This is a genomic window from Pseudomonas sp. LBUM1659, from assembly GCF_059716045.1.
In genome coordinates, this window is the sequence record NZ_CP166797.1 from 1,718,782 (window position 1) to 1,831,677 (window position 112,896).

Annotated in this window: 105 protein-coding genes, 4 tRNA genes and 3 pseudogenes (1 of these 112 only partly in view); 88 read left to right on the plus strand and 24 right to left on the minus strand. The window is 59.0% G+C overall.

Annotated features, from left to right (window positions below; genetic code table 11):
- Positions 1 to 77 precede the first annotated feature (77 nt).
- From ACA048_RS07745 to pyrF, 8 genes are all read left to right on the plus strand, one after another.
- Positions 78 to 1,745 carry an AMP-binding protein gene (locus tag ACA048_RS07745; RefSeq protein WP_497628624.1) on the plus strand — a complete coding sequence of 556 codons (1,668 nt, stop codon included), beginning with the start codon at positions 78 to 80 and terminating at the stop codon, positions 1,743 to 1,745.
- Between the two features lie 32 nt (positions 1,746 to 1,777).
- Positions 1,778 to 2,221, plus strand: coding sequence for a hotdog fold thioesterase (locus tag ACA048_RS07750; RefSeq protein ID WP_497628625.1), 444 nt, complete (start codon positions 1,778 to 1,780; stop codon positions 2,219 to 2,221).
- Positions 2,222 to 2,468: 247 nt separating this feature from the next.
- A complete protein-coding gene (locus ACA048_RS07755) occupies positions 2,469 to 3,275 on the plus strand; it encodes an alpha/beta fold hydrolase (protein ID WP_497628626.1) in 807 nt (268 codons plus the stop codon).
- A complete protein-coding gene (locus ACA048_RS07760; protein ID WP_497628627.1) occupies positions 3,272 to 4,126 on the plus strand; it encodes an alpha/beta hydrolase in 855 nt (284 codons plus the stop codon). Before ACA048_RS07755 ends, ACA048_RS07760 begins: the two co-directional genes overlap by 4 nt.
- A 50-nt stretch (positions 4,127 to 4,176) precedes the next feature.
- Complete coding sequence (locus tag ACA048_RS07765) at positions 4,177 to 4,836, plus strand: glutathione S-transferase family protein (protein ID WP_497628628.1); 660 nt, start codon at positions 4,177 to 4,179, stop codon at positions 4,834 to 4,836.
- 8 nt (positions 4,837 to 4,844) lie between these two features.
- Positions 4,845 to 5,651 (plus strand): DUF4892 domain-containing protein, encoded by an 807-nt coding sequence (locus ACA048_RS07770; RefSeq protein ID WP_497628629.1) that lies wholly within the window; start codon positions 4,845 to 4,847, stop codon positions 5,649 to 5,651.
- Positions 5,652 to 5,718: 67 nt separating this feature from the next.
- Positions 5,719 to 6,774 (plus strand): AI-2E family transporter, encoded by a 1,056-nt coding sequence (locus ACA048_RS07775; RefSeq protein WP_497628630.1) that lies wholly within the window; start codon positions 5,719 to 5,721, stop codon positions 6,772 to 6,774.
- A 130-nt stretch (positions 6,775 to 6,904) separates the two neighbouring features.
- The gene (pyrF, locus tag ACA048_RS07780) at positions 6,905 to 7,603 is read left to right on the plus strand and encodes an orotidine-5'-phosphate decarboxylase (protein ID WP_027924005.1); all 699 of its coding nucleotides are present in this window, start codon (positions 6,905 to 6,907) and stop codon (positions 7,601 to 7,603) included.
- Positions 7,604 to 7,755: 152 nt separating this feature from the next.
- Here pyrF and ACA048_RS07785 read toward each other — a convergent pair whose 3' ends face one another.
- On the minus strand, positions 7,756 to 8,760 hold the full coding sequence (locus tag ACA048_RS07785; protein ID WP_497628631.1) for an NADP-dependent oxidoreductase: 1,005 nt from the start codon (positions 8,758 to 8,760) through the stop codon (positions 7,756 to 7,758).
- A 237-nt stretch (positions 8,761 to 8,997) separates the two neighbouring features.
- Here ACA048_RS07785 and ACA048_RS07790 point away from each other — a divergent pair, with 237 nt between their 5' ends.
- From ACA048_RS07790 to ACA048_RS07805, 4 genes and pseudogenes are all read left to right on the plus strand, one after another.
- Positions 8,998 to 9,759, plus strand: a complete 762-nt coding sequence (locus ACA048_RS07790; protein WP_497628632.1) for an SDR family oxidoreductase — start codon at positions 8,998 to 9,000, stop codon at positions 9,757 to 9,759.
- A gap of 184 nt (positions 9,760 to 9,943) precedes the next feature.
- The gene (locus ACA048_RS07795) at positions 9,944 to 11,335 is read left to right on the plus strand and encodes an aminotransferase-like domain-containing protein (RefSeq protein WP_497628633.1); all 1,392 of its coding nucleotides are present in this window, start codon (positions 9,944 to 9,946) and stop codon (positions 11,333 to 11,335) included.
- A 159-nt stretch (positions 11,336 to 11,494) separates the two neighbouring features.
- A pseudogene (locus ACA048_RS07800) lies at positions 11,495 to 12,547 on the plus strand (HAMP domain-containing protein); the annotation flags it as partial.
- Positions 12,545 to 13,408, plus strand: a complete 864-nt coding sequence (locus ACA048_RS07805; protein ID WP_497629820.1) for a methyl-accepting chemotaxis protein — start codon at positions 12,545 to 12,547, stop codon at positions 13,406 to 13,408. The pseudogene ACA048_RS07800 and the gene ACA048_RS07805, both read left to right, overlap by 3 nt.
- A gap of 154 nt (positions 13,409 to 13,562) precedes the next feature.
- On the opposite strand, the gene ACA048_RS07810 is transcribed toward ACA048_RS07805, so the two are convergent.
- Complete coding sequence (locus ACA048_RS07810) at positions 13,563 to 14,333, minus strand: hypothetical protein (RefSeq protein WP_497628634.1); 771 nt, start codon at positions 14,331 to 14,333, stop codon at positions 13,563 to 13,565.
- Between the two features lie 379 nt (positions 14,334 to 14,712).
- Here ACA048_RS07810 and ACA048_RS07815 point away from each other — a divergent pair.
- The 4 genes from ACA048_RS07815 (at position 14,713) to ACA048_RS07830 (ending at position 15,126) form a co-directional block, all read left to right on the plus strand.
- A tRNA-Glu gene (locus tag ACA048_RS07815) sits at positions 14,713 to 14,788 on the plus strand.
- Positions 14,789 to 14,790: 2 nt separating this feature from the next.
- A tRNA-Gly gene (locus tag ACA048_RS07820) sits at positions 14,791 to 14,866 on the plus strand.
- Between the two features lie 105 nt (positions 14,867 to 14,971).
- A tRNA-Glu gene (locus tag ACA048_RS07825) sits at positions 14,972 to 15,047 on the plus strand.
- A gap of 3 nt (positions 15,048 to 15,050) precedes the next feature.
- Positions 15,051 to 15,126: transfer RNA gene (locus ACA048_RS07830), tRNA-Gly, on the plus strand.
- A gap of 125 nt (positions 15,127 to 15,251) precedes the next feature.
- On the opposite strand, the gene ACA048_RS07835 is transcribed toward ACA048_RS07830, so the two are convergent.
- The 4 genes from ACA048_RS07835 to ACA048_RS07850 all read right to left on the minus strand — a co-directional run bounded on the left by ACA048_RS07835 (position 15,252) and on the right by ACA048_RS07850 (position 19,318).
- Positions 15,252 to 16,991 (minus strand): dipeptidase, encoded by a 1,740-nt coding sequence (locus ACA048_RS07835; protein WP_497628635.1) that lies wholly within the window; start codon positions 16,989 to 16,991, stop codon positions 15,252 to 15,254.
- A 197-nt stretch (positions 16,992 to 17,188) separates the two neighbouring features.
- Entirely contained in the window at positions 17,189 to 17,827 is a 639-nt protein-coding gene (locus ACA048_RS07840; protein ID WP_497628636.1) for a LysE family translocator, read from the minus strand.
- A gap of 1 nt (position 17,828) precedes the next feature.
- Positions 17,829 to 18,599 carry a 2OG-Fe(II) oxygenase gene (locus tag ACA048_RS07845; RefSeq protein WP_497628637.1) on the minus strand — a complete coding sequence of 257 codons (771 nt, stop codon included), beginning with the start codon at positions 18,597 to 18,599 and terminating at the stop codon, positions 17,829 to 17,831.
- 92 nt (positions 18,600 to 18,691) lie between these two features.
- Positions 18,692 to 19,318, minus strand: a complete 627-nt coding sequence (locus ACA048_RS07850) for an alanyl-tRNA editing protein (protein WP_497628638.1) — start codon at positions 19,316 to 19,318, stop codon at positions 18,692 to 18,694.
- Positions 19,319 to 19,408: 90 nt separating this feature from the next.
- Between ACA048_RS07850 and ACA048_RS07855 the strand changes: the two genes are divergently transcribed.
- Positions 19,409 to 20,398 (plus strand): LysR family transcriptional regulator, encoded by a 990-nt coding sequence (locus tag ACA048_RS07855; RefSeq protein WP_497628639.1) that lies wholly within the window; start codon positions 19,409 to 19,411, stop codon positions 20,396 to 20,398.
- A gap of 158 nt (positions 20,399 to 20,556) precedes the next feature.
- Here ACA048_RS07855 and ACA048_RS07860 read toward each other — a convergent pair whose 3' ends face one another.
- A complete protein-coding gene (locus ACA048_RS07860; protein ID WP_007945767.1) occupies positions 20,557 to 20,964 on the minus strand; it encodes a PA2817 family protein in 408 nt (135 codons plus the stop codon).
- Positions 20,965 to 21,047: 83 nt separating this feature from the next.
- Complete coding sequence (locus ACA048_RS07865; RefSeq protein ID WP_497628640.1) at positions 21,048 to 23,495, minus strand: acyl-CoA dehydrogenase; 2,448 nt, start codon at positions 23,493 to 23,495, stop codon at positions 21,048 to 21,050.
- Between the two features lie 248 nt (positions 23,496 to 23,743).
- Between ACA048_RS07865 and ACA048_RS07870 the strand changes: the two genes are divergently transcribed.
- The 4 genes from ACA048_RS07870 (at position 23,744) to ACA048_RS07885 (ending at position 26,909) form a co-directional block, all read left to right on the plus strand.
- Complete coding sequence (locus ACA048_RS07870; protein ID WP_497628641.1) at positions 23,744 to 24,403, plus strand: transglutaminase-like domain-containing protein; 660 nt, start codon at positions 23,744 to 23,746, stop codon at positions 24,401 to 24,403.
- Positions 24,404 to 24,446: 43 nt separating this feature from the next.
- Positions 24,447 to 25,070: a glutathione S-transferase family protein gene (locus tag ACA048_RS07875; protein WP_497628642.1), complete on the plus strand. Its 624-nt coding sequence runs from the start codon at positions 24,447 to 24,449 to the stop codon at positions 25,068 to 25,070.
- A 130-nt stretch (positions 25,071 to 25,200) separates the two neighbouring features.
- On the plus strand, positions 25,201 to 26,133 hold the full coding sequence (locus ACA048_RS07880) for an ABC transporter ATP-binding protein (protein ID WP_477791200.1): 933 nt from the start codon (positions 25,201 to 25,203) through the stop codon (positions 26,131 to 26,133).
- Positions 26,130 to 26,909, plus strand: a complete 780-nt coding sequence (locus ACA048_RS07885; RefSeq protein WP_497628643.1) for an ABC transporter permease — start codon at positions 26,130 to 26,132, stop codon at positions 26,907 to 26,909. Before ACA048_RS07880 ends, ACA048_RS07885 begins: the two co-directional genes overlap by 4 nt.
- A gap of 171 nt (positions 26,910 to 27,080) precedes the next feature.
- Here ACA048_RS07885 and ACA048_RS07890 read toward each other — a convergent pair whose 3' ends face one another.
- Positions 27,081 to 27,596, minus strand: a complete 516-nt coding sequence (locus ACA048_RS07890; protein WP_497628644.1) for a DUF2062 domain-containing protein — start codon at positions 27,594 to 27,596, stop codon at positions 27,081 to 27,083.
- A gap of 135 nt (positions 27,597 to 27,731) precedes the next feature.
- Between ACA048_RS07890 and ACA048_RS07895 the strand changes: the two genes are divergently transcribed.
- The 10 genes and pseudogenes from ACA048_RS07895 to ACA048_RS07940 all read left to right on the plus strand — a co-directional run bounded on the left by ACA048_RS07895 (position 27,732) and on the right by ACA048_RS07940 (position 35,606).
- Positions 27,732 to 29,966, plus strand: a complete 2,235-nt coding sequence (locus ACA048_RS07895) for a DNA internalization-related competence protein ComEC/Rec2 (protein WP_497628645.1) — start codon at positions 27,732 to 27,734, stop codon at positions 29,964 to 29,966.
- A 98-nt stretch (positions 29,967 to 30,064) separates the two neighbouring features.
- A complete protein-coding gene (gene pocA / locus ACA048_RS07900) occupies positions 30,065 to 30,703 on the plus strand; it encodes a flagellar polar localization protein PocA (protein WP_223516891.1) in 639 nt (212 codons plus the stop codon).
- Positions 30,700 to 31,131 carry a flagellar polar localization protein PocB gene (pocB, locus tag ACA048_RS07905; RefSeq protein WP_497628646.1) on the plus strand — a complete coding sequence of 144 codons (432 nt, stop codon included), beginning with the start codon at positions 30,700 to 30,702 and terminating at the stop codon, positions 31,129 to 31,131. Before pocA ends, pocB begins: the two co-directional genes overlap by 4 nt.
- A complete protein-coding gene (gene lpxK / locus ACA048_RS07910; RefSeq protein WP_497628647.1) occupies positions 31,131 to 32,141 on the plus strand; it encodes a tetraacyldisaccharide 4'-kinase in 1,011 nt (336 codons plus the stop codon). The genes pocB and lpxK overlap by 1 nt, the downstream gene beginning before the upstream one ends.
- Before the next feature lie 25 nt (positions 32,142 to 32,166).
- Positions 32,167 to 32,352, plus strand: a complete 186-nt coding sequence (locus tag ACA048_RS07915) for a Trm112 family protein (RefSeq protein ID WP_007945752.1) — start codon at positions 32,167 to 32,169, stop codon at positions 32,350 to 32,352.
- Entirely contained in the window at positions 32,349 to 33,113 is a 765-nt protein-coding gene (gene kdsB / locus ACA048_RS07920) for a 3-deoxy-manno-octulosonate cytidylyltransferase (RefSeq protein ID WP_497628648.1), read from the plus strand. The genes ACA048_RS07915 and kdsB overlap by 4 nt, the downstream gene beginning before the upstream one ends.
- Entirely contained in the window at positions 33,113 to 33,577 is a 465-nt protein-coding gene (locus ACA048_RS07925; protein ID WP_497628649.1) for a low molecular weight protein-tyrosine-phosphatase, read from the plus strand. The genes kdsB and ACA048_RS07925 overlap by 1 nt, the downstream gene beginning before the upstream one ends.
- Positions 33,574 to 34,593 (plus strand): UDP-N-acetylmuramate dehydrogenase, encoded by a 1,020-nt coding sequence (gene murB / locus ACA048_RS07930; RefSeq protein ID WP_497628650.1) that lies wholly within the window; start codon positions 33,574 to 33,576, stop codon positions 34,591 to 34,593. The genes ACA048_RS07925 and murB overlap by 4 nt, the downstream gene beginning before the upstream one ends.
- A 286-nt stretch (positions 34,594 to 34,879) precedes the next feature.
- A pseudogene (locus tag ACA048_RS07935) lies at positions 34,880 to 34,990 on the plus strand (XdhC family protein); the annotation flags it as partial.
- 19 nt (positions 34,991 to 35,009) lie between these two features.
- Positions 35,010 to 35,606, plus strand: a complete 597-nt coding sequence (locus ACA048_RS07940; RefSeq protein WP_497628651.1) for a nucleotidyltransferase family protein — start codon at positions 35,010 to 35,012, stop codon at positions 35,604 to 35,606.
- 82 nt (positions 35,607 to 35,688) lie between these two features.
- On the opposite strand, the gene rne is transcribed toward ACA048_RS07940, so the two are convergent.
- Positions 35,689 to 38,898 (minus strand): ribonuclease E, encoded by a 3,210-nt coding sequence (rne, locus tag ACA048_RS07945; protein ID WP_497628652.1) that lies wholly within the window; start codon positions 38,896 to 38,898, stop codon positions 35,689 to 35,691.
- Positions 38,899 to 39,597: 699 nt separating this feature from the next.
- Here rne and rluC point away from each other — a divergent pair.
- The 3 genes from rluC to ACA048_RS07960 are packed head-to-tail and all read left to right on the plus strand — an operon-like array spanning position 39,598 to position 42,223.
- Positions 39,598 to 40,560 carry a 23S rRNA pseudouridine(955/2504/2580) synthase RluC gene (gene rluC, locus ACA048_RS07950; RefSeq protein ID WP_497628653.1) on the plus strand — a complete coding sequence of 321 codons (963 nt, stop codon included), beginning with the start codon at positions 39,598 to 39,600 and terminating at the stop codon, positions 40,558 to 40,560.
- Positions 40,547 to 41,209 carry an HAD-IA family hydrolase gene (locus tag ACA048_RS07955; RefSeq protein WP_497628654.1) on the plus strand — a complete coding sequence of 221 codons (663 nt, stop codon included), beginning with the start codon at positions 40,547 to 40,549 and terminating at the stop codon, positions 41,207 to 41,209. The genes rluC and ACA048_RS07955 overlap by 14 nt, the downstream gene beginning before the upstream one ends.
- 24 nt (positions 41,210 to 41,233) lie before the next feature.
- Positions 41,234 to 42,223 carry a S49 family peptidase gene (locus tag ACA048_RS07960; protein ID WP_497628655.1) on the plus strand — a complete coding sequence of 330 codons (990 nt, stop codon included), beginning with the start codon at positions 41,234 to 41,236 and terminating at the stop codon, positions 42,221 to 42,223.
- 48 nt (positions 42,224 to 42,271) lie between these two features.
- Here ACA048_RS07960 and ACA048_RS07965 read toward each other — a convergent pair whose 3' ends face one another.
- Entirely contained in the window at positions 42,272 to 42,850 is a 579-nt protein-coding gene (locus tag ACA048_RS07965; protein WP_497628656.1) for a Maf family protein, read from the minus strand.
- Between the two features lie 106 nt (positions 42,851 to 42,956).
- Here ACA048_RS07965 and ACA048_RS07970 point away from each other — a divergent pair, with 106 nt between their 5' ends.
- The 22 genes from ACA048_RS07970 to araH all read left to right on the plus strand — a co-directional run bounded on the left by ACA048_RS07970 (position 42,957) and on the right by araH (position 62,926).
- Positions 42,957 to 43,484 carry a YceD family protein gene (locus tag ACA048_RS07970; RefSeq protein WP_004371317.1) on the plus strand — a complete coding sequence of 176 codons (528 nt, stop codon included), beginning with the start codon at positions 42,957 to 42,959 and terminating at the stop codon, positions 43,482 to 43,484.
- Between the two features lie 13 nt (positions 43,485 to 43,497).
- On the plus strand, positions 43,498 to 43,680 hold the full coding sequence (rpmF, locus tag ACA048_RS07975; protein ID WP_003179396.1) for a 50S ribosomal protein L32: 183 nt from the start codon (positions 43,498 to 43,500) through the stop codon (positions 43,678 to 43,680).
- 4 nt (positions 43,681 to 43,684) lie between these two features.
- On the plus strand, positions 43,685 to 44,695 hold the full coding sequence (plsX, locus tag ACA048_RS07980; protein WP_497628657.1) for a phosphate acyltransferase PlsX: 1,011 nt from the start codon (positions 43,685 to 43,687) through the stop codon (positions 44,693 to 44,695).
- Between the two features lie 125 nt (positions 44,696 to 44,820).
- Complete coding sequence (gene fabD / locus ACA048_RS07985) at positions 44,821 to 45,759, plus strand: ACP S-malonyltransferase (protein WP_497628658.1); 939 nt, start codon at positions 44,821 to 44,823, stop codon at positions 45,757 to 45,759.
- Positions 45,760 to 45,775: 16 nt separating this feature from the next.
- Complete coding sequence (gene fabG, locus ACA048_RS07990) at positions 45,776 to 46,519, plus strand: 3-oxoacyl-ACP reductase FabG (RefSeq protein WP_223518981.1); 744 nt, start codon at positions 45,776 to 45,778, stop codon at positions 46,517 to 46,519.
- Between the two features lie 191 nt (positions 46,520 to 46,710).
- A complete protein-coding gene (gene acpP, locus ACA048_RS07995) occupies positions 46,711 to 46,947 on the plus strand; it encodes an acyl carrier protein (protein WP_223518982.1) in 237 nt (78 codons plus the stop codon).
- A gap of 110 nt (positions 46,948 to 47,057) precedes the next feature.
- Positions 47,058 to 48,302 carry a beta-ketoacyl-ACP synthase II gene (gene fabF / locus ACA048_RS08000; RefSeq protein WP_497628659.1) on the plus strand — a complete coding sequence of 415 codons (1,245 nt, stop codon included), beginning with the start codon at positions 47,058 to 47,060 and terminating at the stop codon, positions 48,300 to 48,302.
- On the plus strand, positions 48,302 to 49,117 hold the full coding sequence (gene pabC / locus ACA048_RS08005) for an aminodeoxychorismate lyase (protein ID WP_497628660.1): 816 nt from the start codon (positions 48,302 to 48,304) through the stop codon (positions 49,115 to 49,117). Before fabF ends, pabC begins: the two co-directional genes overlap by 1 nt.
- 3 nt (positions 49,118 to 49,120) lie before the next feature.
- The gene (mltG, locus tag ACA048_RS08010; RefSeq protein WP_497628661.1) at positions 49,121 to 50,368 is read left to right on the plus strand and encodes an endolytic transglycosylase MltG; all 1,248 of its coding nucleotides are present in this window, start codon (positions 49,121 to 49,123) and stop codon (positions 50,366 to 50,368) included.
- Between the two features lie 19 nt (positions 50,369 to 50,387).
- Positions 50,388 to 51,020: a dTMP kinase gene (gene tmk / locus ACA048_RS08015; protein ID WP_497628662.1), complete on the plus strand. Its 633-nt coding sequence runs from the start codon at positions 50,388 to 50,390 to the stop codon at positions 51,018 to 51,020.
- On the plus strand, positions 51,013 to 51,999 hold the full coding sequence (locus ACA048_RS08020) for a DNA polymerase III subunit delta' (RefSeq protein WP_497628663.1): 987 nt from the start codon (positions 51,013 to 51,015) through the stop codon (positions 51,997 to 51,999). Before tmk ends, ACA048_RS08020 begins: the two co-directional genes overlap by 8 nt.
- Positions 52,000 to 52,093: 94 nt before the next feature.
- Positions 52,094 to 52,879, plus strand: coding sequence for a TatD family hydrolase (locus tag ACA048_RS08025; protein WP_497628664.1), 786 nt, complete (start codon positions 52,094 to 52,096; stop codon positions 52,877 to 52,879).
- Between the two features lie 343 nt (positions 52,880 to 53,222).
- Positions 53,223 to 53,861, plus strand: a complete 639-nt coding sequence (locus ACA048_RS08030) for a TetR/AcrR family transcriptional regulator (protein WP_497628665.1) — start codon at positions 53,223 to 53,225, stop codon at positions 53,859 to 53,861.
- Between the two features lie 139 nt (positions 53,862 to 54,000).
- Positions 54,001 to 54,969: a GTP 3',8-cyclase MoaA gene (locus ACA048_RS08035; RefSeq protein ID WP_497628666.1), complete on the plus strand. Its 969-nt coding sequence runs from the start codon at positions 54,001 to 54,003 to the stop codon at positions 54,967 to 54,969.
- A 122-nt stretch (positions 54,970 to 55,091) separates the two neighbouring features.
- On the plus strand, positions 55,092 to 55,697 hold the full coding sequence (locus ACA048_RS08040; protein WP_497628667.1) for a DUF4823 domain-containing protein: 606 nt from the start codon (positions 55,092 to 55,094) through the stop codon (positions 55,695 to 55,697).
- Positions 55,698 to 55,713: 16 nt separating this feature from the next.
- Entirely contained in the window at positions 55,714 to 56,274 is a 561-nt protein-coding gene (locus ACA048_RS08045) for a DUF1285 domain-containing protein (protein ID WP_497628668.1), read from the plus strand.
- 191 nt (positions 56,275 to 56,465) lie between these two features.
- The gene (locus ACA048_RS08050; RefSeq protein ID WP_497628669.1) at positions 56,466 to 57,182 is read left to right on the plus strand and encodes a FadR/GntR family transcriptional regulator; all 717 of its coding nucleotides are present in this window, start codon (positions 56,466 to 56,468) and stop codon (positions 57,180 to 57,182) included.
- Between the two features lie 135 nt (positions 57,183 to 57,317).
- Positions 57,318 to 58,193, plus strand: a complete 876-nt coding sequence (locus ACA048_RS08055) for an SMP-30/gluconolactonase/LRE family protein (RefSeq protein ID WP_497628670.1) — start codon at positions 57,318 to 57,320, stop codon at positions 58,191 to 58,193.
- Between the two features lie 196 nt (positions 58,194 to 58,389).
- A complete protein-coding gene (locus ACA048_RS08060) occupies positions 58,390 to 59,208 on the plus strand; it encodes an SDR family oxidoreductase (RefSeq protein WP_497628671.1) in 819 nt (272 codons plus the stop codon).
- A gap of 123 nt (positions 59,209 to 59,331) precedes the next feature.
- Entirely contained in the window at positions 59,332 to 60,336 is a 1,005-nt protein-coding gene (locus ACA048_RS08065; RefSeq protein WP_497628672.1) for a substrate-binding domain-containing protein, read from the plus strand.
- A gap of 64 nt (positions 60,337 to 60,400) precedes the next feature.
- Complete coding sequence (araG, locus tag ACA048_RS08070; protein ID WP_497628673.1) at positions 60,401 to 61,945, plus strand: L-arabinose ABC transporter ATP-binding protein AraG; 1,545 nt, start codon at positions 60,401 to 60,403, stop codon at positions 61,943 to 61,945.
- A 12-nt stretch (positions 61,946 to 61,957) separates the two neighbouring features.
- Positions 61,958 to 62,926, plus strand: coding sequence for an L-arabinose ABC transporter permease AraH (gene araH, locus ACA048_RS08075; RefSeq protein ID WP_497629821.1), 969 nt, complete (start codon positions 61,958 to 61,960; stop codon positions 62,924 to 62,926).
- A 105-nt stretch (positions 62,927 to 63,031) separates the two neighbouring features.
- On the opposite strand, the gene ACA048_RS08080 is transcribed toward araH, so the two are convergent.
- The 4 genes from ACA048_RS08080 to ACA048_RS08095 form a co-directional block, all read right to left on the minus strand.
- Entirely contained in the window at positions 63,032 to 63,286 is a 255-nt protein-coding gene (locus ACA048_RS08080) for a hypothetical protein (protein ID WP_497628674.1), read from the minus strand.
- A gap of 44 nt (positions 63,287 to 63,330) precedes the next feature.
- Positions 63,331 to 63,669 (minus strand): hypothetical protein, encoded by a 339-nt coding sequence (locus ACA048_RS08085; protein ID WP_497628675.1) that lies wholly within the window; start codon positions 63,667 to 63,669, stop codon positions 63,331 to 63,333.
- Between the two features lie 83 nt (positions 63,670 to 63,752).
- Positions 63,753 to 64,958, minus strand: coding sequence for an MFS transporter (locus tag ACA048_RS08090; RefSeq protein WP_497628676.1), 1,206 nt, complete (start codon positions 64,956 to 64,958; stop codon positions 63,753 to 63,755).
- 112 nt (positions 64,959 to 65,070) lie between these two features.
- Positions 65,071 to 65,724 (minus strand): HD domain-containing protein, encoded by a 654-nt coding sequence (locus ACA048_RS08095; RefSeq protein ID WP_497628677.1) that lies wholly within the window; start codon positions 65,722 to 65,724, stop codon positions 65,071 to 65,073.
- 140 nt (positions 65,725 to 65,864) lie between these two features.
- Here ACA048_RS08095 and ACA048_RS08100 point away from each other — a divergent pair, with 140 nt between their 5' ends.
- From ACA048_RS08100 to ACA048_RS08125, 6 genes are all read left to right on the plus strand, one after another.
- Positions 65,865 to 66,347: a GNAT family N-acetyltransferase gene (locus tag ACA048_RS08100; RefSeq protein ID WP_497628678.1), complete on the plus strand. Its 483-nt coding sequence runs from the start codon at positions 65,865 to 65,867 to the stop codon at positions 66,345 to 66,347.
- A 155-nt stretch (positions 66,348 to 66,502) separates the two neighbouring features.
- Positions 66,503 to 67,495, plus strand: a complete 993-nt coding sequence (locus ACA048_RS08105; RefSeq protein ID WP_497628679.1) for a 2-dehydro-3-deoxygalactonokinase — start codon at positions 66,503 to 66,505, stop codon at positions 67,493 to 67,495.
- Positions 67,496 to 67,514: 19 nt separating this feature from the next.
- Entirely contained in the window at positions 67,515 to 68,135 is a 621-nt protein-coding gene (locus ACA048_RS08110) for a 2-dehydro-3-deoxy-6-phosphogalactonate aldolase (RefSeq protein ID WP_497628680.1), read from the plus strand.
- A 47-nt stretch (positions 68,136 to 68,182) separates the two neighbouring features.
- The gene (gene dgoD / locus ACA048_RS08115) at positions 68,183 to 69,331 is read left to right on the plus strand and encodes a galactonate dehydratase (protein ID WP_007903915.1); all 1,149 of its coding nucleotides are present in this window, start codon (positions 68,183 to 68,185) and stop codon (positions 69,329 to 69,331) included.
- Positions 69,332 to 69,505: 174 nt separating this feature from the next.
- Positions 69,506 to 70,816 (plus strand): MFS transporter, encoded by a 1,311-nt coding sequence (locus ACA048_RS08120; protein ID WP_223519022.1) that lies wholly within the window; start codon positions 69,506 to 69,508, stop codon positions 70,814 to 70,816.
- Positions 70,817 to 70,876: 60 nt separating this feature from the next.
- The gene (locus ACA048_RS08125; protein ID WP_497628681.1) at positions 70,877 to 71,680 is read left to right on the plus strand and encodes an IclR family transcriptional regulator; all 804 of its coding nucleotides are present in this window, start codon (positions 70,877 to 70,879) and stop codon (positions 71,678 to 71,680) included.
- Here ACA048_RS08125 and ACA048_RS08130 read toward each other — a convergent pair.
- Positions 71,677 to 72,729, minus strand: coding sequence for an NAD(P)-dependent alcohol dehydrogenase (locus ACA048_RS08130; protein WP_497628682.1), 1,053 nt, complete (start codon positions 72,727 to 72,729; stop codon positions 71,677 to 71,679). The genes ACA048_RS08125 and ACA048_RS08130 overlap by 4 nt on opposite strands.
- Before the next feature lie 190 nt (positions 72,730 to 72,919).
- Between ACA048_RS08130 and ACA048_RS08135 the strand changes: the two genes are divergently transcribed.
- Entirely contained in the window at positions 72,920 to 73,810 is an 891-nt protein-coding gene (locus tag ACA048_RS08135; protein ID WP_497628683.1) for an AraC family transcriptional regulator, read from the plus strand.
- 181 nt (positions 73,811 to 73,991) lie between these two features.
- Here the strand turns inward: ACA048_RS08135 and ACA048_RS08140 are convergent, their stop codons facing one another.
- A complete protein-coding gene (locus ACA048_RS08140) occupies positions 73,992 to 75,656 on the minus strand; it encodes an electron transfer flavoprotein-ubiquinone oxidoreductase (protein ID WP_497628684.1) in 1,665 nt (554 codons plus the stop codon).
- A gap of 547 nt (positions 75,657 to 76,203) precedes the next feature.
- Between ACA048_RS08140 and ACA048_RS08145 the strand changes: the two genes are divergently transcribed.
- The 10 genes from ACA048_RS08145 to ACA048_RS08190 all read left to right on the plus strand — a co-directional run bounded on the left by ACA048_RS08145 (position 76,204) and on the right by ACA048_RS08190 (position 85,603).
- Entirely contained in the window at positions 76,204 to 76,953 is a 750-nt protein-coding gene (locus ACA048_RS08145) for an electron transfer flavoprotein subunit beta/FixA family protein (RefSeq protein WP_007945693.1), read from the plus strand.
- Complete coding sequence (locus tag ACA048_RS08150) at positions 76,954 to 77,883, plus strand: electron transfer flavoprotein subunit alpha/FixB family protein (protein ID WP_497628685.1); 930 nt, start codon at positions 76,954 to 76,956, stop codon at positions 77,881 to 77,883.
- An 81-nt stretch (positions 77,884 to 77,964) separates the two neighbouring features.
- A complete protein-coding gene (locus ACA048_RS08155; RefSeq protein WP_497628686.1) occupies positions 77,965 to 78,792 on the plus strand; it encodes a substrate-binding periplasmic protein in 828 nt (275 codons plus the stop codon).
- A gap of 9 nt (positions 78,793 to 78,801) precedes the next feature.
- Complete coding sequence (locus ACA048_RS08160) at positions 78,802 to 79,158, plus strand: DUF4398 domain-containing protein (RefSeq protein ID WP_497628687.1); 357 nt, start codon at positions 78,802 to 78,804, stop codon at positions 79,156 to 79,158.
- Entirely contained in the window at positions 79,155 to 79,967 is an 813-nt protein-coding gene (locus ACA048_RS08165; protein WP_497628688.1) for an OmpA family protein, read from the plus strand. The genes ACA048_RS08160 and ACA048_RS08165 overlap by 4 nt, the downstream gene beginning before the upstream one ends.
- A 211-nt stretch (positions 79,968 to 80,178) precedes the next feature.
- Positions 80,179 to 81,618 (plus strand): aminotransferase-like domain-containing protein, encoded by a 1,440-nt coding sequence (locus ACA048_RS08170; RefSeq protein WP_497628689.1) that lies wholly within the window; start codon positions 80,179 to 80,181, stop codon positions 81,616 to 81,618.
- Between the two features lie 82 nt (positions 81,619 to 81,700).
- The gene (locus tag ACA048_RS08175) at positions 81,701 to 82,159 is read left to right on the plus strand and encodes a translation initiation factor 2 (RefSeq protein ID WP_497628690.1); all 459 of its coding nucleotides are present in this window, start codon (positions 81,701 to 81,703) and stop codon (positions 82,157 to 82,159) included.
- 165 nt (positions 82,160 to 82,324) lie between these two features.
- The gene (locus ACA048_RS08180; RefSeq protein ID WP_497628691.1) at positions 82,325 to 82,579 is read left to right on the plus strand and encodes a YkgJ family cysteine cluster protein; all 255 of its coding nucleotides are present in this window, start codon (positions 82,325 to 82,327) and stop codon (positions 82,577 to 82,579) included.
- Positions 82,580 to 82,619: 40 nt separating this feature from the next.
- Positions 82,620 to 83,225: an START domain-containing protein gene (locus ACA048_RS08185; RefSeq protein WP_497628692.1), complete on the plus strand. Its 606-nt coding sequence runs from the start codon at positions 82,620 to 82,622 to the stop codon at positions 83,223 to 83,225.
- 284 nt (positions 83,226 to 83,509) lie between these two features.
- Positions 83,510 to 85,603 carry an LTA synthase family protein gene (locus tag ACA048_RS08190; RefSeq protein WP_497628693.1) on the plus strand — a complete coding sequence of 698 codons (2,094 nt, stop codon included), beginning with the start codon at positions 83,510 to 83,512 and terminating at the stop codon, positions 85,601 to 85,603.
- A gap of 71 nt (positions 85,604 to 85,674) precedes the next feature.
- Here the strand turns inward: ACA048_RS08190 and ACA048_RS08195 are convergent, their stop codons facing one another.
- Entirely contained in the window at positions 85,675 to 85,833 is a 159-nt protein-coding gene (locus ACA048_RS08195; protein ID WP_497629822.1) for a DUF3309 family protein, read from the minus strand.
- A 280-nt stretch (positions 85,834 to 86,113) separates the two neighbouring features.
- Here ACA048_RS08195 and ACA048_RS08200 point away from each other — a divergent pair, with 280 nt between their 5' ends.
- The 3 genes from ACA048_RS08200 to csrA all read left to right on the plus strand — a co-directional run bounded on the left by ACA048_RS08200 (position 86,114) and on the right by csrA (position 87,665).
- Complete coding sequence (locus tag ACA048_RS08200; protein ID WP_497628694.1) at positions 86,114 to 86,929, plus strand: SDR family oxidoreductase; 816 nt, start codon at positions 86,114 to 86,116, stop codon at positions 86,927 to 86,929.
- Between the two features lie 64 nt (positions 86,930 to 86,993).
- Entirely contained in the window at positions 86,994 to 87,326 is a 333-nt protein-coding gene (locus tag ACA048_RS08205) for a YnfA family protein (RefSeq protein WP_497628695.1), read from the plus strand.
- A gap of 153 nt (positions 87,327 to 87,479) precedes the next feature.
- On the plus strand, positions 87,480 to 87,665 hold the full coding sequence (gene csrA / locus ACA048_RS08210) for a carbon storage regulator CsrA (protein WP_497628696.1): 186 nt from the start codon (positions 87,480 to 87,482) through the stop codon (positions 87,663 to 87,665).
- Positions 87,666 to 87,670: 5 nt separating this feature from the next.
- On the opposite strand, the gene ACA048_RS08215 is transcribed toward csrA, so the two are convergent.
- From ACA048_RS08215 to ACA048_RS08230, 4 genes are all read right to left on the minus strand, one after another.
- Positions 87,671 to 87,898 (minus strand): YheU family protein, encoded by a 228-nt coding sequence (locus tag ACA048_RS08215; protein WP_007945785.1) that lies wholly within the window; start codon positions 87,896 to 87,898, stop codon positions 87,671 to 87,673.
- Positions 87,899 to 88,094: 196 nt separating this feature from the next.
- Complete coding sequence (locus tag ACA048_RS08220; RefSeq protein WP_497628697.1) at positions 88,095 to 89,285, minus strand: osmoprotectant NAGGN system M42 family peptidase; 1,191 nt, start codon at positions 89,283 to 89,285, stop codon at positions 88,095 to 88,097.
- A 124-nt stretch (positions 89,286 to 89,409) separates the two neighbouring features.
- Positions 89,410 to 91,155, minus strand: coding sequence for an N-acetylglutaminylglutamine synthetase (gene ngg, locus ACA048_RS08225; RefSeq protein WP_497628698.1), 1,746 nt, complete (start codon positions 91,153 to 91,155; stop codon positions 89,410 to 89,412).
- A 3-nt stretch (positions 91,156 to 91,158) separates the two neighbouring features.
- Positions 91,159 to 92,931: an N-acetylglutaminylglutamine amidotransferase gene (locus ACA048_RS08230; RefSeq protein WP_497628699.1), complete on the minus strand. Its 1,773-nt coding sequence runs from the start codon at positions 92,929 to 92,931 to the stop codon at positions 91,159 to 91,161.
- A 297-nt stretch (positions 92,932 to 93,228) separates the two neighbouring features.
- On the opposite strand from ACA048_RS08230, the gene ACA048_RS08235 reads away from it, so the two are divergent.
- The 3 genes and pseudogenes from ACA048_RS08235 (at position 93,229) to ACA048_RS08245 (ending at position 98,031) form a co-directional block, all read left to right on the plus strand.
- The gene (locus ACA048_RS08235) at positions 93,229 to 93,417 is read left to right on the plus strand and encodes a hypothetical protein (RefSeq protein ID WP_497628700.1); all 189 of its coding nucleotides are present in this window, start codon (positions 93,229 to 93,231) and stop codon (positions 93,415 to 93,417) included.
- 42 nt (positions 93,418 to 93,459) lie between these two features.
- Positions 93,460 to 94,221 (plus strand): annotated as a pseudogene (locus ACA048_RS08240) (dermonecrotic toxin domain-containing protein); the annotation flags it as partial.
- A gap of 2,904 nt (positions 94,222 to 97,125) precedes the next feature.
- Positions 97,126 to 98,031 carry an NEL-type E3 ubiquitin ligase domain-containing protein gene (locus tag ACA048_RS08245; RefSeq protein ID WP_497629823.1) on the plus strand — a complete coding sequence of 302 codons (906 nt, stop codon included), beginning with the start codon at positions 97,126 to 97,128 and terminating at the stop codon, positions 98,029 to 98,031.
- A 6-nt stretch (positions 98,032 to 98,037) separates the two neighbouring features.
- Here ACA048_RS08245 and mnmC read toward each other — a convergent pair whose 3' ends face one another.
- On the minus strand, positions 98,038 to 100,017 hold the full coding sequence (mnmC, locus tag ACA048_RS08250) for a bifunctional tRNA (5-methylaminomethyl-2-thiouridine)(34)-methyltransferase MnmC2/FAD-dependent 5-carboxymethylaminomethyl-2-thiouridine(34) oxidoreductase MnmC1 (protein ID WP_497628701.1): 1,980 nt from the start codon (positions 100,015 to 100,017) through the stop codon (positions 98,038 to 98,040).
- Positions 100,018 to 100,146: 129 nt separating this feature from the next.
- Between mnmC and pap the strand changes: the two genes are divergently transcribed.
- From pap to ACA048_RS08265, 3 genes are all read left to right on the plus strand, one after another.
- The gene (pap, locus tag ACA048_RS08255; protein WP_497628702.1) at positions 100,147 to 101,661 is read left to right on the plus strand and encodes a polyphosphate:AMP phosphotransferase; all 1,515 of its coding nucleotides are present in this window, start codon (positions 100,147 to 100,149) and stop codon (positions 101,659 to 101,661) included.
- A gap of 102 nt (positions 101,662 to 101,763) precedes the next feature.
- Positions 101,764 to 102,948: a thiolase family protein gene (locus ACA048_RS08260; RefSeq protein ID WP_497628703.1), complete on the plus strand. Its 1,185-nt coding sequence runs from the start codon at positions 101,764 to 101,766 to the stop codon at positions 102,946 to 102,948.
- 299 nt (positions 102,949 to 103,247) lie between these two features.
- Positions 103,248 to 104,207 carry a DMT family transporter gene (locus ACA048_RS08265; protein WP_497628704.1) on the plus strand — a complete coding sequence of 320 codons (960 nt, stop codon included), beginning with the start codon at positions 103,248 to 103,250 and terminating at the stop codon, positions 104,205 to 104,207.
- 122 nt (positions 104,208 to 104,329) lie between these two features.
- On the opposite strand, the gene ACA048_RS08270 is transcribed toward ACA048_RS08265, so the two are convergent.
- Positions 104,330 to 105,724 (minus strand): class II fumarate hydratase, encoded by a 1,395-nt coding sequence (locus tag ACA048_RS08270; protein ID WP_497628705.1) that lies wholly within the window; start codon positions 105,722 to 105,724, stop codon positions 104,330 to 104,332.
- Between the two features lie 192 nt (positions 105,725 to 105,916).
- Here ACA048_RS08270 and ACA048_RS08275 point away from each other — a divergent pair, with 192 nt between their 5' ends.
- From ACA048_RS08275 to ACA048_RS08300, 6 genes are all read left to right on the plus strand, one after another.
- A complete protein-coding gene (locus tag ACA048_RS08275; RefSeq protein WP_489336197.1) occupies positions 105,917 to 106,441 on the plus strand; it encodes a DUF2059 domain-containing protein in 525 nt (174 codons plus the stop codon).
- Between the two features lie 12 nt (positions 106,442 to 106,453).
- Positions 106,454 to 106,747: a BolA family protein gene (locus ACA048_RS08280; protein ID WP_095133039.1), complete on the plus strand. Its 294-nt coding sequence runs from the start codon at positions 106,454 to 106,456 to the stop codon at positions 106,745 to 106,747.
- A 169-nt stretch (positions 106,748 to 106,916) separates the two neighbouring features.
- Positions 106,917 to 107,858 carry an oxygen-dependent tRNA uridine(34) hydroxylase TrhO gene (trhO, locus tag ACA048_RS08285; protein ID WP_497628706.1) on the plus strand — a complete coding sequence of 314 codons (942 nt, stop codon included), beginning with the start codon at positions 106,917 to 106,919 and terminating at the stop codon, positions 107,856 to 107,858.
- A 39-nt stretch (positions 107,859 to 107,897) separates the two neighbouring features.
- Positions 107,898 to 108,500, plus strand: a complete 603-nt coding sequence (locus tag ACA048_RS08290) for a DsbA family protein (RefSeq protein WP_497629824.1) — start codon at positions 107,898 to 107,900, stop codon at positions 108,498 to 108,500.
- On the plus strand, positions 108,493 to 110,310 hold the full coding sequence (locus ACA048_RS08295; protein WP_497628707.1) for an ABC transporter ATP-binding protein: 1,818 nt from the start codon (positions 108,493 to 108,495) through the stop codon (positions 110,308 to 110,310). The genes ACA048_RS08290 and ACA048_RS08295 overlap by 8 nt, the downstream gene beginning before the upstream one ends.
- A 140-nt stretch (positions 110,311 to 110,450) precedes the next feature.
- A protein-coding gene (locus ACA048_RS08300) for an EAL domain-containing protein (RefSeq protein ID WP_497628708.1) crosses the window boundary here: on the plus strand, positions 110,451 to 112,896 show its 5' portion. It continues 14 nt past the right edge of the window; 2,446 of the gene's 2,460 nt are visible here — the first part of the coding sequence; it begins with the start codon at positions 110,451 to 110,453; the stop codon falls past the right edge of the window.

A 112,896-nucleotide genomic window follows, 5' to 3' on the forward strand; every position in this document is an offset into this window, starting at 1 on the left:
TTGTGTGGAAATAGTCAACCAAGCAACCGCTTGGTTGACTACGCTTGCTCCATAACAAAAATTCAGGAGCGAGTCGCATGTCTGCTGCTTTTCGTTTGCCGCTGGATGTTTTCTACGAACGCGAGGCCCGTCATCCGCGTCAGCGTTTTCTGGTCCAGCCCACGGGCGGCGGGCAGGTCGAGACCCTGTCCTGGGCCGACGTCGGCCATCAGGCGCGCTGCGCTGCGCATTGGCTGAGGGCTCGCGAACTGCCACAAGGCAGCCATATCGCTCTTATTTCGAAGAACTGTGCCCACTGGATCATCGCCGACCTGGCGATCTGGATGGCCGGGCATGTCTCTGTGCCGTTGTATCCCAACCTGACCGCCGAGTCGGTGGCTCAGGTGCTCGATCACTCCGAAGCGGCGCTGGCGTTTATCGGCAAACTTGATGACTGGCCGAGCATGTCCCGTGGCGTCAGCCCCGATTTGCCAACGATCAGTCTGCCGCTGCATCCACCGGGCACCTTCGATTTCAGTTGGGCCGATTTGCAGCGTAGCTCGCCCATCCAGGATGACCCCAAACCCTCCGCCGATCAGTTGGCGACCATCATTTACACGTCCGGCACCACCGGGCTGCCCAAAGGTGTCATGCACAGCTTCGGTAATCTGGGGTTTGCCACCACCCGCGGTACACAGCTGTTCGGTCTTAACGAGTCGGATCGATTGCTGTCCTATTTGCCGCTGTGCCACGTGGCCGAGCGGATGTTCGTCGAACTGGCCTCGATTTACACCGGGCAGACGGTGTTCTTTGCCGAGAGCCTCGACACCTTCCTGACGGATTTAAAGCGCGCACGGCCTACTGCCTTGTTCGGCGTGCCGCGGATCTGGACCAAATTCCAGATGGGCGTGTACAGCAAAATCCCGCAACAACGCCTCGATTTTTTGCTCGGACTGCCCTTCATCGGCAAGCGGATCGGGCATAAAGTCCTCGTCGGGTTGGGGCTGGATGCACTACGCGTCGCCTTGTCCGGCGCGGCGCCCGTGCCACAAACCTTGCTGCTGTGGTATCGCAAGCTGGGGTTGGATGTGCTTGAGGTTTACGGCATGACCGAGAGCTGCGGCTACTCCCACGTTTGCCGACCCGGCGAGAACAAACCCGGCTGGATCGGTAAGCCTTGCCCTGAGGTTGAAGTGCGGATCGCCGAGTCGGGCGAGGTCATGGTGCGCAGTGGCGCGACCATGCTCGGCTACTACAAGGAACCACAAAAAACCGCTGAAACCATCACCGAGGACGGCTTCCTGCGCACCGGCGACAAGGGCGAGCAGGATGCTGAAGGCAACCTGCGCCTGACCGGGCGGCTGAAAGAAATCTTCAAGACCAGCAAGGGCAAATATGTGGCGCCGGCACCGATCGAAAATCGCCTGGCGGTGCATTCGCGAATCGAGCAAGTGTGCGTGGTCGGTGATGGCTTGAGTGCGCCGCTGGGGCTGTGTGTGTTGTCGGCGGTCGGGCAGCAAGACGCCAGCGGGACGGCGAGGGCGGGGCTGCATTCAAGCCTCGAAAAACTGTTGGATGAGGTCAATGGCGTCCTCGACAAACATGAACGTTTGCGGCGTCTGGTGGTGGTCAAGGACAGTTGGGCCGTGGAAAACGGTTTCCTGACGCCGACCCTCAAGATCAAGCGTAACGTGATCGAAGCGGCTTACGGAGCCCGCTTCGAAGAATGGAGCGAGCGCAGCGAGGCGGTGCTGTGGCAGGATTGAGCGACGAACGACACCCACAAAGGAAAGCAGCGATGAGTCTGTGGCGTACCACTCCCAACATTGAGCAGTTGAACGCAATCCAGAAAAACACCATTGGCGAAGTGCTGGATATTCGCTTCGAAGCGTTCGACGAAGCGTCCCTGACCGCGAGCATGGTCATTGATCACCGCACTCACCAGCCTTACGGGCTGCTGCATGGCGGTGCCTCGGTGGTGCTGGCCGAGACGGTCGGTTCAATGGCCAGTTACCTGTGCATCGACACCAGCAAGTTTTACTGCGTGGGCCTGGAAATCAACGCCAACCATTTGCGCGGCCTGCGCAGTGGGCGAGTGTCCGCTGTGGTCACGCCGATCCACATTGGTCGCACGACGCACGTCTGGGATATCCGTTTGACCAGCGATGAAGGCAAGGCCAGTTGTGTGTCGCGCCTGACCATGGCGGTTGTACCGTTGGGCGAGAATCCGCCAACCCGGTAGTGGCGAGGGAGCTTGCTTGCGCGGGGCTGCGCCGCAGCCCCAATCGAGTTCCCCGATGGGTAGCAGGTGTATCACGCTTGCAGATCTACGACTGCTGCGCAGCCGAACGCGAGCAAGCTCGCTCGCCACAATCCTTGCGCCACATAGTCTTGACCGGACTGTCATCATTCCTGTCACTTACAGTCATTGCTGTCAGCCGTCGTCTTACGGACAATCAACGCCTGTTCTCGCTCATGGATTTGCCGGTATGTCGCAACAGATATTTTTCGCCCACGCCAATGGTTTTCCTTCAGGGACCTACGGCAAATTGTTCGCGGCGCTGGCGCCCGAGTATCAGGTGACGCATCTGGAGCAGCACGCTCATGACCCGCGTTTTCCGGCGGACGACAATTGGTACAACCTGGTGGATGAGCTGATCCATCACCTCAAGCAACAAGCGGAACCGGTGTGGGGCGTCGGCCATTCCTTTGGCGGTGTGCTGCATTTGCACGCGGCGCTGCGTTGCCCGGAGTTGTATCGCGGCGTGGTGATGCTCGACTCTCCGGTGCTGACCCTGACCGATCGATGGGTCATCCGCGCTGCCAAGCGTTTCGGTTTTATCGACCGCTTGACCCCGGCCGGTCGCACCCTGGGGCGCCGGGAAGAGTTCGCCGACATCGAAAGCGCCCGCCGCTATTTCGCGGGCAAAACCCTCTTCCGCAGTTTTGATCCGGAATGCTTTGATGCCTACCTGCAACATGGTTTGCAAAGGGTCGGGGACAAACTGCGCCTGCGTTTCAATCCGGCTACGGAAATCAGCATCTACCGTGGCGTGCCCCATACCAGCCCCGGTCGCACACGTCAGTTGAAAGTGCCGCTGGCGGTGGTGCGCGGGCACAAAAGCCGCGTGGTGATGCGTCATCATGCCAGCGCTGTCGGGCGCCTGCCGCTGGGTGAATCCTTGACCGTGCCGGGTGGTCACATGTTTCCTCTCGAACGTCCAAACGACACGGCCACGCTGCTGAAAACCCTGTTCAGCCGATGGGACGGTCGCAGCCAAAAGGATTGCGCATGAGCAATGCCGTCGAGGAAGTCCGTCTGAGCCTGCCGCACATCGAGTTGGCGGCGCACTTGTTCGGTCCTGAAGACGGCCTGCCGGTGATTGCGCTGCATGGCTGGCTGGACAATGCCAACAGCTTTGCCCGGCTGGCGCCCAAGCTCAAAGGCCTGCGCATCATCGCCCTGGACATGGCCGGTCACGGTCATTCCGGGCATCGCCCGCCCGGCGCCGGATACGCGATGTGGGATTACGCCCATGACGTGTTGCAAGTCGCCCAACAACTGGGCCTCAAGCGTTTTGCGCTGATGGGGCATTCCATGGGGGCAATCGCCTCGCTGATCATTGCCGGATCAATGCCGGAACGCGTCACTCACCTGGCCTTGATCGACGGCATCATTCCTCCTACAGACAAAGGCGAAAATGCGGCCGAGCGCATGGGCATGGCCCTGCAAGCGCAGCTGGATTTGCGAGAGAAACAAAAACCGGTCTACAGCTCCCTCGATCGCGCCATTGAAGCGCGCATGAAAGGGTTGGTGGCCGTCAGTCGCGAAGCGGCAGAGCTGCTGGCCCAGCGGGGCTTGATGCCGGTGCCGGGGGGTTACACCTGGCGCACCGACAACCGGCTGACGCTGCCTTCGCCGTTGCGCCTGACCACCGAACAGGCCATGGCGTTTGTCCAGCGGGTCAGTTGTCCTGCCAAACTGGTGGTCGCGGCGGACGGCATGCTCGCCAAACATCCCGAGTTGCTGGAGCGTCTACCCTTTAGCCGTGAACAGCTGCCAGGCGGTCATCATTTGCACCTGAATGACGAACCCGGCGCCGACCTTGTCGCAGACTGTTTCAATCGGTTCTTCGCCGTTCCTTGACTTGCGCCGGGCAACTGTCGAGGCTGGGCGGGTTGAAATGGGAGACAACCATGATAGATCTCTACACCGCTGCGACCCCGAATGGCCACAAGGTCTCTATCGTGCTCGAGGAACTCGGCCTGCCCTACACGGTGCATGCCCTGAGTTTCGACAAGAAGGAACAGAAGTCCGAGGACTTCCTCAAGATCAATCCCAATGGGCGGATTCCGGCGATTGTCGACCGCGCCAATGGCGATTTCGCCGTGTTTGAATCCGGCGCCATCCTGATTTACCTCGCTGAAATGACCGGCAAGCTGATGCCTCTGGACCCGAAAGGGCGCTCGGTGGTGTTGCAATGGCTGATGTTCCAGATGGGCGGCATCGGTCCGATGCAAGGGCAGGCCAACGTGTTTTTCCGCTACTTCCCGGAAAAACTCCAGGGCGCCATCGACCGCTATCAACATGAAACCCGACGCCTCTATGAAGTGCTCGATACCCGCCTGCAAACCGAAGAGTTTCTGGCCGGCGAGTACAGCATTGCCGATATCGCGACGTATCCGTGGGTCCGTGGTCATGAGTGGTCCGGGGTCGAGGTCGACGGGTTGACTGCCTTGCAACGCTGGATGGCGACCATGGAGGCGCGCCCTGCGGTGCAGCGCGGTTTGCTGGTGCCGGAACGCATCGACGATGCCAGCGTCGTCAAGGATGCCCAGGCCATGCTGATCCGATGAGCCTATACATGCGTTCACTCAGTCTGCTGGCGCTGTGTTGTTTCAGTCCTTTATCGTTGGCCGCCGATGTCCCCGGCAGTCAGGACCTGCCGATCCTGCCGCGCATGGAGGATGCGCAGATCGTCGATTATCGTCCGGCCGTCGAGCTTGAACGGATCTACCCGCTGGGTTCCATCCGCAAGATCAGCGGCCAGTTGCGCTTTGACGGTCAGGTCACGGCCCGTGGGCAAACCACGTCGGTCACCTACGAGTTGCCTCCGGAACACTCCTCCACCGAAGCCTTTACGGCCGCGCGTGAAGCCTTGCAAAAGCAGGGCGCCGAGTTGCTGTTCTGGTGCCAGGCCCGCGATTGCGGCGAAAGCAGTCTGTGGGCCAACGAAGTCTTCGGTAATGCCAAGCTCTACGGTGCCGACGATCAGCAGGCGTATTTGCTCCTGCGACTGGCGGCGCCGCAGGACAATTCGCTGGTGGCGCTTTACAGCATCACTCGCGGTAATCGCAAAGCCTATCTGCACGTCGAGCAATTCGATGCGTCGGCACCGTTGGGCGACCTGTTGCCGACTTCCGCCACGTTGCTGCGCCAGCTCAAAAGCACTGGTGTACTCGATTTTCCCAAATTGGTCGCTGATCCCGACGACACGTGGCTGCGTCTGATTTCTCGTGGGCTGAACCTGGACACCACCTTGCGAGTCAGTGTTTCCGGCGCCAAGGCTGAAGCCTGGCGCGAGGCACTGATTACCCAGGGCGTACGTGCGGCGCGAATGGAGGCCGGTAACGTCGAAGGCTCTGGCCTGCACATCGAGCTGTTGCGATAAGCTGTACAGGCGAACGCGGATGCGCGTTCGTCTACCCTTTTTTTGACTGACTTTTTTGAGACTTTACATGCCCAATAACGATCGCCTGTTGGTGCAGATTCTGCTCCTGGTGCTGTTTGGCGCGAGCTTCTGGGTGATGGCGCCCTTCTGGTCTGCGTTGTTCTGGGGCGCGGTGCTGGCGTTTGCCAGTTGGCCGTTGATGCGCTTGTTGACCCGTTGGCTCAATGGTCGTGAATCCCTGGCGGCAGCATTGCTGACCCTCGGCTGGATGGTGCTGGTGGCGGTGCCGCTGGTATGGCTGGGTTTCAACCTTGCTGATCATGTGCGTGACGCAACGGTGTTTATCAAGGATGTACAGGTCGATGGCCTGCCTGAAGCGCCGGCCTGGCTGGACAGCATTCCTTTGGTGGGCGCACGGCTGGTGGTGATCTGGAACAGCATCGATCAGCAAGGCGCCGCAATGATGGTGTCGCTCAAACCTTATCTGGGACAGGTCGGTAACTGGCTGCTGGCGCGCAGTGCGCAGATTGGTGGCGGTATTCTCGAACTGACACTGAGCATCGTGTTTGTGTTCTTTTTCTATCGCGACGGCCCACGGTTGGCGGTGTTTGTTCATGGGTTACTGGAGCGCCTGATCGGTCAGCGCGCCGAGTATTACATCGAATTGGTGGCGGGCACGGTGCAGCGGGTGGTGAACGGTGTGATCGGTACGGCAGCGGCGCAAGCGGTGCTGGCGTTGATCGGGTTCCTGATTGCCGGGGTGCCTGGTGCATTGGTGCTGGGCATCGTGACCTTCTTGCTCAGTCTGATTCCGATGGGGCCACCGCTGATATGGATCCCGGCCACCGCCTGGTTGGCCTGGAAGGGTGAGTACGGAATGGCAGTGTTTCTGGGGATCTGGGGCACGTTCATCATCAGCGGCGTGGACAACGTGCTGAAACCTTACCTGATCAGTCGGGGCGGGAATCTGCCGTTGGTAATTGTGCTGCTGGGGGTGTTTGGCGGGTTGATTGCGTTTGGCTTTATCGGGTTGTTTATCGGCCCGACATTGTTGGCCGTGGCTTATAGCTTGCTGACTGACTGGAGCAAGAGTCAGGCGCGGGTGGAAGATCGTCGGCCTTAAAGTGTTTGTTGCGGTTCCAAAAGACTAGTCTTGCATGAACGCCGATGACGAATTACCGATCATCGGGTCCCGCAGCGCCGCTGGTTCCGCTACAATGCGCGCCGATTTCGTCCTGCCTGAGAGCCCGCACATGTCCGTCTGCCAGACTCCTATCATCGTCGCCCTGGATTTCCCCACCCGTGACGCCGCACTGAAGCTGGCCGATCAGTTGGACCCCAAACTGTGCCGGGTAAAAGTCGGCAAGGAACTGTTCACCAGCTGCGCTTCGGAAATTGTCGGCACCCTGCGCGACAAGGGTTTCGAAGTGTTCCTGGACCTGAAATTCCACGACATCCCGAACACCACCGCCATGGCCGTCAAAGCTGCAGCGGAAATGGGCGTGTGGATGGTCAACGTCCATTGCTCCGGCGGCCTGCGCATGATGGCGGCCTGCCGTGAAGTGCTGGACCAGCGTACCGGTCCTAAACCGCTGCTGATCGGTGTGACCGTGCTGACCAGCATGGAACGTGAAGACCTGGCGGGTATCGGTCTGGACATCGAGCCGCAGGAACAAGTGCTGCGCCTGGCCGCACTGGCGGAAAAAGCCGGGATGGACGGTCTGGTGTGTTCGGCGCTGGAGGCCCAGGCCTTGAAGTCGGCGCACCCGTCGCTGCAACTGGTGACCCCTGGCATTCGTCCGGCGGGCAGTGCGCAAGACGATCAACGCCGCATCCTGACCCCGCGCCAGGCGCTGGACGCCGGTTCCGATTATCTGGTGATTGGCCGTCCGATCAGCCAGGCGGCAGATCCGGCCAAGGCACTCGCCGCCGTAGTGGCCGAACTCGCCTGACCAAACGCTGAGGATCCCATGTGGGAGCGGGCTTGCTCGCGAAGAGGGAGTGTCAGTCGACATAATGTTGACTGACATACCGCTTTCGCGAGCAAGTCGAATCGTCGCATCGCCGCTCCCACATTGGGTTTGTGGTGCATTCGAATAATCGGTTAAACCTTCAACACCAACTTCCCGAAATTCTCGCCGCTGAACAATTTCATCAGCGTCTCCGGGAACGTCTCCAGTCCGTCAACAATGTCTTCCTTGCTCTTGAGTTGCCCCTTGGCCATCCAGCCGGCCATTTCCTGCACGGCGGCGGCGAACTGGGCGGCGTAGTCCATCACGACAAAACCTTCCATCCGCGCGCGGTTGACCAGCAGCGCCAGGTAATTGGCCGGGCCCTTGACCGCTTCCTTGTTGTTGTACTGGCTGATAGCGCCGCAAATCACCACGCGCGCCTTCATGTTCAGTCGGCTCAGCACCGCATCGAGGATGTCACCGCCGACGTTATCGAAATACACGTCGACCCCATTCGGGCATTCGCGTTTAAGACCGGCGATGACGTCTTCATTCTTGTAGTCGATGGCGCCGTCAAAACCCAACTCGTCGATCAGGAACTGACATTTGTCTGCGCCGCCGGCAATCCCGACCACGCGGCAACCTTTGATCTTGGCGATCTGCCCGGCAATGCTGCCCACCGCGCCGGCAGCGCCCGACAGCACCACGGTGTCACCGGCTTTCGGCGCGCCGACGTCGAGCAGGGCGAAGTAGGCGGTCATCCCGGTCATGCCAAGGGCGGACAAGTAGCGCGGCAATGGCGCCAGTGTCGGATCAACCTTGTAGAAACCTCGTGGTTCGCCGAGGAAGTAATCCTGCACGCCGAGGGCACCGTTAACGTAGTCCCCGACCGCAAACCCTGGATTATTCGAGGCAACGACTTTGCCGACGCCCAAGGCGCGCATCACTTCACCCAATCCAACCGGCGGAATGTAGGACTTGCCCTCGTTCATCCAGCCGCGCATGGCCGGGTCCAGGGACAAGTATTCGTTTTTCACCAGAATCTGCCCCGCCGCCGGCTCGCCGACCGGTACTTCCTGATAGGTAAAGGTCTCGCGGGTTGCTGCGCCCACCGGACGTTTGGCGAGCAGGAACTGGCGATTGGTCTGGGTAGTCATGACAGGCACTCAAGATGAATGAAGCCTTGTTGATAACCCTTCATGATCAATGCCGCAAGTTTGGCTGATGCGGCGAATGCACATCGATCCAGTGCAGTGATAGTCGGGGTCGGTGTTTTATCACTGTCACTCATGGCCGCCCAACCGGCCTTCTGATAGTGCTGCCGTGCTGAAGCCCTCTATGCCTAGACTGAAACCAGGCAATCCCCCCGTATTCTTCTCATCGAGGACATAACAATGAGCATGACGTTTTCCGGTCAGGTCGCCGTGGTGACTGGCGCTGCCAACGGTATTGGCCGCGCGACCGCCCAGGCATTCGCTGCCGAAGGGTTGAAGGTCGTGGTCGCCGATCTCGACACCGCTGGCGGCGAAGACACCGTGGCGCTGATTCGCACCGCGGGCGGCGAAGCGACCTTCGTGCGTTGCAACGTCACGCTGGAAAGCGATGTAAAAAATCTGATGGACGAAGTGGTGAATACCTACGGCCGTCTGGACTATGCCTTCAACAATGCCGGCATCGAGATCGAGAAAGGCAAACTCGCCGAAGGCACGCTCGATGAGTTCGATGCGATCATGGGCGTCAACGTCAAAGGCGTCTGGCTGTGCATGAAGTATCAATTGCCCTTGTTGCTGGCCCAGGGCGGCGGTGCGATCGTCAACACCGCTTCGGTGGCGGGCTTGGGGGCTGCACCGAAGATGAGTATTTACGCGGCTTCCAAACATGCGGTGATCGGGCTGACCAAGTCGGCGGCCATCGAATACGCCAAGAAAAAGATTCGCGTGAATGCGGTATGCCCGGCAGTGATCGACACCGACATGTTCCGCCGTGCCTATGAAGCGGACCCGAAGAAGGGCGAGTTTGCCAACGTCATGCACCCTGTGGGTCGCATCGGCAAAGTCGAGGAAATTGCCAGCGCCGTGCTGTATCTGTGCAGCGATGGCGCAGCGTTCACCACCGGCCATTCGCTGGCGGTGGATGGGGGCGTTACGGCGTTTTGACGTCAGGCACTTCAACGTAGGAAAAAACCCGTACTTGTGCGGGTTTTTTTACAGTTCCGTGACGGGGCTGGGCAATGTGTTTCAAAGGGTTAGAACCGAGGGATTTAGCGGCGTTGTCGCACATCTCATCCAGCGCTCCTGTGATTAACTGTTTCCCGCAAAACGGACAGGAGTGTGCTTGCTCATGGAATTGAGAATCGATCGACAGGCATTGGTGCCGGTCGTGCAGCAAATCGTCGACGCGTTGGCCGGCTGGCTCCGTCAGGACGGGGTAGTGCCGGGGACGCGTTTGCCTTCTGCGCGGCAAATTGCACGGGCCAATTTGCTCAGTCAATCCTGCGTCGTCGAAGCCTGTGAACGTCTGGTGGCACAAGGCGTGCTGGCGCCGCGTCAGGGTGCGGGTTTCATGGTTGCCCTACCAGTGCAGGGCACTGTGGGGCGACAGGATTGCCCTTGGTTCGAGGGGGCGGACGTCATGCAGGAGGGCGCCTCGGGCGAACTCAAACTGGGTTGTGGCGGCCTGCCCGAAAACTGGCGTGAAACAGACGACTTGACCTACGCCATTCGCCAAGTGAGCCGCACCGACATGGCCGGGTTGTTCAACTACAGCACGCCACTGGGTTTGCCTGCCTTGCGTGAGCAGATCCTCAAACGTCTCCAGCCACTCGACATCGAAGTGGATGAACGACGGATTCTGACCACGACAGGGGCTACTCACGGGCTCGATCTGATCGTGCGTACGTTGCTCAAACCGGGGGATTGCGTGGTGGTGGAAAGTCCGGGGTATTCGCTGTTGTTCGATCTGCTCAGGCTGAACGGCGTGACGATGATCGAGGTGCCGCGCACCCCCCGCGGGCCTGACACGCAGGCGCTTGAAGCGTTGTTGCTGAAGTACAGGCCTCGTGCGCTGTTTATCAATAGCTTCTATCACAACCCGACGGGCAGCAACCTGGCACCCATGGTGGCACAGCAGGTGCTGCAATTGACCAAAGCCCATGGCGTGCTGGTGATCGAAGATGACGTCTTTGCCGATTTGCACAGCGGTCCCGGCACTCGTCTCGCGGCATTGGGAATCGACGACAATGTCATCTACGTCGGCAGCTTCTCTAAAACCCTCAGCAGTTCATTGCGCGTCGGCTTTGTCGTGGCCAATGAAGCGGTTGTTTCGCGACTGGCCAAGGTCAAGATGACCAGCAGCATGGGCGCCTCTCGGTTCTGCGAATCTGTGCTGGCTTGCCTCCTGGCCAGCGGCGCGTATCGCAAATTGGTCCAGCGTCAGCGCCAGCGATTGAACACCGACAGAGAGGCCGCATTGCAAGTGCTCGAAGATGCCGATTGGGAAGTTTTCGGCAAGCCGGTGGGTGGGCTGTTCATCTGGGCGCGATCACGCAGGTCCGACTTCGCTCAGGTACGCACACACGCCCGACGTTTCGGGGTGCTGCTGTCTTCTGTTACAGCATTCAGCCCCGGCGGTGAGGCCACGGACTGGCAGCGCATCAATGTGGCGTATGCCTGTGATCCTCGGGCCCGGGCATTTTTTCAGGCCACCGCTCTGAATCGACCTCGGGCGTTCTGAAAACGACGCGGGCGTAGCTTTTTGCCATTATTGTGGCGCCAGAGACTTGTGCTGGCACAGGCCCGTTGCGACCCTGCGTGAACAGACTATGTCAGGGGACTATGCGCAATGATTTCGGCCGTGCAAGGACGTTTTGCCAACCTCGGTATGGCAAACAAAATGGGTGTCGGGTTCGTACTGGTGCTGTTGTTGACAGCGCTGGTCGCCGCCATCGGCGTATGGTCCCTGCAAACCATCAGTCAGCGCTTCGATGGGCTCAAGCAGATGTCGTCGCTCAATAGTGGCTTGCTCAAGGTGCGACTGCTTGAGCAGGAGTACGCCTTGCACGGCAACCCGAAAACCGCCGATGCACTGCACGAGGGCGTTGACGGCCTGATTGCTCTGGCGACGCGGCTCAAGGCGGCATCGACGGTTAACGTGCCAGTGATGAATGACGTCGAGCAGTCGCTGGGCGCTTATCGCAAGGCGTTCGATGAGTTCGTCTCGCTGAGTCAGGCCAAGGACCTGGCGCTCGAAATGGCCAGTTGGTCGGTATCCAGCGTGGCCAATAACCTTGATGTGCTGCAAGCCGGCCTGGCCGATGACGGCGTCTATACCTTGAAGCAATCCGAGGGCAAGGATGGTGGGCAATTCATCGAGCAGGCCAGTCAGGTCAGCCAGGTCTCGCGGTTGATGTTGCAAGCGATGAACGAAGCGCGCGTGCGTCTGGACCAGAGTCGCAAGGGCGACGACAGCGCCGGTCAAGGCAAGATCGAGCAGGCGGATCAGGCGCTGACTCAGGCCGAACAGCTAAAAACCACGGTCAAGGACGAGGGCTATCAGACGGTCCTCAATGAAGTCACTGGCCACATCGGCAGTTTCAGCGAAAAACTCACGGAGTACACCGGGCTGTTGGCCCAGGAGAAAACCGTCTACGAACAACTGCACCAGCGCGCCGCGCAAGTGGTGGAGCGGGTGGATCAGGCCTATGTCGCCGAAGACCGGTCGATGCAGGCCGAGCTGAAAAAGAACTCGTTGCTGATCCTCGGTTCATCGGCCCTGGCGTTGCTGGTCGGATTGGTGGCGGCGTGGGTGATTACCCGGTTGATCGTGGCACCGCTGCGCAGTGTGATCCGTGTGGCGCAGCAGATCGCCGCGGGTGATTTGAGTGCGACGGTTGAAGTGACCCGCCGTGACGAGATCGGCCAATTGATGCAGGCGATGCAACAAATGGGTGCCGGGCTCAGCAGTATCGTCAGTGGCTTGCAGGCCGGTATCGAGCAATTGGCGAATTCTGCGCATTCGCTGTCGGCGGTGACCGAGCAGACCAACCTGGAAGTCAGCAGCCAGAAAGAAGAAACCGAGCAGGTCGCCACGGCGATGAACCAGATGACCGCGACGGTACACGACGTGGCGCGTAACGCCGAGGAGGCCGCCCAGGCTGCGCAGACGGCGGATGGCAAGGTTGAAAGTGGTCAGCAAGTGGTGCGCCAGAGCATGGTGCGCATCGAGCAGCTGGCGGATTCGGCGACGTCGGCCAGCTCCAGCATCGAAAGCTTGAGTGCAGAGATCCAGAACATCGGTACGGTGCTCGGCGTGATCAAAAGTGTCGCCGAGCAGACCAACCTGTTGGCGCTCAATGCGGCGATCGAGGCCGCACGGGCTGGCGAACAGGGCAGGGGCTTTGCCGTGGTGGCTGATGAAGTTCGGGCGCTGGCCAAGCGTACCCAGCAATCGACCGAGGAAATCGAACGTCTGGTCAGTGCCTTGCGCTTGGCCGCTCAGTCGTCGGTAAAGCAGATTCAGAACAGTGGCGAACTGGTGAAGCTGGCGGTCAGTGATGCGTTGCAGACCGAGAGTGCGTTGGGGAGTATTGCGGCGGCGGTATCGTTGATTCAGCAGATGAACCAGCAGATTGCCGCAGCAGCCGAGCAACAGAGTTCAGTGGCTGAGGAGATTAATCGCAGCGTCACGAGTATCCGCGCGAGTGCGGATCAGTCATCGCTGGCGATGCAGGGCAACGCGGCATCGAGCATTGAACTGGCTCAGCTGGGAGTTGAGTTGAAGGGAATGGTGGGGCACTTCCGGCTCTGAGAAGCCCCGCGGTCAGTGTGGAAGCTGGCGTGTCGGGTCGCCGCATCGCTGCGACAGCGGCCTGACAGCCGACCAGTCTTTCCCGAATGTACTCCCCATCAAACCCAACCAAAAAAAAAGCCACCTTCGCAGGTGGCTTTTCTATTTGCGCTGATCAGTCGTAGATCACTTTCTTTTTCCAGTCGGCATCGGCCTCGACGTCTTTGAGGCCTACGTTCAACTGGTTTGCCTCATCCTCAACCGCAGCGATGTTGTCCATCACCATCGCATTGGCGCGAACCAGGAGTTTCTCCAGGTACTCCAGCTGCTCGGCGTAGACTTGTGGCTCCTGTTGTTTGCGCAGGTACTGCACGCCGCGTTCGAACGCCAGACGCGCCTGACCCGGCTGGTTCTGTTGCAAGCAATGCTGGCCGAGGTTGTTGAAGAACTCGATGTGCAGCAGCACCAGAATATGGCGGACTTCGCGGATCCAGCGCTTGGCTTCGTTGGTCGGCAGGAAACCGTCCTGGGCGGCGCGGGTGATTTGGCCATGCAGGGCTTCGAGCAGGAAGCGTACATCCTTGGCCTTGGCTTCGGTCTGGATCGGTGCCGGCGGGTTGTTGACCGGGATCGATTCGCCCTGAGCAGCAAGGGCCTCCAGCTCGGTAATCCGCGTCTTGAGGTTGGCGCTGGTTTTTTCCAGGTTGAGCAGGCGCAGGCAGACGTTGAGTTCCAGGCGGGTCAACAACAGCTTGAGTGCCGGTGTCATCAACTGACCGGGAAAGGTCTCAGTGATTTCGCCGCAGCGGCGCAGGCGGTCGTTAAGCTCAACCTTGGTGCGGGCCTTTTCCAGCTTGTTGTTTTCCACCACATGGTTCATGTAGCCAATGGCGATCAATAGTGCAATGCCGACTACGACGAGCAGGGTGATCATGAGTGGTGTCACCGGTAAGACCTCTTATAGGGTTCGCGTTCGAGAGTAGTGGCTTGGCATTGGGGCGCATAGGCCGCTCGACCCACTTGAATCAGCTATGGCCCATCTATGTATCGGCCGTTGTTCTGCTTAGATAAATGGTGGCGAATAGGTTTCGGGTTGCCATCATCTTGACGGCATGGACTATAGCGCCTTGATGGATGTCGGAAAATAGGCGTCAAAGGTCTGTCTGCGCAAAAGCCTGAAACGTGTCTGAAAGCAGGGCGAAGTCATTGATTTAAATAAATTTATAACTGGGGGTTGACGACCCCTCAATCCATCCATAGAATGCGCGCCACTTACAGCGTAAAGCACACAGCGAAACGCGGTAGGGAGTGAATGTTGTACGTGTGTCCCCTTCGTCTAGTGGCCTAGGACACCGCCCTTTCACGGCGGTAACAGGGGTTCGAGTCCCCTAGGGGACGCCAATGCGGGAATAGCTCAGTTGGTAGAGCACGACCTTGCCAAGGTCGGGGTCGCGAGTTCGAGTCTCGTTTCCCGCTCCATTTTTAAGCAGCGTTGCTTTCGGGCAGCGTTGAGTGAAACCAGAACCGACATCTTCGGATGCGGATTTGGGCACTGAAATACACACCATGTGTTTCAGTTAGCGTGTCCCCTTCGTCTAGTGGCCTAGGACACCGCCCTTTCACGGCGGTAACAGGGGTTCGAGTCCCCTAGGGGACGCCATTTGCGGGAATAGCTCAGTTGGTAGAGCACGACCTTGCCAAGGTCGGGGTCGCGAGTTCGAGTCTCGTTTCCCGCTCCATATTTAACAAAAACGCCGCTCAGCAATGAGCGGCGTTTTTGTTTGTGCATTTTTATGGCACAACAAAAAAGGACCTTCGGGTCCTTTTCTGTTTGGACCCGCCGCATGGCGGGTCCGGCAAGCGATCAGAGCTTCGGCAACTGCCCGATACGCCCCATCATTTCGGTCACGATTTGCAAGTCCAGCAGGAACTGGTCGACTGTCTTGAACTCGTTATCGGTGTGGCCGGTGTATTTCACCTCGGGCCGGGCCAAGCCGAATTGCACGCCATTGGGCAGTTCATGCACCGAGGTGGCGCCGGCAGAGGTGCCGTACTTGTGTTCCATGCCCAGGTTTTCGCTGGCCACGGCCAACAGCGCCTTGACCCATTCGCCTTCAGGGTTGCGGTACATCGGCTCGGCGATCGAGTACTCGAAAGATGCCGCTACGTGGGTCTTCTTGCTCCAAGCGCCAATTTTTTCGGCGATTTCGGCCTTGAGTGCTTCCGGGGACTTGCCCTTCGGCACGCGCAGATTGACCGCAAGCTTGAAGGTTTTGTCATCCATCCCGACAAAGGTCAGGGAAGTGGTCAGCGGCCCCATGAAGTCATCGGCAAAACCGACACCCAGTTTGCCGCCCAGGTAATCCAGCCCCCAGTTATCGGCGGCGTAGCGGGCAGCGTCGGTGATGTGGTTGTGCTTGAGCGCGACTTTTCCGTCGAGGCTGTTGATGAAGTCCAGCATCCTCGACACCGGGTTGACGCCAGACTCGGGCTCGGAGGAGTGGGCGGAAACGCCGGTCACCGTGAGCTTGACCTCTTTGTCGACGACCTTGGCGCTCACCTCGAAGTCGCCACCATTGTGCTTGGCATACTCGCTACCGGCCTTTTGCAGAATGGCGGCCAATTCGGCAGGCTGGTCACTCACCAGGGTCGCGACCGAAGCCGACGGAATCTGGTTGGTGGCCAGGCCGCCGGTCATTGAGGTGATTTCCGCGCCTTTGCCTTCGCCATTGCGTCGGGCAAAGCTGGCCATGACGGTGCCGTAGCCTTTTTCGGCGATGACCACCGGGTAGCCGCCATCCAGTGCCAGGTTGTAGTTGGGCGTCGGGTTGTGTTCGAAGTAATAGGGGATAGCGTCGCCGGTGGTTTCTTCGGTGGTGTCGACCAGCAGCTTGAAGTTCCTCGCCAGCGGCAGCTTCTCTTCCTTGATGACCTTCATGGCATAGAGCGCCACCACGATACCGTTCTTGTCGTCCTCGGTGCCGCGACCATACATGCGGTCACCGATCAGGGTGACCTTGAACGGATCAAGTCGGGTGCCGTCTTTCAAGACCCAATTCTCCGGCGTCACAGGCACCACGTCGGCGTGCGCGTGAATGCCGACCACTTCATCGCCGCTGCCCTCGATGGAAATTTCATAGACGCGGTTGTCGATGTTGCGGAAGTTCAGGTTAAAGGACTGGGCAAGGCCCTTGATCTTGTCGGCGATCTTGATGAATTCGGGATTGTCGTGCTGAGCAACGCCTTCAACCTGGAAGGTCGGGATTGCTACCAGCTCACGCAAGGTCTCGGTGGCCGCAGCGCCGTATTTCACTCGCGCATAGAGGCCCAGCAGACGATGGATCTCGTTCTGCTGTTCAGGGGTAAGCGTCTTGTTGTCCTGGAAAGCACTGATGGCCGGGCCGAGGTTGGCGGTTTTGGCCAAGTCGCTTTTGGCCACGCCCGCCAGGAACTGCCTGAAATTCGTGGCTGAGGCGTCACTGAAACTCTTGAGAAGGGTGGCGCTCTGTTGCGGGGTGATGTTGGCGTGAGCGGCGACGGAAAACGACGAAAGGCTGGCCAGAATCAGGGTCGACGCGGCCAGATGCTTGAATGAAAAGTCCATTGTTGGAGGCATTCCTTTGCAGGCAATTTGTGGGAAGTGTCTGATCGATTGGTCAGACACTTTTCCAACCTAACACCACGAAGGAGTAAAAGGGGAGACCTTGAAGCAGGATCTGTCGCACAGAAACGCAAAAGCGACGCAGATATGAAAAAGGCCCACCAGTCAGACTGGGCGGACCTTTTGCGTGGGTGCAGGTTTTACATCGACAGAATCAGGCGCCCGGCGAACAGGATCAGAATCACCCCCATCATCCGTTCAAACCAATGCCCCATGCGCATAAACAGTAAGCGCACCCGGGCACTGGAAAAGAACAGCGCGACGATCACAAACCACAGCGCATTCACAAAACACATCCAGATTCCATACAGCGCCTGGACTTTCAGAGGCGTCGTGGCGCTGATGATGGTGGTGAAAATCGCCAGGAAAAACAGCGTCGCCTTGGGGTTGGTCGCGTTGGTCAGAAACCCGGTGGTAAATGCCTTCAACAGCGTTTGTTCGGCGACGGGCTCGTCCGAGCCTTTATCGCCCTCAAGCGCAGACTTGGGTTTGCTGCGCAACAGGCTGACACCAAGGTACAAAATGTAGGCGCCGCCCGCGACCTTGGCCACCGTCAACAGCCAAGGCGTCGTATGCATCAGCGCGCCGACCCCGAGCAGGGTGTACAGCACGTGCACGGAAATCCCCGCGCCGATACCCAACGCCGTACAGATGCCCACCAATCGGCCGAAACGCACGCTCTGACGAATAGTCACGGCGAAATCCGGCCCGGGTGCGACCACGGCCAGAAAGTGAATAGTCGCCAGCGCCAGAAATTCGCCCAGGTAATTCGAAAGCATCTCAACTCCAAAAGGTAAGGGGGGAAGCATTGCCGCGGTAGCCGACAAAGAACGAAAGGCTCAGTCGCGGATCCGCCACGCCCGGAGTCACCGAGTGCATGCGGCGCGAATTGAACATGATGAAATCGCCTGGCTCAGGGCGAATCTCCAGGGTCGGAGGGCCTAGCAGGGCGGGGTCGATGCCGTAACTGTCGCCGCGCATATCGTTGAACTGATCCGGCGAAATGTCGTCGTCCCACATCTGCAGCGCACCGCCCTCGGTCGGCATGTTCAGGTAAACGTTGCAGGCGAACTGCGCTTCCAGGCTTCTGGCCTGGTAACTGTCCGGGGCGTCCTTGGCGAAAATGTCGTGGTGGGCGAGGAAGCACACCCCCGGTTTCACCACCCGCGACAGCCCGACGTACATCTTGCGGCCGTAGAGGTTTTCCAGGTGCGCACCCGCCGGCCAGGATTCATCGAGCATGCAGCGCAGGGTGTCGACCGGGGACGAATAGGGCGCGCAACGGTTACGCAACTCCGCAATGTTGCGTGTGGCGCTTTCGAAGTAGTCCTCGATCAGTAGCGGCTGGTTTTCCGCTTCATAAAACGCCATGCCGATGCGGCCAATGCTCGGCGCATTGATATAGCCTTCGAAGCCCGGGGCGAGGATCTTGTCGCCAATCTGAATTGCCAGCGGCGGGGGCAGCAAGCCCTTGACGCGGATGGCGAGGACTTCTTCATTGACCAGTTTTTTTATGCACGTCTCATCGAGACGCTCGACGTCAAGCATCATGTCTTAGGTCCATCTATCAGATAGGCAACAGAACCCGCGAGCGCAGACTCCCCCGGCGTCAAGCGATGACGGTGCCGCCATCGCCCAAATACTCAATCCACGGTGTAGTGGACTGACAGCGTTCCCTTCTTCAATGAAAGGGACGCGATCGTGACCGTGCCAAGCTCCTTCAGGCTACGTACATGGGTGCCGCCGCAGCCGTAGGCGGGCAGCTCACCGAAACCGATTTCCCGGGCGCCTTCGCGCAACGACGTCAGACGCGGATAATCCTGGGTAACCCACTGTTCGAGGCCGAGTTGAATGGTTTGGGCATCGACGTCCTGTGCGCATTCCAGCGCCTTGAACTGCACGCGGCCTTCGCCCGGCCAGTGATGCGCCTTGATCGGCATCCAGCCCTTGGCCTGGACGAAGTGGCCGATCAGATGCCCGGCTGAATGCATGCGTGTATTGAACTGACGACGCTCCCCGTCCACCCGAATCAGGGTCATGCCGGGTGTTACCGGTTGGTCGACAAAATGAATGATCCGGTCAGGGTCCTGGGTGACCCGCAGTACCTGGCTATCGCCGATCCAGCCCGTATCAAAGGGCTGTCCGCCACCTTGGGGGTGAAACAGCGTGGCGCGCAGTACAACAGCAAATTCGTTCTCGTAGGGCGTGCAATCCAGGACTTCCACATTAGCCTTCAGGTCATCACTATGGAAAAAGAGGCGAAGCGTCATATTCCATGCCCTTATTAAAGTTTCTATTTTTATTATATGAAGCGTGGAATTGCGTGATAATCCGTTCAATCATCAAAGGACTGTTGCGCTGTGAGCATAAATCTTCCGCTACCGCTGCTCGGTGAAATGGCGATTTTCGTCAAGGTGGTCGAGACCGGCAGCTTTTCTGAAGCGGCCCGTCAACTGGGCACTTCTCCTTCGGCGGTCAGTCGTAGCATTTCGCGTCTGGAGAAGGCGCTAGCCACGCGTCTGCTGCAACGAACCACGCGTAAATTGCGCTTGAGCGATGGGGGCGAAGAGGTATTCAAGCGCTGCCAGGAAATGGTCAGCGCCGCCAAATCGGTGATGGAAATCAGCGGGCAGTTCACCCATGAAGCTGAAGGGTTGGTGAGGGTCAGCGTGCCCAAGGCTGTGGGTCGTTTTGTCATTCACCCGCATATGCCGGAGTTTCTGCGGCGTTATCCCAAAGTCGATGTGGAGTTGTTGCTTGAGGATCGGCAGGTGGATCTGATCGACGACAACGTTGATCTCGCCATCCGTATTACCGATCGACCACCTGCGGGTCTGGTTGGGCGGCAGTTATTGACCATCGACCATTTGCTCTGTGCCACGCCGCAATACCTGGCAGAACATGGCACCCCGACCCATCCCCATGACTTGCTCAACCATAGTTGTATCTACCTCGGCGAAACTCCGAGCGATGCGCGCTGGAAGTTCAAGAAAGGCACCAAAGCGGTCACGGTCGGCGTGCGTGGCCGGTATGCCGCCAATCACACCGGTGTGCGATTGGGCGCGGTATTGCAGCACATCGGCATTGGCAGTCTGCCGTATTTCACGGCGCGTTATGCGCTGGAGCAGGGGTTGATCGTGCAGGTGTTACCGGACTGGACTTTTCTGGCGTCGTACCACGGCGGCGCCTGGTTGCTGCATTCGCCGACGCGTTATCTGCCGCCGAAATTGCGGGTGTTTATCGACTATCTGGTTGAGTGTCTGGAGAAGGAGCCGACCTTGAGCAAACCGGGTAAGTCGGGCAAGGTCGCGGCGGAATATGAGTTGCCTGAGAGTGATGGGTTGCTTTGAAGGGGCTCTTCGCGGGCAAGCCCGCTCCTGAATTGGAACGTGGCCACCTGTGGGAGCGGGCTTGCCCGCGATGGCGTCCTTACAGACACTACATCACCCCGCCACAAAAAAGGCCCGCATGTTCAACCATGCGGGCCTTTTGTATAACTGATCGGGGATCAGTGCTTGGCGTCGTCGTTCGACATCGCCAGCAGTTGTTTTTCCTGGTTCCAGTCAAACGGTTCGTCGTTCTGTTCAGCTTCGAAGCGACGTTCTTCCAGCGCCTGATACAGATCGATTTCATCATCGGGCATGTAATGCAGGCAGTCACCGGCGAAGTACCACAGCAGGTCGCGCGGGACCAGATGGGCAATTTGCGGGTAGCGGGTGATCACCTGGCAGAGAATGTCCTGGCCCAGGTATTGGCTTTCGATTGGATCGACCGGCAGCAACGCACGCAGTTCGTCGAAGCGCTCCAGGAATAAGGCATGGCTTTCTTCGGGAACCTGTTCGGCCTCACCCACGGCGACCAGGATGCTGCGCAAGTGGTCAAGCAAGACAAGATGGTCGGCAACGACGTTGGACACGAGATAAGTCCTCAAGAGCAAAACGGGCGCGGGAGTATAAAGCGCCTGCGCCCATTTTGCATTGGCGTACATGTATGGCTGGATCAGCGGACCTTTCCTTGCGCCAGCGCCAACTCTTCTTTATCGAAATCATCGACATCAATTACCTTGCGCCGCGCCGCTTCGGCGGTACGCAGGGTCTGCGCTTCCACTGCCTGCAATACGCCTGCCTCCAGCGCTGCATCGATGACGTGCTCCCCGGCAGCCGGTTTGAGCTGGCCACTTTTGATCGCCATGTGCAGTTTTTTCTGCAGGGGTTGCGCTGCATTGAGCAAATTGCAGGCGTGTTGCAAAGCCCCGACGGCGTCATCGGCCGATTGCGGTCGATAGCAACCGCCCAGCAACTCTTCGAGTGTCGGGTCGCCCTTGGCGCGGCCAATCACGGCAGCCACTTCGGCGCCTAGTTTGTCCGATGGCCCTTTGTGTCGACGGCCGAACGGGAACACGATCACCCGCAACAGGCAACCCAGCACCTTGTTCGGGAAGTTGGTCAGCAATTCATCCAGCGCACGTTCCGACTGGCCAAGACTTTCCTCCATGGCCCAGGTAAACAGCGGCGCCATGTGCTCCGGTGAATCGAGATCGTGGTAACGCTTGAGGGCGGCAGAGGCGAGGTACAGGTTGCTGAGCACATCCCCCAGGCGTGCCGACAGGCGTTCGCGACGTTTCAGTTCTCCGCCCAGCAGCATCATGCTCAGGTCTGCCAGCAGGGCGAACGCCGCGGCCTGGCGGTTGAGCGCCCGGAAGTAACCCTGACTGAGCTTGTTGCCCGGCGTGTGTTCGAAGTGTCCGAAACCCAGGTTCAGCACCAGCGTGCTGGCGGCGTTGCTCACGGCAAAACCGATGTGCTTGAGCAACAGACCATCGAACTCGGTGAGCGCCTGGTCCTTGTCTTCGCGGCCAGCGAGGGCCATTTCCTTGAGCACGAACGGATGGCAGCGAATCGCCCCCTGGCCGAAGATCATCAGGTTGCGCGAAAGAATGTTCGCGCCTTCCACGGTGATGAAAATCGGCGCGCCATTCCAGCTGCGGCCGAGGTAGTTGTTCGGCCCCATGATGATGGCTTTACCGCCGTGAACATCCATCGCATGGCTGATGCACTCGCGGCCGCGTTCGGTGAGGTGGTACTTGAGAATCGCCGACAGCACCGAGGGTTTCTCGCCCAGATCCACTGCGTTGGCGGTCAACATGCGCGCCGCGTCCATCATCCAGGCGTTGCCGCCGATGCGCGCCATGGCTTCCTGAATGCCTTCGAACGCTGACAGTGGGACGTTGAACTGTTCGCGAACCTGCGCGTACTGACCGGTCACCAGGCTGGTGAACTTGGCCGCGCCGGTGCCGACTGCCGGCAACGAAATGGAACGCCCGACCGACAGGCAATTCATCAGCATCATCCAGCCTTTGCCGAGCATTTCCTGGCCGCCGATGAGGAAGTCGAGCGGCACGAACACATCCTTGCCGGAGTTGGGGCCGTTCATGAACGCGGCACCCAGCGGCAAGTGGCGACGACCGATTTCCACGCCTGCGGTGTCCGTTGGGATCAGGGCCAGGCTGATGCCCAGGTCTTCTTCGTCGCCCAGCAAATGATCCGGGTCATAGGCCTTGAAGGCGAGGCCGAGCAGGGTGGCTACCGGGCCGAGGGTGATGTAACGCTTTTCCCAGTTCAGGCGCAGGCCGAGGGTTTCCTTGCCTTCCCATTCACCTTTGCAGATGACCCCGGTGTCGGGCATTGCCCCGGCGTCGGAACCGGCCAGCGGGCCGGTCAACGCGAAGCAGGGAATGTCGTCGCCGCGCGCCAGTCGAGGCAGGTAATGGTTGCGTTGTTCGTCGGTGCCGTAATGCAGCAGCAGCTCCGCCGGACCGAGGGAATTGGGGACCATCACGGTGGAGGCGAGGTCGCCGCTACGGGTCGCCAGTTTCATGGCAACTTGTGAGTGCGCATAGGCAGAGAAACCTTTGCCGCCAAATTCTTTGGGAATGATCAGCGCGAAGAAGCCGTTCTCCTTGATGTGCGTCCAGGCTTCGGCGGGCAGGTCCATGTCTTGCCCGATTTGCCAGTCGGTGACCATGGCGCAGAGCTCTTCGGTCGGGCCGTCGATGAAGGCCTGTTCCTCTTCGCTCAGTTGGGCTTTTGGATAGGACAGCAATTTGTCCCAGTCGGGGCGGCCGCTGAACAGTTCGCCGTCCCACCACACGGTGCCGGCATCAATGGCGTCGCGTTCGGTTTGCGACATCGGCGGCAGGGTTTTCTGGAACCAGTTGAACAGCGGCGCGCTGAAGAACTTGCGACGCAGGTCGGGCAGCAACAATGGCGCCGCAACGGATGCGATCAACACCCAGAAGATCAGCAGCAGCCAACCGGGCGCGCGGCCGAAAGCGCCCATTGCCACCACGTAAACGGCAACGATGCAAAGAGCGGGAAGGGGAGCGATGCGACGATGGGCTAACCAGGCAATCCCGACAACCAGAACCAGTATCCACAACAGCAGCATATTTAATCCTCCGTGAACCAGGGTAAAACCAACCTTCAGAGCTTAGACGGCATCCGCCAAACAGGGTGGTCAGAGCGATGTGATTGAAATCGTGGGAAACCTTGGATGAAATTTGTAGGCCCGGTTGGCAACACGCTCGGGAAATCGTTCGTTTCCTACGCGGCGATGCGCCCAAGTTTGGCCGAAACGTCGTTATCTCTGTGCTGAACCTGTCGTTAGACTCGGGGCTTCCCCAGGAGATTATTCTCATGCACGAGTACTTGAGTCCCGGCCGCTTCATCGATAGTGACCATCCCTCGGTGGTGGAGTTCGCCGAACAACATCGCTGCAGCCGTCGAGATCCGGTCGAACAGGCGATCCACCTGTATTACGCAGTGCGCGAGGCCGTGCGCTACAACCCCTACACGTTCAGCCGCGATCCAGAGACCCTGCGCGGCAGTTATGCGCTGGCAACCGGGGAAAGCTATTGCGTGCCCAAAGCCACGTTGCTGGCCGGCGCTGCGCGACATTGCGGGATCCCGGCGCGGATCGGTCTGGCCGACGTGCGCAATCACCTGTCGACCCCGCGTTTGCTCGAATTGCTCAAAAGCGATGTGTTCGCGATGCACGGCTATACGGAGCTGTATCTGAATGGCCGTTGGGTGAAGGCGACACCGGCGTTCAACCAAAAACTCTGTGAACTGTTCAATGTCGCGCCGCTGGAATTCGACGGGATCAATGACAGTGTGTTTCATCCGTTCAATCGCGATGGCGCGCAGTTGATGGAATACCTGGTCGACCACGGCCCGTTCACCGATGTGCCGGAAGCGTTCTTTTTCGAACACCTGGAAAAGTGCTATCCGCACCTGTTCAGCGAGCAACTGCCCGAGTTGTTGGGGGATATGCAGAGCGATTTGAGTCGCACCTGATCCGGCGTATGCTGCCAGCCCACTTGTCGAAAAAGAGTCGGTCATGCTGAAAATCTGGGGTCGGAAAAACTCGTCGAATGTCAGAAAACCGTTGTGGGCCGCCGAAGAGCTGGGGTTGACCTACGAGGCCATCGATGCGGGCGGCGCCTTTGGTGTCGTCGATACGCCGCAGTATCGGGCGATGAACCCCAATGGCCGCGTGCCGGTGATTGAAGATGACGGTTTTGTGCTGTGGGAATCCAATGCCATCGTGCGTTACCTGATGGCCCTTCATGCCAACGGCAGCGCCTGGTATCCGGCGGATATAAAAGCTCGCGCCACGGCCGACAAGTGGATGGACTGGACGACTTCAAGTTTAGCCGGCCCATTCCGCACCGTATTTTGGGGCGTGTTGCGCACCCCGGCAGACAAGCAGGATTGGTCGGCTATCAACGCCGCTATCAAGGAGTGCGAAGATCTGCTGTCGATGGCCGATGAGGCATTGGCCGCCAAACCGTACCTGTCCGGCGACGAAATCGGCATGGGCGACATCCCGCTCGGCAGTTTTATTTATGCCTGGTTCGAGATGCCGATCGAGCGCGTATCACAGCCGCACCTTGAAGCCTGGTACGCCCGGTTGAAACAGCGTCCGGCGTATCAAAAAGCCGTTATGACTGCGTTGACTTAATACTCACTATCGACACACTTGACTGTACTTGTGTGGCGGCGACAAGCACCATTGCGCTCACGCGCCGCGGTTGTACCTGTCGCCGCCGGCCGTCTTTTTTCCTTTCTTCCTTATTGGTGCGTAATCCGATATGAGTTCCGCTCTGTCCATCCGGCAGCTAACCAAAACCTACGGCAACGGTTTCCAGGCCCTGAGTGGTATCGATCTGGACGTCGCCGAAGGAGACTTCTTCGCCTTGCTCGGCCCTAACGGCGCCGGCAAATCCACGACCATCGGTATTCTCTCGACCCTGGTGAACAAGACCAGCGGAACGGTGAATATCTTCGGTCACGACCTGGACAAGAACCCTGCGCAACTCAAACGCTCAATCGGCGTGGTACCCCAGGAATTCAACTTCAACCAGTTCGAAAAGACCTTCGATATCGTCGTAACCCAGGCCGGTTACTACGGCATTCCGGCGAAAATCGCCAAGGAACGCGCCGAGCAATACCTGACCCAGTTGGGGCTGTGGGACAAACGTGACACGCCTTCACGCTCGCTGTCTGGCGGTATGAAGCGTCGCCTGATGATCGCTCGTGCGCTGGTTCATGAGCCGCGCCTGCTGATCCTCGACGAACCGACGGCAGGTGTGGACATCGAACTGCGTCGCTCGATGTGGACCTTCCTCACCGAGCTGAACCAGAAAGGCATCACCATCATCCTCACCACGCACTATCTGGAAGAGGCTGAGCAGTTGTGCCGCAATATCGGCATCATCGACCACGGCACGATCGTCGAGAACACCAGCATGAAACAGTTGCTCAGCCAACTGCATGTGGAAACGTTCCTGCTCGATACCAAAAACACGTTGACCAGTGCGCCGCAGTTGCTCGGCTACCCGACCAGGCTGATCGACAGCCACACCGTGGAAGTCCAGGTCGACAAAGCCATGGGCATCACCGCGCTGTTTACTCAGTTGGCGCAGCAGAACATCGAAGTCCTGAGCCTGCGTAACAAAACCAATCGCCTCGAGGAGTTGTTCGTGTCTCTGGTGGAGAAAAATCTGTCGAAGGTGGCGGTATGAGTTCCGAGCTGCAACCCAACCTCGTCGCCCTCAATACCATCGTTTACCGCGAGGTCCGGCGCTTTACCCGGATCTGGCCGCAGACGCTGCTGCCGCCGGCCATCACCATGGTTTTGTACTTCGTGATCTTCGGCAATCTGATCGGTCGCCAGATCGGTGACATGGGTGGCTTCACTTACATGGAGTACATCGTTCCGGGGCTGATCATGATGTCGGTGATCACCAACTCCTACGGTAACGTGGTGTCGAGTTTCTTCGGCAGCAAGTTCCAGCGTTCCATCGAGGAATTGATGGTGTCGCCGGTCTCGCCGCATACGATTCTGATCGGCTACACCCTGGGCGGCGTGCTGCGCGGACTGATGGTCGGGATCATCGTGACGTTGCTGTCGCTGTTCTTCACGCATTTGCAGGTGCATCACCTGGGCGTGACCATTCTGGTGGTGGTGCTGACGGCGACGATCTTCTCGCTGCTGGGCTTCATCAACGCCGTGTTTGCCCGCAACTTCGATGACATCTCGATCATCCCGACGTTCGTGCTGACACCGTTGACCTACCTGGGCGGGGTGTTTTACTCGATTTCCCTGTTGCCGCCGTTCTGGCAGACCGTGTCCCTGGCGAACCCGGTGCTGCACATGGTGAACGCTTTCCGTTACGGCATCCTCGGCGTTTCGGACATCAAGATCAGCATCGCGATCACCTTCATGCTGGTAGCGACCATCGTGTTGTACATCAGTTGCGCACGGTTGCTGGTTAGCGGTCGCGGGATGCGTACTTAAGGGATACAGAATTGCCTGAAATCGCGAGCAGGCTCGCTTCCACATGCGATCTTCAGCGAGCACAAAATCTGTGTTCAGCACTCGACCCTGTGGGAGCGAGCCTGCTCGCGATGGCGTCATCACAATCACCGCAATAAAAACGGCCTCCATACTGGAGGCCGTATTGCATTCCTACATCCGGTTTTTCTTGCGCCTCTTCCACTGCCGCGCCACCCACCAGCGCCAATACATCATGGTCAGGAAATAGGCGAGGGCACCCAGCACCACTCCGGTGACGATCGAACCCAGCAAAAACGGCTGCCATAACGTAGACAACTCGCCGCTGACCCATTCCCAGGACAATGAGTCTGGCAACTGTCGGGTGGGCACATCCAACAGCCAGGCACCGGTCTGGTACGTGCAGAAAAATACGGCAGGCATGGTAATCGGGTTGGTCAACCAGACCAGACTCACCGCAATCGGCATGTTGCCCCGCACCATGATGGCAAGCACGGCGGCCAGCAGCATTTGCATCGGGATGGGCAAAAACGCCGCGAACAGGCCGACTGCCATCGCCCGGGCCACAGAGTGGCGGTTGAGATGCCAGAGGTTGGGGTCATGCAGCAAGGTGCCGAGAAAGCGTAAGGATTTGTGTTCCTTGATGCTGGTCGGGTCTGGCATGTAGCGTTTGAACAAGCGCCGGGGCATAAGGCTTCTCGGTCGGTTAAGGCGGCAAGTATGTCTGGATTCTGCGAACCACCCATTCAGACTTTGTGACAATTATTAACGGCGTCTGTGCGATTAGCCGGCTAAGCCTAGATGGGAACTCTCCAGGATGAGTGTATGCGCACAGGGATGTTGGCGCTGGCATTGGGTCTGTTGGCCCTGCGTTTTTTGCCGGTTTTACCGCCGGTCGGGTTATGGATGTTACTGCCGCCAGTGGGTTTGATGTTGTTGCCGTTTCGGACGTATTCGTTGGCGTTCTTCCTGTTCGGCTTTAGCTGGGCGTGCGCGAATGCGCAGTGGGCGCTGGATGATCGCCTGCCACTGAAGCTTGATGGCGAAACCCGCTGGATAGAAGGGCGGGTGACGGGGTTGCCGCAGAATGCCGACGGCGTGGTGCGATTCGAGCTGGCGGACAGCCAATCACGCCGAACGAAGCTGCCCAAGCAACTGCGACTGGCCTGGTACGACGGACCGTCCGTCAACAGTGGCGAACGCTGGCGATTGGCGGTCAAATTGAAGCGACCCTCCGGTTTGCTCAATCCGCATGCCTTCGATTACGACGCCTGGTTGCTGGCGCAACACATCGGCGCAACCGGCACGGTCAAGGCGGGTGAGCGACTCAACGAAGCCCGAGGGGCCTGGCGCGACGGCATCCGCCAGCGTTTACAAGCGGTCGATGCCCAGGGCCGAACCGCAGCGTTGACGGCGCTGGTACTCGGAGATGGCGCCGGGCTGAGTCGTGAGGAGTGGCAAGTGCTGCAAGACACCGGCACCGTGCATCTGCTGGTGATTTCCGGGCAGCACATCGGATTGTTGGCAGGGTTGGTCTATCTGCTGATCGCCGGGCTGGCACGTTTTGGCCTGTGGCCAGGACGTTTGCCCTGGCTGCCCTGGGCCTGTGGGCTGGCGTTCTTGGCAGCGCTGGCTTATGGGCTGTTGGCCGGCTTCGATGTTCCGGTCCAACGCGCTTGCGTGATGATCGGTCTGGTGCTGTTGTGGCGGCTGCGCTTTCGTCATCTTGGGGCCTGGTGGCCGCTGCTACTGGCGCTGAATGGCGTTTTGCTGCTGGATCCGTTGGCCAGTCTGCAACCGGGCTTCTGGTTGTCCTTCGCCGCCGTGGCGGTGTTGATCTTCACTTTTGGCGGGCGGTTGGGGCCTTGGCGATGGTGGCAAACCTGGACCCGGGCTCAATGGTTGATCGCAATCGGTCTGTGCCCGTTGCTGCTGGTGCTCGGCCTGCCAATCAGCCTCAGCGGGCCGGTGGCCAATTTGCTGGCGGTGCCCTGGATCAGTCTGGTGGTGTTGCCACCTGCCTTGCTCGGGACATTGTTGTTGCTCATCCCTTATGCGGGTGAAGGGTTGCTGTGGCTGGCGGGCGGTTTGATCGATGGGCTGTTCAAGGTGTTGGCATTGATGGCCGGGCAATTGCCCGCCTGGGTGCCGGAGGCGGTGCCGTTGTGGTGTTGGGGACTCGGTACTATGGGGGCCTTTCTACTCTTGCTGCCGCGCGGTGTGCCATTGCGCCCATTGGGGTGGCCGTTGTTGCTGTTGCTGGTTTTTCCGCCTCGGCCGTTGTTGCCTGAAGGCATGGCCGATGTCTGGCAACTGGACGTCGGTCAAGGGTTGGCTATCCTCGTGCGTACCCGCCATCACACGCTGTTGTATGACGCCGGACCGCGTTTCGGCGACCTCGACCTCGGTGAACGGGTGGTGCTGCCTTCGTTGCGCAAACTCGGGGTGAAGGAACTCGACCTGATGCTGATCAGCCACGCCGATGCCGATCACGCCGGCGGTGCGCGAGCAGTGGCCAATGGCTTGCCTGTCCAGCGGGTACTCAGTGGCGATCCCGAGGGTTTACCTGTCGAACTGCAAGCCCAAGGGTGTGAAAGTGGCCGGCAATGGAACTGGGACGGTGTGAATTTCGAACTGTGGCAATGGACGTCAGCCCATGACAGCAATCAGAAGTCCTGCGTCTTGCAAATAGAGGCCAGCGGCGAGCGTCTGTTGCTGACCGGCGATATCGACATCGCTGCCGAACGGGCCTTGCTTGAGAGTCCTCTGGCGGTGGCCACCGATTGGTTGCAGTCACCGCATCACGGCAGCCGCAGTTCCTCGTCAATGGCCCTGTTGAGCGTGTTGCAACCCAAGTCAGTGTTGATTTCCCGTGGGCAGGGTAATTCTTTTGGCCATCCGCACCCCACGGTCGTGGCGCGCTATCAGAAACGCGGCATGGCGATTTACGACAGTGCCGAGCAAGGTGCCATTCTTCTGCAATTGGGGCGTTTCAAGCCACCATGGACGATGCGTCTGGATCGGCGTTTCTGGCGCGATCCACCGTCCATCAATAAATAGCCGAGAGTTACTAAAGCCCGACCGGATGCGACATCACGGTCTTCGGTGCGCCCACCCCCTATGTTAGAGTGGCGCACTTTTTCGAGGGGATTGTCACTGTGTGGGAATTGGTCAAATCCGGCGGCTGGATGATGCTGCCGATCATTCTGAGTTCCATCGCGGCCATGGCGATCGTCGCCGAGCGTCTCTGGACCCTTCGAGCCAGCCGCGTGACCCCGGAGCATCTGCTCGGGCAGGTCTGGGTGTGGATCAAGGACAAGCAACTCAATAAAGAAAAACTCAAGGAACTGCGCGCCAACTCACCGTTGGGCGAGATCCTCGCGGCAGGCCTGGCCAACTCCAAACATGGCCGCGAAATCATGAAAGAGTGCATTGAAGAGGCCGCCGCCCGGGTCATCCATGAACTGGAGCGCTACATCAACGCCCTGGGCACCATCGCCGCCATGGCCCCATTGCTCGGATTGCTGGGGACGGTGCTGGGCATGATCGATATCTTCAGTTCGTTCATGGGCACGGGCATGACCACCAACGCCGCAGTGCTGGCCGGCGGTATTTCCAAAGCCTTGATCACCACGGCTTCGGGCCTGATCGTCGGTATACCGGCGGTATTCTTTCACCGGTTCCTGCAGCGGCGCATCGATGAACTGGTGGTGGGGATGGAGCAGGAAGCGATCAAACTGGTCGAGGTAGTGCAGGGTGACCGTGACGTGGACCTGTCCGAGGGCAAAAAAGCGTGAAATTCCGCCGCAAGCAACGGGAGAACGTGGACATCAATCTCGTGTCGCTGATCGACGTGGTGTTTGTCCTGCTGCTGTTTTTCGTTGTGACCACCACGTTTACCCGTGAAACCCAGCTGCGTGTCGACTTGCCGGAAGCGGTCAGCGGCTCTCCGGCTGAAGATCAACAGGTCAAGCAACTGGACATCGGCATCAACGCCGAAGGTGTGTTCTCGCTGAACAATCGGGTACTGCCCAAGAGCGACCTGGCGACAGTGATGGACGCGCTGCAAAAAGAATCCAACGGCGACACGAACCTGCCGCTGTCCATCAGCGCTGACGGCAAGACTCAACATCAGTCCGTCATCACCGCCATGGACGCCGCCGGCAAGCTCGGTTTCAGCCACTTGCGCATGACCACTGTCGAGGCGGCGCCGCCCGCGCCCTGATGGCCATGTCTGATCGCTTGCTCGCCGCATGGTACGAAGGTCATCCGGCCCTGAAGCTGTTGCAGCCACTGGAGTGGTTGTATCGGCGCGTGGTCATGAACAAGCGCAAGCGATTTCTGGCCGGTGAGGGCGAGATCTATCAGCCGCCCGTGCCGCTGGTCGTGGTCGGCAATATCACGGTGGGTGGCACCGGCAAGACGCCGCTGATTCTGTGGATGATCCAGCATTGCCAGCGCAGCGGTTTGCGGGTGGGCGTGGTGAGTCGCGGTTACGGCGCCAAACCGCCGCAACTGCCGTGGCGCGTTGAAGCGGATCAAAGCGCGGATATGGCGGGCGACGAACCGCTGTTGATCGTGCAGCGCACCGGCGTGCCGTTAATGATCGACCCGGACCGCAGCAGCGCGGTCAGGGCACTGCTGGCGAGCGAGCCGCTGGACCTGATTCTTTCTGACGATGGCATGCAGCATTACCGCATGGCACGCGATCTGGAACTGGTACTGATCGATGCCGCCCGAGGCCTGGGCAACCAGCGTTGCTTGCCTGCCGGACCGTTGCGCGAGCCGGTCGAGCGCCTGCAAAGCGTCGATGCGGTGCTCTACAACGGCGCTGCGGATGATCGCGATGGCGGATTTGCCTTCCAGCTGCAACCCACCGCCCTGATCAACTTGCAAAGCGGTGAACGGCGTCCCCTTGACCACTTTTCCGCAGGCCAGGCGCTGCACGCCGTGGCCGGGATCGGTAATCCGCAGCGTTTCTTCACAACCCTCGAAACGCTACACTGGCAGCCAGTTCCGCATGCGTTTGCCGACCACGCCGAATACAGCGTGCAAGCCTTGAATTTCACACCGTCATTGCCGTTGGTGATGACTGAAAAGGACGCGGTGAAGTGCCGTGCCTTCGCTGCCGCCGATTGGTGGTACCTGGCGGTCGATGCTGTGCCATCGCCGGCCTTCGTGGCCTGGTTCGATACGCAGCTGATGCGCCTGTTGCCGGATCGTCTTCTGCCTTAACTCCGTTTTTACCCAGGGAATGCTCATGGACACCAAATTGCTCGACATCCTCGCTTGCCCGGTCTGCAAAGGCCCACTCAAGCTCAGCGCCGACAAGACCGAGCTGATCAGCAAGGGCGCAGGCCTCGCGTACCCGATCCGCGATGGCATCCCGGTGATGCTCGAAACCGAAGCGCGCACCCTGACCACCGACGAGCGTCTGGATAAATGACCACAGCCTTTACCGTTGTAATTCCATCGCGTTACGCCTCCACCCGTTTGCCGGGCAAGCCGCTACTGTTGATCGCCGGCAAGCCGATGATTCAGCATGTTTGGGAACAGGCCAGCAAAAGCAGCGCACAGCGCGTGGTGGTTGCCACTGACGATGCGCGCATTATCGAGGCATGCAACGCGTTTGGCGCTGAAGTCGTGCTGACCCGCGAAGACCACAATTCCGGCACTGACCGCCTGGCCGAAGTGGCAGCGAAACTCGGCTTGGCGCCCGATGCCATTGTGGTCAACGTCCAGGGTGACGAACCGCTGATACCGCCGAGTGTGATTGATCAGGTCGCGGCCAACCTTGCTGCCCACACCGAAGCGCGCATGGCCACCCTGGCCGAGCCGATCGAAGACGTGGAAACCCTGTTCAACCCTAACGTGGTCAAGGTCGTCAGCGACCTCAATGGCATGGCATTGACGTTCAGTCGCGCGCCGTTGCCGTGGGCCCGGGATGCGTTCGCCAAAAGCCGTGAGCAATTGCCCGAAGGCGTGCCGTATCGTCGCCATATCGGCATTTATGCCTACCGCGCCGGTTTCCTGCATGACTTCGTCAGCTGGGGCCCCTGCTGGCTGGAAGACACCGAATCCCTGGAACAACTGCGTGCCCTGTTGCATGGCGTGCGGATTCACGTCGCCGACGCGCTCATCGCGCCGCCTGCTGGTGTGGATACCGTTGAAGACCTTGAGCGCGTTCGTCGCCTGCTGGAGGCCTGATGCGCGTTCTGTTCGTGTGCCTGGGCAACATCTGCCGTTCTCCAACGGCCGAAGGCGTGCTGCGGCACAAACTGCGCGAAGCGGGGCTGGCGGAGCACATTGAAGTCGCCTCCGCCGGCACCGGTGACTGGCACGTCGGCAAGGCGCCGGATAAACGCAGCCAGGCCGCGGCCAAACTGCGCGGTTACGACCTGTCCGCCCAGCGCGCCCAGCAAGTCACCCGCGCCGATTTCGCCACCTACGACCTGATCCTCGCGATGGACAACAGCAACCTGCGCCACCTCAAGGCCTTGCAACCGGCCAAGGGCAAAGCTGAGCTGGATCTGTTCCTGCGTCGCTTCCAGTCAGAACTCGATGAAGTGCCAGACCCGTACTACGACGGCGACCAGGGTTTCGAACAAGTGCTGGACCTGATCGAGCGCGCCAGTGATTTGCTGGTGATCGAATTGAAGGGACGGTTATGAGTTTGCAGGTTCAATCGCAGGTTTCACTCAAGCCGTTCAACAGTTTTGGTGTCGACGTTCAGGCTCGCCTGTTCGCCGAGGCCCACAGCGATGCCGACGTGCGTGAGGCCTTGGCCTACGCGTCGGCACATGATGTGTCACTGCTGGTGATTGGTGGCGGCAGCAACTTGCTGCTGACCGCCGATATTCAATCGCTGGTGCTGCGCATGGCCACACGCGGGATTCGCATCCTCAGTGATGACGGCAGCAAAGTCGTGATTGAAGCCGAGGCCGGCGAGCCTTGGCATCCGTTCGTGCAGCACACCCTGGCGCAGGGTTTGTCGGGCCTGGAAAACCTCAGCCTGATCCCCGGCACCGTCGGTGCGGCGCCGATGCAGAACATCGGCGCGTACGGGGTCGAGATCAAGGACGTGTTCGCTGGCCTGACCGCTCTGGATCGCCAGACCGGCGGACTGCGGGACTTCACATTAGCTGAATGCAACTTCGCTTACCGCGACAGCCTGTTCAAGCAGGAGCCGGGGCGCTGGTTGATCCTGCGGGTGCGTTTCACCCTCGATCGCGCTGCGCACCTGCATCTGGAATACGGCCCGGTGCGTCAGCGCTTGACCGAGCAAGGCATCGAGCAACCGACGGCCACGGATGTCAGCCAGGCGATTTGCAGCATCCGTAATGAAAAGCTCCCGGACCCCGCCGTGCTGGGCAACGCCGGTAGCTTCTTCAAAAACCCGTTGGTGCCAGCGGCGCTGGTCGCGCAGCTGAAGGGTGAATACCCGGATCTGGTGGCTTATGCGCAACCCGACGGGCAAATGAAACTGGCGGCGGGTTGGTTGATCGAACGGGCGGGGTGGAAAGGTTTCCGTGAGGCCGACGCCGGCGTGCATAAGTTACAGGCGCTCGTGCTGGTCAACTACGGCAGCGCGACCGGCCTGCAATTGCTCAATCTGGCGCAACGTATCCAGAAAGACATTTCGGAACGTTTCCATGTCGACCTGGAAATGGAGCCCAATCAGTATTGAAGCCAGTCTTTCAAGGCTGATCTCAAAAGCCCTGCACACCTTCTACTGTGCAGGGCGTTTTTTGTTAATGCCGGGTTAACTTAGCCACCTGACGATGCAAGCATTTGCTCCACTAAAGGCCCGGTGCAGACATTCCCGTCGCATAAGAGAGCCTCATTAGCCTGAGTCGATCTGCATGTAACCAACTAATATCCCACGGCAGATTGCTCGACCCCATAACGCAAGAACTATGCGGGCGAGCCCATGATTACCCTGAAGCTCAGCGGTCAAGACCATTCACTCGACCCTGCAGGGTCCGATCGGGTTGCACATTGGCAGCCATAGTCCGGCGGAAATCGCCTTGTCACTGATGGCCGAAATTGTCGCGATCAAGAACGGTGTCGAACTGAAGCAAAAAAACCGTTGCAGGAGGCTATATGAACGAACCCATCGGCGTCATTGTGCTGGCGGCGGGGCTGGGCAGTCGTTTTCGTCAGGTGGCGGGGGCCGACAAGGACAAGCTGTTGGCGGATTGCACGGGGCGCGACGGCACTGTGCGTTCGGTGATCGAACAGGTGTTGGTGAGCGTGCCGACTTCTCTGGATAAGCGCGTGCTGGTGACCACTGAGGATCGTCCGCAGGTAATTCGCATGGCTCAGGCCTACGATTTCGAGGTTGTATTGATCGAAACGACGGGCATGGGTGACAGCATTGCAGCTGGCGTGGCGGCGTGTCCGCAGCTCGATGGCTGGTTGATTGTGCTGGGGGATATGCCGTTTATTTTGCCGTCGAGTATTGAGCGGGTGGTGGCGGGGATTGCTGAAGATTGCGTCAGTGTGCCGGTGCATGCAGGCGGATATGGGCATCCGGTCGGGTTCGGTCGAAACTTTGGGGTGGGGTTGACGGGATTGTCCGGTGATCACGGTGCCAAGCCGTTGTTTGCGCTGGGAAGGGTGGTTGAAGTGGCGGTGGGTGATCCCGGGGTATTGTGGGATGTGGATGTGCCTGAGGCACTGACCTTCAAGCCAGCATAGATCCCCCCTGTGGTGATGTTCAGAGACATAAAAAAAGCCCCGCCTGGGATTACCAGACGGGGCTTTTTAATGGCCTAGGGAATTAGACGAGGGGTTTAGGCTCGTGCTCTTTTTCCTGGGCTTGTTCGTGTTGCTCTACGGCTTCCTGAACGGAGCGCGGTGCTTCTTCGATGACCGATTCGGCAGGCGCCGCTTCGACCACTTCAGCAACAACCGGAGCAGCAGCGGCAGCCTGTTCGGCTTCCTTCTGCAGGCGCTCGGCTTCACGCTTGCGACGACGCACTTCACGTGGATCGTTCGGCGCACGGCCGCTTGGCGTCAGGGCGCTGACCGGGGCCGCTTCAACGGCCGGTTCCGCCACTTCGGCAACCACTGGAGCCGGCGCTTCAACGACTGGAGCAGGTTCGGCTGCCACAACCACTGGTTCGCAAACCATCGCTTCAGCCACCGGGGCTTCAACGACTGGCGCTGGCGCTTCGACGGCTGTCTCGGCAACCCAGTTGAACGCGGTTTGTTCTTCACGAACTTCGCGGACAGCTTCGGTCACGGTTTCAGTGACGGTTTCGGCAGCAGGCTCGGCAGCAACCACTGGTTCGGCGACGGGTTCAGCGAAGGTAGCAGGCTCGGCGGCAGCTTCAACAACAGGCTGTGCTTCACGAGCCGGAGCCACTTCGATTTCCGGAGCGGCAGTCGCTTCGACCGGAGTCGTTGCTTCAACCACTGGCGCTTCAACCGGAGCAGTTTCCTGAACAGCAGCAGTGGCGCGTTCGGCTTGCTCGTGAGCTTGTGCTTCAGCCGGTGCGCTGATCACGGTGCTGGCAACGGCTGCGGTCACAGCCAGGCCGGCGGCCAGATCAGAAGTGCTTGGCGCTTCGTTGCTTTCGCCAGCTTCGTTACCTTCGGCGGACTCGGATTCTTCCGAACCTTCGATCACATTACCGTTGGCATCGCGCTGACGCTCACGACGGTTGCTGCGACGACGCTGGCCACGGGAGCGGCGGCGTGGACGATCGCCTTCGGCGCCTTCCTGACCGTCTTCCTGCAGTTGCTCTTCGTTTGAGGTCAGCTCTTCTTCAGCGACGGCGGCAGCGGCTTGTTCTGCACGTGGCTGACGTTCTTCACGCGGTGGGCGTGGAGCGCGTTCTTCACGTGGCTGGCGAGCTGGGCGCTCTTCAGCGGTAGCAGTAGCAGTAGCGGCAGCTGCGGTCGGAGCGGTATCCAGAGGCTCGCGCAGTTCACGTACCGGGCGTTCTTCACGCTCGCCACGTGGCTTGCGGTCTTCGCGTGGAGCGCGCGGTGCACGTTCTTCACCGCGCGGCGCACGTTCTTCACGAGGGGCACGTGGAGCACGTTCTTCACGGGCTACGGCCGGGGTTTCTTCGCGGGCTTCGCGCGGCTCACGGGGTGCGCGTTCTTCACGCGGTGCACGTTCCTCACGAGGCTTGCGCTCTTCATCGCGGCGACCATTGCGGTTGCGGCTCTGCTGGCGACCGTTGCGACGCTCTTCGTTGCGGGCCGGGCGCTCGGTGGTCGCTGGTTTTTCAACCACAACCGGAGCAGCAGGCTCTTCCTTGGTGGCGAACAGGCTGACCAGCGTCTTCACCAGGCCTTTGAACAGGCTTGGTTCTGGCGCAGCAACCGGTGCAGCCACGGGGGCGGCAGCGACGACTTCGGTCGGAACCGGAGCGTTGGCACGGGCCGGAGCGGTCTTGACCGCTGCTTCCTGGCGAACCAGGGTGCGGGTCGCAGCGGCTGGCTGGACTTCTTCGACTTCAGCAGCGGCAGCGGCGATTTCGTAGCTGGACTGATTGATGCTGGCTTCCGGGCTGTCATCGCGCAGACGCTGAACTTCGAAGTGCGGCGTTTCGAGGTGATCGTTCGGCAGAATGACGATACGGGCGCGGGTGCGCAGTTCGATCTTGGTGATCGAGTTGCGTTTTTCGTTGAGCAGGAACGCGGCAACCGGAATAGGCACTTGTGCGCGAACTTCGGCGGTGCGGTCTTTCAGGGCTTCTTCTTCGATCAGGCGCAGGATTGCCAGCGACAGCGATTCAACATCACGGATGATGCCAGTGCCGTTGCAACGCGGGCAAACGATGCCGCTGCTCTCGCCCAGGGATGGACGCAGGCGCTGACGGGACATTTCCAGCAGGCCGAAGCGCGAGATGCGACCGACTTGCACGCGAGCGCGGTCGGCTTCCAGGCATTCGCGGACTTTCTCTTCCACGGCGCGCTGGTTCTTGGCAGGGGTCATGTCGATGAAGTCGATGACGATCAGGCCGCCGATGTCGCGCAAGCGCAACTGACGGGCGATTTCTTCGGCGGCTTCAAGGTTGGTCTGCAGTGCGGTTTCTTCGATGTCGCTGCCTTTGGTGGCGCGCGCCGAGTTGATGTCGATGGACACCAGGGCTTCGGTCGGATCGATAACGATGGAACCGCCGGAAGGCAGTTCAACGACGCGCTGGAAGGCGGTCTCGATCTGGCTTTCGATCTGGAAACGGTTGAACAGCGGAACGCTGTCTTCGTACAGTTTGATCTTGCTGGCGTACTGCGGCATCACCTGGCGGATGAAGGTCAGGGCTTCGTCCTGGGCTTCAACGCTGTCGATCAGCACTTCGCCGATGTCCTGGCGCAGGTAGTCGCGGATGGCGCGGATGATCACGTTGCTTTCCTGGTAGATCAGGAACGGCGCGGAACGATCCAGCGAAGCTTCTTTGATGGCGGTCCAGAGTTGCAGCAGGTAATCGAGGTCCCACTGCATTTCTTCGCTGCTGCGGCCCAGGCCGGCAGTGCGCACGATCAGACCCATGTCGGCCGGGGCAACCAGACCGTTCAGGGCTTCGCGCAGTTCGTTGCGCTCTTCACCTTCGATGCGACGGGAAATACCGCCGGCACGTGGGTTGTTCGGCATCAGTACGAGGTAACGACCGGCCAGGCTGATGAAGGTGGTCAGGGCGGCGCCCTTGTTGCCACGTTCTTCTTTTTCGACCTGAACGATGACTTCCTGGCCTTCGCTCAGGACGTCCTTGATGTTGACGCGGCCTTCGGGGGCTTTCTTGAAGTATTCGCGGGAGATTTCTTTGAGGGGCAGGAAGCCGTGGCGCTCGGAGCCGAAATCGACAAAGGCAGCCTCAAGGCTTGGTTCGATGCGAGTAATCCGGCCTTTATAGATGTTGGCCTTCTTCTGCTCGCGTGCACCGGATTCGATGTCCAGGTCGTAGAGGCGTTGGCCATCTACCAGTGCAACACGCAACTCTTCGGGTTGAGTTGCGTTAATCAGCATTCTTTTCATGTAGTACCGTCGGTTTCCGGGCTGCCGGAAACGGCGTTCGGCACACACGACTTCTCACGGTCGGTGTCAGGTGCGTCAGGAGTGGTTGGCCACTCCAGTGTCTAGCGAACCCCGACCAATTGGGCCGGTGTCGCGACGTACGCGTCCTGCTTGCTGTGGCTACTTAAGCACTCAGTCAGGAGGAGGAATCAACCAGCGGCTGTGGACGAGATGAAGCGTCTTGATAAAGCCTATTGCTACACAGTCCAGCGGTTGTGCATCTCCACCCTACACGTATCCCTGATAATTCGGGTGCTGCCGCGCGCAGAATCCGCAGCGGGTTGGCATTTACCGTGAGCTCCGAAGGGGGAGGTCACGCATCATGGCTAATTTAGGCGTTGTTTCCGAAGCGTTCGCCCAGGGTCGTTCGTGGCTGACTGCACTTTGTGAACTGGCCGTGAATATTTGCTCGCAAGGCGAGTGAAAACTCTGCTTTGCGGCGTGATTCAGGCCTCATGTCACCTGCGCTTGTTACAGCTGCAAACTCCACCTTTACGTAGCGAAAGCCCCGTAGGACGGCCTCGCGTCCTGGTGAATTGCGTTGGTCAGGGCCGGTTTTTGACCGTTGGTCCGCTGTCCAGCCGCTTTTGGCGGCGTTCGCGACTATAGCAGCAATGATTAAGTGCTTCAATTCCATAAAAAATTGTTATCATCCGCGCCATGACGACTACAGCCCCTTCGACCCCAGCCGTACAACTGCTGGAGGTCTCGCCGGAATATGCCGGCCAACGTATTGATAACTTCCTTCTCGCTCGGCTAAAAGGCGTGCCCAAGACCCTGATTTACCGCATTTTGCGCAAAGGCGAAGTGCGAGTGAACAAAGGTCGGATCAAGCCCGAATACAAGCTGCAGGCGGGCGATATCGTGCGCGTGCCGCCGGTTCGTGTGCCCGAGCGCGACGAGCCGGTGCCGCTGGCCCAGGGCCTGCTGCAGCGGCTCGAAGCCTCGATTGTTTTTGAAGACAAAGCGCTGATCGTGATCAACAAGCCTTGCGGCATCGCGGTCCATGGCGGCAGCGGCTTGACTTACGGGGTGATCGAAGCCTTTCGTCAGTTACGTCCCGATTGCAAGGAGCTCGAACTGGTTCACCGTCTCGACCGTGATACCTCCGGCCTGCTGATGATCGCCAAGAAGCGCAGCATGTTGCGTCACTTGCACACGGCATTGCGCGGCGATGGCGTCGATAAGCGCTATATGGCGCTGGTCCGCGGTAACTGGGCAGCCTCGATCAAACAAGTCCGTGCGTCGCTGGGCAAGAGCAATCTGCGATCCGGCGAGCGCATGGTCGAGGTCGACGAGGAGGAGGGCAAGGAGTCCGTGACCGTGTTCAAGGTGCTGCGTCGTTTCGGCGACTTTGCCACCCTGATCGAAGCCAAGCCGATCACCGGCCGGACTCACCAGATCCGTGTCCATACCCTGCACGCCGGGCATTGCATTGCCGGCGATACCAAGTATGGCGACGAAGATTTCAGCAAGGAAATCCGCGATCTGGGCGGCAAGCGCCTGTTCCTGCACGCCTACATGCTGACCGTGCCGCTGCCCGATGGTGGCGAGTTGAAATTGCAGGCGCCTGTGGACGAGATGTGGGCCAAGACCGTGGAGCGATTGAGTGCGCCACTCTGATTACAAGCTGTTGATTTTCGATTGGGACGGCACGCTGGCCGACTCTATTGGTCGGATTGTCGAGGCGATGCATGTCGCGTCCGAGCGCTCCGGATTTCAGCTGCGTGATGATTTTGCGGTCAAAGGCATTATCGGGCTGGGTTTGCCAGAGGCGATTCGTACCCTGTATCCCGAGATTGGCGATGCCGAACTGGTAGCGTTTCGTCAGCACTATGCGGATCACTATATCGCCTCGGAAGCCGTGCCTTCGCCGCTGTTCGAAGGCGTAGTCGAGTCGATGGAGGCGTTCCGTGCCGAGGGGTATCATTTGGCTGTGGCGACGGGCAAGGCGCGTCGCGGGCTGGATCGGGTGCTGAAGGCTCACGGTTGGGAAGATTATTTCGATATCACCCGCGCCGCCGACGAAACCGCGAGCAAGCCGCATCCGCTGATGCTTGAACAGATTCTTGCCCATTGCGAGGTTCGTCCCGAGCAGGCGCTGATGGTCGGCGATTCATCCTTCGACCTGCAGATGGCGCGCAACGCCGGCATGGATTCGGTGGCGGTCAGCTACGGCGCGCAATCAATCGAGGCGCTGAAGTTGTTCGAGCCGGCATTGGCCATTGATCGTTTTTCAGAATTGCATGCCTGGCTGGGTCAGCGGGCTTAATAGATTTTTGCTGGGGTAGATGTCATGACCGACGAATGGAAAGCGCCCGCCAAGGCGAGCGCAGAGAGCGGTGACGAAAAAAGCTGGAAGCTGCTGGAAAAGACCCTGCTGGCCAGCGTGCAGGAGCAGCGCCGGTCGCGTCGCTGGGGGATTTTCTTCAAGCTGCTGACTTTCGTGTACCTGTTTGTCGCGCTGATCCTGTTCACGCCGCTGATGGACATGGAAAAGAGTGCGACCAGCAGCTCCAACTACACGGCATTGATCGACGTGACGGGCATGATTGCCGACAAGGAGCCGGCCAGTGCTGACAATATCGTCGGCAGTCTGCGTGCGGCCTTCGAGGACGAGAAAGTCAAAGGCATCGTTTTGCGCATCAACAGCCCGGGCGGCAGTCCGGTGCAGTCGGGTTACGTGTATGACGAAATCGTCCGTCTGCGCGGCCTGCATCCGGACACCAGGGTGTATGCGGTGATCTCTGATCTGGGGGCTTCCGGTGCTTATTACATTGCCAGCGCGGCGGATCAGATCTACGCCGACAAGGCGAGCCTGGTGGGCTCCATTGGTGTGACGGCGGCTGGCTACGGCTTTGTCGGCACCATGGAAAAATTGGGTGTCGAGCGTCGCACTTACACGTCGGGTGAGCACAAATCGTTCCTTGATCCGTTCCAGCCGCAGAAGCCTGAGGAAACTCAATTCTGGCAGGGTGTGCTGGACACAACGCATCAACAGTTCATCAACAGCGTCAAGAAGGGTCGCGGCGACCGCCTCAAGGACAAGGAACACCCTGAACTGTTCTCCGGGTTGGTCTGGAATGGTGAGCAAGCGCTGCCGCTCGGTCTGATTGATGGTCTGGGTAATGCCAGTTCGGTAGCGCGTGACGTGATCGGCGAGAAAGAACTGGTGGACTTCACAGTTCAGGAATCGCCGTTTGATCGCTTCTCGAAAAAGCTCGGTGCCAGTGTTGCGGAGCAATTGGCGATGTGGATGGGCTTTCACGGTCCATCGATGCGCTGATCCCGTGGCTGCATAAAAAAACCGGCCTTCGTGGCCGGTTTTTTGTGCTCAGGGAATTTGCACGCCTTCTGCCAGCAGCATGTCGATCAGGCGGATAAGCGGCAGGCCGATCAGGCTGGTGGCGTCAGGGCCTTCGGTGCTTTGAAACAGGCTCACCCCCAAACCTTCGGCCTTGAAGCTGCCAGCACAGTCGTAGGGCTGCTCGGTGCGCAGGTAACGTTCGATGCGTGCCTGATCCAGTACGCGCATGTGGACGGTGAATGGCACGCAATCAACCTGGCAGTCGCCTGTCTGGCTGTTGAGCAGTGCCAGTCCGGTGAGGAAGGTCACGCTGGCACCGCTGGCGGCCAGCAGTTGTTCGCGGGCCTTTTCGAAGGTGTGGGGTTTGCCGATAATTCTGTCGCCGAGGACCGCGACCTGATCGGAGCCGATGATCAGATGAGCGGTATGGCTGCCCGCCAGTGCCTGGGCTTTTTCTTTGGCGAGGCGTTTGACCAGTTCGGTAGCCGGCTCACCCGGTCGATGGCTTTCGTCGATATCCGGCGAGCTGCAGGTGAATGGCAGCTGCAAGCGGGCCAGCAATTCCCTGCGATACACCGAGCTTGAAGCGAGTAATAAAGGCAGCATGCGCAACTCCAAAAGTCAGGCGTGAATTCTAGCGGAGGCTTGCAAGTGACGGACAGGGCTGAATTTCCTTTGACATGGCTGGGGGCATCCCTATAATGCTGCGCCTATGTTGAATGACCCGATTCCACCTCACGTTGACCCGCGCAAATTGGCTGACCGTGGCACCACCCTTCAAGGTGAACTGCTGCTGGCCGATTTGGAGAGACTCTGCGACCCGCTTTCCGACACTGTCGGTACGGTGCAGGCTAAATTCGTTTTTGAACGAGATGAACGTAAATCTGTGGTCATCCACAGCTTTATCGACACCGAGGTCAAAATGGTTTGCCAGCGTTGTCTTGAGCTGGTCACCCTGCCGATCCATAGCGAATGCAGTTATGCTGTGGTGAAGGAGGGTGCGAATACCCAGTCGTTGCCGAAAGGTTATGACGTGCTGGAACTGGGCGAAGATCCTTTGGATCTGCAGTCACTGATCGAGGAGGAGCTTCTGCTCGCCTTGCCCATTGTGCCTGCTCATCATCCGGAAGAATGCCAGCAGCCGGCGGGTCTCGATGAGCCCGAACCGAGCGAGGACGAGGTAACGCGGTCCAACCCGTTCAGTGTATTGGCGCAGTTAAAGCGTGACCCAAACGTTTAGGAGTTAATCAATTATGGCTGTTCAGCAGAACAAAAAATCCCGCTCCGCCCGTGACATGCGCCGTTCGCACGACGCTCTCGAGGCTAGCACCCTGTCTGTAGAAAAAACCACCGGTGAAGTTCACCTGCGTCACCACGTATCGCCAGAAGGCGTATACCGTGGCCGTAAAGTGATCGACAAGGGCGCTGACGAGTAATCACTTGTCCGCTCAAGTCATCGCGATTGACGCAATGGGCGGGGACTTCGGTCCCCGCAGCATTGTTCAGGCCAGCCTCGCTTGCCTGTCTGCTACACCCTCGCTGCACCTGACCCTCGTCGGTCAACCCTCCCTTCTTGAAGAATTGCTCTCTGGCCAATCGGCTGTGGATCGCTCGCGCCTGTCGATTGCGCCTGCGTCTGAAGTCATCACCATGGACGAAAAGCCTGCGCAGGCCTTGCGCGGCAAGCCCGATTCGTCGATGCGCGTGGCGCTCGAGTTATTACGAGACGGCAAGGTTCAAGCCTGTGTCAGTGCCGGCAATACCGGCGCCCTGATGGCGTTGTCGCGGTTTGTGCTCAAGACCTTGCCGGGCATTGATCGTCCGGCAATGGTGGCGGCGATTCCGACGCAAAAGGGCTATTGCCAGTTACTCGATCTGGGCGCCAATGTTGATTGCAGTGCCGAGCACCTGTTGCAGTTCGCTGTCATGGGCTCGGTGGCGGCGGAAACGCTTGGCATTGCTCGCCCGCGTGTCGCGCTGCTGAACATCGGTACCGAGGACATCAAGGGCAATCAGCAAGTCAAGCTGGCGGCCACCTTGTTGCAGGCTGCTCGTGGCATCAATTACATCGGTTTTGTCGAAGGTGACGGTTTGTACCGTGGCGAGGCGGATGTGGTGGTGTGTGATGGCTTTGTCGGCAATATCCTGCTCAAGTCCAGCGAGGGGCTGGCGACCATGATTGCCGGGCGCATCGAAGCCTTGTTCAAGAAAAACCTCGCGTCGAAAATGGTCGGCGCTCTGGCGTTGCCGCTGATGAAACGTCTTCAGGCTGAGCTCGCACCTGCGCGGCATAACGGCGCCAGCTTCCTTGGTTTGCAAGGGATTGTGGTGAAAAGCCACGGTTCGGCCGGGGTTCAGGGGTTTCAAAGCGCCATTTCCCGTGCGCTGATCGAGATTCAGGAAAACCTGCCGGAGCGGATTCACGGTCGTCTGGAGGATTTGTTGCTTTAGGCGTTTTCGTCGGACAATGCTTAAATGTGACCGCTTGGGTCAATTGGCCATCCAACTGTCAGTTTCTTGCGTCCCCCACTTGGGACATCAATTCTCCGACGACAAGATCATTAGGGGCTTGTTACATGTCTGCTTCCCTCGCATTCGTCTTTCCAGGACAGGGTTCGCAGTCCCTCGGCATGCTGGCCGAGTTGGGCGCGCAACATCCGGTTGTCCTCGAAACATTCAAAGAAGCTTCCGATGCTCTGGGGTACGACCTATGGGCACTGACCCAGCAAGGGCCGGAAGAGCAACTCAATCAAACCGATAAAACCCAGCCGGCCATTCTGACCGCCTCGATCGCCTTGTGGCGTCTGTGGCTGGCTGAAGGCGGCGCGCGTCCGGCTTACGTTGCCGGTCATAGCCTGGGCGAGTACAGCGCTCTGGTTGCTGCGGGCAGCCTGAGCCTCGGCGATGCGGTCAAGCTGGTTGAACGCCGTGGTCAGTTGATGCAGGAAGCCGTTCCGGCCGGGCAGGGTGGCATGGCCGCCATTCTGGGTCTGGATGATGCTGACGTGTTGGCAGCTTGTGCCCAAGCGGCGCAAGGCGAAGTGGTCAGCGCGGTGAACTTCAACTCCCCGGGCCAGGTGGTGATCGCCGGTGCCAAGGCGGCAGTGGAGCGCGCCATCGAAGGCTGCAAGGCCCGTGGTGCCAAGCGCGCCATGCCGTTGCCGGTCAGCGTACCGTCGCACTGTGAGCTGATGCGCCCGGCGGCCGAGCGTTTTGCCGAGTCCATCGCTGCAATCGACTGGCAAGCGCCGCAGATTCCTGTCGTACAGAACGTCAGCGCCAATGTGCCGGCCGATCTGGATACCCTCAAGCGCGATCTGCTTGAGCAGCTCTACAAGCCAGTGCGCTGGGTTGAATCGGTTCAGGCGCTGGCCGCCAAGGGCGCGACCCAACTGGTCGAATGCGGTCCCGGCAAAGTGCTGGCCGGTCTGAACAAGCGCTGCGCCGAAGGCGTGTCGACATCCAACCTCAATACCCCAGACGCTTTCGCTGCCGCCCGTGCAGCGCTGGCCTGAATCAGGAGAAACTTGCATGAGTCTGCAAGGTAAAGTTGCACTGGTCACCGGCGCGAGCCGCGGGATCGGCCAGGCCATCGCCCTGGAACTAGGTCGTCAGGGCGCCACCGTGATTGGCACCGCGACCTCCGCTTCCGGTGCCGAGCGCATCGCCGCGACCCTGAAAGAAAACGGTATTCAAGGCACCGGTCTTGAGCTCAATGTCACCAGCGACGAATCCGTTGCTGCAGTACTGGCGAGCATCACAGCGCAATTCGGTGCCCCGGCGATTCTGGTCAACAATGCCGGTATCACCCGCGATAACCTGATGATGCGTATGAAAGACGACGAGTGGCATGACGTTGTCGATACCAACCTGAACAGTCTGTTCCGCCTGTCCAAGGGCGTTTTGCGCGGTATGACCAAAGCTCGTTGGGGACGAATTATCAGTATTGGTTCGGTTGTGGGTGCCATGGGCAACGCAGGCCAAGTAAACTACGCTGCCGCCAAGGCCGGTCTGGAAGGTTTCAGCCGCGCACTGGCGCGTGAAGTCGGTTCGCGTTCGATTACGGTAAACTCGGTGGCCCCTGGGTTCATCGACACCGATATGACCCGTGAACTGCCTGAGGCACAGCGTGAAGCCTTGCAGACGCAGATTCCGCTGGGCCGTCTGGGGCAAGCTCAAGAGATCGCGTCTGTGGTCGCTTTTCTTGCATCCGACGGTGCGGCTTACGTTACTGGGGCTACAATCCCGGTGAACGGCGGGATGTACATGAGTTAAATGTGACGGATCGCTTCAAAAAAATGTCATACGAGCTGTCTAAAATCCGTTATAAAGCTGCAATCTATTTATAGGCAGAGGGCTGTCGGGTTTGAGGAGTGAAGCTTTCAGTTGAAAAGCTGAAAAGCCTTTCTATACACTTACCCACTGGCCAGCTGCCTGAATTTGTCCATTAGGAGTGAAAACAAGGTATGAGCACCATCGAAGAGCGCGTCAAGAAAATCGTTGCTGAGCAACTGGGCGTTAAAGAAGAAGAAGTGGTCAACACTGCTTCCTTCGTTGAAGACCTGGGTGCCGACTCCCTTGACACCGTTGAGCTGGTGATGGCTCTGGAAGAGGAATTCGAGACCGAAATCCCTGACGAAGAAGCTGAGAAGATCACTACTGTACAAGCCGCAATCGATTACGTTACTAACCACCAGGGTTAATAGCTTGTAATCGTTGCTTGCTGTCATGGAAAAACCGCACTGCCATCACGGCGTGCGGTTTTTTCTTTAGGCATGATGCAAAGTCGTCATTTGAAAAAAAGGAGAGTGCTGTGTCGCGTAGACGCGTCGTAGTCACCGGTATGGGTATGTTGTCGCCACTGGGCACGGATGTGCCGAGCAGTTGGCAGGGCATTCTGGCTGGCCGCAGTGGCATTGGTCTGATCGAACACACCGACCTTTCTGCCTATTCCACCCGTTTTGGCGGCTCGGTAAAGGGCTTCAATGTCGAGGAATACCTGTCGGTCAAGGAAGCTCGCAAGCTCGACCTGTTTATTCAATACGGTCTGGCCGCAGGTTTTCAGGCTGTACGCAACGCCGGCCTGGAAGTCACTGACGCCAACCGCGAGCGTATCGGCGTGGCGATGGGTTCGGGTATTGGCGGTCTGACCAATATCGAAGAAACCAGCCGCACGCTGCATGATACTGGCCCACGGCGGATCTCTCCGTTTTTCGTGCCTGGCTCGATCATCAATATGATTTCCGGTTTCCTGTCCATCCACCTGGGTGCACAGGGACCTAACTACGCCATCGCCACCGCGTGTACCACCGGTACGCACTGCATTGGCATGGCAGCCCGTAACATCATGTACGACGAGGCCGACGTGATGATTGCCGGCGGCGCCGAAATGGCAGCGTGCGGGCTGGGCATGGGTGGCTTTGGTGCTTCCCGCGCACTGTCGACCCGCAACGATGAGCCGACCCGTGCAAGCCGCCCTTGGGATAAGGGCCGTGATGGCTTCGTCTTGTCCGACGGTGCCGGTGCTCTGGTGCTAGAAGAACTAGAGCACGCCAAGGCGCGCGGCGCGACCATCTACGCCGAGCTGATCGGTTTCGGCACCAGTGGCGATGCTTACCACATGACCTCGCCACCGGCGGACGGTGCAGGTGCTGCACGTTGCATCACCAACGCCCTGCGCGATGCCAAGGTCAATGTCGATCAGGTTCAATACATCAACGCCCACGGTACTTCGACTTCGGCCGGCGATCTTGCCGAAGCCTGTGCGATCAAGTCGGTGTTTGGCGAACACGCCTACAAACTGGCCGTCAGTTCGACCAAGTCCATGACCGGTCACTTGCTGGGCGCAGCGGGCGCAGTCGAGGCAATCTTCAGCGTGCTGGCGATCAACAGCCAGGTAGCGCCGCCGACCATCAACCTCGATGAGCCGGACGAAGGCTGCGACCTCGATTTTGTGCCGCACACTGCGCGCAACATGGACATCGATGTGGTGCTGTCAAACTCGTTCGGTTTTGGCGGGACCAACGGCTCGCTGGTGTTCCGCCGGTTCGCTGACTGATGGACAGCTGGGTCGACGGTCAGCCGGCTGACGCTCTGTCGCTGAAAGATCGCGGCCTGGCTTACGGCGACGGTCTGTTCGAGACCGTTGCCGTGCGTGGCGGGCAGCCGCTGTTGCTGGACCGGCACCTGTCGCGTCTGGCGCAAGGCTGTTCGCGCCTGGCGATCGCTGTAGATCACGAACTGGTTCGCAACGAATTGCTGGCCTACGCCGCAGCGCTCGGTGAGGGTGTGCTCAAGCTCATTCTCACGCGCGGCGACAGCTTGCGCGGTTATGCTCCCGATCCTTCGGCGCAAGCCCGACGCATTCTGCAAGGCAATCCTCCTGCTTCTTATCCGTTTGTTCATGCAGAGCAGGGCGTTCGTCTGTTCCCCTGCGTCACGCGACTTTCCAAACAGCCCTTGCTCGCCGGGCTTAAACATCTGAACCGTCTGGAGCAAGTGATTGCCCGTGGCGAATGGCAAGACACCGAACATGCAGAAGGCTTGATGCTCGATCAGGTCGGTCGCGTCATCGAAGGTGTGTTCAGTAATCTGTTCCTGGTGCGCGATGGCGTGCTGATCACCGCCGATTTAAAACGCTGTGGCGTGGCCGGCGTGATGCGTGCCGAATTATTGTTTCAAGCCGAGTCACTGGGGATTCCCACGCAAATCATCGACATCAGCCTCGATCAGCTGCAATGGGCCGATGAAGTCTTTGTCTGCAACAGCGTGTATGGCGTTTGGCCGGTGCGCGCCTATGCTGCGTTGAGCTGGCCGGTTGGGCCGCTCACCCGTAAACTCCAAACCATTGCCCGCGCGCTACTGGATGCTTGATACGTGAGACGTAAATTCTTGCTGCTGCTGGAAACCGGATTGGTTCTGGCGGGGCTGTGTCTGGGCGCTTCTGCCTGGAAAATCCATTCGGCGCTGGAACAGCCGCTTAACATCACCCAGGAAAAACTGCTGGAAGTGCCCAAGGGCACGACGCCAACCCGCACCTTCTATCGACTCGAAGCCGATGGCGTCATCAAGGATGCGTTCTGGTTGCGTGTTTACTGGCGCTTCAATCTCCCCAAACAACCGTTGCACAGCGGCGAGTACCGCATGGTTCCGGGCATGACGGTTGAGGGGCTGATCGAGCTGTGGAAACGCGGCGAAATGGTTCAATACAGCCTGACCCTGGTCGAAGGCTGGAATTTCCGTCAGGTTCGCGCAGCCCTGGCCAAAGACGAAAAACTCGAGCAGACCCTCGACGGGTTAAGTGACAGTCAGGTGATGGAGAAGCTCGGTCACCGCGGGATCTTTCCGGAAGGTCGCTTCTTCCCCGACACCTATCGGTTTGTGCGTGGCATGACCGACGTCGATCTGTTGAAAAAAGCCTATGACCACCTCGACGAGGTCCTCGCCAAAGAGTGGGATCAACGCGCTGCTGACGTGCCGTACACCGAGCCCTATCAGGCGCTGATCATGGCCTCGCTGGTGGAAAAGGAAACCGGCGTGCCGCAGGAGCGCGGGCAGATTGCTGGCGTCTTCGTTCGACGCATGGCGATCGGCATGTTGCTGCAGACCGACCCGACGGTGATCTACGGTCTTGGTGATCGCTACAGCGGTAAATTGACCCGCGCCCACCTCAGGGAAGCGACCCCGTACAACACTTATATGATCTCGGGCCTGCCGCCGACGCCGATTGCCATGGTCGGTCGCGAAGCCATCCATGCTGCGTTGAACCCAGTGGCCGGCAACAGTCTGTATTTCGTCGCGCGTGGCGATGGCAGCCATGTGTTCTCCGATGATCTGGATGCTCACAACAATGCGGTGCGCGAGTTCCAGCTCAAGCGTCGTGTCGACTATCGTTCCAGCCCGGCGCCGATCCCTGCGCCAGAGACGGCGAATGGCGAATCGCTGGATAACGAGGCGCCGATTCCGGCGGCTTCGCCCGATACCGATACCGATACCGATCCCAATCCCGATCCCGAGGCTTTGCCATCCGTGGCGCCGCAAGATCCGGCTACGGAACCGACGCCTGTAATTGAACCGGCACCTGAGCCCGCGCCGGCTGCAGCCGCTCCGCAAAGCCCGCAATAATTCTGACTAAGGACTGCCCGTGACTGGCTTGTTTATTACTCTGGAAGGCCCGGAAGGTGCCGGCAAAAGCACCAATCGCGAATACCTGGCCGAGCGTCTGCGCGCTGCCGGTATCGAAGTGGTACTGACCCGCGAACCGGGCGGTACGCCGTTGGCCGAGCGGATTCGCGACGTGCTGCTGGCGCCAGCTGATGAAGTTATGAACCCCGACACCGAATTGTTGCTGGTATTCGCCGCGCGCGCCCAACACCTGGCCGAAGTGATTCGCCCGGCGCTGGCCCGTGGTGCGGTGGTCCTGTGTGATCGCTTTACGGATTCAACCTACGCCTATCAGGGCGGCGGTCGCGGTTTGTCGCTGGAACGCATCGCGACTCTGGAAGCTTTCGTTCAGGGCGATCTGCGCCCGAACCTGACGCTGATCTTCGACCTGCCAGTGGAAGTGGGCCTGGCCCGTGCCAGCGCTCGCGGTCGACTGGACCGTTTTGAACTCGAAGGCCGAACCTTTTTTGATGCGGTGCGTAGTGCATTTCTCAAGCGCGCTGAAGCGGACCCTGCGCGGTATGTGCTGGTCGATGCGGCCCAGCCACTGACGCAGGTTCAGCAGTCTCTGGACGTTCTGCTGCCGCGTCTGTTGGAGTTGACACGTGGCTGAAGCCTATCCGTGGCAAGACAGTCTCTGGCAGCAGTTGGCCGGTCGTAAGCAACACGCTCACGCCTATCTGCTGCATGGCCCGGCCGGGATCGGCAAGCGCGCGCTGGCGGAACGGTTGATGGCCAGTCTGCTGTGCCAGCGCCCTACCGCGCAGGACGCTTGCGGTGAATGTAAATCCTGCCTGTTGCTCAAGGCTGGCAGCCATCCCGACAATTACATCCTGGAGCCGGAAGAAGCCGACAAGGCGATCAAGGTCGATCAGGTGCGCGAGTTGGTCAGCTTCGTGGTGCAGACCTCGCAGATGGGCGGGCGCAAAGTGGTGTTGATCGAGCCGGTCGAGTCGATGAACGTCAATGCCGCCAACGCCTTGCTCAAAAGCCTTGAAGAGCCGTCGGGCGATACCGTTTTGCTGTTGGTAAGCCACCAGACCAGTCGTCTGTTGCCGACCATTAAAAGCCGCTGCGTCCAGCAAGCCTGCCCGTTGCCGAGCGAAGCGATGAGCCTTGCGTGGCTGGCCAAAGCCTTGCCGGACTGCACGGAAGAAGAACGTATCGAACTGCTGACCCTGGCCGCCGGTTCGCCACTGGCGGCAGTCACCTTGCAAGCGCAGGGTGTGCGCGAGCAGCGGGCGCTGGTGGTCGATGGGGTGAAGAAGTTGCTCAAACAGCAACAATCTCCGACGCAACTGGCCGAGGGCTGGAATGCGATCCCGTTATTGCTGTTGTTCGACTGGTTTTGTGACTGGTCGAGCCTGATTCTGCGTTATCAATTGACTCAGGATGAAGCAGGCCTGGGGCTGGCGGACATGCGCAAGGTGGTTCAGTACCTGGCGCAAAAAACCGCTCAGGATAAAGTCCTCGGTATTCAGGACTGGATCCTCGCCCAGCGCCAGAAAGTGATGAGCAAGGCGAACCTGAACCGGGTGTTATTGCTGGAAGCGCTGCTGGTGCAATGGGCGTCCTTGCCTACCCAGAAGTGATCGTCTGCGCCTAAACTCTGTGCATCTGCCCCCACCTGGCCGGAGCCTGCAAGTCCGACCGTCCCACTCATACGATGTAAGTTGCAGCCCTTTTATGCTCGTAGATTCCCATTGTCACCTTGATCGCCTCGACCTCACCGCCCACGACGGCTCTCTGGATGCTGCACTCGATGCGGCTCGTCAGCGTGGGGTAGGGCACTTCCTGTGCATCGGCGTCAGCGTCGACAACGCCGCCGACGTCAAAGCCCTGGCCGAACGTTATGACGACGTCGACTGTTCGGTCGGCGTGCATCCGCTGGACGTGCAACCGGGCGCTGCGCCCGCGTTGGATTGGCTGTTGCGCGAGCTCAATCACCCCCGTGTGGTCGCGATTGGTGAAACCGGTCTGGATTATCACTACGAACCGGAAGCGGCAGAGTTGCAACAGGAGTCGTTTCGCCTGCACCTGCAAGCGGCCCGGCAGACCGGCAGGCCAGTCATCATCCACACCCGTGGTGCCCGCGCCGATACCCTGAGCTTGTTGCGTGAAGCTGCACTGCCTCAGGCTGGCGTACTGCATTGCTTTACCGAAGACTGGGACATGGCCAAGGCTGCGCTGGATATGGGCTATTACATTTCCTTGTCCGGTATTGTCACTTTTCGCAATGCCGACGCGCTGCGCGATGTGGCCAGCAAGGTGCCGGCCGACCGCTTACTGGTGGAAACCGACTCACCGTACCTCGCGCCGATCCCGTATCGCGGCAAGCCGAATCTGCCGCAATACGTGCGTGAAGTAGCGGAGTTTCTGTCAATGTTGCGAGGTGAGCCCTACGAGCGATTTGCCGAGCAGACCACTGAGAACTTCAAGCGGTTGTTCCCGCTGGCGCATGTGAAAGGTTAAATCGCAGGCAAAAAAAACCCGGGTTCTGGGGGGTGAATCCGGGTTAAGACCATTAGGAGTAAAACAATGGCACGCGGTCCGTTGGTACCAATATCGGCGAAACACTTGGGGGAGATGTCTCGCCGACAGTTCAAGTATTGATCACTATTGCGCCTCGTCCAGTTTACCGGCGACGATTTTTAAACAATTTTGGAATACGGCCGCTTCGGAAGAGTTCTCATCAGTGGGCGACCCTGCTGGAAATCATCACGAAACACAGATATGGTCGGATGATCCGTGCATTTTTGCGTAAGTTAGGCATAATACGCGGCTTCGAATTTTGACCCCCAACAGACCTTTTCTTATGCATAAAGAACCTCGTAAGGTCCGTGAGTTTCGTCGCCGCGAGCAAGAAATTCTCGATACCGCGCTCAAGCTGTTCCTCGAACAAGGTGAAGACAGTGTCACCGTCGAGATGATTGCTGATGCCGTCGGTATCGGCAAAGGCACGATCTACAAGCACTTCAAATCCAAGGCGGAGATTTATCTGCGCCTGATGCTCGATTACGAGCGTGATTTGAACGAGCTGTTGCATTCGGCCGATGTCGACAAGGACAAGGAAGCGCTGTCCCGGGCTTACTTCGAATTCCGCATGCGCGATCCGCAACGCTATCGTTTGTTCGACCGACTGGAAGAGAAGGTGGTCAAGGGCAATCAAGTGCCGGAGATGGTCGAGGAACTGCACAAGATCCGCGCCTCCAACTTTGAACGCCTGACCCTGCTGATCAAAGGCCGGATCAGCGAAGGCAAGCTCGAAGACGTGCCGCCTTACTTCCATTACTGCGCGTCCTGGGCGCTGGTGCATGGCGCCGTGGCGCTGTATCACTCGCCGTTCTGGAGCAATGTGCTGGAAGATCAGGAAGGCTTCTTTCAGTTCCTGATGGACATCGGCGTGCGCATGGGCAACAAACGCAAGCGCGATAGCGACACCCCGAGCAGCTGACTCATTCAGCTGCCTGATTGCGCCATGATTTAGCTATATGGCGCAGTACCGCAGGAATATACTCAGGCATGGGACTTGCCAAAACTTGAATTGTGAGTCAAGTTTTGCGCGTTCCAATTTCCCATCGCCGGAGTGATCCATGATCGTTGACCGTCAAGGCAGGCGTTTTCGCAATTTGCGGATCAGTCTGACCTCAGCCTGCAACTACGCTTGTACCTACTGCGTGCCTAACGGCAAGCGGCTGGTGGCTGCGCAGGATGAATTGTCGGCCGAGGCCATGGCGCGCGGCGTGGCGTATTTGATCGAAGCGGCAGGCATCGAGCGTTTACGCATCACCGGTGGCGAGCCGCTGGTCAGCCCCAAACTCGAAGCCTTCATGACCGCCGTCGGCCAGATGGGCCTGCAGGACATCAGCCTGACCACCAATGGTCAATTGCTGGCGAAAAAGCTGCCGTTGCTGGTGGATGCCGGCATTCGTCGTATCAACGTTTCCCTTGACACCCTGGACGCTAGTGCATTTCGCAGCATTGCGCGCGGCGGCGATCTGGCGACGGTACTCGACGGTATGGATCAAGCCAGCGCGGCGGGCATCAAGATCAAGGTCAACATGGTGCCATTGCGCGGACAGAACCTTGATCAGGTGATGCCGCTGCTCGATTATTGCCTGGAGCGCGGCTATGAATTGCGCTTCATCGAGCTGATGCGCATGGGCCACTTGGCCACCGACTCCAATGCTTTCCTGCAACAGTTTGTCAGCCTCCAGCAGTTGCTGAGCCTGATTGGCGAGCGTTATGAATATCTGCAGGCCGATGCGCCGGTCGATGCCACTGCGGTACGTTATGAAATTCCAGGGCTGGGGCACTTCGGCGTGATCGCCAACGAAAGCGTTCCGTTCTGCCGTACTTGCTCACGTTTGCGTCTTTCATCCACAGGTTGGTTGCATGGCTGCCTGTCGTCGAGCAATCGCCATTACGTCGGCGACTTGCTGGACAAGCCTCGCCATCAAGCGCTGCCTGCGTTGCAGCGGCTGCTGGTGAAGGCCTTGGGCGACAAGCAGGAAGTGGCGTTTTCGGGTGGTGCGACGGTAATGAAGATTATTGGCGGCTGATCCGGCCTGTGGCGAGGGAGCTTGCTCCCGCTGGGGCGCGAAGCGGCGGTCTCGAGACTGGCGCGGAAGCTGCATCCAATGACCATTCGCCGGTTTTCCGTCACCGGCCTCTGGAGGGTAGGATGCGTAGTCTGGTTTTGCTGCTGGCCGTTTTGGCGCTGGGTGGCTGCATGAATGTCAGCGACATGGCTGCAGAGACTCGCTACCAGATGAGTGACGTAGGGCTGCTGGATCACAGCAACAGCCGTCGGGTAAACAACCTGCGCATTCAGCCGGACTCGTTCATCTACATTGCCCAAGGTCCGTTCGCGCCACCGGGCAGTGTCTATCCGCGCCCTAACGCGGTGGCCGAAGAGGCCTTCAACGGCTTTATCGAATACTTCCCGATGGTACGCCGCGCCCGCACACCCGAAGGTATCGACCGAGCCATGGCTGAAGCCCGCGCCGCCGGTGCCCATTACCTGCTTTACACTCGGTTCGCCAACGCTGACGACCGCATCGGCAACTCGGATGACTGGATCGATCAGGAATACGTGGATCGCCTCGGTATCGACAGCGGCGTGATTCAGATCATGTTGATCGAGACCAGCACCCAGTATTTGATTGATACTGCAACCATCAAGAGTCGTGGCGGTTTACTGACGTTCCACGACAACAAGCCAGAAGACCTGATTGGCCCGCCGCTGCAGCAATACGCGCGCAGCCTGATCGGGATCAGCGACCAGTAAATTCAAGGAGAACACCATGAGTGGCCCGCAAAAAGCCAACGACTTGTTGGGGCAGATCCCCAAAACCAAAGGCTTGCCGCCGGTTCACCTGTGGAACCCTGATTTCTGTGGCGACATCGATATGCGCATCGCCCGCGACGGCACCTGGTATTACCTGGGCACGCCGATCGGGCGCAAGCCGATGGTCAAACTGTTCTCTACCATCATCCGCCGCGATGGCGATGACTATTTCCTGATCACACCGGTCGAGAAGGTCGGGATCAAGGTCGATGATGCACCGTTTGTGGCGATTGCCGTGGATGTGGAAGGCGAGGGTGAGGCTCAGCTCCTGCGGTTCACCACCAACGTTGATGAAACCGCCGATGCGGGCGCGGAGCACCCGATTCGTGTGGTGATCGACCCTGTCACCCAAGAGCCCGCGCCGTATGTCCACGTGCGCACAAATCTCGAAGCACTGATCCATCGAAACGTGTTCTACCAACTGGTGGAACTGGCCGTGACCCGTGAAATCGACGGGCAACGCTGGCTGGGTGTGTGGAGCGGTGGCGAATTCTTCCCCATCGGTCTCGAGCCTTAAGCAGATTAAGTGTGGGAGCGGGCGTGCTCGCGAAAGCGGTGTAACAGGCAACATACTCGTTGAATGTTAAACCGCTTTCGCGAGCAAGCCCGCTCCCACATTTGATCTCCGCATTTTCCGAAGAATCCAATTGACACCCAATCATATGATGATTAGCGTGATGCTCCATCGCGCGCGGTCTTGAGGTTTCCATGTCCAGCAGTTTTCATGCATCGACCGTTGATTGGCTGGGTTGCTGGATTGCCGCTGGTCAGGTGAAGCCCGGCGAAACGCTCAAGGTCGAAGCCGATCTGGGCGAGCAGCTCGGTGTCAGTCGCACGGTCATCCGCGAAGCCATCAAAACCCTGGTCGCCAAAGGCATGCTCGAAGTCGGGCCGAAAGTCGGCACCCGAGTGTTGCCGGTGCGCCGCTGGAACCTCTTTGATCCGCAAGTCGTCGGCTGGTTGTCACGCAGCGGGTTGCCGGAAAACTTCGTTGACGATTTGCTCGACCTGCGCCGTACCATCGAACCCATGGCCGTGCGCTGGGCCTGTGAGCGGGCGACAGTCGAGCAAGTGCAGGCCGTGCTTATGGCCTATAACGCGCTGGAACGGGCGGTAGAAAGCGGCGTTGACTACAACCGTGCCGACCAGATTTTCCACGAGTGCATCCTCGCCGCCAGCCACAACCAATTCATCGAACAAATGGTCCCGGCCCTGGGCGCGCTGCTAGCGGTGTCGTTCGAAGTCTCTGCAGCCGATCCTGACGAACTTCGTCGCACGTTGCCGATTCACAAAGACATGGCCGACGCCATCGCCGCCCGGGACGCCGCGCGCGGGGTGTGGGCGTGCATGACCCTGATCGATAACGCGGACCTGGCAATCAAACGCTTCTACCCGCAAGTCATGGCCGACAAAAAAACCGGCTGACCCCACAAATCCTTTGTAGGAGCCGAGCTTGCTCGCGATAGCGGTTTGTCATCCGACATTATTGTTGTCTGATCCACCGCTTTCGCGAGCAGGCTCGTTCCCACACATAAAAACAAGAACAAGGCAGGAGGTTTCATGACGTTGAATGCGCTTACCCAGCACCGCGCGCTACTTGGCGAAGGCCCGTTCTGGGACGTGCCGACGCAGGCGCTGTACTGGGTCGATATCGCCGGCAAACAAGCGCTTCGGCTGATCGGTGCCAACGTCCAGATCTGGGAAATGCCGGAACATATCTCCGCATTCATCCCCTGCAAAAGCGGTGATGCGCTGGTCGCGTTGAGCAGTGGCGTCTATCGGCTGGACCTCGACTCACCGGGCCTTGAGCCGCGCCTGACCTTGCTCTGCGTGGCCGACCCGCAACCCGGCAATCGCCCCAATGAAGCCCGTTGCGATGCGCGGGGCCGACTCTGGCTCGGCACCATGCAAAACAACATCGGTGAAAACGGCGAAGATTTGCCTGTCACACGTCGCTCCGGCGGCCTGTTCCGCATCGACCGTGATGCGCGGGTGACGCCACTGCTTCGAGGGCTGGGGATTCCCAACACACTGCTATGGAGCGATGACGCGACGACGCTGTTTTTCGCCGACAGCCTCGATGCCACGCTGTACCGGTATTTCATCCATGCCGACGGCAATCTGGATACCGCTTACGTCTGGTTCGGTCCCGATAAGCGTGGCGTTCCCGATGGCTCGGCCATGGACGCCGAAGGCTACATTTGGAACGCCCGCTGGGACGGCAGTTGTTTACTCCGGCTGACCCCGGACGGTCATGTTGATCGAATCATCGAACTTCCCGTCAGCCGTCCCACCAGTTGCGTGTTCGGCGGCGAAGACCTGAAAACCCTGTACATCACCAGCGCAGCGAGCTCGCTCAACCATCCGCTGGATGGCGCGGTGTTATCCATTCGAGTGGATGTGGCCGGAAAGTCATGCATACGTTTTGCGGGTTAAATCCCAAAATATGGGATGTAAAATTATATATTGAGATTATTTGGTGAGCGGGTTTATAGTCGCCCATCAGTTACACGCACTCACACTTAAAAAAACAAAACAGGTGAAGTGATGCAGCGATTTTCCAAACAGTCTTTTGACCGGACATCGACAGATGCCGGGTTTTTGTTGTGCCCGCAAAAAGGAGCGTTGATTCATGGCTGAATCTCTTTCCTTGCCACCGGTGGCCGAACCGCCCCAGGGCGAGCGCCTGAAAAACAAAGTGGTGCTGCTGACCGGTGCCGCTCAAGGTATCGGTGAGGCCATCGTTGCGACGTTTGCAGCCCAGCAGGCCAAGTTGATCATCAGCGACATCCAGGCTGAAAAAGTCGAGAAAGTCGCGGCGCATTGGCGCGAGCAAGGCGCCGATGTGGTGGCGATCAAGGCTGACGTATCGCGTCAGCAAGACCTGCACGCCATGGCCAGACTGGCGGTCGACCTGCACGGCCGGATCGACGTACTGGTCAACTGCGCCGGGGTCAACGTGTTTCGCGATCCACTGGAAATGACCGAAGAAGACTGGCATCGCTGCTTCGCCATCGACCTCGACGGCGCCTGGTACGGTTGCAAGGCGGTATTGCCGCAAATGATCGAGCAGGGCATCGGTAGCATCATCAACATCGCTTCGACCCATTCCACCCACATCATCCCGGGCTGCTTCCCGTATCCGGTGGCCAAGCACGGTTTACTCGGCCTGACCCGCGCACTCGGCATCGAATATGCGCCCAAGGGCATTCGCGTCAACGCCATCGCACCGGGCTACATCGAAACCCAATTGAACGTGGATTACTGGAACGGTTTTGCCGACCCGCATGCCGAGCGCCAGCGCGCGTTTGACTTGCATCCACCGCGTCGCATCGGTCAACCGATTGAAGTGGCCATGACCGCCGTGTTCCTGGCCAGCGATGAAGCGCCGTTCATCAATGCCTCGTGCATCACCATCGATGGTGGGCGCTCGGTGATGTACCACGACTGAATAAAACCGCTTTCAGGCGCGGAGCTCCGTCTGAAAGCCAATCATCATACGATATGACTATTAGCTTCAACGTTTGCACCGGCTTTCAAATAACGCTCAAAAAAAATAACAAGGAGTCATCTTATGAATCGTCGTCGTGGGATCCGTTCCCTGTGCTGTGCCGCTCTGGCGGTCACCGCGGTTAGCCTGAGCAGTACGCTGCTGGCAGCCGAGGAAGTGAAAATCGGTTTTCTGGTCAAGCAAGCGGAAGAGCCCTGGTTTCAGACCGAATGGGCCTTCGCTGAAAAAGCCGGGAAAGAGAAAGGCTTCACCCTGATCAAAATCGCCGTACCGGATGGCGAAAAAACCCTCTCCGCCATCGACAGCCTTGCCGCCAATGGTGCCAAGGGCTTCGTGATCTGCCCGCCCGACGTGTCCCTGGGCCCGGCGATCATGGCCAAAGCCAAGCTGAACGGTTTGAAAGTGATTGCCGTCGATGACCGCTTTGTCGATGCCAGCGGCAAGTTCATGGAAGACGTTCCGTACCTCGGCATGGCCGCGTTCGAAGTCGGGCAGAAACAAGGCCACGCCATGGCCACCGAAGCGAAGAAACGTGGCTGGGACTGGAAAGACACCTACGCGGTGATCAACACCTTCAACGAACTCGACACCGGCAAGAAACGCACCGACGGTTCGGTCAAAGCGCTGGAAGACGCCGGCATGCCGAAAGACCACATCCTGTTCTCGGCACTGAAAACCCTCGACGTACCGGGCAGCATGGACGCCACCAACTCGGCGCTGGTGAAACTGCCGGGCTCGGCGAAAAACCTGATCATCGGCGGCATGAACGACAACACCGTACTCGGTGGCGTGCGCGCTACCGAAAGCGCCGGTTTTGCCGCCGCCAACGTTATCGGGATCGGCATCAATGGCACCGACGCCATCGGCGAACTGAAGAAAGCCAATAGCGGCTTCTTCGGCTCGATGTTGCCCAGCCCGCACATCGAGGGCTACAACACCGCCAGCATGATGTACGAGTGGGTCACCACCGGCACGGAACCCGCGAAATTCACCGCGATGGACGACGTGACGCTGATCACGCGCGACAACTTCAAGCAGGAACTGGAAAAGATCGGCCTGTGGAACTGAGGCTCGGTTGATTTCAACGGTGGCCCCGGCGGCGGGGCTGCCTGACCTGTGAAGAGGTGGTTTTATGCACGCGCAAGCACAGACACATGAGCACAGCGTCGGCGGCAGTCTGCGCTTTAACGGGATCGGTAAGACCTTTCCAGGGGTCAAGGCGTTGGATGGCATCAGCTTCGTCGCGCATCCGGGGCAGGTTCATGCCTTGATGGGCGAGAACGGCGCCGGTAAATCGACCCTGCTGAAAATCCTCGGCGGCGCTTACACGCCGAGCAGCGGTGACCTGCAGATCGGCGAGCAGACGATGGCATTCAAATCCACCGCCGACAGCATCGCCAGCGGTGTCGCGGTGATCCACCAGGAATTGCACCTGGTGCCCGAAATGACCGTGGCGGAGAATCTGTTCCTCGGGCACCTGCCAGCCAGTTTCGGTCTGATCAATCGTGGCGCCTTGCGCCAACAGGCGTTGGCTTGCCTCAAAGGCCTGGCCGATGAAATCGACCCGCAGGAGAAAGTCGGGCGCCTTTCCCTCGGTCAACGGCAACTGGTGGAAATCGCCAAGGCCTTGTCCCGTGGCGCGCACGTCATTGCCTTCGACGAACCCACCAGCAGCCTGTCGGCGCGCGAGATCGATCGCTTGATGGCGATCATCGGACGCTTGCGCGACGAAGGCAAAGTGGTGCTCTACGTCTCCCATCGCATGGAAGAAGTGTTCCGCATCTGCAACGCGGTGACGGTGTTCAAGGACGGTCGCTACGTGCGCACCTTCGAGGACATGAGCGAGCTGACCCACGACCAATTGGTGACGTGCATGGTCGGTCGCGACATTCAGGACATCTACGATTACCGCGCTCGACAACGTGGCGCGGTGGCGCTCAAGGTCGATGGCCTGCTCGGCCCTGGCTTGCGCGAGCCGGTGAGTTTCGAGGCGCACAAAGGCGAAATTCTTGGATTGTTCGGGCTGGTCGGCGCCGGACGCACGGAGTTGTTCCGTCTGCTCAGCGGCTTGGAGCGCAACACGGCGGGGCGCCTGGAATTGCGCGGCCATGAACTGAAACTGCGCTCACCGCGCGATGCGATTGCGGCCGGGATTCTGCTGTGCCCCGAGGACCGCAAGAAGGAGGGCATCATCCCGCTCGCCAGTGTCGCCGAGAACATCAACATCAGTGCTCGCGGCGCGCATTCGACCTTCGGCTGCCTGTTGCGTGGCCTGTGGGAAAAGGGCAATGCCGACAAACATATCAAGGCGCTGAAGGTGAAGACGCCCAGCGCCGAACAGAAAATCATGTACCTGTCCGGCGGCAATCAGCAGAAGGCCATTCTCGGCCGCTGGCTGTCGATGCCGATGAAAGTCCTGTTACTCGACGAACCGACTCGCGGCATCGACATCGGCGCCAAGGCCGAGATTTACCAGATCATCCATAACCTGGCCGAAAGCGGCATCGCGGTGATCGTGGTGTCCAGCGACCTGATGGAAGTGATGGGCATTTCCGACCGCATTCTGGTGCTCTGCGAAGGCGCGATGCGCGGCGAGTTGTCTCGCGCCGAGGCCAATGAATCCAACCTGCTGCAACTGGCTTTGCCGCGCCAACGCGCTGACGGCGTGGCGAACTGAGAGGTGACTATGATGACAACCCAAAACAACACGCTGCCTACTGAGCGCAAACCCCTGGACCTGCGGCGCTTTCTCGATGACTGGGTGATGCTGCTGGCGGCCGTCGGGATCTTCGTGCTCTGCACGCTGCTGATCGACAACTTCCTCTCGCCACTGAACATGCGTGGCCTTGGACTGGCGATTTCCACCACAGGGATTGCGGCGTGCACCATGTTGTATTGCCTGGCGTCCGGGCATTTCGACTTGTCCGTGGGCTCGGTGATTGCCTGTGCCGGCGTGGTCGCGGCGGTGGTGATGCGCGACACCGACAGCGTGTTCCTCGGCGTGAGTGCCGCGCTGGTGATGGGGCTAATTGTCGGGCTGATCAACGGAATCGTGATTGCCAAGCTGCGGGTCAATGCGTTAATCACCACGCTGGCAACCATGCAGATTGTTCGCGGTCTGGCTTACATCTTCGCCAACGGCAAAGCGGTCGGCGTGTCGCAGGAGCAGTTCTTCGTCTTCGGAAACGGCCAGTTGTTTGGCGTGCCGGTGCCGATCTTGATCACCATCGTCTGCTTCCTTTTTTTCGGCTGGCTGCTGAACTACACCACCTATGGGCGCAACACCATGGCCATCGGCGGCAACCAGGAAGCGGCATTGCTGGCCGGGGTCAACGTTGACCGGACCAAGATCATCATCTTCGCCGTGCATGGCGTGATTGGTGCGTTGGCCGGGGTGATTCTCGCGTCGCGCATGACCTCCGGGCAGCCAATGATTGGCCAGGGTTTTGAGCTGACGGTGATCTCGGCTTGCGTGTTGGGCGGGGTGTCGCTGAGCGGCGGTATCGGCATGATTCGCCATGTGATTGCCGGGGTGTTGATTCTGGCGATTATCGAGAATGCGATGAACCTGAAGAACATCGACACGTTTTACCAGTATGTGATTCGTGGTTCGATCTTGCTGTTGGCGGTCGTCATTGACCGCCTGAAACAGCGCTGATACCCGATTACTTGTAGGCGCGGGCAAGCCCGCTCCCACAGGGAATTGTGTTGTTCACACTGGTGAAGCGAGCCTGCTCGCGATGGGGCCTTTTACCGTGAGTGTTCAGCTATCCAGTTTGCGTGCAGCCTCAACCCCGGCACTGCTGAGTTTGATCGGCAGATTCACCGTGTGCTCGCCAGCCTCATTGCAGGTCACATGGCCGTGTTGAATCAGCCCCCGGTCCTGCAGGGCGGCGAGGGTACTGGCCACGACTTTCTCCCCCCGATAATTGTCCAGAACCTCTTTGCCCAAGCCACTCGGGTGGGCATGCAACAGGCGGATCAGGACTTCTTTTTCCAGGTTTTTATCGTCGTTCATGCTTACCTCTTGATGGGTGTGGAGAGGTCGCTCGCGTGGGCGAACTATTGATTGGCACCGTCCTCGGAGCTCGAGCCACCGGTGGTGGTTTTCGAGCCGATGACGCTGCCGGCGTTGTCGGGTGTCTGGGTGTCGGGCATGTTCAGTCCGCCTTGGCGGCCGGCGTCGTTGCCCTGAATTCGTGGGTCAGTGCCTGTGGTGGGCGGCAGACTGCTGTCGATACCGGTGCCGTTGGTGTTCATGCTGGGTGCGCTCTGGATGGCTGGCGCTTTCGGGCCCTCGACCGGGTTGGTCGGGCCCGTACCTTCAGCGAGTGTGGCGGCGAACGCAGCAGAGGACAGCAGTGTGGTGAGAGCGAGGGCGGTCAACCTGGGCATGAACATGGCATCGGCTCCGATTAATATAGTCTCTACCTGATATTGGTCCGCCTCGCATTTGAATTGGTGCCTGACGAATGACGAACGGTTCAGGCCTGCTGCACGGATTTAACCGGCGCGACGCGACGCCAGATCAACCGGCCTACGGTGATCAACCAGTTCAGAATAGCCACGGTCAGCACGGTAAGGAGCAACGCGGGCATCCCTTGTTCGACGATGATTTTTCCTGCCAGCAAGGGAAAACCAAACACGCCGATGAAGTAGGAGAGGCTGAACAACAGTAAGGCTTGTGAGGTTGTGCCGTGCGGCGCTTCGTTGGCCGCCAGGCCGTTGATCACCGAATAGGTCAGACCGTATCCGACCCCGAGCATCACGGCTGCCAGTACATAGCTGAGCCCGCTGTCGACCACGAAACCAAACAGCACAATCGAACCCATCATCAGGCCCGACAACAGGCACGATGCGCGGAACGGGTCACGTTTGACCACGATGCCGGCAATCAGCATTCGGCTGCTGATCGCCGCGCCCATGAAGCCGAAGAAGAACAGGGAATAATCCAGCGAGCGGGACGCGGCGTAACTGGTCTGGAAACTCGACAGGCCACCGAACACGCAACCACCAAGCCCGACCATGAGGATCGGGAACACGGCTCTGGACGACAGGACCTGAGCTGTTGCTCGCCAGGAAATTCGCGCGACCGAGGTGGCGGGCGCAGGCGTTTTTCTGATCTGTGCATCCAGTCGCCAGAACAGTAAAACGCCGATCAGGCTGGCCATTGCAGCGAGGTAAAACGCGGCGGTTACCGGATAGCCGAAAGCGCTGGCAGCACGGCCCAGTAAAGGGCCGCTGCCGATCCCGGTCATCATGCTGCCTGACAGCAGCGCAAAGTATTTGGCGCGTTGGGCCGGTGTCACCAAGCTGGCCACAATGATCGGCCCGAGGGTGTAAAACACGCCCCAACCCAGCCCCAGCAACAGTCCAAAAAACAACAGCACAGTGCCCAAGCCCGGGGTCAAGGCGAAGCCGAGGCTGGCCACCACCAGCAAGACGCCGAACAAGGCAATCGAACGCGCGGCACCGAGCCAATCAGACAAATGCCCCGAGACGATCACCGCCGCGAACGTGCTGAGCATGGCCGCCGAAATCACACTGCCGGCATCGTGTTCATTGCCGCCGCGTGAGCTGATCAGCAACGACAGCAAAAAAGTCGAGCCATAGGACAGCGACAGCAAATAGCTGGCGAGGCAAAAAAGGCCGAACAACCGGCTGGAGACTGGGGGTGTAGCGCTGGACATGACGCGGTTCCTTGAGCCGATAGAAATGAGCGTCTGATATCTATCACGCATCGCGCCGATGTCAGGTACTGGGTTAGCGATTTCAGGATTAGCGCTGGCCGGAGTATTGCCTTCAGCAGACGCCGATCTCTTCCTTGAACTGCTCCATGAAACCTTTCAGACGCTCATGTCTGATCTGCGCCATGTGTCGACCGGTGGTGGTCTGGAAACCGTTCGCGAGGTGCAGCAGCTTGGTCTGGAAATGGTCGAGGCAAAAGCGTTTGTCGTCGTAGTCGCGGTGCTGTGCCTGCGGGTCCAGCGGGTCGTACAACGCGCTGCCCATGCGCCCGGCAACGTAGAACGTGCGCGCGACACCGAGCAGGCCGAGGGAGTCGAGGCGGTCGGCGTCCTGCATGATTTTCGCTTCGAGCGATGTAGCGGGAAGGTTGGCTGAGAAGCTGTGGGCTTCAATGGCGTGGGCCACTGCGCTGATTTTGGCACCTGACCAATTCAGGTCGGCCAACACAGCAGAAGCCTTCTCGGCTGCCAGTCGCGAGGCGTGCGAACGCAGCGGCGAGTTCTTTTCCACCGCCACGCAATCATGCAAAAGCACCGCCGCGAGCAACACCTCAAGATCGCCACTTTCCTGCGCATGAATCGTGCGCGCGTTGTGCCAGACCCGCTGCAAGTGTGAAAGGTCATGAGCGCCGTCCTCTGAGTGTTCCAGCGCATGAGGCAGCAATTCAGCGGCGAGGGTTTGCAGAGGGGCGAAAGTATCAGTGGTCATAAACATCCTGTTAAGTGAAAAAGTTTTCTGCTCCAACACAATCCTGTAGCAGCAGGGTCAATCAAGATTAATTTCCCATGTGACGGACGCAGCGTGGCAACTTAGTATGGCGTTTTCAACCTTTGACGAAGGCACGTCCCATGACGATCGATATCCGCCCGGCGACCCCCAGCGATGCACCGCAAATCCTCGGGTTCATCACTGAACTGGCCGACTATGAACGTGCCCGCCACGAAGTCATCGCCAGCGTCGCCGACATCGAGCGCAGTTTGTTCAGCGAAGGGGCCACCGCCCACGGCCTGATCTGCCTGCGCGACGGCCAGCCGATCGGCTTCGCGGTGTTCTTCTTCAGCTATTCCACTTGGCTGGGCAGCAACTGCCTGTACCTCGAAGACCTCTACATCACCCCCGAACAGCGCGGCGGTGGTGCGGGCAAAACCTTGCTGCGCCACCTCGCGAAAATCGCCTGTGCCAATGATTGCGGGCGATTCGAGTGGAGCGTTCTGGACTGGAACAAACCGGCGATCGAGTTCTATAAATCGTTGGGCGCGCAGCCACAGGAAGAGTGGGTGCGGTACCGGATGGATGGGGCGGTGTTGCGCGAGTTTGCCGAGGGCCATTGAACGTCAGCGTCGCCGGTTAAAAGATCGCAGCCTTGGGTTGCGATTTTTTTGCGATCATCCCAATATATGGGAGTGATATTTATATATTGAGATTATTCCGCTTCCCGGTTTATAGTCCCGCTCACTCACTGCCAATAAACAAAACAGGTGAAGCGATGCTGGCGCAATTGATCGCGCTCGATTGGGGGACAACCTCATTACGTGCTTACAAACTCGCTGCGGATGGCCTGGTGCTCGAACAACGTTCGTTGTCATCGGGGGTCATGCAGCTGCCCCGGACGCCGCGAATCATCAAAGGTCAGGAATGTTCAGACGGTTTTGAACTGGCCTTCGATGAAGCCTGTGGTGACTGGCTCGATGCGCAGCCGGATTTGCCGGTGATCGCCTGTGGCATGGTCGGCAGCGCCCAGGGCTGGCGTGAAGCGGCCTACCGCGATACGCCGGCGAACGTCGCCAATCTCGGAACTTCCCTACAAACGGTTCGCAGTCTTCGCGGTGTCGATGTGCACATCGTGCCGGGTGTGATTCAGCGTTCGCCGTTGCCGAATGTGATGCGCGGCGAAGAAACCCAGGTGCTTGGCGTTCTGCACACTCTTCAGGGCGAGGCGGGCAACGATCTGCTGATCGGCTTGCCGGGCAGTCATTCAAAATGGGTGGAAGTGGCCGACGGCTGCATCGTGCATTTCGATACGTTCATGACCGGCGAAATCTTCGCCGTGCTCAGCGAACACAGCATTCTGGGACGCACCCAGCAAAAGGGCCCGTCTTTCGATGGCCAGGCCTTTGATCGTGGAGTGCAAGTGGCCTTGTCGGCGGACGGCGAGATCGGCCCGTTGTCGACGGTGTTCAGTGCCCGCAGCCTCGGGCTGACCGGTGATCTGAGCGCCACGGCCCAGGCGGATTATTTGTCGGGGCTGTTGATCGGTCATGAGCTGTCAGCACTGGCGGCCGCCCAGCGACGTCGACGCAATAGCGTGCACCTGCCTTCGATCATCCTCATCGGTAATGCCCAACTCTGTGCCCACTACAGCCGGGCCCTCGGCGCCTGCGGTTTTGCCCGCGTGACGCTGGCCGAACAAGCCACCGAACGCGGGTTGTGGCAGGTGGCGCTCGCTGCCGGACTGATCACGCCCAACCCATCCCGTTAAACCTGACTGGAGGTCTGACATGCTCAAACACGCCTTGGCGCAAAACGGCCTGATCGCGATCCTGCGTGGCCTGCGCCCGGAAGAAGCGGCGGCCATCGGCGAAGTCCTGTACTCCGCCGGATTTCGCGTCATCGAAGTGCCGCTCAATTCCCCTGAGCCGTACGAAAGTATCCGCATCCTGCGCAGTACCTTACCCGCCGATTGCCTGATTGGTGCGGGAACGGTGCTGACGCCGGAGCAGGTCGAGCAGGTGAAAGCCGCAGGCGGCCAAGTCATCGTCATGCCGCACAGCGATCCGAAAGTGTTGCGCGCAGCGAAAGCGGCGGGGTTGTACCTGTCGCCGGGTGTTGCCACACCGACCGAAGCATTCGCCGCACTGGCCGAAGGCGCGGACGTGCTGAAGATGTTCCCCGCCGAGCAGATGGGGCCGGCGGTCGTCAAAGCCTGGCTCGCGGTATTGCCGGCCGGGACCATTCTGGCGCCAGTCGGTGGCATCACGCCCGACAACATGCAGGTGTTTATCGACGCGGGCGTCAAAGGTTTCGGTCTCGGCTCCGGATTGTTCAAACCGGGGATGACGCCAGAGGACGTGGCCGTCAATGCCAAGGCCTACGTGGCTGCCTGGAAAGCCCTTCGCTAAGACTTTTTGGCGCTGTGAGCGCTGCCTCTAATAAGAGAGACAAGAAAATGAAAATCACCAAACTGACCACCTTCATCGTTCCGCCGCGCTGGTGCTTCCTCAAGGTCGAAACCGACGAGGGTGTGACCGGTTGGGGCGAGCCTGTGGTTGAGGGTCGCGCCCACACCGTTGCGGCTGCCGTTGAGGAATTGTCTGACTACCTGATCGGCAAAGACCCACGCAACATCGAAGATATCTGGACCGTGCTGTATCGCGGCGGCTTCTACCGGGGCGGCGCGATCCACATGAGCGCGCTGGCCGGTATCGATCAGGCATTGTGGGACATCAAGGGCAAGGCCCTGGGTGTGTCGGTCAGTGATCTGCTCGGTGGCCAGGTGCGGGACAAGATTCGTGTGTACTCGTGGATCGGCGGCGACCGGCCGGCGGACACGGCTCGCGCGGCGAAAGAAGCGGTCTCCCGTGGTTTTACTGCGGTGAAAATGAACGGCACCGAAGAGCTGCAATTTCTCGATTCCTTCGAGAAAGTCGACCTGGCCCTGGCCAACGTCGCGGCCGTACGTGACGCGGTCGGGCCGAACGTCGGCATCGGCGTCGACTTCCATGGCCGGGTGCACAAGCCCATGGCCAAGGTGCTGATGAAAGAGCTTGATCCGTACAAACTGATGTTCATCGAAGAGCCGGTGCTCAGCGAAAACTACGAGGCGTTGAAGGAATTGGCGCCGCTGACCAGCACTCCGATTGCCCTCGGTGAGCGGCTGTTCTCGCGCTGGGATTTCAAGCGTGTGCTGAGCGAAGGTTACGTCGACATCATCCAGCCGGATGCCTCGCACGCCGGTGGCATCACCGAAACTCGCAAAATCGCCAACATGGCCGAAGCCTATGACGTGGCGCTGGCGCTGCATTGCCCGCTGGGGCCGATCGCCTTGGCGGCGTGCCTGCAACTGGATGCGGTTTGCTACAACGCGTTCATCCAGGAACAGAGCCTGGGCATCCATTACAACGAGAGCAACGACTTGCTCGATTACGTGAAAGATCCGCGGGTGTTCGACTACGACAAAGGCTTCGTGAAGATCCCCAATGGCCCGGGCCTGGGCATCGAGATCAACGAGGAATACGTGATCGAACGCGCCGCCGTCGGCCACCGCTGGCGCAACCCGATCTGGCGCCATGCCGATGGCAGTTTTGCTGAGTGGTGAGTGCTTCATGACCCACCACCATCCCTGTAGGAGCACGGCTTGCCTGCGATGGCGTCAGTACTGACGCCGCTGACCATTAGCTGGACCGTGTAGGCCCAATCGCGGGCAAGCCTTGCTCCTACGGGGTTACGTTGCACCCACTGACCTCAATAAACATAAGAAGAGGCACTCCTCATGCAATCGCAAACCCTCACCGGGCAAGCGTCGTTGGTGACGCCCAGTCGCAAGCGATTTTTCATCATGGTCCTGCTGTTCATCACCGTGGTGATCAACTACCTGGACCGCAGCAACCTGTCCATCGCGGCCCCGGCGCTGACCAGCGAACTGGGCATCGATCCGATCCACGTCGGGCTGATCTTCTCGGCCTTCGGCTGGACCTACGCCGCCATGCAGATCCCCGGCGGCTGGCTGGTGGACCGTGTGCCGCCGCGCATCCTCTACAGTGTCGCCTTGCTGCTCTGGTCGATCGCCACGGTCATGCTCGGTTTCGCCGCCAGCTTCATCGCGCTGTTCGTCTTGCGCATGGCGGTCGGTGCCCTGGAAGCCCCGGCGTATCCGATCAACAGCCGCGTGGTCACCACTTGGTTCCCCGAGCGCGAACGCGCCACGGCCATTGGTTTCTACACCTCCGGGCAGTTCGTCGGCCTGGCGTTCCTGACGCCGGTATTGGCCTGGCTTCAGCACGAGTTCGGCTGGCACATGGTGTTCATCAGCACCGGCGCGGTGGGCATTCTGTGGGCGGTGATCTGGTACGCGGTGTATCGCGAGCCTCGGGATTTCAAAGGCGTCAACGATGCTGAAATCGACCTGATCCGCGAGGGCGGCGGGCTGGTGGATATCCAGGCCGAGCAAGCCAAGGTCAAAGCGAAATTCAGCTGGACTGACCTCGGGATTGTTCTGACTAAACGCAAACTGTGGGGCATCTACCTCGGTCAGTTCTGCCTCAACTCGACGTTGTGGTTTTTCCTGACGTGGTTCCCGACTTACCTGGTGAAATATCGCGGCATGGACTTCATCAAGTCTGGCCTGCTGGCGTCGCTGCCGTTTCTCGCCGCCTTCGTCGGGGTGCTGTGTTCGGGGTTCTTCTCTGACTTCCTGATCCGTCGCGGTTACACGGTGGGTTTTGCCCGTAAGCTGCCGATCATTGGTGGCCTGCTGATTTCCACTTCGATCATCGGCGCCAACTTCGTCGAGTCGACGCCGTTGGTGATTGCCTTCCTGGCGCTGGCGTTCTTCGGCAACGGGCTGGCGTCGATCACCTGGTCGCTGGTTTCCACCTTGGCACCGGCGCGATTGTTGGGGCTGACCGGCGGGGTCTTCAACTTCATCGGCAACCTGTCGGCCATCACCACGCCGATTGTCATCGGTTTCCTGGCGACCGGTGACTCATTTGCCCCGGCGATTACCTACATCTCGGTTCTGGCATTGATTGGTGCGCTTTCCTACATCTTGCTGGTGGGCAAAGTCGAGCGTATCAAGTTGTAGTCGCAGGCATCGGGCGACCATAATGCCGCCCGTTCACTCGCTCAACGGTAAAGGCTGGATATGCAGGAAGACGCCCCAAAAATCGCCAAGGACGCCGCGCCGACCGGCACCCAGACCCTGCTTCGTGGTCTGGGTGTGGTTCATGCTGTGGCCAGCGGCGCCCGCGATCTCAAGGAAATCGCCCGGCTGATCGGCACGACGCGCAGCACCACCCATCGACTGGCCAGTTGCCTGGTGGACGAGCGTTACCTGCGTGTCGTTCCGCAAGTCGGTTATTTATTGGGGCCGAAGCTGATCGAACTGGGTTTCCAGGCGCGTGAAGAACTGCCGTTGGTGACCTTGGCCGGGCCGTATCTGGATGAGCTGTCGGCGTTGACCGGCGACACTATTCATCTGGCGATTCGTGAAGGCGACGAGGTGCTGTACCTGCACAAAAATCCGGGGCGCAATGGCCCGGAAATGCGTTCGCGGGTCGGCCATCGCATGCCGTTGGCGCGCACCGGCATCGGCAAGGCCTTGATGCTGGATGACTCGCAGGAAGAATGGCAACGGCTGTACGAAGTCAGCTTGCCGGCGGGTGGGAAAAATCTGTTTTGGCCGCAGCACCCCGAGCAATCCTGGGAGCAGTTTCAGCAGCGCATGGTCGAGTATGTGACGGGCGGTTATGCCTTTGATCTGGAAGACAACGAACCGTCGATCCGCTGTGTGGCGGCACCGATTCGTGATGCCGGCAAGCGTATCGTCGCCGGCATCAGCATCGCCAGCACCGTGCCTTACATGCCGCTGGAAAAAATGGCCGAGCTGATTCCCCTGATCAAAGGGGTCACAGCCCGGCTGTCGGCAGAACTTGGCTTGAAGGTTTAGACCTTCAAGGTCGCCATGTCGATAACGAAGCGGTACTTCACATCACCGGCAATCATGCGAGCGTAAGCCTCGTTGATTTGGCGAATGTCGAGCATTTCGATGTCGCAGGTGATGTTGTGCTCGGCGCAGAAATCCAGCACTTCCTGGGTTTCTGCAATGCCGCCAATTAACGAGCCGGCCAGCACGCGACGGCCCAATACCAGTTTGGCGGCGTGGACCGGTGGCTCGATCGGTTCGATCAAGCCCACCAGAATGTGCACGCCGTCGAACCGCAGGGTGTCGAGGTAGGGGTTGAGGTCGTGCTGCACCGGAATGGTGTCCAGCAGGAAGTCGAAATAGCCGGCAGCGGCTTTCATCTGCTCGGCATCGGTGGATACGATCACGTGGTCCGCGCCCTGGCGACGACCTTCTTCGGCCTTGCTCGCCGAACGGGTGAACAGCGTAACTTCGGCGCCCATTGCCTTGGCGAACTTGATGCCCATGTGACCGAGACCGCCCATGCCGAGAATCCCGACCTTGTCACCGGCCTTGACGCCGTAATGTTTGAGCGGCGAGTAGGTGGTGATACCCGCGCACAGTATCGGCGCGGCGCTGGCCAGTGCGAGTTTTTCCGGGATGCGCACGACAAAGTGCTCGCTGACCACGATGCTGTCGGAGTAGCCGCCCATGGTGTTGCTGCCATCGACCCGGTCCGGGGTGGCGTAGGTCATGGTCGGACCTTCGAGGCAATATTGTTCAAGGTTGGATTGGCAGGCTTCGCAGCTGCGGCAGGAATCGACCATGCAGCCGACGCCCACCAGATCCCCGACCTTGTGCCGGGTAACATTCGCACCGATGGCGGTCACTTTGCCTACGATCTCGTGACCAGGCATCAGCGGGTAAACGGCAATGCCCCACTCGTTGCGCGCCTGGTGGATGTCGGAATGGCAGACGCCGCAGTAGAGAATCTCGATCGCCACGTCGTCGGCCCGAGGGCTGCGACGTTCGAATTTCACGGGGGCGAGGGGAGTGGTGGCCGACTGGGCGGCGTATCCGATGGCGGTGTACATGAGGAACCTCGCAAAAGCAGTGACAGGTGAGGCGGTGCATTCTGGGCGCCGCACCTGGCGCCGGCCATGGCGATTCCTCCGGGTGTCATGCCTATTCCTCCGGCATCCACGTTCGATTGATCAAATGGGCGATCAGACCTGCGAAGATGCTTCCATCCCTTTTTTCGCGACTTTTTTGTAAAGAGCTCCCATGTTGTTGACCCGTCATCTCGATGCCAATGCCACGCTGGTTTCGTTGATTCAGCCACTGACCACCCGCGACGGCTTCGCGCCCACCGCGTTGCCGGGTGTGCAGGTGTTGCGCGCCAGTTGCGATGTGGCCCGTGGCCCGCAGATTTATGAGCCGAGCCTGGTCATCATCGTCCAGGGCAGCAAATTGGCGTACCTGGGGCCGCGAACGCTGGAGTACGGTGCCGGGAATTATCTGATTCAGGCATTGCCGGTGCCGTTTGAATGCGAAACCTTTGCCGCGCCGGATGGGCCGATGCTGGGGATTTCCATCGCGATCGACCGGATTTTGCTCGGCGAATTGGTGTTGGCCATGGGGCTGGTGGCGGGGCGCAGTATTGCGGCGCAGACGCTGGAGTCGATGACCTCGACGGTGCTCGACGACGCGATGCGCGGGTGTGTGGAGCGGTTGCTGCGTTGCCTGCACGATCCGCTGGAATGCCAGGTGATGGGGCAGGCGCGTTTGCGTGAGTTGTTGTTCGTCGCGTTGCGCGGACCGCAAGCCGATGTGCTGCGCGCGCTGGTGGAGCAGCAGGGGCAATTCGCCCGCGTCGCGGCATCGCTCAGTCATCTGCATGCGCATTACACTGAGCCGCTGAATGTCGAGACCCTCGCCAGTTGCGCGAACATGAGTGCATCGACCTTTCATGAGCATTTCAAGCGCAGCACGTTGTTGTCGCCGGTGCAGTACTTGAAGCGTTTGCGCTTGCTCAAGGCGCAGCAGTTGTTGCTGTCTGAAGGCTTGGGTGTGGCGCAAGTGGCGCATCGGGTGGGTTATCAGAGTACGTCGCAGTTCAGTCGAGAGTACAAGCGCTACTTCGAGCGTAACCCGGGGGATGAGCGCGCAGCCTGATCCACCGATAGTCCCTTGTAGGAGCCGAGCTTGCTCGCGATAGCGGTTTGTCATCCGACTTCGTTGTTGTCTGACACACCGCTATCGCGAGCAAGCTCGGCTCCTACAAAAGCGGGAATAGCGGGAATAGCGGGCAACAAAAAGGCCCCCAATCGGGAGCCTTGATGTTCAGGCGTTCAACTTACATGTTCGGGTAAGTCGGACCGCCAGCACCTTCCGGTGTCACCCAAGTGATGTTCTGAGCAGGGTCCTTGATGTCGCAGGTCTTGCAGTGAACGCAGTTCTGGGCGTTGATCTGGAAGCGCTTCTCGCCGTCTTCCTTGGTGATCACTTCGTACACGCCGGCCGGGCAGTAGCGCTGGGCAGGCTCATCGTACAGCGGCAGGTTTTTGCTGATCGGGATGCTCGGGTCGGTCAGCTTCAAGTGGCAAGGCTGTTCTTCTTCGTGGTTGGTACCGGAAATGAACACCGAGCTGAGTTTGTCGAAGCTGATCTTGCCGTCCGGTTTCGGGTAGTCGATCTTCTTGCAGTCGGCGGCGAGCTTGAGGCAAGCGTAATCCGGCTTGGTGTCGTGCAAGGTGAACGGCAGTTTGCCGCCGAAGATGTTCTGGTCCAGCCAGTTGAAACCACCGCCAACGATGGCGCCGAACTTGTGGATCGCCGGGCCGAAGTTACGGCTGGCGAACAGCTCGTCGTAGAGCCAGCTCTTCTTGAACGCGTCGACGTAGGTGGTCAGCTCTTCGGTGCCGTCTTTCTCGGCGAACAGCGCCTCGGCCACGGATTCAGCGGCAAGCATGCCGGACTTCATCGCGGTGTGGCTGCCTTTGATCTTGGCGAAGTTCAGGGTGCCGAGGTCGCAACCGATCAGCGCGCCGCCCTTGAAGACCATTTTCGGCAGCGAGTTCAGGCCGCCTTTGCTGATGGCTCGGGCGCCGTAGCTGATGCGCTTGCCGCCTTCCAGGTACTGCTTGAGCACCGGGTGGTGCTTGAGGCGCTGGAACTCATCGAACGGCGACAGGTACGTGTTGCTGTAGGAGAGATCGACGATCAGGCCGACAACCACCTGGTTGTTTTCCAGGTGATAGAGGAAGGAGCCACCGGTGTTCTCGGTGCCCATGATGTCCAGCGGCCAGCCAGCGGTGTGAACCACCAGGCCTGGTTGGTGCTTGGCCGGGTCGATTTCCCAGATTTCTTTCAGGCCGATGCCGTAGTGCTGGGCATCGGCTTCGCTGTCGAGGTTGAAACGCTTGATCAGCTGCTTGCCGATGTGGCCACGGCAACCTTCGGCGAACAGCGTGTATTTGCCACGCAGTTCCATGCCCGGGGTGTACAGGCCTTCTTTCGGATGGCCTTCGCGGTCAACGCCCAGGTCACCGGTGATGATCCCGCGAACCACGCCGTTCTCGTCGATCAGCGCTTCCTGAGCAGCGAAGCCCGGGTAGATTTCTACGCCCAGGTTCTCGGCCTGCTGAGCCAGCCAGCGGCACAGGTTGCCCAGGGAGATGATGTAGTTGCCTTCGTTGTGCATGGTCTTGGGCACAAAGAGGTCAGGAATTTTTTGCGCGCTTTCAGCGTTCTTGAGAACGAAGATGTCGTCGCGGGTGACCGGCGTGTTCAGCGGGGCGCCGAGTTCTTTCCAGTCCGGGAACAATTCGTTCAGGGCGCGTGGTTCGAACACGGCGCCAGACAGGATGTGAGCACCGACTTCGGAGCCTTTTTCGACCACGCAGACGCTGATTTCCTTACCGGCTTCAGCAGCCTTCTGCTTCAAGCGGCAGGCAGCGGAAAGACCAGCGGGGCCGGCACCGACGATGACGACGTCGAATTCCATGTATTCGCGTTCCACAGGTTATCTCCTACTCAAGGCTCAACAGTTTTTTTTCTAATTTTGGAGGTTTGGTGTCGCATCCATGAATCCCTGCGCGAGCGCGGAACAGGACAATCGATAGTCCACCTTTCTCTCTAGGTGGCGCATTATATCTACACCACTCCCAGCGTCCAATACAAACGTTTGTTTGAATTGGCTCAAAGCCAGAGAAATCAAAGTCACGCGGCTTACGAACGGCCATTTTACCGTATTGACCGGAATAGGCGTTCCGGTCAAGATACGGGCGGTTTTGCGCTCGCCGTAGGCACACTGTTGGTTTCAAGAGCACCTCTAAAGACAGGGCGATGGCAGTACAAGGTGATGCGCAGGGCAAGCATGGCGCGCAGTTTACACGCCGCGATAATGAATGACTCGCCGGTCACCACTGACGAACGGTCATCAGCCTCGTGAGCAAGGTTCACCCGTACACAAGCCAGCGTTTTTAGAGGTGCCCTTGCGCCGATGAGCATCAACCGCCAGGTTCGCCTAGGCGACTTTCTTTTCACCGGAGAGTAACGAGGAATCCATGAAGGTTCTTGTAGCTGTCAAACGCGTTGTGGACTACAACGTCAAGGTCCGCGTCAAGGCGGACAATTCCGGCGTCGATCTTGCCAACGTCAAGATGTCGATGAACCCGTTCTGCGAAATCGCAGTGGAAGAAGCCGTACGCCTGAAAGAGAAAGGTGTTGCGACTGAAATCGTCGTCGTCTCCGTCGGCCCGTCCACCGCTCAAGAGCAACTGCGCACCGCGCTGGCTCTGGGTGCCGACCGCGCCATCCTCGTCGAGTCCGCCGAAGACCTGACTTCGCTGGCCGTTGCCAAACTGTTGAAAGCTGTTGTCGACAAGGAACAGCCTCAGCTGGTGATCCTTGGCAAACAAGCCATCGACAGCGACAACAACCAGACTGGCCAGATGCTCGCTGCATTGAGCGGCTACGGTCAGGGCACGTTCGCGTCCAAAGTTGAAATCAGCGGCGACAGCGTTGCCGTGACTCGCGAAGTCGACGGCGGCGCGCAGACAGTTTCCCTGAAACTGCCGGCCATCGTCACCACCGACCTGCGTTTGAACGAGCCGCGCTACGCGTCCCTGCCAAACATCATGAAAGCCAAGAAGAAGCCTCTCGAAGTGCTGACTCCGGACGCTTTGGGCGTTTCCACCGCCTCCACCAACAAGACCGTGAAAGTCGAAGCGCCTGCTGCACGCAGCGCGGGTATCAAGGTCAAGTCGGTGGCTGAACTGGTCGAGAAACTGAAAAACGAAGCGAAGGTAATCTAAATGACTATCTTGGTTATTGCTGAACACGACAACAAAGTAGTGGCCCCGGCCACGCTGAATACCGTGGCTGCCGCCGCCAAAATCGGTGGTGACATCCACGTTCTGGTTGCAGGCCAGGGCGTTGGCGCCGTGGCTGAAGCCGCTGCGAAAATCGCTGGCGTGACTAAAGTGCTGGTGGCCGACAACGCTGCCTACGCTCACCAACTGCCGGAAAATGTCGCGCCGCTGGTTGCCGAGCTGGGCGCTGGCTACAGCCACATCCTGGCTGCAGCCACTTCCAACGGCAAAAACATCCTGCCACGCGTTGCCGCGCAGCTGGACGTTGACCAGATCTCCGAGATCATCTCGGTCGAAAGCGCTGACACTTTCAAGCGCCCGATCTACGCCGGTAACGCCATCGCTACCGTTCAGTCCAACGCTTCAGTGAAAGTCATCACCGTGCGCGCTACCGGTTTCGACCCGGTTGCAGCTGAAGGTGGTTCGGCTGCCGTTGAAGCCGTTGCCGCTGCTCACGACGCTGGCACTTCGAGCTTCGTCGGCGAAGAACTGGCCAAGTCCGATCGTCCGGAACTGACCGCTGCCAAAATCGTCGTTTCCGGCGGTCGCGGCATGCAGAACGGCGACAACTTCAAACACCTGTACGCACTGGCTGACAAGCTGGGCGCTGCTGTCGGTGCTTCCCGCGCCGCGGTCGACGCAGGTTTTGTACCCAACGACATGCAGGTCGGTCAGACCGGCAAAATCGTTGCGCCACAGCTGTACATCGCCGTCGGTATCTCCGGCGCGATCCAGCACCTGGCCGGCATGAAAGACTCCAAAGTGATCGTTGCGATCAACAAGGACGAAGAAGCGCCGATCTTCCAGGTGGCCGATTATGGCCTGGTAGCTGACCTGTTCGAAGCTATCCCAGAGTTCGAGAAGCTGGTCTAATCCAGCGGCCTGACTTATAAAGAGCCCGACCTTTTGGTCGGGCTTTTTTTTTGTTTCGGATTTGAGTGGGAGAGTGTTGCCATGGATCTGCGTCGCGTGTGTGGCTGGCCATTACTGCTTGGTTTGACGATGTTGCCGGCGCTGTCCAATGCTGCGGGCAAGTGCGAGCGACTGGTCGTGACCGGCAGCCCGGACGCACCTCCGTACCTGTGGCAAGACCCGCAAAATCCTAAAAACCTGATCGGTGCCAGTGCTGATCTGTTGCAGCACGTGGCGGGGGAGTTGGGCATCAAGGTCGAACTGCTTTATGCCGGCAAACGCTCCCAGGCGCTGGACGAAGTGCGCAGCGGACGCATGGACATGTTGGCCGATGCACCGTTGACTGTCAGCGAACTGGAAACCCTGGATTACATTCATCCGCCGCTGCTGGAAAACGACTACCTAGTCTGGACCCGCAAGAATTCGCCATTGATCTACAACGAAGCTCAGGACCTCCACGGCCATCCCGGCGCATTGTCGGAAAAGTCTCGAATGACTCCGGCATTCGGCACTTTTGCCGAGCAGCAATTGACCCTCATCCGTACACCCAACTTGACCCTGGCCTTTCAGAAATTGCTCTTGGGGGAGGTGGAATTTGTCCTCGCCGGACGCTATTCAGGTATGGCGGTCGCGCAGACGCTGAGCATGGCCAACGACCTGATCGCCTACCCGCAACCGATCGACAAGCCCGGTCTGTACCTCGCGGTTTCCCATAACTCCGCCTGCAACGATCCGTGGTTGCGCGGACAGCTGGCCAAAAAGATGACAGAATTGCCCGCCTCAGGACTGACGGACGCCGCGTTGCAACGCAATATCGAGCGTTGGAAAGCGCAGCAACAGCAACAACCTGTCAGTACCCCAAAACAGTAGGGATTTTTAGTGAGTATTCGACCTCTTTTCGCTGCCCTGGCCGTTCTGGCTCTGGCGGGTTGTGCAGCCGATCCGGCGCCGAATGAACAGATTCGCCTGACCGAACAGGCACTCGTACAGGCCAAAGCCGTGGGCGCCACTGCCGACGACATGCCGGAAATGAAACTGGCCGAAGAAAAATTCGCTCGTGCCCAAAGCAACATGACCGATCAGTCCTACAAACGTGCGCGCATGCGAGCCGAGCAGGCCGAACTGGACGCGCGCTTGGCCGAAGCCAAGGTGCTGACCCTCAAGAGCGAGGAGCAACTGAACGTGCTCAATACCCGCATCACTCGTCTGCGCAAGCAACTGGGAGATGCCCAATGAGCCTCAAGTCGAAAGTGCTCGGCAGCTTGATCCTCGCCGGTTGCGCCAGCCTGTATGGCTGCGCCGGTCAACACAGTGAAGCCGCGTTGCAAGAAGCGGGCGCCGACTTCCAGAAGGTCAAGGAAGATTCCAATGTGCTGCGTATCGCGCCCAAAGACGTGATCCGCGCCGGTGAATCACTGGCCCGCGCAGATCGTTTGTCCAGCTATTGGGGCAGCGGTTCGGACGTGGTGCATTACGCCTACCTGAGCCAGCGCTACAGCGAAATCGCCCGTGAACACACCAATCAGGTACTCAACGAAGAGCGTGCGGCGAAGCTCGAACTGGAGCGTCAGCGTCTGCAATTGGCGCTGCGCGAATCCAAATTGCTCAGCGTTCAGCAGCAGGGCAAGTGGCTCGAAGAACAGATTGTCGCGTTGGCGACCACCCAGACTGACCGGGGGTTGGTGATGACATTGGGCGATGTGCTGTTCGATACGGGTGAAGCCGAGCTGAAAAACTCGGCGAACCGTGTGGTGCTGAAGATTGTTCAGTTCCTGCAGCTCAATCCGAAACGCGTGGTACGGATCGAAGGCTACACCGACAGCACCGGCGGCAAACACGATAACCTCAAACTGTCGCGTGACCGTGCGCAATCGGTAGCTGACGTCTTGATGGACTTGGGCATCGATGACAAACGCATCCAGGTCGAAGGCTACGGCGATGATTACCCGGTGGACGTGAACGCTTCCGAGCGTGGCCGTGCGCAGAACCGTCGGGTGGAAATTGTGTTCTCCGACGAAAAAGGCCAGCTCGGCGCTGCCCGCTAAGGGCCGCGTCTCTGGAAAACCCGGCCTGCCAGACAGCGCCGGGTTTTTTTACGCCTGCCAATTGTCTGGGTACATGGAAAAAAGAAGTACAGATTTTGCTGACACTGCACTGTACGGTCGACTATTGTGGCAACTGTCCCCGTACACTTCTAAACTGTTCCGGTATTGTTTCGCACAAGAATAAAATGCCCGTGAAATCGAGTGCTGCGTCATGACCAATCTCTTGCTCTACCAACGTATTGCTCAACAACTGGCCGAAGACATCCGCCGCGGTGTCTATCAACCGGGGGAACGCGTGCCTTCGGTGCGCAAGATGAGTTCGCAGCTCAACGTCAGCCATGCGACGGTGTTGCAGGCGTATGCCAATCTTGAAGACCAAGGGCTGATCCGGGCCCGGCCGCAGTCGGGCTACTACGTTCACCAGACGCCGGCCCTGACCGCGCCGACACCGGACATCGCCCGGGTCGAGCGTCCGGGTCTGGTCACGCGCAGCAGCATCATTCAACAAGTGTTGGTCGAATCCCGCCGCGAGGGTGTTTTTCCGCTGGGCGCCGCGGTGCCTAGCGTCGATTACCTACCGGTTCGGGCGCTGCATCAGCAATTGGCCAAAGTCACCCGATTCCATAGCCCGCGGGCGTTCAGCTACATGTTCAGCCCCGGTTTTGAGCCGTTGCGCCGGCAAGTGGCGATCCGTATGCGCGATGCCGGCGTGGTGGTTGACCCCTCCGAAGTGGTCATCACCCATGGCTGCGTCGATGCATTGCAGATGTCCCTGCGTGTACTGACCCGTCCGGGCGACCTGATCGCCGCCGAGTCGCCGACGTATTATGGCCTGCTGCAACTGGCAGACTTGCTCGGCCTCAAAGTGATCGAAATTCCGAGCGACCCCGCCACCGGCATGAGCCTCGAAGCCCTGCAACTGGCGGCCAACCAGTGGTCGATCAAGGCGCTGGTGCTGACCACGCGCCTGAGCAATCCGTTGGGCGGGACCATGCCCGAGGATCGGCAGAAACAATTGCTGCGTCTGGCGTCGGATTTCGATATCCAGATTGTTGAAGACGATATTTACGGCGAACTGATGTTCGAGCAGGGGCGCACCAAATCGCTCAAGGCCTATGATCGGCTGGATCGGGTCATCTATTGTTCAAGCTTCTCCAAAACCCTGTCGCCAGGCGTGCGGATCGGCTGGATGATCGCCGGCAAGTACCAGCAGGAAATCCAGCGCTTGCAGACGTTCAGTACCCATTCGGCCTGCAGCGTCACGCAAATGGGCATTGCGGCCTATCTGGAAAACGGTGGTTACGACCGCCACTTACGTTACATCCGTCAGGAATACCGCAAGAACCTCAGCGCCTTCCAGCTGGCAGTTCAGCAGTATTTCCCTGAAGGCACGCAGATGACCCGGCCGACTGGCGGCTTCATTTTGTGGGTCAGTTTGCCAGGGCGTGTCAACACACAGGAATTGCACGTGCGGGCGTTGCAACAAGGCATCAGTATTGCGCCGGGGCTTATCTTCAGTAACACCGAGCAGTTCAATCACTGCATTCGGCTGAATTGCGGCACACCCTGGAACCACGAGGCCGAGCGTGCATTGATGACCCTGGGCATGCTGGCCACGCAACTTTGCCAGGAAACGACCGGCGGCTTCTGAGTCGGTCCTATACGGCGGTGCTTGTCATGTGGCGTGCAACAGGGGAGCATATGGCCCTCTGCCGTTTTTTGCTGTTGGGTTCATGAAACCAATTTTTCCTGCCGCCTGTCTGTTTTTTTGCCTGTTGATGACCGTTCACGCTGAAGGTGTCATGGCGGCGGGTCAGGAAAAACCGGTGACCGGCGAAACCGCGGAAAAATCGGCGCCTGCCAAAAAAGCCGAGCCCGTCAAGGTTGAAAAAAAGCGGCCACCCATTGCCTCCAAGTCGAAAGCGGCCAGCGAAGTGGTGAAAACCGAGCTCCCGCCCGCCAAACTTGACTTGAAATTGCCCCCGCAAATGGCACAAGAACTGAAACCGATCGGTACGATGCCGTTGCCCAATGACGATGCATTGCTGCCCCCCATGTTTGGCGACAAGACCAGCAGCAGCCCGTTTCAGCTCAACGGTCGACTGCTCAATAATGAAATGCAGCTGCAACTGCGCAATGATGAGCGTCGCGAAGTCGAAGGCGCGGCGCTGGATTTCGAGTTCAAGCGGTAAATCAATCCTGTCCGTGACCCGCTGGCCAGACACTTTGTCGGAGACTGGTCAGTCACGTTGATTCGAACGAAAAAACCCCGGTTCAGGTAATTTTAAACAACTGTTTTAGCGGTTACTCTGTGCCCCGTCCTTTTACACATCACACCTCGTGAGGAGCCCGTCATCATGAAATGCCGTGAAGGCTGTGGTGCCTGTTGCATAGCCCCTTCCATCAGCTCACCGATTCCCGGTATGCCCAATGGCAAAGCCGCTGGCGAACGTTGCGTACAACTTTCGGTCGATAACCTGTGCCTCATATTTGGCAGTCTGCAACGCCCGGCGGTGTGTTCGGCCTTTGAAGCTGATGTCGAAGTGTGCGGAAGCAGCAGTGACGAAGCGATCAAATTGCTGGGATGGTGGGAGCAAATGACGGCGGCGTGATGTGTTCAACAACGGAACTTCAACAATAAGGAATAAAACTATGGGTTCGCTGCATCGTATCGCTGTGTTGTGTGGATTGACCGCTGTGCTCGCCGCGACGGCCGCCCAGGCTGAAGACTGGAAGGTCGCCAAGAACGAAGACGGCATCAAGATATCCCTGAGCGAAGTGCCTGGCTCGGACTACAAGTCCTATCAGGGCGTAGCGTTGATGAAGACCACCGTTGCCAAACTGCGCGCATTGCAGGAAGACGTGTCCGGCGCCTGTGCCTGGATTCACGAGTGCAAAATGCAGAAACTGCTCAAGCACGAAGGCGATCAGAGCTGGACCTACACCCAGTTCAATACCCCGTGGCCCGTTACCCCGCGTGATTCGGTGTTGCACATCACCACCGTTGAAGGCGCCGATGGCAGCCTGACCCGCAAGCTCGAAGGCGTGCCGAAGTACATTGCGCAAGAAAAAGGTTTTGTGCGGGTCTCCAAAGTCGACGGCTTCTGGAAGTTCGTGCCCAAAGGTGATCAGGTCGAAGTGACCTATCAGGTGCACACCGAGCCAGGCGGCAGCGTGCCTTCGATGATTGCCAACAAGTTCGTGGTCGATGCGCCGTTCGATACGTTGAAAGCCCTGAAAGAACGCGCCGAGAAGTAATCGCACCGTTGTTCTGCAAAGCGCCCCGACTGGTTCGGGGCGTTTGCGTTTTTACCGGGGCGCGGCTTTATTGTGTTTCCGGATATGCGTTGCACAAAATTTTCACAAAGCCTCCAAGACAATCCGCCCCGCATCTGCCAGCCAAACAGTAATCAATGGCAATGAGGCGGGTGATCGTGCAACATTTGCGCACCGCGCAAGCCCCGGGGTCAGGTATTGGCCAATAGAGGGCAAGGCGCCGCTGTATTTTTGAAACTTCAACTTCCAATGGGTCCTAAAACGACATGGCAAACCCGGACGCCCTGAATCAGCAGCGAGCTTCTAGTCGCCTGCTGCAACCGACCGTCAAATCGCATCTGGCCTATACGCTGTTGTGCGCCTTGATCATGATGGTCATGTTCAGCCTGCTGCGTGTTGCGCTGCTGGTCTACAACCGCTCGATGATCCTCGACACACCAGCTGCGACCTTTCTTGAAGCGTTCGCTAACGGCCTGCGTTTCGACCTGCGTCTGGTGGTCTACCTCTGCATTCCGCTGTTGCTGGCACTCTTCAGCGCCCGGGCGATGGCTGCTCGCGGGTTCTTCCGCTTCTGGCTGACCCTCGCTTCGAGCATCGCGCTGTTCCTCGGCCTGATGGAGATGGACTTCTACCGCGAGTTTCACCAGCGCCTCAACGGTCTGGTCTTCCAGTATGTGAAAGAAGACCCGAAAACCGTGATGAGTATGCTCTGGTACGGTTTCCCGGTGGTTCGCTATCTGCTGGCGTGGGCCTTTGGCACTTTGATCCTGACTTTGGCGTTCAAAGGCGCGGATCGTGCGACCCGTCCTCGCGGCCCGTTCAGCGGTGGCAGCATCAGCACGCGCCAGATCGCCCCGTGGTATGCACGCATCGGCGTGTTCGTCGTCTGCCTGCTGATCTGCGTGGTCGCTGCTCGTGGCACTCTGCGTCAAGGCCCACCGTTGCGTTGGGGTGACGTCTACACCACCGATTCGAACTTCGCCAACCAGTTGGGCCTCAACGGCACGCTGTCGCTGATCGCGGCGGCCAAGAGCCGGATGTCCGAAGATCGCGACAACATCTGGAAAGCCACACTGCCGCAGCCGATGGCTCAGCAGACCGTGCGTGACATGTTGGTGATGAAAGACGAAAAACTGGTGGATGCGGAGACAGCCGCGGTGCGTCGTGATTACACGCCACCGGCCGACAAGACCCTGCCAATCAAGAACGTGGTCGTGATCCTGATGGAAAGCATGGCCGGTCATTCGGTCGGCGCGCTCGGCGGACCGGGTAACATCACGCCGTACCTCGACAAACTGTCGAAGGAAGGCCTGTTGTTCGACCGTTTCTTTTCCAATGGCACCCACACCCACCAGGGCATGTTCGCCACCATGGCCTGCTTCCCGAACCTGCCGGGTTTCGAATACCTGATGCAGACCCCGGAAGGCAGCCACAAACTGTCCGGCCTGCCGCAATTGCTCAGTGCCCGTGACTACGAAGACGTGTACGTCTATAACGGCGACTTCGCCTGGGATAACCAGTCGGGCTTCTTCAGCAACCAGGGCATGACCAACTTCATCGGTCGTAACGACTACGTGAACCCGGTGTTCTCTGATCCGACCTGGGGCGTGTCTGACCAAGACATGTTCGACCGTGGCCTGGTGGAGCTCAAGGCTCGGGAAAACGGCAAGCCGTTCTATGCCTTGCTGCAAACGCTGTCCAACCACACGCCGTATGCCTTGCCGACACCTTTGCCGGTCGAACGCGTCACCGATCGCGGCAACCTCAATGAACACCTGACCGCCATGCGTTACTCCGACTGGGCGCTGGGTCAGTTCTTCGAGAAAGCGCGTAAAGAGCCGTACTTCAAGGAAACCCTGTTTGTGATCGTGGGTGACCATGGTTTCGGTAACGAGCAGCAGATCACCGAAATGGACCTGGGTCGCTTCAACGTGCCGATGCTGATGATCGCACCGGGCATTCAGGAAAAGTTCGGCCAGCGTGACCACACCGTGGGCACTCAGATCGACATCGTGCCTACCATCATGGGCCGTCTCGGTGGTGAAGTGCGCCATCAGTGCTGGGGGCGTGACCTGCTCAACCTGCCGGAAGGCGACACCGGTTTTGGCGTGATCAAACCGTCGGGCAGCGAACAGACCACGGCCATTCTCACGGCTGACCAGATTCTGGTGCTGCCGAAAGAAAAGGAAATGGAGCCGAAGATGTACCGCTACGAGCTGGGTGCCAATCCGCGTTCCGAGATCGTTCCTAACGATCCACGCACTGCGGAGTTGAAGCTCAAGCTCGAATCGTTCCTGCAAACGGCGACCAAAAGCCTGCTCGATAACACCGCTGGTGTGGTTGATGGCAAACCGGACTAAGTTTTCGGCGCAATAAAAAAGAGGCCCTTTTTCAAGGGCCTCTTTTTTTGTCTGTTAACTCGTTATGTCCGTTATATCCGGCCAAGCAACAGCAGTATCACCAGCACCACCAGCACCACGCCGATGATACCCGACGGGCCATAACCCCAACTTCTGGAGTGTGGGAAAACCGGCAGACCACCGATCAGCAAGAGGATCAGAATAACGATCAGAATTGTGCCCATGTCTATTTCCTTGTTGAAAGTGTTCTGGAATGACCTGTCTTTTAACTGTCAGCTGGAAGGCATTAATTTCTAGCTGCTTACAAAGTCCGACTGGTGTGCGAGTCGGAAAATTCCATGTTTTTTTAATGTTTTTCGAAAGCATGCTTATTTCATTTGTTCCAGCGTTAGTTGCGTCACACGCGCCCACAGTTTGCTCGGGCCATTCAGCAATCTGATGGAGCGTGGGTCGGGCAATGTCCTTCGCTACACTCAGCGCATCTTCCCCGGAACCACAAGGCTGTTTGCTATGCAAAATCGCATGATGATCACTGGCGCGGGCTCGGGCCTGGGTCGCGAAATCGCGCTGCGCTGGGCGCGCGAAGGCTGGCAACTGGCCTTGTCAGATGTCAGTGAACCCGGCTTGCAGGAAACCCTGAAACTGGTTCGCGAGGCCGGGGGTGACGGATTTATCCAGCGCTGCGATGTGCGCGATTACAGCCAGCTGACCGCATTCGCTCAGGCCTGCGAAGAAAAGCTGGGTGGCATCGATATCATCGTCAATAACGCCGGTGTTGCTTCGGGCGGCTTCTTCAGTGAACTGTCGCTGGAAGACTGGGACTGGCAAATCGCGATCAACCTGATGGGGGTGGTCAAGGGCTGCAAGGCGTTCCTGCCGCTGCTGGAAGAAAGCAAAGGCAAAATCATCAACATCGCGTCGATGGCCGCCCTGATGCAAGGCCCGGCCATGAGCAACTACAACGTGGCCAAGGCCGGCGTGGTGGCGTTGTCCGAAAGCCTGTTGATCGAACTGGCACAGCAGGAAGTGAGCGTGCATGTGGTGTGCCCGTCGTTCTTCCAGACTAACTTGCTCGACTCTTTCCGCGGTCCGACCCCGGCAATGAAGGCGCAGGTCGGTAAATTGCTGGAAAGTTCGCCGATCACCGCCTCTGACATTGCCGACTACATCTACCAACAGGTGACCGCCGGCGAGTTCATGATCCTGCCTCACGAACAGGGCCGAATGGCCTGGGCGATCAAACAGAAGAACCCGCAACTGCTCTACAACGAAATGACCGTCATGGCTGACAAAATGCGCGCCAAGGCCAAACAAAACGCTGGCTGAACTTGCCCGTAGACATCAGCGTCGTTAGGGTGGCCGCCATCGGCCATCCTCACGAGGCATCTGCATGCTCAATTACTTGTGGTTTTTCCTCGCGGCGCTGTTTGAAATCGCCGGCTGTTTCGCGTTCTGGATGTGGTTGCGCCAAGGCAAAAGCGTTGTGTGGGTGCTTCCGGCGCTGCTCAGCCTGACCTTGTTCGCGCTGCTGCTGACGCGTGTCGAGGCCACCTACGCAGGGCGCGCCTATGCCGCCTACGGTGGCATTTACATCATTGCTTCAATTGGCTGGCTGGCGGTCGTCGAGCGAATCCGTCCGTTGAACTCGGACTGGATTGGTGTGGCGCTGTGCGTGATCGGGGCCAGCGTCATTTTGTTTGGCCCGCGCTTTACCGCGTCCTGAAGGATCGGTCCTGCATTCAATCGATTTGTCGGACGCTTCCGTCAGAGGTGATCGTCCAGCACTGTAGGGCTGGACTGATTTGCCGTCCTCGCCTTGAAGACCCGCTAAACGCCGGGCATCTTCAAGGGCCGGCAATCCTCAAGGACCAATACCATGCTTGTACTCAGTCGCGTTGTGGGCGAGGTGATTTCCATCGGTGACAATATTTCAGTGCGTATCCTCAACGTCAGCGGCAACAGTGTGCGCTTTGGCATCGAAGCGCCGCTGAACGTCAATGTGCATCGGGCTGAAGTCTATGAGCGTATCCAGGTAAAACTGGCCAAGATCAAGAGGCGCTGAGCCGTTCAGTCAAACAGGTGCTTGGGCACATCGTGCTTGAGCATCAATTGACATTGCTCGCTTTCCGGGTCGAAAACGATCAGTGCCTGGCCTTTGGTCAATGCCTGGCGGACCCGCAACACACGGGTTTCCAGCGGCGTGTCATCGCCATTGTCCGTACCGTCACGGGTCACGAAATCCTCAATCAGACGGGTCAGGGTGTCGACTTCAAGTTGGTCGTAGGGAATCAGCATAGGCACCTCGGCTAAACAATGGCGCGATGCTACGGCGAATGATCGGTGGCGGCTAGCCTCGGGGTGATGTGTTGCCTGGCCTGTCACCATCGCGAGCAGGCTCACTCCCACAGTTGACCCCATTCCCCTGTGGGAGCGAGCCGGCTCCGGGCGGCGTTCCGACGATGGCAATTGATCAGTCGATACAAAGTCTGGATCAGCTATCGGAGCGTTGCCCCACCAGGCTATCCACCGACGGCACCCGCGTATCACTTTCCATCTGCGTGTCATGTTCAATCTGATGACTGAACCGGTCCAGCGACCCCTTCGCCGGTTGCGCATCGCTGGCAAATACGGGCGGGCTCAGAATGTAGGCACCCAGCAAACGGCTCAATGCCGCCAGGCTGTCGATATGCGTGCGCTCATAACCGTGCGTCGCGTCGCAACCAAAGGCGAGGAGGGCGGTGCGAATGTCGTGCCCGGCAGTCACCGCCGAGTGCGCATCGCTGAAGTAGTAGCGGAACAGGTCGCGACGCACCGGCAATTCGTTGTCACTGGCCAGTCGCAGCAAATGCCTCGACAAGTGATAGTCATAAGGTCCACCGGAATCTTGCATCGCCACACTGACGGCGTGTTCGCTGGAATGCTGGCCGGGCGCGACGGGCGCAATGTCGATGCCGACGAATTCGCTGACGTCCCAAGGCAATGCTGCCGCCGCGCCGCTGCCGGTTTCCTCGGTAATGGTGAACAGCGGATGGCAATCAATCATCAACTCCTCACCGCTGTCGACGATGGCTTTCATCGCCGCGAGCAATGCAGCAACACCGGCCTTGTCGTCCAGATGGCGGGCGCTGATGTGACCGCTTTCGGTGAATTCGGGCAAGGGGTCGAAGGCCACGAAATCGCCAACGCTGATCCCCAGCGAGTCGCAGTCGGCACGGGTGGCGCAATAAGCGTCCAGTCGCAACTCGATGTGATCCCAACTGATCGGCATCTCGTCCACGGCGGTGTTGAAGGCGTGCCCGGAAGCCATCAGCGGCAACACGCTGCCGCGAATCACGCCGTTGTCGGTGAACAGGCTGACCCGGCTGCCCTCGGCAAAACGGCTGGACCAGCAACCGACCGGCGCCAGCGTCAGACGACCGTTATCTTTGATGGCGCGAACCGCCGCACCGATAGTATCCAGGTGAGCGGAAACCGCGCGGTCGGGGCTGTTTTTCTTGCCTTTAAGGGTCGCACGGATGGTCCCACGACGGGTCATTTCGAACGGGATGCCCATCTCTTCAAGGCGTTCGGCGACATAACGCACGATGGTGTCGGTGAACCCGGTCGGGCTGGGAATGGCGAGCATTTCCAGCAGGACTTTTTGTAGATAGTTGAGATCCGGTTCGGGGATTTTGCTGGTCATGGAAACTCCTCATGGGTACAGAACTGATCGTTCCCATGCTCTGCGTGGGAATGCAGCCGGGGACGGACGCGGAGCGTCCAGTGAGGCATTCCCACGCAGAGCGCGGGAACGATCAAGAAGGGAACTAGGCAGCCGGCTGACTGTGCGGAAACAACAAATCCACAAACCGCTCAGCCGTCGGCTGCGGCTCATGATTGGCCAATCCGGCGCGCTCGTTGGCCTCGATAAACACATACGCCGGCTGGTCGGCGGCGGGCACCATCAAATCGAGTCCGACCATCGGGATATCCAGCGCCCGCGCCGCACGCACCGCCGCATCCTCCAGAGTCGGATGCAGAATCGCCGTGACATCCTCCAGAATCCCGCCTGTATGAAGATTCGCCGTACGCCGTACGAACAAATGCTCGCCCGCCGGCAGAATGCTGCTGTAGTCGTAACCCGCCGCATGCAACGTGCGCTGGGTCTCATGATCCAAGGGGATTTTGCTCTCTCCACTGGTCGCCGCCTGTCGACGCCGGCTCTGGGCTTCGATCAGCGCACCTATGGAATGCTGGCCGTCGCCGACCACCTCTGCCGGCCGCCGAATCGCCGCCGCCACCACCTCAAACCCGATCACCAGAATCCGCAGGTCGAGGCCTTCGTGAAAACTTTCCAGCAGCACTCGACTGTCGAACTTGCGAGCGGCTTCGATGGCTTGCTGCACTTCTTCAATCGATTGCAGGTCCACGGCAACGCCCTCGCCTTGTTCGCCATCCAGCGGCTTGACCACCACTCGCTCGTGCTCATCGAGAAATGCCAGGTTGTCATCGGCGTTGCCGGCCAGTTGTTGCGAAGGCAAGTTCAACCCGGCGGCCTTGAGCACTTTGTGGGTCAGGCTTTTGTCCTGACACAGGCTCATGCTGATGGCGCTGGTCAGGTCGCTCAACGATTCGCGGCAGCGTACCCGGCGCCCGCCATGACTGAGGGTGAACAGGCCGGCATCGGCGTCATCGACCTGCACATCAATGCCCCGGCGAAGGGCTTCCTCGACAATGATTCGTGCATACGGATTGAATTCCGCCTCCGGCCCCGGCCCGAGAAACAGCGGCTGGTTGATACCGTTCTTGCGCTTGATGGCAAAGGTCGAGAGATTGCGGAAACCGAGCTTGGCGTACAGGCTTTTCGCCTGACGGTTGTCGTGCAGCACTGACAGGTCGAGGTAACTCAGCCCGCGACTCATGAAGTGTTCGATCAAGTGCCGCACCAACACTTCACCGACGCCGGGCCGCGAACCCTGCGGATCGACCGCGAGGCACCACAGGCTGCTGCCGTTTTCCGGGTCGTTGAACGCCTTGTGGTGATTGAGGCCCATGACACTGCCGATGATCGCGCCGCTGTCCTCGTCCTCGGCCAGCCAAAACACCGGGCCACCCAGATGGCGCGGGGTCAGCAGACTCGCATCGATGGGCAACATGCCGCGCGCCTGATACAGCTGATTGATTGCCTGCCAGTCCTCATCACTTTGTGCCCGGCGAATGCGAAAGCCACGAAACACGCGAGTGGCCTGACGGTAATCACTGAACCACAACCGCAAGGTGTCGGACGGGTCGAGAAACAGCTGCGCCGGTTCCAGCCCGAGTATTTGCTGGGGCGCGGCAACGTACAACGCAATGTCGCGCTCGCCCGGATGCTCGTTTAACAACTCTTCAGCGAGGCTGGCCGGGTCGGGAAAGGTGTGCCCGATCAGCAACCGGCCCCAGCCGCAATGAACGGCAATCGGCGCAGCACTCAGTTCGCTGCCATCTTCGGCCAGACGTGCCTGCAAGCGTTCATAAGAAGGCGTCTGGCCGCGCAACAGGCGTTGGTTATAAGCCGTGGCGTTGGGTTTCATCGATCAGATTCCTTGTTCACTGAGCCACAGGTTCAGGGCCGCCAGTTGCCACAGCTTGGAGCCGCGCAGCGGGGTCAATTGACCTTGCGGATCCGTCAGCAGACGATCGAGCATCGCCGGGTTGAACAGGCCGCGATCCTGACTGGGATCGAGCAGCAACTCGCGCACCCAGTTCAGCGTATCGCCCTGCAGATGCTTGAGGCCAGGCACCGGGAAGTAACCTTTCTTGCGGTCGATGACTTCACTCGGAATCACCAGTCGCGCCGCTTCCTTGAGGACTTGTTTGCCGCCGTCCGGCAGTTTGAATTTACCCGGCACGCGGGCCGACAATTCGACCAGCCGATAGTCGAGAAACGGCGTGCGTGCTTCCAGGCCCCAGGCCATGGTCATGTTGTCGACGCGTTTAACCGGGTCGTCGACCAGCATCACCATACTGTCCAGGCGCAGGGCCTTATCCACCGCAGCGTCGGCGCCGGGTTGTGAAAAGTGTTCATTCACGAAGTCACCGGCGGCGTCATTGGCTGTCAGCCATTTCGGCTGCACGGTGGCTGCGTATTCGTCGTAGCTGCGATCAAAAAATGCATCACGGTAAGCCGTGTATGGATCGCTTGCGCCGTCGACTTGCGGATACCAGTGATACCCGGCGAACAACTCGTCCGCGCCCTGGCCGCTCTGGACCACTTTGCAATGTTTGGCCACTTCGCGGGACAGCAGATAAAAGGCGATGCAGTCATGGCTGACCATCGGCTCGCTCATGGCGCGAAACGCCGCCGGCAGTTGCTCGATGATCTCTTTTTCGTCGATGCGCAATTGATGATGTTGGGTGCCGTAGTGTTTGGCGATCAAGTCCGAATACTGAAATTCGTCGCCGCGCTCGCCGCCGGCGTCCTGAAAACCGATGGAGAAGGTCGACAGGTTTTCCACGCCGACTTCACGCAACAGCCCGACCAGCAGGCTTGAATCGACACCGCCCGAAAGCAATACGCCGACGTCGACCGCCGCACGTTGACGAATCGCCACTGCGTCGCGAGTGCTGTCGAGCACACGGTCACGCCAGTCTTCGAGGGTCAGGTTCATTTCGTCGGCGCGTGGGCCGTAGGGCAGGGTCCACCAGATTTTCTGCGTGGTGCTGCCATCGGCTTCGATGCGCATCCAGGTGGCAGGTGGCAGTTTTTCAATGCCGGCCAGCAGAGTGCGCGGCGCCGGGACCACGGCGTGGAAGTTCAGGTAATGATTGAGCGCCACCGGGTCGAGCATCGGGTTGATGTCGCCCCCCTTGAGCAACGCCGGCAACGCCGAGGCAAAGCGCAGTCGCTGACCGGTGCGCGACAGGTACAGCGGCTTCACGCCGAGGCGGTCGCGGGCGATGAACAAGCGCCGGGCGTCACGTTCCCAAATCGCGAACGCGAACATGCCGTTGAGCTTGGGCAGCAAGGCCTCGCCCCAGGCGTGATAGCCCTTGAGCAACACTTCGGTGTCACCGCCGGAGTAGAAGGCATAACCGAGGCTTTCGAGTTCGGTGCGCAATTGCGGGAAGTTGTAGATCGCGCCGTTGAAGGCCAGGGACAAGCCCAACTGGTTGTCGACCATCGGCTGCGCCGAGCCGTCCGACAGGTCCATGATTTTCAGGCGACGATGGCCCAGGGCAATCGGTCCTTGAGCATGAAAACCCCAGGCATCCGGGCCGCGAGGGGCCAGGTGATGGGTGATTCGTTCAACGGCCGCGAGGTCCGCAGGTTGATGGTCAAAGCGTAACTCGCCAGCTAATCCGCACATAAAATCCTTACCGGTTTTTCCGTTGGGGAGGGTCAATCGATACCCGGCCAAAGCGGCGGGTACTCAGAAACTGACCCGGTGAGATCGTGGGAGTTTTAGATCGATAAGTAATAAGCCCCCGACCCGAATCAGACGGCCTTACCCGAAAAAGCCAGGACAGGTGCGGTACATGTTGCTGCGATGCATTGAAAATGCTGCTGTGTAAGCCACTGAATGCGCTAGTTTTTCGAGATATTCATTGACGATTGAACGGGCTACTTTAAGGGGCTCTCCTGCATGCAATAAGGAACATTGCACATGAAAGACAAGGACCCCGTCACCCCGGCTGCCAAGCCATTCACGGATTCGGACCGGCTATCGGCTTTGATCGACATGACTGGCGATCTGGACAGTGCCGAAACGCTTCAAAAGGCCTTGCCCAAGTGGCTGACCGGCGCCACGCCTGAGCAGGTCGCCGCGCTTGCCAGTGCAATGGTTGAGCTTTAAGCCTGTCAGCGCAAAGTCCAACCGACACTTGATGCGCTCAAGCCGCTGTATGAGTTCTGTCGCACTGAATTGACGGAAGCGCTGACGAAGCAATTCGCTGTTGCGTTCGACGTTGAAAATGACGGCGTCGAGCTGCCGGGATTCGACTGCGGTTGCCCCGGTTCCACCGCGACCAATGATGTAGCGAAACAGAAAGTGATCGCCAAACGCAGCCTGTTACAGGCTGCAATGCATAACTTCACCGAGGAAGAAACGGCTCAGGATGGCTTCCCTCCCGGCGGGATTGTGCGTCTGGTTTCAACGCCGGAGGGGTTACCCCGGCTGACGCCCATGGCGTTTGCCAACCTGTGTCGCGATCTGGATTTGGGGAAGCGCTACCAAACTCATTTCGAGACCACCTTCAAGCCTGCCGCGGCGGGGCTGGACATTCGCCGACTCAAAAAGAATGCCCTCAAGGTTGATGCCCATACGGCGCTATTGAAAGGCGACATTGGCGATTCGGCATTTCAGATGTTGCAAAGCCTGGAGTTGAACAGCGGCGCGGGCAACGCTGCGGGCGTGAAGGCCATTCTCCACGAGGGTTTGCCGGTTCATACGCAAGGGCTGGAGTTGTTCGGGACCTGTGTCTGGGGAGTGATCATCTTCTCAAAACGCGCGCTAAAAGATCATCCGGTCGACGGGTGTGTCGTGTACATGCCGAACGAGCCGAACCGACCGTTGTACGAATACAGCACCTTCGCGCTGTTCGAGCATTATTTGACCCAACAGCTGAAGGATCGCGCCTACGCGGATTTTTTCGCCAGCTACATCGATGAAAGCAACAAAACCGGTTTCTACACCTCTGTTACACAAAAGGAGGAAATGAACCTGCAGGCGCCTCCCATTCTGGTGACGCTGTTCAATTTCCTTTACCAGAGCCATGTCACGAAGCTGCAGAGGGATGCATTGCTCCTGGCTGTGCCGACGGCGGATGTTGACGCCGATGCGCGTCAGAAACGTCTGGAAGAATACGAAGAAGCAGGCCTGCTGATCGCCAACATTGCCGGTTTTTTTGTTCCCGTGCTGGGGCAATTGATGATGGGCGTTGCGGTTGGACAACTGTTGGGCGAGGTCTACGACGGTATTGAAGACTGGCGCCATGATGACAAGGCCGGGGCAATGGCCCACCTGCTCAATGTTGCAGAAAACATTGCCATGATGGTGGCATTTGCGGCCGGCACCAAAGCGATCGGTTCACTGGTCAAGAGGACTGTCGAGCAACATCCGGATTTTTTCAGTCGGTTCACCGCCATCAACAATGCGGCGGGTAACCCCAGGCTCTGGTTGTCGGAGGGGGCGCCGTATCGGCGAACACCGCTGGCGGCTGTGATCGCCGACGCCGAGGGCATCTATCACGTCAATGGCCGGCGTTTCATCAAGATTGACGACGCGACCTATGAGATTTCCTTTGATCAGGCGCAAGCCGCATGGCGAGTCACGCATCCCGCCCGCGGCGGCGCTTTTTCACCGTTTGTCGAGCACAACGGTGAGGGCGGCTGGCGCTTCGCTCATGAGCAACCCGAAGCGTGGAGCAGCGGTCTGTATGCCTTGAAGCGTATCGATCCACGGCTGGCCGAACTCAATGAGGACCAGCTGGAACATGTACGGAAAATCACCGACACCCCTGTCGCTCGGTTGCATCATCTGGCTGAAGAAAACAGGGGATTACCTGCGCGGTTCAAGGATAGCGCCGCGCGTTTTCGCATCGAGCAGCGGGTGACCGATTTTATTGCGGACATGGAGACAGGCGATACACGCCGTGCCGAGTATGCCCATGAACAGCTGCATACCTTGCCGTCCCTGCCGGGTTGGCCCGCAGACCGTTACATCGAAGTTCTCGACGACGAGCGCAAGATCTCCGCGATGTACCCGCCAACGACGTTGGTCCCGGACGAAGAGTTGAGTATCGAAGTGACCGAGGCGCAGCTGGCCAGGGGCGAGTTGCTGGATACGGTGGTGGCCGGGCTGTATCAGAGTGAGGTCGATGCATTGCTGGGCAAGAACGTCGTCAAAGGTACAGAGAGCGGATTGCTCGCGAAGAAAATCGGAGCGGTGGTAACGGCTGATCGTAAGTCTGTCTTCAAATACTTGTACCAGCGTTATGACCAGAACACCGTCAGCGAAGTGCAAAAGGTACGCAGTGTTTTCCCCGAACTTCCCGCGGGTCTGGCGCAGGAATTGATCGCAGCCTCTACCAGTGCCGAACGCCTGCGCCTGCGAGCAACGGGACGGATTCCCATGGGATTGGCGCAAAACGTTCGGCAAGTGTTGGCCGATATCCGTCTGGACCGGGCGCTCGCCGGGTTTTCGCTACCCGAAACTGCCGAGGTCGACACGCGGAAGCTGGCCATACCGTTGCTTTCCCGCCTGCGTGGCTGGAGCAATGAGGTGCGGATTGAGCTGCGTGAAGGTTCTACCACCGGCGCATTGTCGGCCAGCGTGGGTAACGAAAACGCTGCGCTCAAACGAATCATCATCAGCACTGCCAGCGGACACGAAGTGTTCGGCAGCGACGGGAAGTCGCTTGGCGCCGCTTCGGGGGTAAACAGCCTCTACAGTGCGATCTTGCGCGCGCTTCCCCAAGAGAAACGCACTGCCCTGGGTATCGCCGGTATCGAGGACAGTGATGCGTGGCAACTGCGTGGCGATTTGCTGGGCAAGGGTGTTGAGGATAGAACCATCGCCGAGCGATTGTTTTCAGGTGCGGGTTTTGAAGATCCAGTTTCGTCTGGCGACTGCCTGCAAGCCGATGAACCGGTGCCCGGCTCGAGTCACCCTCGAGCGCTGGTTCGCAAGGTCAGAAAACTCTACCCGCTGTTTACCGAAACGCAGGCCCGGACGTTCCTTGACGGGTTGGGCAGTGACCACCTGGCGCGAGCGAGCGAGGTCAGAAATCGACAACAGGCACTGAAAAAGCTGCGAAGTGCGCTCCAGACCTGGCGCTTGGATGAGACCGGTTCGCTGTCGCCAACCGAGAACCTGAGTGAGCGGCGCCAGAGTCGATTACAAGTGTCCGACACCATTGAAAACAGCTGGCGCCGTCTGTTTTTCACGCGCAATGAAAAGGGAATTTCGGTACCTGCGTTGAGCCTGGACAAGATGCGCGTTGGCAAGCTCCCGATCTTGCCAACCGAGGTCAACTTTGATCACGTGCAATACCTGTCGCTCAAGGATATGGAACTGGATAACAACGTGGCGTACTTCCTCAAGGCGTTCAAAAACCTTGAGTCCCTGGAGCTGGATGCCAACAAACTGACATGGCTGCCGGAAATTCTTTCGCAGATGCCCGCGCTTAAACACCTCAGCCTGGCGAACAACGATCTGCAATTGACCGAACAGACCTTAAAGAAGTTGAACGGCCTGCGAACCCTTGAAACCCTCAACCTGAACGCTAACCGCCGGCTCAGTGCAACGCTGGATGTCGGCCGGTTGTTTGATTTGCGTTATCTGTCATTGCGGGACACTCGCGCGACTGAAATGCCGAAAAACCTGGCACGCCTACCCAATCTGGACCGGGTTGATCTGCGCGACAATGAGATCACGGAGCTACCGGACTGGTTGTTTGGGAGCACCCGGCGGTTCAGCGAAACTCTCAACTTGCGGCATAACCCTCTTTCGGAAAACAGTCAGACCCTGCTCGAGCAATTTCGCGAACGGGTCGGTGTCGGCATGGGATACCTGGAAGACGACATTGCCCGTTTGAACGAGCAACAGGCACGGAACCTCTGGTTACCGGAGGAGTGGGTGTCGCCCGCGCGGACTGCTACATGGACGGCATTCAAGGACGCCCCGGCATCCGATGGCCTGTTTCGATTACTGGCCGAGTTGGGAGACACCGCTGATGCCGAATATGTGCGCGAGGACATGACCCGACGAGTCTGGAGCGTACTCGACGCCGCCCAGGCCAATACCTCGCTGCGCGAGCAGGTGTTTCAACTGGCGGCCAACCCGATCAATTGCACGGATTCGGCGGCGCTGAATTTCAGCCACCTTGAAGTGGCGATGGAAGTGGACAAGGCGATCAATCCCATCGGAAACGTGCGTACTACCGCGGCCAGTTTGTTGAAGCTGGGTCGCGGTCTGTTTCGATTAGAGGAACTGGAGAAGGCCGCTCAAAACCACATCAAGAAAGACCCGAAAGCAGATCCACTGGAAGTCAGTCTCGCCTATCGAACCGGGTTGGCCGAGACCCTCGATCTGCCGGGGCAGCCCACGCACATGCGTTATGCCTCGTTGAGCGGTGTGAAGCAGGCGGATCTCGACACCGCTGAAGGCAAGATCAAAAGCGCAGAACTGTCACCACAGTTGAAGCAATATCTGATTTGCCAGCCGTTCTGGACCGATTACTTGAGTCGCCAGTACCCTCGACAATTTGCTTCGGTCCGCGAGACGTATCCGGCAAAGTTGCAAGCAGTGTTCGAGAAGGCTGAGAGTCTGACGACGGCCGATTATCTCAGTCAGGTCTCGGTGATCAAGACCGAAAAAGAAACGGCGGAGAACGCTGTTTTCGAGCGTTTGACCGAGGACGTCATGAAAATGGTGGAGCTGGGCATTTGCTCTCTGGCGGACAGTTGAGCAGTTTCACTTACCCCGGATCAAACGCCGCAAGGCAAAGCGGTTTGGATGACAGGCTTCGGCGATGGCCCTGGGCAATGGCAACGGTTCGTTATCCAGCCACGCTGCCAGCAACTCGCCCGATAACGGCGCGGTAATCAGTCCCCGTGAACCGTGGCCGCTGTTGACGTACAAGCCGTCCAGCCATGGGCAAGGGATGTCCGGAGTTTGTCGGGCATCCTTGCTCAGGGCGCTGTAGGCGTCGGCGAACGCCTGGCTATCGGCCAGGGGGCCGACAATCGGCAAGTAATCCGGGCTGGTGCAGCGAAACGCTGCGCGCCCTTCAAGTGCTTGAGGTTGCAAGGTGTCTGCACCGAGTCGCGCGACCAGGTCCATCGAGATTTCTTCGAGCATTTGCAGATTGCCGGCATGCTCGGCAGCTGTCGGTGTCAGGTCATCGTTATTGAAATCGAAACTCGCGCCGAGGGTGTGCTCACCCAAACGAGCTGGTGCGACATAACCTTCGGCGCACACTACGGTGCTCAGGCTTTGGCTTTCAGATGTCTGATGCAGGCGGGTGATCTGCCCGCGAATTCGTTTGAGCGGCAGTTCGCTGCTGTATGGGAAACGCTTGATCTCGGCAGCGCCGGCGAGCACCACCACGGGAGCGTCAGCCAGCAATGATTTGCCATCCCACGCTTGCCATTGTCCATCGACGCGGCGTAGTTCCAGCACATCACGATGGGTAAGAATTCGGATGTTCGGATGCGCCGCTTGCCAGTGGCACAGGGCGGGTGGATGCACCCAGCCGCCTTCGGGGTAAAACAGGCCTCCTGACTGCAGCGCGATACCGGCGCGACTTTCGGCTTTTTCGCGATCAAGCAGGTGCAGCAGGTCTTCGGGAAACGCTGCCGCCAACTGCGCCTGACGTTCCGCTTCCTTGGTATTGAAGGCCAATTGCAGTACGCCGCAATCGTCCCAGTCGACACCGCGCTGCAAATGCTCAAGCACGCGCCGGGTGTGGCCAAAACCACTGACGATCAACTGAGACAAAGCCGTGCCATGGGCCGAAAGCTTGAGGTACAAAACGCCTTGGGGATTGCCTGAAGCTTCCTGGGCTAGCGCGTCGTGACGCTCCAGCAGACTCACTTGCCAACCCCGCGCCGCAAGGCTGGCGGATGTGGCGCAACCGGCCAGACCGGCACCAATCACCAGTGCACGACGCTCGCCGTCCAGCGGCGACGGGCGAGCAAACCAAGGCTTTGCGGTAACGGGGGCGGCGCTGTCTTCGGGCCAACCGAGGAACACGCCCCGCAGGATTTCCCACTTGTGGCCGATGCCCGGTGTGCGCTTCATCTTGAAGCCCGCCGCATTCAACAGGCGACGCACCCAACCCGTGCTGGTGAACGTGCTGATGGTCGAGCCTGGCGCTGCCAGCCGTGCCAGTTCGGCAAACAGTTCGGCGGTCCACATGTCGGGGTTTTTCGCAGGGGCGAAACCGTCGAGAAACCAGGCGTCAATTTGCGCGTCCAGTTGCGGCAACTGCTCCAGTGCATCGCCAATCATAAGCGTCAGGGTGACGCGGCCGCTGTCCAGGATCAGTCGCTGGAAGCCTTGGTGGATCGCCACGTATTGCGCGAGCAATTGATCGGCGAAGGGTTTGAGTTGTGGCCATAACGCCAGCGCCCGTTGCAAGTCGGGTGCGTTCAACGGGTACTTTTCGACGCTGACAAAGTGCAGCCGCGCCCCCGTCACTGCGTGTTGCTCAAACAATTGCCAGGCACACAAAAAATTCAGCCCGGTGCCGAAGCCGGTCTCGCCAATGACCAATCGGCCACCGTCCGCTAACGCCGCAAAACGCTCACGCAAATTGTTTTGTTCGAGGAACACGTAACGGGTTTCTTCAAGACCGGACTTGTCCGAAAAATATACGTCGTCGAACACTCGCGAATACGGGAGACCCTGGTCGTCCCAGTCGAGTTGGGCGTGAGGCAATACAGGTTTCATGGCAGGCTCGGCAGCGGCAAGGTCGCCATTCTAGCCCCCTCGCCACAAAAGCCCACATCGCAGGGAATTTCTCTGCTTGCTATCGGCCCAATCCGCTAGTCTTGCTCAATCTGGAAAGGGAGCCGTCCAATGTTCGAATCCGCTGAAATCGGTCACGCCATCGACAAAGAAACCTATGACGCCGAGGTGCCGGCGCTACGCGAAGCCTTGCTGGAAGCGCAATTCGAACTTCAGCAGCAACAACGTTTTCCGGTGATCATCCTGATCAACGGCATAGAAGGCGCCGGCAAGGGCGAGACGGTCAAGCTGCTCAACGAATGGATGGACCCGCGGCTGATCGAAGTCCGCACTTTCGACCAACAGACCGACGAAGAGTTGGCGCGGCCACCGGCCTGGCGTTACTGGCGGATGTTGCCGGCCAAGGGTCGCATGGGGATTTTCTTCGGCAACTGGTACAGCCAGATGCTGCAAGGCCGGGTCCATGGCCTGTTCAAGGATGCCGTGCTGGATCAGGCGATCAACCAGTCCGAGCGCTTTGAAAAAATGCTCTGCGACGAAGGCGCGCTTATCTTCAAGTTCTGGTTCCACCTCTCCAAAAAACAAATGAAGGCACGCCTCAAGGCCCTGGCCGACGATCCGCTGCACAGCTGGCGCATCAGTCCGCTGGACTGGCAGCAATCCCGGACCTACGACAAATTCGTGAAGTACGGCGAGCGCGTATTGCGCCGCACCAGTCGCGACTACGCGCCGTGGCATGTGATTGAAGGGGCGGACCCTCACTATCGCAGCCTGGCGGTGGGCAAGATCCTGCTCGAAGGCCTGCAAAATGCGCTCAAGCGACCCAAGGTGCATCCCGACAAGGTCAACGCCGCGCCGCTGCCGATCCATATCGATCAGATCAACCTGCTCGACAGCCTCGACTTGACCCTGCAGCTGGACAAGGACGATTACGAAGAACAATTGATTACCGAACAGGCGCGGTTCTCCGGCCTGATGCGCGATAAACGCATGCGTCAGCACGCGTTGGTGGCGGTGTTCGAAGGCAATGATGCGGCGGGCAAGGGCGGGGCGATCCGGCGGGTTGCGGCGGCGCTCGATCCGCGTCAGTACAGCATCGTGCCGATTGCCGCGCCCACCGAAGAGGAGCGGGCGCAGCCGTATCTGTGGCGGTTCTGGCGCCACCTGCCGGCCAAGGGCAAGTTCACGGTATTTGATCGGTCCTGGTACGGGCGGGTGCTGGTGGAGCGCATCGAAGAGTTCTGTCCGCCGGCGGACTGGCTGCGGGCTTACAGCGAGATCAACGACTTCGAAGAGCAGATTTCCGATTCTGGCATCATCGTTGTCAAGTTCTGGTTGGCCATCGACAAGCAGACCCAACTGGAGCGTTTCCAGGCCCGGGAAGACATTCCCTTCAAGCGTTTCAAGATCACCGAAGACGATTGGCGCAATCGCGATAAATGGGACGCTTATCGTGCCGCGGTCGGAGACATGGTCGATCGCACCAGCACCGAAATCTCGCCCTGGACCCTGGTGGAAGCCAATGACAAGCGCTGGGCGCGGGTCAAAGTCTTGCGCACGATTAATCGGGCACTGGAAGCGGCGTTCGAAAAGTCCGACAAGAAGGCCAGGAAGCACAAGAACTGAGTCGATGGTTACGCATACGCGGGGTGAATGATTGTCGCGCTCAGTTAGAAGCTGGACTTATGCTCGGTTCACTCTCAACCGATAACAACAATGAGGTATGCCATGCGTGAAGTGGTGATCGTCGACAGCGTGCGGACTGGCCTGGCCAAATCCTTTCGCGGCAAGTTCAACCAGACCCGGCCAGATGACATGGCGGCGCATTGTGTCGACTCATTGTTGGCACGTAATGGCATCGACCCGGCCAGCGTCGAAGACTGCATCGTCGGTGCAGGCTCCAACGAAGGCGCGCAGGGCTACAACATCGGTCGCAACGTCGCCGTGTTGTCGCGTTTGGGCATCGGCGCCGCTGGCATGACCCTTAACCGCTTTTGCTCCTCGGGCTTGCAGGCGATCGCCATCGCCGCCAACCAGATTGCTTCGGGTTGCAGCGACATCATCGTTGCCGGTGGCGTCGAGTCCATCAGCCTGACCATGAAAAGCGTCAATACCGATAACCTGATCAACCCGTTGCTGAAGGAGCAGGTACCGGGCATCTACTTTCCGATGGGCCAGACCGCCGAAATCGTCGCGCGTCGGTACAACGTCAGTCGCCAAGAGCAAGACCTGTATGCCCTGCAAAGTCAGCAGCGCACCGCTCAGGCTCAAGCCGCCGGTTTGTTTGATGATGAAATCGTGCCGATGGCGGTGAAGTACCGGGTTGAAGACAAAAACACCGGTGAAATTCAAATCATCGATGGCATCGTCGATCGCGACGACTGCAACCGCCCGGATACCACGCTGGAAAGTCTGGCGGGCTTGAAACCGGTGTTTGCCGAAGACGGTTCGGTCACGGCGGGCAACTCTTCGCAACTGTCCGACGGTGCATCGATGACGCTGGTGATGAGCCTGGAAAAAGCGCTGGAACTGGGCTTGAAGCCCAAAGCGTTCTTCCGTGGTTTCACGGTCGCCGGGTGCGAGCCGGATGAGATGGGCATCGGTCCGGTGTTCTCGGTTCCCAAGTTGCTCAAGGCCAAGGGGTTGCAGATCGCCGACATTGATCTTTGGGAACTCAACGAAGCGTTTGCCTCGCAGTGCCTGTACAGCCGCAATCGGCTGGAGATCGATAACGAGAAGTACAACGTCAATGGCGGGTCGATTTCCATTGGCCACCCGTTCGGCATGACGGGGTCCCGTCAGGTCGGGCATCTCGTGCGGGAATTGCAGCGGCGCAAATTGCGTTACGGCATCGTCACCATGTGCGTGGGTGGCGGGATGGGCGCGACGGGGTTGTTTGAAGCGGTGCGTTAAATCCAGAAATTTGTGTCGCCTGATCAACCGCTATCGCGAGCAGGCTCACTCCCACAGTTGATCGCATTCCAATGTGGGAGCGGGCTTGCCCGCGAAGGCAGCGCCTCGGTCTAATGGCGGGCACTCAAACCAGCATTCGCTCGATATACGCCCGAATCTCCCGCTCCGCCGTCTGCGGACGATCAAACGATGCTGCGACCTGCACAGTTTCATTCGCGCCTGGTCGCCAACTGTCCCTGTGTGCCAGACGCCTCTGCGCCTAGAATGACGATTCTCGCCATCTGGCTGTTGGGGTTCGTATGCACATTTCATCCGGTCGCTGGGTCTACGGTCTGTTTCTGGCCTTGTTGACTGCGCTGTTGTGGGGAATCCTGCCGATCAAACTCAAGCAAGTGTTGCTGGTGATGGACCCGGTGACTGTCACCTGGTTTCGCCTGATCGTGTCCGGTGGGTGCCTGTTTGTTTATCTGGCGGCGACCAAGCGTTTGCCGACTCGTAAAGCCCTTGGCCCGCGGGGTGGCTGGCTGGTGTTGATGGCGGTGCTTGGTCTGGTCGGCAACTACGTGTTGTACTTGATGGGCCTGAACCTGCTTAGCGCTGGCACCGCGCAATTGGTGGTGCAGATGGGCCCGATCATGTTGCTGATCGCCAGTCTGTTTGTGTTCAAGGAACGTTTCAGCGTGGGGCAGGGGATTGGCCTGTTGGTGCTGCTGATCGGTTTCGCACTGTTTTTCAATCAGCGTCTGGCCGAGCTGCTCACTTCGTTGACCGATTACACCACCGGCGTGCTGTTGGTGTTGTTGGCGTCCACGGTCTGGACCTTCTACGCCTTGGGGCAGAAGCAATTGCTGACGGTGTGGAATTCGCTGCAGGTCATGATGGTGATCTACCTGTTCTGCGCGCTGTTGCTGACACCGTGGGTGCATCCACTTGAGGCGTTGCAATTGAGCCCGCTGCAAGGCTGGCTGCTGCTGGCGTGCTGCATGAATACGCTGATCGCCTATGGCGCGTTTGCCGAAGCGCTGGCCCATTGGGAAGCGTCGCGGGTGAGTGCGACGCTGGCAATCACGCCGTTGGTGACCTTTGTCGCCGTCGCCGTGGCCGCGTGGTTGTGGCCTGACTTCGTACATGGCGAAACGATCAACGGTTTGGGTTATGGCGGGGCGGTGCTGGTGGTGTTGGGGTCGGCGTTGGTGGCGTTGGGGCCTTCGTTGATTGCGGGGCTCAAGGCGCGTCGCGTTCGGATGGCAGCAGGTTAAACCGCGTTATCGTTCATCGCGGGCAAGCCCGCTCCCACATTTAACCGCGTCTTCGCAGGGGAATACGGTCGAATGTGGGAGCGGGCTTGCTCGCGAAGACTGACTAATGGACGCAGCTAATTTCAGCCCTTGGCCCCGGCCTCCAGCATATTCTCCGGCCGTACCCAGGCATCAAACTCTTCATCCGTCAGATACCCCAACTGCAACGCCGCCTCCCGCAACGTCAGGCCCTCGGCATAAGCCTTCTTGGCAATCTCCGCCGATTTGTCATAGCCGATGTGCGGATTCAGCGCGGTCACCAGCATCAACCCCTGCTCCAGATGTTCAGCCATTTTCTCGGCGTCCGGCTCAAGTCCGGCGATGCAATGCTGTTGGAAGTTGCTGCAGCCATCCCCCAGCAGCCGGATCGATTGCAGCAGGTTGTGGATGATCACCGGTTTGAACACGTTCAATTGCAGATGCCCCTGGCTCGCCGCGAACCCGATGGCGACGTCATTGCCCAAGACCTGACACGCCAGCATCGACAGCGCCTCGCACTGTGTCGGATTGACCTTGCCCGGCATGATCGAGCTGCCCGGTTCGTTGGCTGGCAATTTCACCTCGGCGAAACCGGCCCGGGGACCGGAGCCCAGCAGGCGCAGGTCGTTGGCGATTTTCATCAGAGTCACCGCCAGGGTCTTCAGCGCACCCGACAGGGTCGTCAACGGTTCATGACCGGCCAGCGCGGCGAATTTGTTCGGCGCGGTGACGAAGGGCAGACCGGAGAGGGCGGCCAGTTCGGCAGCAATCGCTTCGCCAAAACCGTGAGGTGAATTCAGGCCCGTGCCGACAGCCGTGCCGCCCTGGGCCAGTTCACACACGGAAGGCAGCGCGCTGCGGATCGCCCGTTCGGCGTAATCCAGTTGCGCAATAAACGCCGAGATTTCCTGGCCGAAGGTTATCGGCGTGGCGTCCATCATGTGTGTTCGACCGGTCTTGACCAGTTTCATGTGTCGCGCCGCCAGCTCGGCCAGCCCGCCCGACAATTCACTGATGGCCGGCAGTAAATCTTGCTGCACCGCTTGGGCCGCCGCGATGTGCATGGCGGTGGGGAAGCAGTCGTTGGAGCTTTGTGAGCGGTTGACGTGATCGTTGGGGTGCACTGGTGACTTGCCGCCGCGCAGGTTGCCTGCCAGTTCGTTGGCGCGACCGGCGATCACTTCGTTGACGTTCATGTTGCTTTGGGTGCCGCTGCCGGTCTGCCAGACCACTAGCGGGAACTGGTCGTCGTGGTCGCCATCGAGCACTTCGTCGGCGGCCTGTTCGATCAGACGGGCGACGTCGGCGGGCACGTCGCCGTTACGGTCATTGACCCGAGCCGCGGCTTTTTTGATAAGCGCCAGGGCATGCAGCACCGCCAGCGGCATTTTTTCGCTGCCGATGGCGAAGTTAATCAGCGAGCGTTGCGTCTGAGCGCCCCAGTAAGCTTCATCCGGGACTTCCACCTGGCCAAGGCTGTCGGTTTCGATACGGCTCATCATGCACACTCCTGTAGGTCTGATAGCGCAGTTTAGGCTGTGATCGGCGGCTGTGGTTCCATCTGACCGGTTTTTGCCGCTTCGACCCCTCTAATTCAAGCCCGATAAGGCTTGGGGTTGAGCGACACACTTTTTTAGGCGCAGAATGGACGCCCTTGGGGTTTTACCTCGCCTGCTAGAAAAGGAAACTCGATGACTCGTCTTCGTGCCATCTGTACCGCGGTTGCACTGGTCTGCGCCAGCGGCCCAGTTTTTGCCGATACCGCCAGCCACAACGCCAGTGCCGAAGCTTTCCTGACCCTGGCGCACGCTGACAAATTGGGCACTCCGGTGTACATGCAAGTGCAGCAAATGTTCGCTCAGCGCTTTGCACAGACCAAAGCCCCTGAATCGAAAAAAGCTGTGCTGGAAACATATCAGGCCAAAGCCAACGCCGCGCTGGACCAAGCCATTGGCTGGAACAAGCTGAAGCCGGACATGGTCAAGCTCTACACCACCAACTTCAGCGAATCCGAGCTTAAAGACCTGGTTGCGTTCTACCAGTCGCCACTGGGCAAGAAAGTCCTGGAAAAAATGCCACAGCTGACTCAGCAATCGGCCCAGATGACTCAAGCCAAGCTGGAAAGCGCGGTGCCTGTGGTCAACAAGCTGCTGGCTGACATGACCGCCGAGCTGGAGCCTAAAGGCGCCGCCGCTCCAGCCAAGAAAAAGCCTTAAGCGGAGTTCGGTATGACCATGCAACAACGCATTGAATCGACGCTGGGCCTGTTACAGCCACAGCATCTGCAAGTGCTGGATGAGAGCCACATGCACAGCCGTGGGTTGCAGACCCACTTCAAGGCCGTGGTGGTCAGCCAGCAGTTCGAAGGGCTGAATCGGGTCAAGCGTCATCAAAAAGTCTACGGCACGCTCGGCGAGCTGATGGGTGAGTTTCACGCGTTGGCGCTGCATACCTACACGCCTGAGGAATGGGCACAGATCGACGCGGCCCCGGCCTCACCGACCTGTGCGGGCGGCAGGTAGGAGCAAGGCTTGCCCGCGATGGCGTACTCAAGATCGCTATCGCAGGCAAGCCTGGCTCCTACAGAGATCGCATTAATTTTGCTAGAATCCGCAACGCGCCGCTCACCCGGCGCGTTTTTTTTCGCATCCGGTTCACCCTTTACGAGGGTAGCCACCTGGAGAATCACCCATGACACAACAGATTGTCGTGGCGGCACTGTATAAGTTCGTCACCCTGGAAGATTACGTCGCTCTGCGCGAGCCACTGCTGCAAGCAATGGTGGACAACGGCATCAAAGGCACGCTGCTGATCGCCGAAGAAGGCATCAACGGCACCGTGTCCGGCAGTCGCGAAGGCATTGACGGGCTGATGGCCTGGCTCAAGAACGACCCACGCATGGACGACATCGATCACAAAGAGTCGTACTGCGACGATCAGCCGTTCTACCGCACCAAGGTCAAACTCAAGAAAGAAATCGTCACCCTCGGCGTTGAAGGCGTGGACCCGAACAAAAAAGTCGGCACCTACGTTGATCCCCAGGACTGGAATGCGCTGATCAGCGATCCGGAAGTGTTGTTGATCGACACCCGCAATGATTACGAAGTCTCGATCGGCACCTTCGAAGGCGCCATCGACCCGAAAACCACCAGTTTTCGCGAATTTCCCGACTACATCAAAGCCAACTTCGACCCGGCCGTGCACAAGAAAGTCGCGATGTTCTGCACCGGCGGCATCCGCTGCGAGAAGGCGTCGAGCTTCATGCTCAGCGAAGGTTTCGATGAGGTCTATCACCTTAAAGGTGGCATTCTGAAATACCTCGAAGAGGTGCCGCAGGAAGAAACCAAATGGCAGGGCGACTGCTTTGTGTTCGACAACCGAGTGACCGTGCGTCATGACCTCAGTGAAGGCGACTACGATCAATGTCATGCCTGCCGTACGCCGATAAGTGTTGAAGACCGTGCCTGCGAGCATTACGTGGCTGGCATCAGCTGCCCGCATTGCTGGGATACTCTGAGCGAGAAGACCCGCCGCAGTGCCATTGATCGGCAGAAGCAGATCGAACTGGCCAAGGCTCGCAACTTGCCGCACCCGATCGGCTACAACTACAAGCAAACTCCTTCCGAGGCTTGAATCATGTCTGCACGCCGCCTGCTCTATGTGATGGATCCGATGTGTTCCTGGTGCTGGGGCTTTGCGCCAGTGGCTAACGCCTTGATCGAACAGGCGCACGCGGCGGGCGTAGAGGTGCATCTGATCGTCGGTGGTTTGCGCACTGGCAGTGGTGCAGCGCTGGAGCCGACCACCCGACGCTACATTCTTGAGCATTGGCAGGCGGTCACCGAGGCCACCAGCCAACCATTCAAAACCGAAGGCGCTCTGCCCGACGGCTTTGTCTACGACACGGAGCCTGCGTGTCGGGCGTTGGTGACCGCGCGCAGCCTGGCGCCGGATTGTGCGTGGAAGCTGCTGGGCCTGATTCAGCACGCGTTCTACGTCGAAGGCCGCGACGTCACCCACGCCAGCGTGCTGGTGGAGCTGGCCGAGCAGGCCGGTCTGCCGCGCATAGAATTCGCCGCTGCGTTCGACCGTGCGGATATGCACACCGCCACGGCGGCCGATTTCACTTGGGTCCAGGACCTGGGCATCGCCGGTTTCCCTACGTTGCTGGCTGAGCGTAATGGTCAATTGGCGTTGCTGACCAATGGCTATCAACCCCTGAGTGAACTGTCCCCGTTGCTCGGCCGCTGGCTGGAGCGCGCTGCCTGTGCATGATGTGCCCGATGACACCCCGGTTCCCAAGCGTGTCGATCGGCTGAGCTGGGCCGAAATCCGCCGACTGGCCCTGCACCATAAAAAATCCCTGTGGATCGCCAATGGCGTCGCCGTGCTGGCGACCTTGTGCAGCGTGCCGATTCCGTTGCTGCTGCCGTTGCTGGTGGACGAAGTGTTGTTGGGGCACGGCGACACCGCGCTGAAGGTCATGAACCACGCCCTGCCCGAAAGCTGGCAGAAAGCGGCGGGCTACATTGGCCTGATGTTGCTCGTGACCTTGTTGCTACGCTGCGGCGCCTTGTTGTTCAACGTGGTGCAGGCAAAACTATTCGCAGCGCTGGCCAAGGACATCGTGTATCGCATTCGCACCCGGCTTATCGAGCGGCTCAAGCGCATTTCCCTGGGCGAATACGAAAGCCTGGGCAGCGGCACGGTGACCACGCACATGGTCACCGACCTGGACACGCTGGACAAATTCGTCGGTGAAACCCTCAGTCGTTTCCTTGTGGCGGTGCTGACCCTGGTCGGCACCGCGAGCATTCTCATCTGGATGCATTGGAAGCTGGCGCTGCTGATCATGCTGTTCAATCCGTTGGTGATTTACGCCACGGTGCTGTTGGGCAAACGGGTCAAACACCTGAAGAAACTCGAGAACGACAGCACCTCGCGCTTCACCCAGGCACTGACCGAAACCCTCGACTCGATCCAGGAAGTGCGCGCCGGCAACCGCCAGGGATTCTTCCTCGGTCGCCTTGGCCTGCGGGCCCGGGAAGTGCGCGACTACGCGGTCAACTCGCAATGGAAAACCGATGCCTCGAACCGGGCCAGCGGCTTGCTGTTTCAGTTCGGCATCGATATTTTTCGCGCGGCGGCCATGCTCACCGTGCTGTTCTCCGACCTGTCCATCGGCCAGATGCTGGCGGTGTTCAGCTACCTGTGGTTCATGATCGGTCCGGTGGAACAACTGCTCAATCTGCAGTACGCCTATTACGCTGCCAGTGGCGCGCTGTCGCGGATCAACGAGCTGCTGGCCCGGGCCGATGAGCCGCAATATCCCGGCGGCGTCGATCCGTTCCAGGGCCGTGACACCGTGGGCATTGAAGTCCAGGGCCTGAGTTTCGGTTACGGCGATGAGTTGGTATTGAACAAGATGGACCTGTCCATTGCTCCCGGTGAAAAAGTCGCGATTGTCGGCGCCAGTGGCGGCGGCAAGAGCACATTGGTGCAATTGTTGCTGGGCTTGTACACACCATTGGCCGGGACTATTCGCTTTGGTGGCTCTACCCAACAGGAGATCGGCCTGGAAACCGTGCGCGAAAATGTCGCGGTGGTTCTGCAACATCCTGCGCTGTTCAACGACACCATCCGCGCCAACCTGACGATGGGCCGAGTACGCAGCGACGAAGCCTGTTGGCAAGCGCTGGAAATTGCGCAGCTGCACCAGACGGTTCGAGCGCTGCCCAACGGTCTGGACAGCATCGTCGGACGCTCCGGTGTGCGTTTGTCCGGAGGCCAGCGCCAACGCCTGGCGATTGCGCGGATGGTCTTGGCCGAACCCAAAGTGGTGATTCTCGACGAGGCCACCTCTGCGCTGGACGCCGCCACCGAATACAACCTGCATCAGGCGCTGGCGCGGTTCCTCAGCCACCGCACCACGCTGATCATTGCCCACCGATTGTCGGCGGTGAAGCAGGCCGACCGGGTGCTGGTGTTCGATGGCGGACAGATTGCCGAGGATGGCGACCACCAGCAATTGATAGCTGATGGTGGTTTGTACGCCAAGCTTTACGGGCATTTGCAACAGCTATAACGACGGAAGCAATTTAGTGCGTCTTTGTCAGTGCAAGTATTGATGTCGAACGGTTTACTTGCCGGGATCGAGATCGCACCCTAGTCTAGCGGTAGCGATCACGTTGGGATGATGATCTGGCAGTGCTAAAAAGGGACCTCATGAATCAAACCCGGACTCTCGGAACGCCACGGTTGTTGGGCATTGTCTGGCCATTTATTGCCGTCGTGCTGTTTCAGGCCCTGTTGGGGGGCGTCAGCCTGTACGTTCTGTCGGCAGTGCGCGGCTATGTTGCCGGTGAAAGTTTGTGGTCGAAGGGGCAAAAAGACGCCATCTATTACCTCAACCTCTACGCGGACAGTCGCGACGAGGCGATTTTCCTCAAATACCAGAACGCCATTGCCATACCGCAGGGTGGTCACGAGTTACGCCTGGCGCTGGATCACCGGCCGCCTGAAATCGAAGCCGCGCGAGTGGCGATCCTCAAGGGGGGCAACCACCCTGACGACGTTTCCAGCCTGATCTGGCTGTACCTCAACTTCCGGCATTTCTCTTACCTTGAAAAAGCCATCGACCGGTGGATGGTGGGTGACGCGTACCTGCTGCAACTCGATGATGTCGCGCAGGAGATGCACAAGCGCGTTGCCGACAAACAGGTTTCACCTGCTGATCTCTGGCGCTGGAAAGACCAGATACTTGCCATCAATGATGCAGTGACACCAGCCGCCAAAGCGTTCAGTGATGCATTGGGCGAGGGCTCGCGCTTGATCCTCCGGTTGCTGCTGGTGACCAACCTCGCCACGGCGCTGGGCTTGATCGCGCTTGCGTTGCTGCGTACCCACAAGTTGCTCAAGCAGCGCCATGAATTCGCCGAAGCGCTGCAACTGGAGAAAGACCGGGCGCAGATCACTTTGCAATCCATTGGCGACGGCGTGATCACCACGGATGTCGAAGGTGCTATCACCTACATGAATCCCGCCGCCGAGGCGCTGACCCACTGGAAAGCCGAACAGGCGACGGGTTTGCCGCTGGCGGCGCTGTTCAATTTGCTGGATGAAAACGCTCAGGCTGACGGGTTCACGTTGATCGAACATATTTTGAGCGGTCAACTCAGCGGTGGCAGCGAACATTCCAAACTGATTCAGCGTCTGGATGGCAGCACGGTTTCGGTAACGTTGGTGGGTTCGCCGATTCGCAATGCGGGCAAGGTCAGTGGCACCGTGCTGGTGTTGCATGACATGACGCAGGAGCGCCAGTACATTGCCAATCTGTCCTGGCAGGCGACTCATGACGCCTTGACCGGGCTCGCCAACCGCCGCGAGTTCGAGTTTCGACTGGAGCAGGCACTGAACAACCTGACGCGGCATACCGGGCGTCATGCCCTGATGTTTCTCGATCTGGATCAATTCAAACTGGTCAATGACACGTGCGGTCATGCGGCGGGTGATGAGCTGCTGCGGCATATCTGTGCGTTGTTGCAATCCGGGTTACGCGAAGGTGACACCTTGGCTCGGCTGGGTGGCGATGAGTTCGGCGTCTTGCTGGAAAACTGTGCACCGGACGCTGCCGAGAAGATTGCCGAAAGTTTGCGCCTGACCGTACAAAACTTGCACTTTGTCTGGAAAGGTCGACCCTTTGTCACCACGGTCAGCATTGGGCTGGTGCACGTCGCGCAGACTCCTACGACGCTGGAAGCATCACTGCGCGCCGCTGATATGGCGTGTTACATGGCCAAGGAAAAAGGACGAAATCGGGTTCAGGTCTATCACGCCGATGACTCGGAACTGACATTGCGTTTTGGCGAGATGGCCTGGGTGCAGCGCCTGCACATAGCGCTGGAAGAGAATCGTTTTTGCCTGTACTCCCAGGAAATCGCGCCGTTGGGGCATACCGAGCGCGGCGGCGGGCATATCGAAATCCTGTTGCGTCTGCATGACGAAACCGGCCGCATGATCTTGCCGGACAGTTTTATTCCGGCCGCGGAGCGTTATGGGTTGATGACCGCACTGGATCGCTGGGTGGTGGAGAACGTCTTCAAGATCATTGCCCAATGCAAGGCCGAAGAGCGCCAAGGCCCATTAGCCATGTGTGCGATTAATCTGTCAGGCACAACTATCGGAGATGAGGCGTTTCTAGACTTCCTGCGTGAACAATTCGTTAACTATTCAATTCCACCTGAAATGATTTGTTTTGAAATCACAGAAACCAGTGCAATTTCCAATTTGGGCAGTGCAATTAGATTTATCAATGAACTCAAAGGTTTAGGTTGTCACTTTTCGTTGGATGATTTCTGCGCCGGAATGTCCTCGTTCGCTTACTTGAAACATTTACCTGTAGACTTCTTGAAGATCGACGGGAGTTTCGTAAAGGATATGTTGGACGACCCGATTAACCGCGCCATGGTCGAAGTGATTAACCACATCGGGCATGTCATGGGTAAGCGAACGATTGCCGAGTTTGTAGAATCACCCCAGATTGAGCAGGCATTGCTGGAAATCGGGGTCGATTTCGCTCAAGGGTATGTGATTGAACGCCCGAATCCGTTTACCTGCGATAGTTTGCAAAGTCGTCCTGCCAGGCCTCAGCCTTTGTTATTCAAGGCCCCCG

What these genes read in the sequence shown, in the direction of transcription:
- ACA048_RS07745 (WP_497628624.1), top strand. Translation starts at nt 78, where the DNA reads ATGTCTGCTGCTTTTCGTTTGCCGCTGGATGTTTTCTACGAACGCGAG.
- ACA048_RS07750 (WP_497628625.1), top strand. Translation starts at nt 1,778, where the DNA reads ATGAGTCTGTGGCGTACCACTCCCAACATTGAGCAGTTGAACGCAATC.
- ACA048_RS07755 (WP_497628626.1), top strand. Translation starts at nt 2,469, where the DNA reads ATGTCGCAACAGATATTTTTCGCCCACGCCAATGGTTTTCCTTCAGGG.
- ACA048_RS07760 (WP_497628627.1), top strand. Translation starts at nt 3,272, where the DNA reads ATGAGCAATGCCGTCGAGGAAGTCCGTCTGAGCCTGCCGCACATCGAG.
- ACA048_RS07765 (WP_497628628.1), top strand. Translation starts at nt 4,177, where the DNA reads ATGATAGATCTCTACACCGCTGCGACCCCGAATGGCCACAAGGTCTCT.
- ACA048_RS07770 (WP_497628629.1), top strand. Translation starts at nt 4,845, where the DNA reads ATGCGTTCACTCAGTCTGCTGGCGCTGTGTTGTTTCAGTCCTTTATCG.
- ACA048_RS07775 (WP_497628630.1), top strand. Translation starts at nt 5,719, where the DNA reads ATGCCCAATAACGATCGCCTGTTGGTGCAGATTCTGCTCCTGGTGCTG.
- pyrF (WP_027924005.1), top strand. Translation starts at nt 6,905, where the DNA reads ATGTCCGTCTGCCAGACTCCTATCATCGTCGCCCTGGATTTCCCCACC.
- ACA048_RS07785 (WP_497628631.1), bottom strand. Translation starts at nt 8,760, where the DNA reads ATGACTACCCAGACCAATCGCCAGTTCCTGCTCGCCAAACGTCCGGTG.
- ACA048_RS07790 (WP_497628632.1), top strand. Translation starts at nt 8,998, where the DNA reads ATGAGCATGACGTTTTCCGGTCAGGTCGCCGTGGTGACTGGCGCTGCC.
- ACA048_RS07795 (WP_497628633.1), top strand. Translation starts at nt 9,944, where the DNA reads ATGGAATTGAGAATCGATCGACAGGCATTGGTGCCGGTCGTGCAGCAA.
- ACA048_RS07805 (WP_497629820.1), top strand. Translation starts at nt 12,545, where the DNA reads ATGGGTGCCGGGCTCAGCAGTATCGTCAGTGGCTTGCAGGCCGGTATC.
- ACA048_RS07835 (WP_497628635.1), bottom strand. Translation starts at nt 16,991, where the DNA reads ATGGACTTTTCATTCAAGCATCTGGCCGCGTCGACCCTGATTCTGGCC.
- ACA048_RS07840 (WP_497628636.1), bottom strand. Translation starts at nt 17,827, where the DNA reads ATGCTTTCGAATTACCTGGGCGAATTTCTGGCGCTGGCGACTATTCAC.
- ACA048_RS07845 (WP_497628637.1), bottom strand. Translation starts at nt 18,599, where the DNA reads ATGATGCTTGACGTCGAGCGTCTCGATGAGACGTGCATAAAAAAACTG.
- ACA048_RS07850 (WP_497628638.1), bottom strand. Translation starts at nt 19,318, where the DNA reads ATGACGCTTCGCCTCTTTTTCCATAGTGATGACCTGAAGGCTAATGTG.
- ACA048_RS07865 (WP_497628640.1), bottom strand. Translation starts at nt 23,495, where the DNA reads ATGCTGCTGTTGTGGATACTGGTTCTGGTTGTCGGGATTGCCTGGTTA.
- ACA048_RS07870 (WP_497628641.1), top strand. Translation starts at nt 23,744, where the DNA reads ATGCACGAGTACTTGAGTCCCGGCCGCTTCATCGATAGTGACCATCCC.
- ACA048_RS07875 (WP_497628642.1), top strand. Translation starts at nt 24,447, where the DNA reads ATGCTGAAAATCTGGGGTCGGAAAAACTCGTCGAATGTCAGAAAACCG.
- ACA048_RS07880 (WP_477791200.1), top strand. Translation starts at nt 25,201, where the DNA reads ATGAGTTCCGCTCTGTCCATCCGGCAGCTAACCAAAACCTACGGCAAC.
- ACA048_RS07885 (WP_497628643.1), top strand. Translation starts at nt 26,130, where the DNA reads ATGAGTTCCGAGCTGCAACCCAACCTCGTCGCCCTCAATACCATCGTT.
- ACA048_RS07890 (WP_497628644.1), bottom strand. Translation starts at nt 27,596, where the DNA reads ATGCCCCGGCGCTTGTTCAAACGCTACATGCCAGACCCGACCAGCATC.
- ACA048_RS07895 (WP_497628645.1), top strand. Translation starts at nt 27,732, where the DNA reads ATGCGCACAGGGATGTTGGCGCTGGCATTGGGTCTGTTGGCCCTGCGT.
- lpxK (WP_497628647.1), top strand. Translation starts at nt 31,131, where the DNA reads ATGGCCATGTCTGATCGCTTGCTCGCCGCATGGTACGAAGGTCATCCG.
- ACA048_RS07915 (WP_007945752.1), top strand. Translation starts at nt 32,167, where the DNA reads ATGGACACCAAATTGCTCGACATCCTCGCTTGCCCGGTCTGCAAAGGC.
- kdsB (WP_497628648.1), top strand. Translation starts at nt 32,349, where the DNA reads ATGACCACAGCCTTTACCGTTGTAATTCCATCGCGTTACGCCTCCACC.
- ACA048_RS07925 (WP_497628649.1), top strand. Translation starts at nt 33,113, where the DNA reads ATGCGCGTTCTGTTCGTGTGCCTGGGCAACATCTGCCGTTCTCCAACG.
- murB (WP_497628650.1), top strand. Translation starts at nt 33,574, where the DNA reads ATGAGTTTGCAGGTTCAATCGCAGGTTTCACTCAAGCCGTTCAACAGT.
- ACA048_RS07940 (WP_497628651.1), top strand. Translation starts at nt 35,010, where the DNA reads ATGAACGAACCCATCGGCGTCATTGTGCTGGCGGCGGGGCTGGGCAGT.
- rne (WP_497628652.1), bottom strand. Translation starts at nt 38,898, where the DNA reads ATGAAAAGAATGCTGATTAACGCAACTCAACCCGAAGAGTTGCGTGTT.
- rluC (WP_497628653.1), top strand. Translation starts at nt 39,598, where the DNA reads ATGACGACTACAGCCCCTTCGACCCCAGCCGTACAACTGCTGGAGGTC.
- ACA048_RS07960 (WP_497628655.1), top strand. Translation starts at nt 41,234, where the DNA reads ATGACCGACGAATGGAAAGCGCCCGCCAAGGCGAGCGCAGAGAGCGGT.
- ACA048_RS07965 (WP_497628656.1), bottom strand. Translation starts at nt 42,850, where the DNA reads ATGCTGCCTTTATTACTCGCTTCAAGCTCGGTGTATCGCAGGGAATTG.
- ACA048_RS07970 (WP_004371317.1), top strand. Translation starts at nt 42,957, where the DNA reads ATGTTGAATGACCCGATTCCACCTCACGTTGACCCGCGCAAATTGGCT.
- rpmF (WP_003179396.1), top strand. Translation starts at nt 43,498, where the DNA reads ATGGCTGTTCAGCAGAACAAAAAATCCCGCTCCGCCCGTGACATGCGC.
- fabD (WP_497628658.1), top strand. Translation starts at nt 44,821, where the DNA reads ATGTCTGCTTCCCTCGCATTCGTCTTTCCAGGACAGGGTTCGCAGTCC.
- fabG (WP_223518981.1), top strand. Translation starts at nt 45,776, where the DNA reads ATGAGTCTGCAAGGTAAAGTTGCACTGGTCACCGGCGCGAGCCGCGGG.
- acpP (WP_223518982.1), top strand. Translation starts at nt 46,711, where the DNA reads ATGAGCACCATCGAAGAGCGCGTCAAGAAAATCGTTGCTGAGCAACTG.
- pabC (WP_497628660.1), top strand. Translation starts at nt 48,302, where the DNA reads ATGGACAGCTGGGTCGACGGTCAGCCGGCTGACGCTCTGTCGCTGAAA.
- ACA048_RS08025 (WP_497628664.1), top strand. Translation starts at nt 52,094, where the DNA reads ATGCTCGTAGATTCCCATTGTCACCTTGATCGCCTCGACCTCACCGCC.
- ACA048_RS08030 (WP_497628665.1), top strand. Translation starts at nt 53,223, where the DNA reads ATGCATAAAGAACCTCGTAAGGTCCGTGAGTTTCGTCGCCGCGAGCAA.
- ACA048_RS08035 (WP_497628666.1), top strand. Translation starts at nt 54,001, where the DNA reads ATGATCGTTGACCGTCAAGGCAGGCGTTTTCGCAATTTGCGGATCAGT.
- ACA048_RS08040 (WP_497628667.1), top strand. Translation starts at nt 55,092, where the DNA reads ATGCGTAGTCTGGTTTTGCTGCTGGCCGTTTTGGCGCTGGGTGGCTGC.
- ACA048_RS08045 (WP_497628668.1), top strand. Translation starts at nt 55,714, where the DNA reads ATGAGTGGCCCGCAAAAAGCCAACGACTTGTTGGGGCAGATCCCCAAA.
- ACA048_RS08050 (WP_497628669.1), top strand. Translation starts at nt 56,466, where the DNA reads ATGTCCAGCAGTTTTCATGCATCGACCGTTGATTGGCTGGGTTGCTGG.
- ACA048_RS08055 (WP_497628670.1), top strand. Translation starts at nt 57,318, where the DNA reads ATGACGTTGAATGCGCTTACCCAGCACCGCGCGCTACTTGGCGAAGGC.
- ACA048_RS08060 (WP_497628671.1), top strand. Translation starts at nt 58,390, where the DNA reads ATGGCTGAATCTCTTTCCTTGCCACCGGTGGCCGAACCGCCCCAGGGC.
- ACA048_RS08065 (WP_497628672.1), top strand. Translation starts at nt 59,332, where the DNA reads ATGAATCGTCGTCGTGGGATCCGTTCCCTGTGCTGTGCCGCTCTGGCG.
- araG (WP_497628673.1), top strand. Translation starts at nt 60,401, where the DNA reads ATGCACGCGCAAGCACAGACACATGAGCACAGCGTCGGCGGCAGTCTG.
- araH (WP_497629821.1), top strand. Translation starts at nt 61,958, where the DNA reads ATGACAACCCAAAACAACACGCTGCCTACTGAGCGCAAACCCCTGGAC.
- ACA048_RS08080 (WP_497628674.1), bottom strand. Translation starts at nt 63,286, where the DNA reads ATGAACGACGATAAAAACCTGGAAAAAGAAGTCCTGATCCGCCTGTTG.
- ACA048_RS08085 (WP_497628675.1), bottom strand. Translation starts at nt 63,669, where the DNA reads ATGTTCATGCCCAGGTTGACCGCCCTCGCTCTCACCACACTGCTGTCC.
- ACA048_RS08090 (WP_497628676.1), bottom strand. Translation starts at nt 64,958, where the DNA reads ATGTCCAGCGCTACACCCCCAGTCTCCAGCCGGTTGTTCGGCCTTTTT.
- ACA048_RS08095 (WP_497628677.1), bottom strand. Translation starts at nt 65,724, where the DNA reads ATGACCACTGATACTTTCGCCCCTCTGCAAACCCTCGCCGCTGAATTG.
- ACA048_RS08100 (WP_497628678.1), top strand. Translation starts at nt 65,865, where the DNA reads ATGACGATCGATATCCGCCCGGCGACCCCCAGCGATGCACCGCAAATC.
- ACA048_RS08105 (WP_497628679.1), top strand. Translation starts at nt 66,503, where the DNA reads ATGCTGGCGCAATTGATCGCGCTCGATTGGGGGACAACCTCATTACGT.
- ACA048_RS08110 (WP_497628680.1), top strand. Translation starts at nt 67,515, where the DNA reads ATGCTCAAACACGCCTTGGCGCAAAACGGCCTGATCGCGATCCTGCGT.
- dgoD (WP_007903915.1), top strand. Translation starts at nt 68,183, where the DNA reads ATGAAAATCACCAAACTGACCACCTTCATCGTTCCGCCGCGCTGGTGC.
- ACA048_RS08120 (WP_223519022.1), top strand. Translation starts at nt 69,506, where the DNA reads ATGCAATCGCAAACCCTCACCGGGCAAGCGTCGTTGGTGACGCCCAGT.
- ACA048_RS08125 (WP_497628681.1), top strand. Translation starts at nt 70,877, where the DNA reads ATGCAGGAAGACGCCCCAAAAATCGCCAAGGACGCCGCGCCGACCGGC.
- ACA048_RS08130 (WP_497628682.1), bottom strand. Translation starts at nt 72,729, where the DNA reads ATGTACACCGCCATCGGATACGCCGCCCAGTCGGCCACCACTCCCCTC.
- ACA048_RS08135 (WP_497628683.1), top strand. Translation starts at nt 72,920, where the DNA reads ATGTTGTTGACCCGTCATCTCGATGCCAATGCCACGCTGGTTTCGTTG.
- ACA048_RS08145 (WP_007945693.1), top strand. Translation starts at nt 76,204, where the DNA reads ATGAAGGTTCTTGTAGCTGTCAAACGCGTTGTGGACTACAACGTCAAG.
- ACA048_RS08150 (WP_497628685.1), top strand. Translation starts at nt 76,954, where the DNA reads ATGACTATCTTGGTTATTGCTGAACACGACAACAAAGTAGTGGCCCCG.
- ACA048_RS08155 (WP_497628686.1), top strand. Translation starts at nt 77,965, where the DNA reads ATGGATCTGCGTCGCGTGTGTGGCTGGCCATTACTGCTTGGTTTGACG.
- ACA048_RS08165 (WP_497628688.1), top strand. Translation starts at nt 79,155, where the DNA reads ATGAGCCTCAAGTCGAAAGTGCTCGGCAGCTTGATCCTCGCCGGTTGC.
- ACA048_RS08170 (WP_497628689.1), top strand. Translation starts at nt 80,179, where the DNA reads ATGACCAATCTCTTGCTCTACCAACGTATTGCTCAACAACTGGCCGAA.
- ACA048_RS08175 (WP_497628690.1), top strand. Translation starts at nt 81,701, where the DNA reads ATGAAACCAATTTTTCCTGCCGCCTGTCTGTTTTTTTGCCTGTTGATG.
- ACA048_RS08180 (WP_497628691.1), top strand. Translation starts at nt 82,325, where the DNA reads ATGAAATGCCGTGAAGGCTGTGGTGCCTGTTGCATAGCCCCTTCCATC.
- ACA048_RS08185 (WP_497628692.1), top strand. Translation starts at nt 82,620, where the DNA reads ATGGGTTCGCTGCATCGTATCGCTGTGTTGTGTGGATTGACCGCTGTG.
- ACA048_RS08190 (WP_497628693.1), top strand. Translation starts at nt 83,510, where the DNA reads ATGGCAAACCCGGACGCCCTGAATCAGCAGCGAGCTTCTAGTCGCCTG.
- ACA048_RS08200 (WP_497628694.1), top strand. Translation starts at nt 86,114, where the DNA reads ATGCAAAATCGCATGATGATCACTGGCGCGGGCTCGGGCCTGGGTCGC.
- ACA048_RS08205 (WP_497628695.1), top strand. Translation starts at nt 86,994, where the DNA reads ATGCTCAATTACTTGTGGTTTTTCCTCGCGGCGCTGTTTGAAATCGCC.
- csrA (WP_497628696.1), top strand. Translation starts at nt 87,480, where the DNA reads ATGCTTGTACTCAGTCGCGTTGTGGGCGAGGTGATTTCCATCGGTGAC.
- ACA048_RS08215 (WP_007945785.1), bottom strand. Translation starts at nt 87,898, where the DNA reads ATGCTGATTCCCTACGACCAACTTGAAGTCGACACCCTGACCCGTCTG.
- ACA048_RS08220 (WP_497628697.1), bottom strand. Translation starts at nt 89,285, where the DNA reads ATGACCAGCAAAATCCCCGAACCGGATCTCAACTATCTACAAAAAGTC.
- ngg (WP_497628698.1), bottom strand. Translation starts at nt 91,155, where the DNA reads ATGAAACCCAACGCCACGGCTTATAACCAACGCCTGTTGCGCGGCCAG.
- ACA048_RS08230 (WP_497628699.1), bottom strand. Translation starts at nt 92,931, where the DNA reads ATGTGCGGATTAGCTGGCGAGTTACGCTTTGACCATCAACCTGCGGAC.
- ACA048_RS08235 (WP_497628700.1), top strand. Translation starts at nt 93,229, where the DNA reads ATGAAAGACAAGGACCCCGTCACCCCGGCTGCCAAGCCATTCACGGAT.
- ACA048_RS08245 (WP_497629823.1), top strand. Translation starts at nt 97,126, where the DNA reads ATGGGATACCTGGAAGACGACATTGCCCGTTTGAACGAGCAACAGGCA.
- mnmC (WP_497628701.1), bottom strand. Translation starts at nt 100,017, where the DNA reads ATGAAACCTGTATTGCCTCACGCCCAACTCGACTGGGACGACCAGGGT.
- pap (WP_497628702.1), top strand. Translation starts at nt 100,147, where the DNA reads ATGTTCGAATCCGCTGAAATCGGTCACGCCATCGACAAAGAAACCTAT.
- ACA048_RS08260 (WP_497628703.1), top strand. Translation starts at nt 101,764, where the DNA reads ATGCGTGAAGTGGTGATCGTCGACAGCGTGCGGACTGGCCTGGCCAAA.
- ACA048_RS08265 (WP_497628704.1), top strand. Translation starts at nt 103,248, where the DNA reads ATGCACATTTCATCCGGTCGCTGGGTCTACGGTCTGTTTCTGGCCTTG.
- ACA048_RS08270 (WP_497628705.1), bottom strand. Translation starts at nt 105,724, where the DNA reads ATGAGCCGTATCGAAACCGACAGCCTTGGCCAGGTGGAAGTCCCGGAT.
- ACA048_RS08275 (WP_489336197.1), top strand. Translation starts at nt 105,917, where the DNA reads ATGACTCGTCTTCGTGCCATCTGTACCGCGGTTGCACTGGTCTGCGCC.
- ACA048_RS08280 (WP_095133039.1), top strand. Translation starts at nt 106,454, where the DNA reads ATGACCATGCAACAACGCATTGAATCGACGCTGGGCCTGTTACAGCCA.
- trhO (WP_497628706.1), top strand. Translation starts at nt 106,917, where the DNA reads ATGACACAACAGATTGTCGTGGCGGCACTGTATAAGTTCGTCACCCTG.
- ACA048_RS08290 (WP_497629824.1), top strand. Translation starts at nt 107,898, where the DNA reads ATGTGTTCCTGGTGCTGGGGCTTTGCGCCAGTGGCTAACGCCTTGATC.